The sequence below is a fragment of the Hydrogenovibrio sp. JE_KL2 genome, from assembly GCF_009296185.1.
Lineage (GTDB): Bacteria > Pseudomonadota > Gammaproteobacteria > Thiomicrospirales > Thiomicrospiraceae > Hydrogenovibrio.
The window spans coordinates 746,623-861,372 of sequence record NZ_WBJR01000001.1; the positions used below are offsets into that span (position 1 = coordinate 746,623).

General features: G+C 44.3%; 122 protein-coding genes, 1 pseudogene and 1 riboswitch (2 of these 124 cut by a window edge). Of the genes and pseudogenes, 36 read left to right on the forward strand and 87 right to left on the reverse strand.

Annotated elements, in window-relative coordinates; all coding sequences use genetic code 11:
• From F8R13_RS03560 to F8R13_RS03575, 4 genes are all read left to right on the forward strand, one after another.
• Positions 1-1,165, forward strand: partial view of an efflux RND transporter periplasmic adaptor subunit gene (locus tag F8R13_RS03560; RefSeq protein WP_152831921.1) — the 3' portion only. The gene continues 32 nt to the left of window position 1, outside the view; 1,165 of the gene's 1,197 nt are visible here — the last part of the coding sequence; its start codon lies off the left edge, out of view; it ends in the stop codon at positions 1,163-1,165.
• A gap of 2 nt (positions 1,166-1,167) precedes the next feature.
• Positions 1,168-4,257 (forward strand): efflux RND transporter permease subunit, encoded by a 3,090-nt coding sequence (locus tag F8R13_RS03565; protein WP_152831922.1) that lies wholly within the window; start codon positions 1,168-1,170, stop codon positions 4,255-4,257.
• Between the two features lie 3 nt (positions 4,258-4,260).
• Entirely contained in the window at positions 4,261-4,563 is a 303-nt protein-coding gene (locus F8R13_RS03570) for a DUF3240 family protein (RefSeq protein WP_152831923.1), read from the forward strand.
• Between the two features lie 96 nt (positions 4,564-4,659).
• Complete coding sequence (locus F8R13_RS03575; RefSeq protein WP_152831924.1) at positions 4,660-5,043, forward strand: DUF302 domain-containing protein; 384 nt, start codon at positions 4,660-4,662, stop codon at positions 5,041-5,043.
• A gap of 89 nt (positions 5,044-5,132) precedes the next feature.
• Here the strand turns inward: F8R13_RS03575 and F8R13_RS03580 are convergent, their stop codons facing one another.
• The 9 genes from F8R13_RS03580 to F8R13_RS03620 all read right to left on the reverse strand — a co-directional run bounded on the left by F8R13_RS03580 (position 5,133) and on the right by F8R13_RS03620 (position 18,420).
• Positions 5,133-5,582 (reverse strand): YcgN family cysteine cluster protein, encoded by a 450-nt coding sequence (locus tag F8R13_RS03580; RefSeq protein ID WP_152831925.1) that lies wholly within the window; start codon positions 5,580-5,582, stop codon positions 5,133-5,135.
• A gap of 67 nt (positions 5,583-5,649) precedes the next feature.
• Entirely contained in the window at positions 5,650-8,142 is a 2,493-nt protein-coding gene (locus F8R13_RS03585) for a glycogen/starch/alpha-glucan phosphorylase (RefSeq protein ID WP_152831926.1), read from the reverse strand.
• A gap of 68 nt (positions 8,143-8,210) precedes the next feature.
• A complete protein-coding gene (gene glgA, locus F8R13_RS03590; RefSeq protein WP_371414884.1) occupies positions 8,211-9,692 on the reverse strand; it encodes a glycogen synthase GlgA in 1,482 nt (493 codons plus the stop codon).
• Positions 9,693-9,723: 31 nt separating this feature from the next.
• On the reverse strand, positions 9,724-11,946 hold the full coding sequence (gene glgB, locus F8R13_RS03595) for a 1,4-alpha-glucan branching protein GlgB (RefSeq protein WP_152831927.1): 2,223 nt from the start codon (positions 11,944-11,946) through the stop codon (positions 9,724-9,726).
• Between the two features lie 44 nt (positions 11,947-11,990).
• Positions 11,991-13,352, reverse strand: coding sequence for a 4-alpha-glucanotransferase (malQ, locus tag F8R13_RS03600; protein ID WP_371414885.1), 1,362 nt, complete (start codon positions 13,350-13,352; stop codon positions 11,991-11,993).
• Positions 13,352-15,085 (reverse strand): glycoside hydrolase family 57 protein, encoded by a 1,734-nt coding sequence (locus tag F8R13_RS03605; protein ID WP_152831928.1) that lies wholly within the window; start codon positions 15,083-15,085, stop codon positions 13,352-13,354. Before F8R13_RS03605 ends, malQ begins: the two co-directional genes overlap by 1 nt.
• Before the next feature lie 32 nt (positions 15,086-15,117).
• Positions 15,118-16,386, reverse strand: a complete 1,269-nt coding sequence (glgC, locus tag F8R13_RS03610) for a glucose-1-phosphate adenylyltransferase (RefSeq protein WP_152831929.1) — start codon at positions 16,384-16,386, stop codon at positions 15,118-15,120.
• Between the two features lie 23 nt (positions 16,387-16,409).
• Positions 16,410-17,393: a glucokinase gene (gene glk / locus F8R13_RS03615; RefSeq protein ID WP_152831930.1), complete on the reverse strand. Its 984-nt coding sequence runs from the start codon at positions 17,391-17,393 to the stop codon at positions 16,410-16,412.
• 277 nt (positions 17,394-17,670) lie between these two features.
• Positions 17,671-18,420 (reverse strand): TIGR01621 family pseudouridine synthase, encoded by a 750-nt coding sequence (locus F8R13_RS03620; RefSeq protein WP_253806314.1) that lies wholly within the window; start codon positions 18,418-18,420, stop codon positions 17,671-17,673.
• Positions 18,421-18,634: 214 nt separating this feature from the next.
• On the opposite strand from F8R13_RS03620, the gene F8R13_RS03625 reads away from it, so the two are divergent.
• The gene (locus F8R13_RS03625) at positions 18,635-19,087 is read left to right on the forward strand and encodes a hypothetical protein (RefSeq protein WP_152831931.1); all 453 of its coding nucleotides are present in this window, start codon (positions 18,635-18,637) and stop codon (positions 19,085-19,087) included.
• A gap of 179 nt (positions 19,088-19,266) precedes the next feature.
• A complete protein-coding gene (locus F8R13_RS03630) occupies positions 19,267-20,487 on the forward strand; it encodes a GNAT family N-acetyltransferase (RefSeq protein ID WP_253806315.1) in 1,221 nt (406 codons plus the stop codon).
• 144 nt (positions 20,488-20,631) lie between these two features.
• On the opposite strand, the gene F8R13_RS03635 is transcribed toward F8R13_RS03630, so the two are convergent.
• Together F8R13_RS03635 and F8R13_RS03640 are read right to left on the reverse strand one after the other, a co-directional pair.
• The gene (locus F8R13_RS03635) at positions 20,632-20,955 is read right to left on the reverse strand and encodes a DUF4156 domain-containing protein (protein WP_152831932.1); all 324 of its coding nucleotides are present in this window, start codon (positions 20,953-20,955) and stop codon (positions 20,632-20,634) included.
• Between the two features lie 24 nt (positions 20,956-20,979).
• The gene (locus tag F8R13_RS03640; RefSeq protein WP_152831933.1) at positions 20,980-21,285 is read right to left on the reverse strand and encodes a hypothetical protein; all 306 of its coding nucleotides are present in this window, start codon (positions 21,283-21,285) and stop codon (positions 20,980-20,982) included.
• Positions 21,286-21,481: 196 nt separating this feature from the next.
• Between F8R13_RS03640 and F8R13_RS03645 the strand changes: the two genes are divergently transcribed.
• Positions 21,482-22,261, forward strand: coding sequence for a TIGR01458 family HAD-type hydrolase (locus F8R13_RS03645; protein WP_152831934.1), 780 nt, complete (start codon positions 21,482-21,484; stop codon positions 22,259-22,261).
• A 6-nt stretch (positions 22,262-22,267) separates the two neighbouring features.
• Here the strand turns inward: F8R13_RS03645 and F8R13_RS03650 are convergent, their stop codons facing one another.
• Positions 22,268-23,164: a hypothetical protein gene (locus F8R13_RS03650; RefSeq protein ID WP_152831935.1), complete on the reverse strand. Its 897-nt coding sequence runs from the start codon at positions 23,162-23,164 to the stop codon at positions 22,268-22,270.
• Between the two features lie 250 nt (positions 23,165-23,414).
• Here F8R13_RS03650 and F8R13_RS03655 point away from each other — a divergent pair, with 250 nt between their 5' ends.
• Positions 23,415-23,696 carry a hypothetical protein gene (locus tag F8R13_RS03655; RefSeq protein WP_152831936.1) on the forward strand — a complete coding sequence of 94 codons (282 nt, stop codon included), beginning with the start codon at positions 23,415-23,417 and terminating at the stop codon, positions 23,694-23,696.
• A gap of 12 nt (positions 23,697-23,708) precedes the next feature.
• On the opposite strand, the gene F8R13_RS03660 is transcribed toward F8R13_RS03655, so the two are convergent.
• Positions 23,709-24,578: a LysR family transcriptional regulator gene (locus F8R13_RS03660; RefSeq protein ID WP_152831937.1), complete on the reverse strand. Its 870-nt coding sequence runs from the start codon at positions 24,576-24,578 to the stop codon at positions 23,709-23,711.
• Between the two features lie 113 nt (positions 24,579-24,691).
• Between F8R13_RS03660 and F8R13_RS03665 the strand changes: the two genes are divergently transcribed.
• Positions 24,692-25,723, forward strand: a complete 1,032-nt coding sequence (locus F8R13_RS03665; RefSeq protein WP_152831938.1) for a YeiH family protein — start codon at positions 24,692-24,694, stop codon at positions 25,721-25,723.
• Between the two features lie 67 nt (positions 25,724-25,790).
• On the opposite strand, the gene F8R13_RS03670 is transcribed toward F8R13_RS03665, so the two are convergent.
• From F8R13_RS03670 to F8R13_RS03710, 10 genes are all read right to left on the reverse strand, one after another.
• Positions 25,791-26,366: a M23 family metallopeptidase gene (locus tag F8R13_RS03670; RefSeq protein ID WP_172967680.1), complete on the reverse strand. Its 576-nt coding sequence runs from the start codon at positions 26,364-26,366 to the stop codon at positions 25,791-25,793.
• Positions 26,305-26,694, reverse strand: coding sequence for a hypothetical protein (locus tag F8R13_RS03675; RefSeq protein WP_152831940.1), 390 nt, complete (start codon positions 26,692-26,694; stop codon positions 26,305-26,307). Before F8R13_RS03675 ends, F8R13_RS03670 begins: the two co-directional genes overlap by 62 nt.
• Before the next feature lie 117 nt (positions 26,695-26,811).
• A complete protein-coding gene (locus F8R13_RS11440) occupies positions 26,812-26,982 on the reverse strand; it encodes a hypothetical protein (protein WP_172967681.1) in 171 nt (56 codons plus the stop codon).
• A 26-nt stretch (positions 26,983-27,008) separates the two neighbouring features.
• Positions 27,009-27,713 carry a DNA alkylation repair protein gene (locus F8R13_RS03680; RefSeq protein WP_152831941.1) on the reverse strand — a complete coding sequence of 235 codons (705 nt, stop codon included), beginning with the start codon at positions 27,711-27,713 and terminating at the stop codon, positions 27,009-27,011.
• Between the two features lie 204 nt (positions 27,714-27,917).
• A complete protein-coding gene (locus F8R13_RS03685; RefSeq protein WP_152831942.1) occupies positions 27,918-28,250 on the reverse strand; it encodes a TfoX/Sxy family protein in 333 nt (110 codons plus the stop codon).
• 23 nt (positions 28,251-28,273) lie between these two features.
• Positions 28,274-28,729 carry a YaiI/YqxD family protein gene (locus F8R13_RS03690; RefSeq protein WP_152831943.1) on the reverse strand — a complete coding sequence of 152 codons (456 nt, stop codon included), beginning with the start codon at positions 28,727-28,729 and terminating at the stop codon, positions 28,274-28,276.
• A 24-nt stretch (positions 28,730-28,753) separates the two neighbouring features.
• A complete protein-coding gene (locus F8R13_RS03695) occupies positions 28,754-29,362 on the reverse strand; it encodes a MarC family protein (protein WP_152831944.1) in 609 nt (202 codons plus the stop codon).
• A gap of 163 nt (positions 29,363-29,525) precedes the next feature.
• Positions 29,526-29,954: a rhodanese-like domain-containing protein gene (locus tag F8R13_RS03700; protein ID WP_216642581.1), complete on the reverse strand. Its 429-nt coding sequence runs from the start codon at positions 29,952-29,954 to the stop codon at positions 29,526-29,528.
• 41 nt (positions 29,955-29,995) lie between these two features.
• Entirely contained in the window at positions 29,996-30,625 is a 630-nt protein-coding gene (locus F8R13_RS03705) for a LysE family translocator (RefSeq protein WP_371414886.1), read from the reverse strand.
• A 95-nt stretch (positions 30,626-30,720) separates the two neighbouring features.
• Positions 30,721-31,299: a uracil-DNA glycosylase family protein gene (locus F8R13_RS03710; protein WP_152831945.1), complete on the reverse strand. Its 579-nt coding sequence runs from the start codon at positions 31,297-31,299 to the stop codon at positions 30,721-30,723.
• Between the two features lie 75 nt (positions 31,300-31,374).
• Here F8R13_RS03710 and F8R13_RS03715 point away from each other — a divergent pair, with 75 nt between their 5' ends.
• Positions 31,375-31,989: a DUF938 domain-containing protein gene (locus F8R13_RS03715; protein ID WP_152831946.1), complete on the forward strand. Its 615-nt coding sequence runs from the start codon at positions 31,375-31,377 to the stop codon at positions 31,987-31,989.
• A 59-nt stretch (positions 31,990-32,048) separates the two neighbouring features.
• On the opposite strand, the gene F8R13_RS03720 is transcribed toward F8R13_RS03715, so the two are convergent.
• The 8 genes from F8R13_RS03720 to F8R13_RS03755 all read right to left on the reverse strand — a co-directional run bounded on the left by F8R13_RS03720 (position 32,049) and on the right by F8R13_RS03755 (position 37,903).
• Positions 32,049-32,498 carry a DNA starvation/stationary phase protection protein gene (locus F8R13_RS03720; RefSeq protein WP_152831947.1) on the reverse strand — a complete coding sequence of 150 codons (450 nt, stop codon included), beginning with the start codon at positions 32,496-32,498 and terminating at the stop codon, positions 32,049-32,051.
• Positions 32,499-32,727: 229 nt separating this feature from the next.
• On the reverse strand, positions 32,728-32,991 hold the full coding sequence (locus F8R13_RS11550) for a hypothetical protein (protein WP_216642582.1): 264 nt from the start codon (positions 32,989-32,991) through the stop codon (positions 32,728-32,730).
• Positions 32,988-33,620, reverse strand: a complete 633-nt coding sequence (gene parA, locus F8R13_RS03730) for a ParA family partition ATPase (RefSeq protein ID WP_152831948.1) — start codon at positions 33,618-33,620, stop codon at positions 32,988-32,990. Before parA ends, F8R13_RS11550 begins: the two co-directional genes overlap by 4 nt.
• A gap of 227 nt (positions 33,621-33,847) precedes the next feature.
• On the reverse strand, positions 33,848-35,449 hold the full coding sequence (locus tag F8R13_RS03735) for an ABC-F family ATPase (protein ID WP_371414887.1): 1,602 nt from the start codon (positions 35,447-35,449) through the stop codon (positions 33,848-33,850).
• 207 nt (positions 35,450-35,656) lie between these two features.
• Positions 35,657-35,992 carry a DUF4282 domain-containing protein gene (locus F8R13_RS03740; protein ID WP_152831949.1) on the reverse strand — a complete coding sequence of 112 codons (336 nt, stop codon included), beginning with the start codon at positions 35,990-35,992 and terminating at the stop codon, positions 35,657-35,659.
• Positions 35,993-36,115: 123 nt separating this feature from the next.
• Positions 36,116-36,730, reverse strand: coding sequence for an FKBP-type peptidyl-prolyl cis-trans isomerase (locus tag F8R13_RS03745; protein WP_152831950.1), 615 nt, complete (start codon positions 36,728-36,730; stop codon positions 36,116-36,118).
• A 150-nt stretch (positions 36,731-36,880) separates the two neighbouring features.
• The gene (locus F8R13_RS03750) at positions 36,881-37,561 is read right to left on the reverse strand and encodes a dUTP diphosphatase (RefSeq protein WP_152831951.1); all 681 of its coding nucleotides are present in this window, start codon (positions 37,559-37,561) and stop codon (positions 36,881-36,883) included.
• Between the two features lie 6 nt (positions 37,562-37,567).
• A complete protein-coding gene (locus F8R13_RS03755; protein WP_152831952.1) occupies positions 37,568-37,903 on the reverse strand; it encodes a hypothetical protein in 336 nt (111 codons plus the stop codon).
• A gap of 283 nt (positions 37,904-38,186) precedes the next feature.
• On the opposite strand from F8R13_RS03755, the gene F8R13_RS03760 reads away from it, so the two are divergent.
• A complete protein-coding gene (locus F8R13_RS03760; protein WP_152831953.1) occupies positions 38,187-39,380 on the forward strand; it encodes a DEAD/DEAH box helicase in 1,194 nt (397 codons plus the stop codon).
• Between the two features lie 66 nt (positions 39,381-39,446).
• A complete protein-coding gene (locus F8R13_RS03765) occupies positions 39,447-40,820 on the forward strand; it encodes a DEAD/DEAH box helicase (RefSeq protein ID WP_152831954.1) in 1,374 nt (457 codons plus the stop codon).
• Positions 40,821-40,878: 58 nt separating this feature from the next.
• Here F8R13_RS03765 and F8R13_RS03770 read toward each other — a convergent pair whose 3' ends face one another.
• Positions 40,879-41,163 (reverse strand): YrhK family protein, encoded by a 285-nt coding sequence (locus tag F8R13_RS03770; RefSeq protein ID WP_152831955.1) that lies wholly within the window; start codon positions 41,161-41,163, stop codon positions 40,879-40,881.
• Between the two features lie 271 nt (positions 41,164-41,434).
• Here F8R13_RS03770 and F8R13_RS03775 point away from each other — a divergent pair, with 271 nt between their 5' ends.
• Entirely contained in the window at positions 41,435-41,701 is a 267-nt protein-coding gene (locus tag F8R13_RS03775) for a hypothetical protein (RefSeq protein WP_152831956.1), read from the forward strand.
• A 101-nt stretch (positions 41,702-41,802) separates the two neighbouring features.
• Here the strand turns inward: F8R13_RS03775 and F8R13_RS03780 are convergent, their stop codons facing one another.
• From F8R13_RS03780 to F8R13_RS03790, 3 genes are read right to left on the reverse strand one after another with little or no spacing between them, the layout of a single operon-like run.
• Positions 41,803-42,978: a mechanosensitive ion channel protein MscS gene (locus F8R13_RS03780; RefSeq protein ID WP_152831957.1), complete on the reverse strand. Its 1,176-nt coding sequence runs from the start codon at positions 42,976-42,978 to the stop codon at positions 41,803-41,805.
• 2 nt (positions 42,979-42,980) lie between these two features.
• A complete protein-coding gene (locus tag F8R13_RS03785; protein ID WP_152831958.1) occupies positions 42,981-44,618 on the reverse strand; it encodes a diguanylate cyclase in 1,638 nt (545 codons plus the stop codon).
• 57 nt (positions 44,619-44,675) lie between these two features.
• The gene (locus F8R13_RS03790) at positions 44,676-45,587 is read right to left on the reverse strand and encodes a sensor domain-containing diguanylate cyclase (RefSeq protein ID WP_152831959.1); all 912 of its coding nucleotides are present in this window, start codon (positions 45,585-45,587) and stop codon (positions 44,676-44,678) included.
• Positions 45,588-45,922: 335 nt separating this feature from the next.
• On the opposite strand from F8R13_RS03790, the gene F8R13_RS03795 reads away from it, so the two are divergent.
• Positions 45,923-46,999 carry an alkene reductase gene (locus F8R13_RS03795; RefSeq protein WP_152831960.1) on the forward strand — a complete coding sequence of 359 codons (1,077 nt, stop codon included), beginning with the start codon at positions 45,923-45,925 and terminating at the stop codon, positions 46,997-46,999.
• Between the two features lie 109 nt (positions 47,000-47,108).
• Here the strand turns inward: F8R13_RS03795 and F8R13_RS03800 are convergent, their stop codons facing one another.
• The 10 genes and pseudogenes from F8R13_RS03800 to F8R13_RS03840 form a co-directional block, all read right to left on the reverse strand.
• Positions 47,109-47,891, reverse strand: a complete 783-nt coding sequence (locus F8R13_RS03800; RefSeq protein ID WP_172967682.1) for a glucosaminidase domain-containing protein — start codon at positions 47,889-47,891, stop codon at positions 47,109-47,111.
• 147 nt (positions 47,892-48,038) lie between these two features.
• Positions 48,039-48,445: pseudogene (locus F8R13_RS11800) on the reverse strand (GFA family protein).
• Between the two features lie 63 nt (positions 48,446-48,508).
• Positions 48,509-48,718: a DUF3820 family protein gene (locus F8R13_RS03810; RefSeq protein ID WP_152831962.1), complete on the reverse strand. Its 210-nt coding sequence runs from the start codon at positions 48,716-48,718 to the stop codon at positions 48,509-48,511.
• Positions 48,719-48,761: 43 nt separating this feature from the next.
• Positions 48,762-49,400, reverse strand: coding sequence for a HEPN domain-containing protein (locus tag F8R13_RS03815; RefSeq protein WP_152831963.1), 639 nt, complete (start codon positions 49,398-49,400; stop codon positions 48,762-48,764).
• Positions 49,397-49,564, reverse strand: coding sequence for a hypothetical protein (locus F8R13_RS11445; protein ID WP_172967683.1), 168 nt, complete (start codon positions 49,562-49,564; stop codon positions 49,397-49,399). Before F8R13_RS11445 ends, F8R13_RS03815 begins: the two co-directional genes overlap by 4 nt.
• Positions 49,564-50,649: a DUF262 domain-containing protein gene (locus F8R13_RS03820; protein WP_152831964.1), complete on the reverse strand. Its 1,086-nt coding sequence runs from the start codon at positions 50,647-50,649 to the stop codon at positions 49,564-49,566. The genes F8R13_RS11445 and F8R13_RS03820 overlap by 1 nt, the downstream gene beginning before the upstream one ends.
• Positions 50,650-51,064: 415 nt before the next feature.
• A complete protein-coding gene (gene lpdA, locus F8R13_RS03825; protein ID WP_152831965.1) occupies positions 51,065-52,846 on the reverse strand; it encodes a dihydrolipoyl dehydrogenase in 1,782 nt (593 codons plus the stop codon).
• A gap of 13 nt (positions 52,847-52,859) precedes the next feature.
• Entirely contained in the window at positions 52,860-54,197 is a 1,338-nt protein-coding gene (gene aceF / locus F8R13_RS03830) for a dihydrolipoyllysine-residue acetyltransferase (protein ID WP_152831966.1), read from the reverse strand.
• 81 nt (positions 54,198-54,278) lie between these two features.
• Positions 54,279-56,939: a pyruvate dehydrogenase (acetyl-transferring), homodimeric type gene (gene aceE / locus F8R13_RS03835; protein ID WP_152831967.1), complete on the reverse strand. Its 2,661-nt coding sequence runs from the start codon at positions 56,937-56,939 to the stop codon at positions 54,279-54,281.
• Between the two features lie 330 nt (positions 56,940-57,269).
• A complete protein-coding gene (locus F8R13_RS03840) occupies positions 57,270-57,782 on the reverse strand; it encodes an RNA pyrophosphohydrolase (RefSeq protein ID WP_371414888.1) in 513 nt (170 codons plus the stop codon).
• Between the two features lie 218 nt (positions 57,783-58,000).
• On the opposite strand from F8R13_RS03840, the gene F8R13_RS03845 reads away from it, so the two are divergent.
• Positions 58,001-58,654: an HAD family phosphatase gene (locus F8R13_RS03845; protein ID WP_152831968.1), complete on the forward strand. Its 654-nt coding sequence runs from the start codon at positions 58,001-58,003 to the stop codon at positions 58,652-58,654.
• 329 nt (positions 58,655-58,983) lie between these two features.
• Here the strand turns inward: F8R13_RS03845 and ffh are convergent, their stop codons facing one another.
• Positions 58,984-60,363, reverse strand: a complete 1,380-nt coding sequence (gene ffh, locus F8R13_RS03850; RefSeq protein WP_152831969.1) for a signal recognition particle protein — start codon at positions 60,361-60,363, stop codon at positions 58,984-58,986.
• Positions 60,364-60,528: 165 nt separating this feature from the next.
• Between ffh and F8R13_RS03855 the strand changes: the two genes are divergently transcribed.
• From F8R13_RS03855 to F8R13_RS03865, 3 genes are all read left to right on the forward strand, one after another.
• The gene (locus F8R13_RS03855) at positions 60,529-61,326 is read left to right on the forward strand and encodes an inner membrane protein YpjD (RefSeq protein WP_152831970.1); all 798 of its coding nucleotides are present in this window, start codon (positions 60,529-60,531) and stop codon (positions 61,324-61,326) included.
• Positions 61,327-61,483: 157 nt separating this feature from the next.
• Positions 61,484-62,713, forward strand: coding sequence for an HlyC/CorC family transporter (locus tag F8R13_RS03860; protein ID WP_256370031.1), 1,230 nt, complete (start codon positions 61,484-61,486; stop codon positions 62,711-62,713).
• 2 nt (positions 62,714-62,715) lie between these two features.
• Complete coding sequence (locus F8R13_RS03865; RefSeq protein WP_152831972.1) at positions 62,716-63,525, forward strand: inositol monophosphatase family protein; 810 nt, start codon at positions 62,716-62,718, stop codon at positions 63,523-63,525.
• A 10-nt stretch (positions 63,526-63,535) separates the two neighbouring features.
• Here F8R13_RS03865 and F8R13_RS03870 read toward each other — a convergent pair whose 3' ends face one another.
• The 18 genes from F8R13_RS03870 to F8R13_RS03955 form a co-directional block, all read right to left on the reverse strand.
• Complete coding sequence (locus tag F8R13_RS03870; protein ID WP_152831973.1) at positions 63,536-65,788, reverse strand: PAS domain-containing hybrid sensor histidine kinase/response regulator; 2,253 nt, start codon at positions 65,786-65,788, stop codon at positions 63,536-63,538.
• A 64-nt stretch (positions 65,789-65,852) separates the two neighbouring features.
• Positions 65,853-67,217, reverse strand: a complete 1,365-nt coding sequence (gene radA / locus F8R13_RS03875; RefSeq protein ID WP_152831974.1) for a DNA repair protein RadA — start codon at positions 67,215-67,217, stop codon at positions 65,853-65,855.
• Positions 67,218-67,264: 47 nt separating this feature from the next.
• Positions 67,265-67,915 (reverse strand): cytochrome c1, encoded by a 651-nt coding sequence (locus tag F8R13_RS03880; RefSeq protein ID WP_152831975.1) that lies wholly within the window; start codon positions 67,913-67,915, stop codon positions 67,265-67,267.
• On the reverse strand, positions 67,915-69,150 hold the full coding sequence (locus F8R13_RS03885; RefSeq protein WP_152831976.1) for a cytochrome bc complex cytochrome b subunit: 1,236 nt from the start codon (positions 69,148-69,150) through the stop codon (positions 67,915-67,917). The genes F8R13_RS03880 and F8R13_RS03885 overlap by 1 nt, the downstream gene beginning before the upstream one ends.
• Positions 69,150-69,749, reverse strand: a complete 600-nt coding sequence (gene petA, locus F8R13_RS03890; protein WP_371414898.1) for a ubiquinol-cytochrome c reductase iron-sulfur subunit — start codon at positions 69,747-69,749, stop codon at positions 69,150-69,152. The genes F8R13_RS03885 and petA overlap by 1 nt, the downstream gene beginning before the upstream one ends.
• A gap of 174 nt (positions 69,750-69,923) precedes the next feature.
• Positions 69,924-70,667 (reverse strand): Nif3-like dinuclear metal center hexameric protein, encoded by a 744-nt coding sequence (locus F8R13_RS03895; protein WP_152831978.1) that lies wholly within the window; start codon positions 70,665-70,667, stop codon positions 69,924-69,926.
• Between the two features lie 69 nt (positions 70,668-70,736).
• The gene (gene hisD, locus F8R13_RS03900) at positions 70,737-72,038 is read right to left on the reverse strand and encodes a histidinol dehydrogenase (RefSeq protein WP_152831979.1); all 1,302 of its coding nucleotides are present in this window, start codon (positions 72,036-72,038) and stop codon (positions 70,737-70,739) included.
• A 21-nt stretch (positions 72,039-72,059) separates the two neighbouring features.
• Complete coding sequence (gene hisG, locus F8R13_RS03905; protein WP_152831980.1) at positions 72,060-72,695, reverse strand: ATP phosphoribosyltransferase; 636 nt, start codon at positions 72,693-72,695, stop codon at positions 72,060-72,062.
• A 13-nt stretch (positions 72,696-72,708) separates the two neighbouring features.
• The gene (murA, locus tag F8R13_RS03910; RefSeq protein WP_152831981.1) at positions 72,709-73,965 is read right to left on the reverse strand and encodes a UDP-N-acetylglucosamine 1-carboxyvinyltransferase; all 1,257 of its coding nucleotides are present in this window, start codon (positions 73,963-73,965) and stop codon (positions 72,709-72,711) included.
• Between the two features lie 3 nt (positions 73,966-73,968).
• Positions 73,969-74,196: a BolA family protein gene (locus tag F8R13_RS03915; RefSeq protein ID WP_152831982.1), complete on the reverse strand. Its 228-nt coding sequence runs from the start codon at positions 74,194-74,196 to the stop codon at positions 73,969-73,971.
• Between the two features lie 21 nt (positions 74,197-74,217).
• Complete coding sequence (locus F8R13_RS03920) at positions 74,218-74,985, reverse strand: ABC transporter permease (protein WP_152831983.1); 768 nt, start codon at positions 74,983-74,985, stop codon at positions 74,218-74,220.
• A complete protein-coding gene (locus tag F8R13_RS03925; RefSeq protein WP_152831984.1) occupies positions 74,975-75,913 on the reverse strand; it encodes an ABC transporter ATP-binding protein in 939 nt (312 codons plus the stop codon). Before F8R13_RS03925 ends, F8R13_RS03920 begins: the two co-directional genes overlap by 11 nt.
• A 19-nt stretch (positions 75,914-75,932) precedes the next feature.
• Positions 75,933-76,232: an STAS domain-containing protein gene (locus tag F8R13_RS03930; RefSeq protein ID WP_152831985.1), complete on the reverse strand. Its 300-nt coding sequence runs from the start codon at positions 76,230-76,232 to the stop codon at positions 75,933-75,935.
• Positions 76,233-76,235: 3 nt separating this feature from the next.
• Positions 76,236-76,853 (reverse strand): phospholipid-binding protein MlaC, encoded by a 618-nt coding sequence (locus F8R13_RS03935; protein WP_152831986.1) that lies wholly within the window; start codon positions 76,851-76,853, stop codon positions 76,236-76,238.
• Positions 76,850-77,323, reverse strand: a complete 474-nt coding sequence (gene mlaD / locus F8R13_RS03940; RefSeq protein WP_152831987.1) for an outer membrane lipid asymmetry maintenance protein MlaD — start codon at positions 77,321-77,323, stop codon at positions 76,850-76,852. Before mlaD ends, F8R13_RS03935 begins: the two co-directional genes overlap by 4 nt.
• A 31-nt stretch (positions 77,324-77,354) precedes the next feature.
• The gene (gene mlaE, locus F8R13_RS03945; RefSeq protein ID WP_152832114.1) at positions 77,355-78,110 is read right to left on the reverse strand and encodes a lipid asymmetry maintenance ABC transporter permease subunit MlaE; all 756 of its coding nucleotides are present in this window, start codon (positions 78,108-78,110) and stop codon (positions 77,355-77,357) included.
• Positions 78,111-78,136: 26 nt separating this feature from the next.
• Complete coding sequence (locus F8R13_RS03950; protein ID WP_152831988.1) at positions 78,137-78,934, reverse strand: ABC transporter ATP-binding protein; 798 nt, start codon at positions 78,932-78,934, stop codon at positions 78,137-78,139.
• 58 nt (positions 78,935-78,992) lie between these two features.
• Positions 78,993-79,625, reverse strand: a complete 633-nt coding sequence (locus F8R13_RS03955) for a hypothetical protein (protein WP_152831989.1) — start codon at positions 79,623-79,625, stop codon at positions 78,993-78,995.
• Positions 79,626-79,698: 73 nt separating this feature from the next.
• On the opposite strand from F8R13_RS03955, the gene F8R13_RS03960 reads away from it, so the two are divergent.
• From F8R13_RS03960 to mgtE, 7 genes are all read left to right on the forward strand, one after another.
• Complete coding sequence (locus tag F8R13_RS03960; protein WP_152831990.1) at positions 79,699-80,688, forward strand: calcium/sodium antiporter; 990 nt, start codon at positions 79,699-79,701, stop codon at positions 80,686-80,688.
• Between the two features lie 44 nt (positions 80,689-80,732).
• Positions 80,733-81,275 (forward strand): HAD family hydrolase, encoded by a 543-nt coding sequence (locus F8R13_RS03965; RefSeq protein ID WP_152831991.1) that lies wholly within the window; start codon positions 80,733-80,735, stop codon positions 81,273-81,275.
• A gap of 48 nt (positions 81,276-81,323) precedes the next feature.
• Positions 81,324-81,887: an LPS export ABC transporter periplasmic protein LptC gene (lptC, locus tag F8R13_RS03970; RefSeq protein ID WP_152831992.1), complete on the forward strand. Its 564-nt coding sequence runs from the start codon at positions 81,324-81,326 to the stop codon at positions 81,885-81,887.
• On the forward strand, positions 81,859-82,419 hold the full coding sequence (gene lptA, locus F8R13_RS03975; RefSeq protein ID WP_253806343.1) for a lipopolysaccharide transport periplasmic protein LptA: 561 nt from the start codon (positions 81,859-81,861) through the stop codon (positions 82,417-82,419). The genes lptC and lptA overlap by 29 nt, the downstream gene beginning before the upstream one ends.
• Complete coding sequence (gene lptB, locus F8R13_RS03980; RefSeq protein WP_152831993.1) at positions 82,419-83,141, forward strand: LPS export ABC transporter ATP-binding protein; 723 nt, start codon at positions 82,419-82,421, stop codon at positions 83,139-83,141. The genes lptA and lptB overlap by 1 nt, the downstream gene beginning before the upstream one ends.
• Before the next feature lie 147 nt (positions 83,142-83,288).
• Entirely contained in the window at positions 83,289-83,618 is a 330-nt protein-coding gene (gene hpf / locus F8R13_RS03985) for a ribosome hibernation-promoting factor, HPF/YfiA family (protein WP_152831994.1), read from the forward strand.
• 126 nt (positions 83,619-83,744) lie between these two features.
• Positions 83,745-85,091: a magnesium transporter gene (mgtE, locus tag F8R13_RS03990; protein ID WP_152831995.1), complete on the forward strand. Its 1,347-nt coding sequence runs from the start codon at positions 83,745-83,747 to the stop codon at positions 85,089-85,091.
• A gap of 36 nt (positions 85,092-85,127) precedes the next feature.
• Here the strand turns inward: mgtE and F8R13_RS11450 are convergent, their stop codons facing one another.
• The 7 genes from F8R13_RS11450 to queA all read right to left on the reverse strand — a co-directional run bounded on the left by F8R13_RS11450 (position 85,128) and on the right by queA (position 93,080).
• Positions 85,128-85,277, reverse strand: a complete 150-nt coding sequence (locus F8R13_RS11450; protein WP_172967684.1) for a hypothetical protein — start codon at positions 85,275-85,277, stop codon at positions 85,128-85,130.
• Between the two features lie 102 nt (positions 85,278-85,379).
• Positions 85,380-85,454, reverse strand: a riboswitch (cyclic di-GMP riboswitch).
• Between the two features lie 117 nt (positions 85,455-85,571).
• Positions 85,572-87,146: a peptide chain release factor 3 gene (locus F8R13_RS03995; protein WP_152831996.1), complete on the reverse strand. Its 1,575-nt coding sequence runs from the start codon at positions 87,144-87,146 to the stop codon at positions 85,572-85,574.
• Between the two features lie 169 nt (positions 87,147-87,315).
• Positions 87,316-88,350: a protein translocase subunit SecF gene (secF, locus tag F8R13_RS04000; protein ID WP_253806317.1), complete on the reverse strand. Its 1,035-nt coding sequence runs from the start codon at positions 88,348-88,350 to the stop codon at positions 87,316-87,318.
• 9 nt (positions 88,351-88,359) lie between these two features.
• Positions 88,360-90,243, reverse strand: coding sequence for a protein translocase subunit SecD (gene secD, locus F8R13_RS04005; protein WP_152831997.1), 1,884 nt, complete (start codon positions 90,241-90,243; stop codon positions 88,360-88,362).
• A 128-nt stretch (positions 90,244-90,371) separates the two neighbouring features.
• On the reverse strand, positions 90,372-90,710 hold the full coding sequence (gene yajC, locus F8R13_RS04010) for a preprotein translocase subunit YajC (RefSeq protein ID WP_152831998.1): 339 nt from the start codon (positions 90,708-90,710) through the stop codon (positions 90,372-90,374).
• Positions 90,711-90,894: 184 nt separating this feature from the next.
• Positions 90,895-92,007: a tRNA guanosine(34) transglycosylase Tgt gene (gene tgt / locus F8R13_RS04015; RefSeq protein WP_152831999.1), complete on the reverse strand. Its 1,113-nt coding sequence runs from the start codon at positions 92,005-92,007 to the stop codon at positions 90,895-90,897.
• Between the two features lie 23 nt (positions 92,008-92,030).
• Positions 92,031-93,080: a tRNA preQ1(34) S-adenosylmethionine ribosyltransferase-isomerase QueA gene (gene queA, locus F8R13_RS04020; RefSeq protein WP_152832117.1), complete on the reverse strand. Its 1,050-nt coding sequence runs from the start codon at positions 93,078-93,080 to the stop codon at positions 92,031-92,033.
• 190 nt (positions 93,081-93,270) lie between these two features.
• On the opposite strand from queA, the gene F8R13_RS04025 reads away from it, so the two are divergent.
• Together F8R13_RS04025 and F8R13_RS04030 are read left to right on the forward strand one after the other, a co-directional pair.
• Entirely contained in the window at positions 93,271-93,798 is a 528-nt protein-coding gene (locus F8R13_RS04025; RefSeq protein WP_152832000.1) for a DUF3087 family protein, read from the forward strand.
• Between the two features lie 9 nt (positions 93,799-93,807).
• On the forward strand, positions 93,808-94,095 hold the full coding sequence (locus F8R13_RS04030; protein WP_152832001.1) for a PP0621 family protein: 288 nt from the start codon (positions 93,808-93,810) through the stop codon (positions 94,093-94,095).
• Between the two features lie 23 nt (positions 94,096-94,118).
• Here F8R13_RS04030 and F8R13_RS04035 read toward each other — a convergent pair whose 3' ends face one another.
• The 4 genes from F8R13_RS04035 to F8R13_RS04050 are packed head-to-tail and all read right to left on the reverse strand — an operon-like array spanning position 94,119 to position 96,506.
• Positions 94,119-94,568 (reverse strand): peptidylprolyl isomerase, encoded by a 450-nt coding sequence (locus F8R13_RS04035; protein WP_152832002.1) that lies wholly within the window; start codon positions 94,566-94,568, stop codon positions 94,119-94,121.
• Positions 94,565-95,818, reverse strand: a complete 1,254-nt coding sequence (locus F8R13_RS04040) for a GGDEF domain-containing protein (protein WP_152832003.1) — start codon at positions 95,816-95,818, stop codon at positions 94,565-94,567. The genes F8R13_RS04035 and F8R13_RS04040 overlap by 4 nt, the downstream gene beginning before the upstream one ends.
• Before the next feature lie 44 nt (positions 95,819-95,862).
• Positions 95,863-96,204 (reverse strand): hypothetical protein, encoded by a 342-nt coding sequence (locus F8R13_RS04045; RefSeq protein ID WP_152832004.1) that lies wholly within the window; start codon positions 96,202-96,204, stop codon positions 95,863-95,865.
• Complete coding sequence (locus tag F8R13_RS04050; RefSeq protein WP_152832005.1) at positions 96,201-96,506, reverse strand: DUF5052 family protein; 306 nt, start codon at positions 96,504-96,506, stop codon at positions 96,201-96,203. Before F8R13_RS04050 ends, F8R13_RS04045 begins: the two co-directional genes overlap by 4 nt.
• Positions 96,507-96,778: 272 nt before the next feature.
• Here F8R13_RS04050 and F8R13_RS04055 point away from each other — a divergent pair, with 272 nt between their 5' ends.
• Positions 96,779-97,903 carry an NAD(P)/FAD-dependent oxidoreductase gene (locus tag F8R13_RS04055; RefSeq protein ID WP_152832006.1) on the forward strand — a complete coding sequence of 375 codons (1,125 nt, stop codon included), beginning with the start codon at positions 96,779-96,781 and terminating at the stop codon, positions 97,901-97,903.
• 56 nt (positions 97,904-97,959) lie between these two features.
• On the opposite strand, the gene F8R13_RS04060 is transcribed toward F8R13_RS04055, so the two are convergent.
• Positions 97,960-98,646, reverse strand: a complete 687-nt coding sequence (locus F8R13_RS04060; protein ID WP_152832007.1) for a response regulator transcription factor — start codon at positions 98,644-98,646, stop codon at positions 97,960-97,962.
• 86 nt (positions 98,647-98,732) lie between these two features.
• Positions 98,733-100,646: an ATP-binding protein gene (locus tag F8R13_RS04065; RefSeq protein ID WP_152832008.1), complete on the reverse strand. Its 1,914-nt coding sequence runs from the start codon at positions 100,644-100,646 to the stop codon at positions 98,733-98,735.
• A 172-nt stretch (positions 100,647-100,818) separates the two neighbouring features.
• Here F8R13_RS04065 and F8R13_RS04070 point away from each other — a divergent pair, with 172 nt between their 5' ends.
• Together F8R13_RS04070 and trxA are read left to right on the forward strand one after the other, a co-directional pair.
• Complete coding sequence (locus tag F8R13_RS04070; RefSeq protein WP_152832009.1) at positions 100,819-102,207, forward strand: aspartate ammonia-lyase; 1,389 nt, start codon at positions 100,819-100,821, stop codon at positions 102,205-102,207.
• A gap of 30 nt (positions 102,208-102,237) precedes the next feature.
• On the forward strand, positions 102,238-102,612 hold the full coding sequence (gene trxA / locus F8R13_RS04075; protein ID WP_152832010.1) for a thioredoxin: 375 nt from the start codon (positions 102,238-102,240) through the stop codon (positions 102,610-102,612).
• Between the two features lie 40 nt (positions 102,613-102,652).
• Here the strand turns inward: trxA and F8R13_RS04080 are convergent, their stop codons facing one another.
• Positions 102,653-103,285, reverse strand: a complete 633-nt coding sequence (locus F8R13_RS04080) for an HPP family protein (RefSeq protein ID WP_152832011.1) — start codon at positions 103,283-103,285, stop codon at positions 102,653-102,655.
• A gap of 201 nt (positions 103,286-103,486) precedes the next feature.
• Between F8R13_RS04080 and F8R13_RS04085 the strand changes: the two genes are divergently transcribed.
• The 5 genes from F8R13_RS04085 to F8R13_RS04105 all read left to right on the forward strand — a co-directional run bounded on the left by F8R13_RS04085 (position 103,487) and on the right by F8R13_RS04105 (position 106,647).
• Complete coding sequence (locus F8R13_RS04085) at positions 103,487-104,089, forward strand: peroxiredoxin (protein ID WP_152832012.1); 603 nt, start codon at positions 103,487-103,489, stop codon at positions 104,087-104,089.
• A gap of 68 nt (positions 104,090-104,157) precedes the next feature.
• Positions 104,158-105,033, forward strand: a complete 876-nt coding sequence (locus F8R13_RS04090) for a polyprenyl synthetase family protein (protein WP_152832013.1) — start codon at positions 104,158-104,160, stop codon at positions 105,031-105,033.
• Positions 105,034-105,120: 87 nt separating this feature from the next.
• Positions 105,121-105,510, forward strand: coding sequence for a 6-carboxytetrahydropterin synthase QueD (queD, locus tag F8R13_RS04095; RefSeq protein ID WP_152832014.1), 390 nt, complete (start codon positions 105,121-105,123; stop codon positions 105,508-105,510).
• A 23-nt stretch (positions 105,511-105,533) separates the two neighbouring features.
• Positions 105,534-105,824, forward strand: coding sequence for an STAS domain-containing protein (locus F8R13_RS04100; protein WP_152832015.1), 291 nt, complete (start codon positions 105,534-105,536; stop codon positions 105,822-105,824).
• Between the two features lie 22 nt (positions 105,825-105,846).
• On the forward strand, positions 105,847-106,647 hold the full coding sequence (locus F8R13_RS04105) for an A24 family peptidase (RefSeq protein WP_152832016.1): 801 nt from the start codon (positions 105,847-105,849) through the stop codon (positions 106,645-106,647).
• Between the two features lie 58 nt (positions 106,648-106,705).
• Here the strand turns inward: F8R13_RS04105 and F8R13_RS04110 are convergent, their stop codons facing one another.
• Positions 106,706-107,002, reverse strand: coding sequence for a DUF3579 domain-containing protein (locus F8R13_RS04110; RefSeq protein ID WP_152832118.1), 297 nt, complete (start codon positions 107,000-107,002; stop codon positions 106,706-106,708).
• Positions 107,003-107,274: 272 nt separating this feature from the next.
• Between F8R13_RS04110 and F8R13_RS04115 the strand changes: the two genes are divergently transcribed.
• Positions 107,275-108,342, forward strand: coding sequence for a 3-deoxy-7-phosphoheptulonate synthase (locus F8R13_RS04115; protein WP_152832017.1), 1,068 nt, complete (start codon positions 107,275-107,277; stop codon positions 108,340-108,342).
• A gap of 18 nt (positions 108,343-108,360) precedes the next feature.
• Here the strand turns inward: F8R13_RS04115 and thiL are convergent, their stop codons facing one another.
• From thiL to glyA, 8 genes are all read right to left on the reverse strand, one after another.
• Positions 108,361-109,344 carry a thiamine-phosphate kinase gene (gene thiL, locus F8R13_RS04120; protein ID WP_152832018.1) on the reverse strand — a complete coding sequence of 328 codons (984 nt, stop codon included), beginning with the start codon at positions 109,342-109,344 and terminating at the stop codon, positions 108,361-108,363.
• A gap of 90 nt (positions 109,345-109,434) precedes the next feature.
• Entirely contained in the window at positions 109,435-109,929 is a 495-nt protein-coding gene (nusB, locus tag F8R13_RS04125; protein ID WP_152832019.1) for a transcription antitermination factor NusB, read from the reverse strand.
• Positions 109,930-109,943: 14 nt separating this feature from the next.
• The gene (gene ribE, locus F8R13_RS04130) at positions 109,944-110,405 is read right to left on the reverse strand and encodes a 6,7-dimethyl-8-ribityllumazine synthase (protein ID WP_152832020.1); all 462 of its coding nucleotides are present in this window, start codon (positions 110,403-110,405) and stop codon (positions 109,944-109,946) included.
• Positions 110,406-110,525: 120 nt separating this feature from the next.
• Entirely contained in the window at positions 110,526-111,641 is a 1,116-nt protein-coding gene (gene ribBA, locus F8R13_RS04135) for a bifunctional 3,4-dihydroxy-2-butanone-4-phosphate synthase/GTP cyclohydrolase II (RefSeq protein WP_152832021.1), read from the reverse strand.
• A gap of 65 nt (positions 111,642-111,706) precedes the next feature.
• Positions 111,707-112,357 (reverse strand): riboflavin synthase, encoded by a 651-nt coding sequence (locus F8R13_RS04140; protein WP_371414889.1) that lies wholly within the window; start codon positions 112,355-112,357, stop codon positions 111,707-111,709.
• A 9-nt stretch (positions 112,358-112,366) separates the two neighbouring features.
• Entirely contained in the window at positions 112,367-113,527 is a 1,161-nt protein-coding gene (gene ribD / locus F8R13_RS04145) for a bifunctional diaminohydroxyphosphoribosylaminopyrimidine deaminase/5-amino-6-(5-phosphoribosylamino)uracil reductase RibD (protein ID WP_152832022.1), read from the reverse strand.
• 14 nt (positions 113,528-113,541) lie between these two features.
• Entirely contained in the window at positions 113,542-114,006 is a 465-nt protein-coding gene (gene nrdR / locus F8R13_RS04150; protein ID WP_152832023.1) for a transcriptional regulator NrdR, read from the reverse strand.
• 10 nt (positions 114,007-114,016) lie between these two features.
• A protein-coding gene (gene glyA / locus F8R13_RS04155) for a serine hydroxymethyltransferase (protein ID WP_152832024.1) crosses the window boundary here: on the reverse strand, positions 114,017-114,750 show its 3' portion. It continues 562 nt past the right edge of the window; 734 of the gene's 1,296 nt are visible here — the last part of the coding sequence; the start codon falls outside the window, past its right edge; its stop codon occupies positions 114,017-114,019.

Consider the following 114,750-nt stretch of genomic DNA (forward strand, 5'->3'; position numbering starts at 1 on the left):
TTCATCTAAATTCAACACAGACGCATTGAACCGTCACCTAAGAGCTTCTTTGCTGCTGGTATCTCTCGGTATGGCGCCGATGGCGTCACATGCGGCTGAGCCTTTGGTTTTTTCCAGTCAACAAATCACCACTTTGGGCATTGCCACCGCACCGGTGAAAAGAATCCACCAATACCCTAGTGAAACCTACCCTGCGGAAGCGGTGGTGCCACTTAGCCAAACCCACTTGGTGACGACGCCTATTTCTGGCTTGGTAACAAAAATTGATCACGTGCATGGTCCAATCAAGCAAGGCGAAGTGATTGCGGAAATCCTCAGCCCAGAGTTGCTGAATGCACAGAAAAACTATCTGAACACCCTATCGGACTTGTCGACTGCACAGAACAATCTTGCACGTGCAATGAAACTGACGCAAAACGGTGTGGTCTCGGTCAAAAACAAGCAACAAGCACAAGCAGACGTCAACAAGCTGTCGCAAATCAAACGCCAACAACGACAAGACCTGACGTTGATGGGCATGGCGGAAACCGCTATTGAAAAACTGGAAAAGACCAGAAAACAGCAACCGGCCATCATCCAGGTGCCTGCGCCGGTAACGGGTGAACTTTTCAATCTTAAAATCAAGGTCGGTGAGCGCTTGACCGCTAACCAAACATTGATTTCCATTGGTATCGTCGACCCAATCGTTATTGACGTGAGACTACCTGCTTCGCAACTGTCACAAGTCAGCGAAGGCATGACCTCCCTTGCGCTGACAACCCGTGGTGAAATCATCTCGAAAGGCATTGTCGCCCACATTTCGAGCTTCATTGATCCGATGACTCAATCGGTCGAGATTCATAATCGCTTCAACAATGAAGAAGGGAAAATCCATCCAGGAGAATTGATGCAAATTGAATTCGTCAATGAAGTCGCTGATGGCGACTATGTTTATCAGGCACCCGGTTCGGCTATCGGCAATTATGATGGGCATGATGTCGTTTTCTTGATGCACCAGCGCCAAATCACTGTGCAGCCGATTCAAGTGCTATTACAGCAAGACGGCGTGATGGTCTTTAAAACCAAACAACCTATTGACGATGCGCAACAAATCGTCTCACAAAGCACTTCTGCGGTGAAAGCCGCCCTGCTTTCCGCTAGTGAACCTTCAAACGGAGAAGAATAATCATGCTATCCCGATTGATTCAGTTTTTTCTGACCCAACGCATGATGGTGGTGTTGATTATCTTCGCCCTTACCGCCGGTGGCTGGGTCGCCTTTAAAAATACACCGATTGATGCCTTCCCTGACGTTTCCCCTACTCAGGTCAAAATGATTTTCAAAGCACCGGGGATGACGCCTTCCGAAGTGGAACAACGCATTATCGCGCCAATCGAAATGGAAATGCTCGGCTTGCCGAACCAAAAACTGTTGCGTTCGCTGGCAAAATACTCGATTGCGGATATCACCATCGACTTCAAAGAAGGCACCGATATTTACTGGGCTCGCCAACAGGTGGCGGAAAAGCTCAATGGTATTTCTTTGCCTGATGGCGTGACAGGTGGTATCTCACCGCTATCGACGCCTTTGAGTGACATCTTCATGTTCACCATTGATGGTAACACCTTGAACAACCAAGAGAAGCGAAGCCTATTGGATTGGGTTATCCGCCCTGCTCTGCGCTCGGTACAAGGAGTTGCAGACGTCAACTCACTGGGTGGTGAGGTTAAGGTATATAGTGTTGAACCGAACTTCACTAAGTTACAAGCCTACAAGATTCCTTTGGAAAAGCTGATTTCTGCGGTGAAAGCCAACAACCGAAACGATGGTGCCGGTCGTTTGAACCAAGGCGAGGAAGTCTTGCTGGTGAGAACACAAGGTAACCTGACGTCAGTGAAAGACATTGAAAACACCGTTGTCGCTTACCAAAACGGCTATCCGGTCAAAGTAAAAGATGTCGCCAAAGTCAAAATCGATTCCCTTTATCGTAATGGCGCGGTAACCGATAGCGGTAAACATGAAGCCGTAGAAGGCTTGGTTATCGCACTACGCGGTGCCAACGCCAAACAGGTGGTGGAGTCTGTTCAAAATCGTCTGGATGAACTGAAGCCTTCTTTGCCAAAAGGCATTTCTCTAAGTGTCTTCTACAACCGAAGCGCGCTGGTGGACAAAGCCATCTCTACTGTATCCAGCGCTTTGATGGAAGCGGTTGTACTGGTGGTATTGGTACTGGTCGTTTTCCTTGGTAACTTAAGAGCCGCCATTACCGTGTCGTTGATTCTGCCGATGGCGGCATTGATGACCTTTATTCTGATGAATATCTTTGGTTTGTCTGCCAACCTCATGTCATTGGGAGGGTTGGCGATTGCCGTCGGTATGCTGGTGGATGCCGCCGTGGTGGTGGTTGAAAACATCGTCACCATGCAGGAAAAAGACAAGGCCAACCTGCCTAAACTGCATTTGATTTACCGTGCATTGCAGGAAGTCTCCATTCCGGTGGTATCAGGCATCTTGATTATCATGACGGTATTCCTACCTTTATTGACACTCACTGGTCTCGAAGGCAAGCTGTTCGTTCCGGTTGCCCTGACGATTATCTTTGCCCTTGGTAGCTCGCTGATTCTATCTTTGACGGTGATTCCGACTTTGGCATCTTTCATTCTAGGCAAACCTTCACATAAAGAGCCTTGGTTGATTCGTAAGTTGTCGAATTTCTACCGTCCGGTTCTGGAGTGGAGTTTGATACATGACCGAATCGTGATAGGTTCCGCCATCGGTGCGCTGGTCATTGCTGGTGTGGTTTATACCCAAGTCGGTAAGACCTTTATGCCGACCATGGATGAAGGCGGCATTATCCTTCAGGTTGAGAAGATCCCTTCTATCGGCTTGAAAGAAACCGTTAAATTGGATTTGCGCATTCAACGTGAAATCATGAAACAGGTTCCTGAAGTTAAGCGCATCGTGGGCCGTGTCGGTTCCGACGAGCTGGGACTTGATCCGATGGGCTTGAACGATACCGATACTTTCTTGGTGTTGAAACCGAAATCCGAATGGCGCGTCAAAACCAAAGACGAACTGATTGAGGAAATCCGTCGTGTCATGGAAGAGAACTTCCCTGGCTTCAACTTCGCCTTCACGCAACCTATTCAGATGCGTGTTGATGAAATGTTGACGGGTGCGCGTGGTGACGTCGCCATCAAAATCTTCGGTGACGATACCCAAACCCTTAACCAAGCGGCAGAACAACTCGTCAACCTAGTGAAGAAAATTCCAGGTGCAACAGATGTCTATACGCCGCAAAACGACGGGCTACGTTATCTGAAACTGACCGTAAACCGCGTCATGGCGGGAAGACTTGGTTTAACTGTCGAACAAGTTCAGGACATTTTGCGCGTGCAGGTCAACGGCTTGCCTGTCGGCATTATTTATGAAGGCATTCGCCAAATCCCATTGATTATTCGTGGACCGGATGCCTATAAATCCTCCAAGCTGGAAATGTTGAAACAGCCTATCGCCCTGCCGAATGGCGAAAGCGTGCAACTTGGACAGTTGGTGAATGCTGAAGAAGTTGAAGGGCCTGTTGCCATCAAACGTGAGCAGAGCAAACGCTTCTCAACTGTGGTTGCCAACGTGACCGGACGTGACTTGGTCAGCTTCGTAGAAGAAGCCAAACAAGTCGCCAAACAAGTGACACTTCCTCCCGGTTATTACTTTGAGTGGGGTGGACAGTTTGAAAACCAACAACGTGCCGCGGCGAAACTTGCTGTGGTTGTTCCGATTGCATTGGTGTTGATTTTCATTATCCTGTTCAGTACCTTTCAATCTGTTTCTCAGGCGGTCATGGTTCTAACCAACGTGCCTTTCGCATTGATTGGTGGCATCCTCGCGCTTTGGATGACAGGGCAATACTTATCAGTGCCGGCATCGGTCGGGTTTATCGCCCTACTGGGTATCGCGGTATTGAACGGTGTGGTGATGATCAGCTACTTTAACCAACTGGCTGCGAAAATCGATGATGCTAAAACCATCGTGGTTGAAGGCGCATTGAGACGTTTAAGACCCGTTTTGATGACCGCATCCATCGCGGCATTGGGTCTGGTTCCGTTGGTCTTCGCAACCGGTCCGGGTTCTGAAATTCAAAAACCTTTGGCGATTGTTGTTATCGGTGGCTTGATTTCATCCACCCTATTGACACTGTTGATCTTACCGATCATCTATCAACGTTTCGGCTTGAGATCACTTTCTGCCAAATCCGCCTCCAATAAAGAACAGGAGTAAGTCATGGCCAATAACTACCTATTACAACTGATTGTCGATGGTAAGGTCGCTCACGAAGTGATTGACCAACTCCTGACATTCGAGACGCCGCTAAAGTTCAATGTCGAGGCAATCAGTGCCTATCACGCTGCTCAAAGACTTAGTTCGACCAGCGAGCAAGTTTCCGGGCATGTGAAAAGAATCAAAATCGAAGTATTGGTGACTGAAGACAATTATCAGGCGGTCATCAAGCATGCCAAGGAACCACTGACCTATTCGGAAATGCGGTATATCCTCATGCCGATTACTGCGTTGGGGATTGCTTGAGTCAACCTGAAGAAAGCTATATAGGCTGTTGAAGCCTAACTGCTTTCCCCTATAATGACCACGACAGATAAAACTTAAAAACGCATTGGAGAAAAAATGAAATATGTTGTCACTTCGGATAAATCAATCGACGAAGTTTGTCAGGCAATGGAAGAAGCCGTTCCTGCACATAAATTCGGTATCGTCGGTATCCATGACCTGAAAGCCACCATGGCAAAAAAAGGGGTGGAATTCGCAAACGAAGTTCGAGTATTTGAAATCTGCAACCCAATGAAAGCGAAAAGTGTTTTGGAAGTGGACATGGACTTGGCGTCTGCCTTGCCTTGCCGTATTTCCGTTTACCAAGACGGTGGTGTCACCAAAATCGGCATGATCAACCCGACCGATATGCTGAAAGCATTGAGCAACAACCCAGCTCTAGTAGCGGTTGCCGAAGAAGTAGAAGCCATTTCCATTGATATCATCAACACCGTTAAATAACGTCATTTCTGATTAAAATCTGCCAGGTTGGGGGTTGCTTGATTTACCCCAACCTGGCAGATTTTCAAACTAGTGTGTTTTCCTAGGGTTTAAGGTTTATCCATTACGAAGTCTTCGTAATCTTCAATCTCATCCGAGTCCACAACCAATAGCGGTATCGCCAGCAAACCCACACCCGCCAATTTGACCGACTCCTTCTTGCCCGAATTCAACGGGTGCCAATCAGCCAGTTTGTCACCGCGATAAATCACACGATACGCACAAGAATCCGGCAACCAATCAAACTCTGCAATGCCTTCCAGCGTTAAAGGCACACAAGTGGGTACATTGGTTGAACGGTTGGCATAGTCACTACACTGCCCGGTTTGCGTATCTGAAAAACGACAAACCACCGAGGTATAAACGATTTCATCCGTGTCTTCATCCTGCAGTTTCGTCAAGCAGCACAAACCACAACCATCGCATAGAGATTCCCACTCTTCCTGAGTCATTTCTTCAAGCGTTTTGGTATCCCAATAGCGTCCTGACGGCTTTGTCATATCCTAAAAATCCTATAACAAAAAACGCCTCGAAAGAGGCGTCTGAAAGTTGTAAAAGCTGACAATATCAATCGTGTGAGACTGGTGTCAGCTTCCAAATGTCGTCATTATACTCGATCATAGTTCTATCCGTTGAGAAGATACCACTTCGTGCAGAGTTAATGATGCTCATGGTATTCCAATGCTCATGATCTTGGAATGCCAAACCGATTTTATGCTGTGCATCGATATAGCTGCGGAAATCCGCCAATGTCATCCAAGGGTCATGCGGTGACTTCAACGAGTTGATGATGTCGTTGAAGATATTCGGTTCAAATTGATTGAAGTGACCGGATTCCAACAACCCCATCACTGCACGCAAATCTTCATCACTATCAATGAAATGTTGTGGGTTGTAATGGTGTCGCATTTCTTCGACTTCCTGCGTTTTCAAACCGAACAAGAAGAAGTTGTCTTCTCCAACGGCTTCAAGAATCTCGACATTCGCACCATCCAAGGTACCAATGGTTACTGCACCGTTCATCATGAACTTCATATTCCCGGTACCGGAAGCTTCTTTACCTGCCGTTGAAATCTGCTCAGACACATCCGTCCCCGGACAAATGACTTCCATCGCAGAAACGCGATAATTTGGAATGAAAGCGACTTTCAACTTATCGCCCACTTCCGGGTCATCGTTAATGATTTCCGCTACATTGTTGACCAGTTTGATGATGTTTTTCGCCATCTGGTAGCCGGGGGCCGCTTTCCCACCTATGATGACACAACGGTTGGTCCATCTATCGGTTTCACCTCGTTTGATTTTCGCGTACAGGTGAATCACGTGCAGGACATTCAGCAATTGGCGTTTGTATTCGTGGATACGCTTCACCTGCACATCGAATAAGGAAGCAACCGGGAATTCGATGCCTGTTGACTCTTTTACCAAAGCGGCTAGACGGGCTTTGTTTTCACGCTTTACATTCATCCATGCCTGACGGAAAGGCTTGTCATGAACAAAATCTTCTAGCTTGCTTAATTCGGTCAAGTTGGTAATCCAACCTTCCCCGATTTTCTGTTTCAACAGTTCACGTAACCCAGGGTTACAGGCGGCCATCCAACGACGTTGAGTGACACCATTGGTTTTGTTGTTGAAACGTTCCGGCCATAGCTCATAGAAGTCATGAAACAAGCCTTCTTTCAACAACTGCGAGTGCAGTGCCGCCACGCCATTGATGGAGAAACTACCGACAATCGCCAGATACGCCATACAGACATTATTGCCTTCATCAATCAGCGACATGCGGCGGAATCTCGCCGTATCCCCCGGCCACTTCATCGCAACCTGTTTGAGAAAGCGTCTGTTGATTTCATAAATGATATCCAACGGGCGTGGCAATAGCTTCTGGAACAACGGCACTGACCAACGTTCCAAAGCTTCCGGCAACAAGGTGTGGTTGGTGTAGGCCATACAACTGGAAACAATATGCCAAGCCTCATCCCACTCCATGGCGTAGTCATCCAGGAAGATACGCATCAGTTCGGCAACCGCCAAACTCGGATGGGTGTCATTCAATTGGAAAACATTACATTCCGCAAAGGTGGAGAAATCGCCATCATGACGTTTATCCCACTGGCAAACAACATCTTGCAAGGATGCAGACACCAAAAAGTACTGTTGCTTCAAGCGCAACTCTTTACCATTCTCACTGCTGTCATTCGGGTAAAGCACCATGGTGATGTTTTCAGCATCAGACTTTTGCGCTACCGCTTCAAAGTAAGAACCGGCATTGAACTCACTCAGGTTAAAGTCTTCTTCAGCACAAGCAGACCACAGGCGCAGCGTATTGACCGTTTTGTTCTTGAAGCCGGGAATCGGCACATCAAAAGGTACGGCAATCACATCGTCGGTTTCTTCCCACAAGGTGGTAAGTTTTCCGGTGTGCGGATCTTTGAATAAATGCGTCATACCACCGAACTTCACGGTGCGGGCATACTCGGTACGTTGCAATTCCCAAGGATAGAAACCAAATCCCAACCAATGATCCGGGTCTTCTACTTGATAACCGTTTTGAATACGTTGTTTGAACATCCCATACTCGTAACGTAGTCCATAGCCCATCACAGGCAGTTGCAAGGTTGCGCAAGAATCCATGAAACAGGCCGCCAAACGCCCTAGACCACCGTTACCTAAACCAGCGTCTTTTTCGGCATCTTCAATTTCTTCAAGCGATAAACCAAGTTCATACATGGCTTTTTCCGCTTCAGTTTCAATGCCGAGGTTAAGCAGGTTATTGGTCAATGAACGGCCGATAAGAAACTCCATCGACAGATAGTAGGCCTTTTTACAGTCGGTTTCTTTGTAGGCGTTCCATGTCTGTTTCCAATACCCCATCAAGCGGTCGCGTACCGTATAGGACATGGCACGGAACTGATATTCCATATCGGCATCAACATTACGCCCTAGCGTGTTATAGAGATAGTGTACAAAGCCGTTTTCAATATCTTTTGTCGACATACCGAGGTCTTGTTGAACCTTGGCAACTTTTTTGGCGGTTTCAGTTTTCTTTGCAGCAGACATGGTTCGCTCCTAACATTCAATCGTTTGGAAATCGCTTCGTTGCAACTTCAATAGGGTTCAAAATAAATTCAGTTCTTTTTGCCGGTTTCTTTGAACAAGCTTAAATATTGTTTGGCACTTTTCTCCCAGCCGAAATCAACGGACATGGCCGTTTTCTGGATTTTTTGCCAAGTGCGCGTCTTGGTATAAAGATACAAAGCGTGCAACAGTGCCGACTTAAAGGCATGATGACTTGGGTCGTAGAACACAAACCCTGTTGCTGTGCCTTCTTTGATATTTTCTTCGGTGGCATTCACCACCGTATCTGCCAAGCCTCCGGTATTATGAACAATCGGTAGCGTTCCATAGACCAAGCTATACATTTGGTTCAACCCGCATGGCTCGAAACGTGATGGCATCAAAAACAGATCGGAACCCGCTTCAACCTTATGCGCCAAAACTTCGGAATAGCCGATATAGACCATCACTCTGCCCGGGTATTGATGAGCCAACTCGCTCAATGCATATTCGTAATCCGAAGAACCGGAACCGACAAACACGAATCGAGCATCTGTCTGCTCAATCACGTCATGCACAACATCCAACACTAGGTCGATACCTTTTTGCGGTACAAGGCGCCCAACAAACCCTACCACGGGTGCGGTCGATTCAACGATCTCATCCGCCAAATCCCAAAAGCGCAGTAAATCTTTCTTGTTCTCTTTTTTGGCGGCCACCCGTCCTTTTTCAAGATCATAATGACGCTTGATATAGGTGTCTTTTTTCGGGTTCCAAATATCGGTATCAATCCCGTTCAGAATACCGACCAAACGCCCTTCTTCCTGGCGCTTTAGTAAAACGCCTTCCAAACCATAGGCATACTCGGGAAAACAGATTTCTCGTGCATAGGTCGGGCTAACGGTGTTGACCCAATCCGCAAACAAAATACCGGCTTTCAGCATCGACATATTGTTGTAGAACTCAATGCCTTCAGGCGTCCACCAGTGCCACGGCAACCACAAGCTCTCGAACAAAGATTTCGGGAACAGTCCGGCATACGCCATGTTGTGAATCGTAAATAATGTCTTGGGACGTTCGTCTTCAAGTGACAACAATGCCGGTACCAAACCAGTTTGCCAGTCATTGCTATGAATCAAATCTGGTTTCCAGTTCAAACCGACTCGATCCATTGCGATTTCAACCACCGCCTTTGAAAAAACTGCGAAACGCTCACCATTGTCCCACCAATCATCGCCTTCAGGAGATAAGTAAGGATTACCGGGGCGATTAAACAAATCCGGCACATCAACCAGCCATACAGGCGTACTCAAACCTTCCGCTTTGGCTTTGAACACACGAACGTGCACATCTCTATTACAACCACCCACCATGAAATCGGTCAGTTCTTTCACATCAGTGACCTTCTCCCAAACATCGCCATAGGCCGGCATAATGAGCTTGACATGATGCTTGAGTTTGGCATAAGCACTCGGCAAACTTCCCGAAACATCACCCAATCCCCCCGTTTTGATTAAAGGGTGTGCCTCTGAAGTGGCAAATAAAATCTTCACGCTAACTTTCTCTTCCTAAAATCGTCTTAAATCAATTTGTCAGTTTAAATACCAGTACCGATAACGGCGGTAGCGTCAACTCGGCGGAATATGGACGATTCATCCAAGCGATTTCCTGAGTGTCAATACCACCACTATTCCCGATATTTCCGCCGCCATAAATCTCTGAATCCGAATTCAACAATTCCTGATAATGTCCTGCTTCCGGTAAGCCTATGCGATAGTTTTCTCTCGGCACGGGGGTGAAGTTACAGATGCAAATCAGTTTTTCGTCATCGGCGATACGGATAAAACTCAAGATAGATTGCTCGTAATCATGACAATCTATCCACTCGAAACCACTGGACTCGAAATCACGCTGATGCAATGCAGGCTGTGCCTGATACAAATGATTCATATCACGAACCCACAGTTGAACGCCACGGTTTGATGGCTGGTCACACAAATACCAATCCAGACCACGTTCTTCGGACCATTCGCCGTATTGCGCGAATTCTCCGCCCATAAACAACAGTTTTTTACCGGGGTTGACCAGCTGATAACCCAGCAACAATCTTAAGTTTGCCATTTTCTGCCAATGGTCACCCGGCATCTTGCTGACCAGCGCATTTTTCATATGCACCACTTCATCATGCGACAGCGGCAGAATGAAATTTTCCGAGTAGGCGTACATCTGGCTAAAAGTCAAATCGTTATGATGATAAGGGCGATAGACACAGTCCTTCTCGAAATAACCGAGCGTATCGTTCATCCACCCCATATTCCATTTCATCGAAAAGCCCAAGCCCCCCATCCAAGTGGGACGTGACACCATCGGCCAAGACGTCGACTCCTCCGCCATCATCACAATGCCAGGACATTGGGAATGCACTTCCGCATTCAATGTCTGCAAAAACTCAATGGCTTCAAGGTTCTCTCGCCCGCCATGTTTATTGGGTATCCATTGACCATCCTCACGCGAGTAGTCTAGGTACAACATGGAAGCCACCGCATCCACACGCAAACCGTCAAGGTGGAACTCTTTCAGCCAAAACAGTGCATTGGCAATCAGGAAATTACGGACTTCATTGCGTCCGAAATTGAAGATATAGGTCCCCCAATCCTGATGCTCACCCTGCCTTGGATCTTCATGTTCATACAGTGCCGAACCATCAAAACGCGCAAGCGCAAACTCATCTTTTGGAAAGTGCGCCGGTACCCAATCCAAATAAACACCAATGCCATTTTGATGGCAGTGGTCAACCAGGTAACGAAAATCATCCGGTGAGCCAAAACGAGAAGTTGGTGCAAAATATCCCGTTGTTTGGTAACCCCAAGACTGATCCAATGGATGTTCGGTAATCGGCAATAACTCAATATAAGAAAAGCCCATCCACTTCACATACTCGACCAAACGATGGGCAATTTCACGGTAGCTCAAAAAGTTCCCGTCATCGTCTCTCTGCCATGACCCCAAATGCACTTCGTAGATGTTCATTGGGGAAGTCGCCCATTGATCTTCGGCACGATTCGTCAGCCACGATTGATCTTGCCACTCATACTCTGAGTGATAAACCACACTGCCAGTCTTAGGGCGTACTTCCATCCATTTTGCATAAGGATCGGTTTTGGTATGGCAGTAGCCTGTTCGCGCATTGCGAATTTCAAACTTGTAGATATCGCCGGGGTGTAGCCCAGGAATAAACAGCTCCCATACGCCACCACCGATTGTACGCATAGGGTGGCGCAAACCGTGCCATCCGTTGAAATCCCCTACCACCGACACACGATTGGCGGCAGGCGCCCAAACCGCAAACTGCACACCGGAAATACCGTCTACAGTTTTGAAATGTGCACCAAGAATATCGTAAACATGCCAATGCCGGCCTTCTTGGAACAAATGCATATCCAGCTCGCCGACGGTCGGCAAAAAGGTATAGGGAGAGACCACTTCATGTGTTGAACCATCCGCCTCGGTCCATTGCACGTTGAAGTGCTGTGGCAAAGATTTTTTAGCGGTTTTGGTGATTTTGGCGACGAACATATCGGTGCCATCAATACGAGTCAGGGCATGCGTATTTTCCACCATTGCCTGTTCGGCAGTCGGCAACCAGACACGGATTTCCCAATGTTTGCCAGTTTCATGACACCCAAGCACCTGAAATGGGTCGTGATGAGTACCTGAATGCAACCGGGCAATGTCCTGCTCAATTCTTTTCAATTCATCTTCCGTAATGACCGAAACGGATTTTGAGGCTTTCGTGGTTTTTACCATAGTGTCTCTTTTGCGTTACCTGTTTTTACCAACCGCTCTTTTGTTCAGGCGGTTCGTTTGTATTTTTCAATTAATGTTTTGATTCTAGCAGACAAGTCGTCCGGTATCTCCTGCCATCCAAATTGCCATGCCCAGTTTCCGTCACAAGTACCGGGGATATTCATGCGTGCTTCTGTTCCCAACCCCAGATAATCCTGCAAAGGCGCAATCATCGTCAACGCAGGCGAAGACATCGCCGCCGCAATCAACGGCCAAGGCATATCGCCGGCAAACTGGAAATCTGCCAGCTGTATATCAACCCAATGACGGGTGTCATCGTCAAGACTATCCCACCACCCCAAAGTGGTGTCATTGTCATGTGTCCCTGTATAAACAATGGAGTTTTCTACCTGCTCTTTCAGATCATGCGGATTGTCAGGCAGTCCGTTAAAGCCAAACTGCAACACCGACATACCCGGTAAATTAAAGGCTTCTTTCAACGCCACCACTTCCGGCGTAATGACCCCCAAGTCTTCAGCCACCAAATTCATATGCGGGAAATTACGATGCAAGTCAGACAACAATTTATCGCCAGGTACTTTACGCCACTGCCCGTTCATCGCAGTTTCTTCTTTGGCATCAATTTCCCAACAGGCTTCCAAACCGCGAAAATGATCGATACGAACGTAATCGAACTGTGAAATCGCTTGCGCAATACGTTTATGCCACCAATCAAAACCGTCTTCCAGCATCACTTCCCAGTTGTAGTGAGGGTTACCCCAGTGCTGCCCAGTTTCAGAAAAATAGTCAGGTGGCACACCTGCGACGACGGTTGGTTTGAGATGTTCATCCAGCTTGAATTGGTCGGGATTCGCCCACACGTCAGCACTGTCATAAGCGACGAAAATCGGCATATCGCCAAACAGCATAATGCCTTTTGCGTTGGCATCCGTTTTCAGTTGCTGCCAGATAGTGGCTAACACAAACTGCTCTTTCTTCAAAAGAGTGATACGTTCCTGATGTTTTTGAGCAAAATTTGCCAACGACAACAAATCACGTTTTTGGTAAACCTCCGGCCAGCTTGACCAAGGTTCATAATTGAATTCTTCCCTTAAGGTCATAAATAGCGCATAGTCATCTAGCCAATGCGGCGGATCCAGCAAAAAGGCATCAAACGCCGTGGCATCAAATTGGTTCTGCCAATCATCCGGCAATAGCGCCGGATTCATCGCAAAAGCAGATACACTTTGATAAGGTGACAATCCCTGCACCGGTTGGGTCAGCGGCAGCATTTGCCAAACGCTCAAACCGGCATTTTCCATCCAGTCAAGAAAACGCCAAGCTGCTTTGTCCAACTTGCCAAGCGATTTTTCATGCGGCAAGGATGTCGGATGCAACAGCACCCCTGCGTGTCTCGCCGCCATCATTAGGAAATGCCTCTCTGCATCACACCACCGTTATCCATTTCGCCGCCTCCTTGAGATAAAGGAATTTGTAATTGCTCCGGTGGACGTTCGCCGAGCAACTGATAAAGCTTTTCCAGATGACGACGATAGAGCTGATCAAAATCTTTGACGCTTCCCGCCGGATTGTAATCACCAAACCACCAGAACCAATCCGAGCCTTCGCATATCGCCAACTGCTCAGTCACTGCCTGTTTTTGGCTGGCCGTCAACGTGCCGGAAGTCATGACCTTGTCGTAAGTTTGTTTTGCTTCCACCAGCAAATCCCAACCTGCGTTTTTGTCTGGCTCGCCAATCCAGGTAGAGAACGAACCATATACCCAGCTTCCCGCCTTCAATATAGGTAAATGTCTAAGCGGAATATCTTCTGCCAGAGCATCGGAAAAAGTCGTCATATCAATCCGTTCGTCTTTACCGAGCTTTTCATACAGTGTTCTCAAGAAATAGTACGCATTCTCAGGATAGTACTCCCAGGCGTTTTCACCATCAAGAATGACCGACACCACATGATCCTCGACTTTATCGCCAAGAAACTCGGCGATATTGTGTAGGTTGTGCAGGAAGTTATTCGCAGCATCCTCAGGATTCCAATCTTTATATTGAAAGCCGATCAAGTCGGATAAACCATCATCTCTAAAGAACATGGCGCACTTTTGTGATGCATGTTGCAACGGCTGATACAACGCCCGCTTGGAAGCAATATCGTGGTGATCCAAATGCGATGCTTCACAGGAGTGTCGCCAAACGCCCTCACCGGAAGCCGTCCATTGAATACCATAATGATCCAACAAGCCTACCGAAGCACTACTGACTGCCCCTTCGGACAACCAGACGCCTTTTGGCTTGCTGCCGAAATAGTGTTCATAAACCTCAAATCCTTTTTCCATGTGCCATTTTGCGCGCTCATAGCCATCCGGGTAGGCTTCACTCGATGGCATAGGGGCATGAGGCAAAGCGTCTTTCATGGAGTTGAAATCGATCAACAAGGGGACAATCGGGTGTCCATAAGGTGTCATGGAAATTTCGATTTGCCCTGACTCCATCAATGCCCGATAACGCGGGATAATCCCTTCGATTGCATCCGCCATCACTTTAATCAAAGTTCTTTGATCTTCAGGCGAGAAGTGCTGTCCAAGATTGCCTTTTTTAATGAGCGCTTTGACTCTATCGTCTTTCAGACGCAGACTGGTTCCCATCCATGTCAGGTGGTACCACATCAACAAGTCAATGAAAAACTGATCATTAAAATAGGACAACCCTTTGGACTCTTCGAATGGGGTGTTTTTATCGCACTGCGCCATGATAACCAAACTTTTGAATGCCGGATAAGGGTCAATCATCGTAGGCGAAAACGCCTTTTGGCAGGCTTGAACAATCTCAAAACGTTGTTCAAGATCAGGACTGATAGCCTTCTCACCCGACACCCAGTTCAGTAAGGGATCACACATCTCTATGCCTGAAGCCAACCAATCACGCATTTGTTTCGCGTAATCGTCCATCTGCTCCAACAGCACAGGCGCAAAGTTCACCACCACGCGTGCTTTCGGGCAGTTTTCAAGGTGCGCAACCATGTCGGTATAGTCTTTGATGCCATGCAGATACACCCAAGGCAAACGATACAAGCCATCCAAACCGTCGCGATAATGTGGCTGATGCATATGCCAGCAAATCACCAGTTTGAGTTTTTTGTTTTCCATGATTGAACCTTAATTTTGTTAGCTTAAAAGACTTAGCGCGTGATATGCAGTTTTTGTCCGAGCATATCCGGTGTTACCAGCACGATTCCAGAACTAGGCTCGACATAAAAACGCTCGGCATCTGCAACCGGATCTTCCCCGATAATCATACCGTCAGGAATCACCGTTCCCTTATCAATCACCGCATTCTGAATGCGACAATGACGACCCACTTCTACACGTGGTAAAAGCACCGAATCCTTAATCAAGCTATAACTGTGCACACGACCACCGCTTGAAATCACCGAACGCTTGATGCGCGCACCTGAAATAATGCAGCCGCCGGCAACCATGGAGTCAATGGCTTCGCCTCGACGGCCATCGTCATCGAATGTGAATTTCGCTGGCGGCATTTGTGCCTGATAGGTCCAAATCGGCCAGTCTCTATCGTAAAGGTTCAACTGTGGCGTGATGCTACACAAGTCAAGATTCGCCTTCCAAAAAGATTCAATGGTTCCGACATCTCGCCAATAGGCTGGTTCGTCATTGTCATCAACAAACGGATAGGCTTTCACACGCCAATCTTCAATCACTGAGGGAATGATGTCCTTTCCGAAGTCGTGGCTGGATGACGAGTTGTCATAATCTTCAATCAGCTTTTGGAACAAAAATTCTCTGGAGAAAACGTAAATACCCATCGATGCCAAAGCAGTGTCCGGCTTGCCCGGTAAGGTGTCTGGCTCTGCGGGTTTTTCGGTAAATTTGGTAATGGTCAGGGTACGGTCAACAGACATAACCCCAAAGCCTTTGGCTTCGTTAACCGGCACTTCAATACAACCGATTGTCACATCCGCTGCCGAGGCGACGTGCGCCATCAACATCTTGCTGTAGTCCATCGAATAAATATGGTCTCCGCCCAACACCAGCACATATTCAGGTGTATGACGACGCATGATATCCAGGTTTTGAAACAAGGCATCCGCAGTTCCACGATACCAGTCCTTATCGACACGTTGTTGTGCAGGAAGCAATTCGACAAACTCCCCTACTTCATAACGCATGAAAGACCATGCACGTTGTACGTGGCGAATCAGGGAGTGAGACTTGTATTGCGTCAACACCCCAATCTTACGAATACCGGAGTTCACACAGTTGGACAACACAAAATCGATAATACGATACTTGCCTCCAAACGGCACTGCAGGCTTTGCGCGCCATTTGGTCAAATCTTTCAGTCGGCTGCCTTCTCCACCAGCCAGAACCAGCGCCAGAGTGTTTTTCGTCAAATCTGTCTCTGTCTTGGTCTCACAGTAATACTTCATGAATGTCTCTCTCCTGCTGCTATCTATTTATTATTTTTTTGACTAAATCGTTGTTTGGCTAAATGTTTCATCCCCAACAAACCAATTTGATCGTTTATCACCAAATAAACGGGGATATCTTTGACCAAATTCGACATACGACCCTTTGCCGTCATTGATTTTATAAAGCGGGGCTGTTGCATCCAGTCGCGTATTTTCGGGCCAATACCGCCGGCGATATAAACGCCTGCTTTGGCTTGCCATAGCAATGAGACATTGCCGATATACGCGCCATAAACTTCAACAAAAGTGTTCAAGGTTTTCTGTGCAATAGGTTCTCCTTTAATGGCAAGCTCATGGACCTGCTCGGCAGAACAAATTGGGGTGAGGTTGTGATGGCTATGTCCGTGATTTTCAGCGTTGAAAAACGCATAGAGAAACTCAATCCCTTCACCAGATAGAATACGCTCATATGACACGTGCGTCCATTTTTTGTGCAACCAATCAAACAATTTCAATTGGGTGCTATCCAAAGGTGCAAAATCCATATGTCCACCTTCAGATGCCTGAGGAATAAACTCTCCCCCACAATTTTTAATAGGCGAAATTCCTAATCCTGACCCTGCGCCAACAATCAGTTTGTTCCCCGCCTCATCGTAATCTCCCGCTTGCAGACACAAAGTATCTTCTTCAGACAATTCATTTATCCCCAGCGCCGCCGCTGCGAAATCATTCATAATTTCCACATAATCTATATGACAGTCTTGCGCTAAGGCATCCGCATCTATAATCCAAGGCAAGTTGGTTAAATGAACTTGTCGAGCCGACACCGGTCCAGCCAAGCCCAAGCAGGCAACATCAAAATGGGTAAAGGAAAATTCTTGTTGAAAGGTTTGGATCAATTCAGAGAGTGCATTGAAGTCTGCACTGAGATAGCGTTTTTCCGCCAAGGTAGTGTCTGTTTCGGCATCGAACGCCGAAACCAAGACTTTTGTTGCGCCGACATCAACTGCTAGCAGCTTCCCCATTACTCTTACCTCGAGTTATCAACACTTGAAATCTATGTCGTTAGTGTGCGATTACGCCATGTTAAGAAAGGATTCTAACAATGCGCTTGGGGGCAAATATGACGACTGCATGAAAATAAAAAGACGACAAGATTAATAAATCCTGTAACTTACATACAGAGCATGAACTTTGTTGTTTTGATTATTTTTGTTTGAATAACCCCAATGAAAATAAGAATACTATAATCTGCTTATTTAACAGAAGTGTTTTTTCCAATTTTTTACACTTGTTTTCTAACTACTTGGTCTCAAAGACTTTCCAAGCCTCTCGCCACTGTCGGATTTGTTCGATACAGGCTTGCGCCAAAAAACATTGTCCTTCTTGCGGAAACACACTGAAGGCGTAGCTTTCACCAAACAATGTAAACCGGATGGCAAAGGCATGTAGATACCCCCTATCCTCCTGCTGAGCTTGTTGCAGGTTCTGATAGCGCTCATCTCCAGCGATTGGCGCGCCAAGACTTTTGAGTGCCACGCGTATTTGATGTGTTTTTCCGGTCAGAGGTTTTACCAAGAACAGTCTTTGGTTTGGCCCAATGCTTTGACTGATAAATCTTGTTATGGCTGGGTTATCTTGCGTTGATGCCAACTTCCAACTGCCACGCCTGGCGGAGTGCATATCGCCTTTGATCCACCCTTGTTTTTTCTTGGGCTTATCCGTCGCAATCGCCAAATAGAACTTATCCATCTCCCGGTTTTCAAACAGAGTTTGAAACGTTTGTGCCGCTTCTTTAGTCAATGCAAACAACACCAGCCCCGAAGTCATCTTGTCCAAACGATGCACCGGATAAAGCCCAATTTCTCCTGAAGGTATCTCTGCCTGCAACTGTTGCTTCACCACAACCGCTAAACCGGCTTCTTCTTCTGAATGAAAGTTCATACCGGCAGGCTTATCCACCAAAACGAAGTGTTCATTTCGATAAAGCATTTGCACTCGATATGAACTGTTAGATGTTTGCTCTGGTTTGATGACTGAATCCATTGTCATGATGCTTGGCACTATTCGCTCTATTGCTATTGTGGGTAGATGCCTATTTTATCGAATACCGCTGTTTGTCAGCGTCAATTTTTTTGCCTTTTCAAATTGGCACGCTTCTTGGAATAGAGTCATTGAAATAGGATTTTTCATCCAAAAATAGTCATTTTTTTGACACAAAAAACATTTCGGACATGACGTCATACGAAAATACAAGGGGCCAGACATGAAACAGAAGTTGATGACACCAGAAGAGAAAGTACATTCCTGCTTGGAATACATTGATGAGCGCTTGGAAAACACTTCCGAGCAAACACTGCACATTGCAGAAACCATTATCGATGATATCAAATCACTCTCTAGCAGCTATAAAGACGCTATTGAAAGCCACCGCCTTCGCGAGCATGCCGACAAGGTTCACGATACCCAAATGAAATGGGTCAACCAATTGCACGATATTATCTTGGATCAAACCAATCGTGAGTTGAACAATCAAGTCATTCAGGCATTACAAAATTTCGTCAATAACCTGAACAAAAAGCAAATGAAGCATTTGGACTTTGAGCTACCCAAAGCGGTTGATTATCAATTCAAAAACGGTAGAACCCCTGCCAAAACACCGACGCTACCGTTTAAAAACCTGATGCATACCCGAAACAATAACCCAACAAAACACTAATTTTATTTTTCATCATTACCCTTTTCCCAACTGGTAGATTTTACTTTCCCCTTGTTTTCAAACAAAAATCTGCCAGGTTGGGTATTTTTTAACACCAGCCAAACTTCTTTCACACTTCAAATAGTGACAAATTTACGCCTTACTGCATACAATAGAGTCCAACTACAGTTGAATGACCTATGAGCAAAACGGAACCCTCTATCAAAGAAATGACTCAAGAACTGCTCTCGCAGATTGAAATCAAATCCTTTTCCTCTATTGATCAGATTCCTGCCGATCAGTGGAATGCTCTAGTACCAAATCATTACCCTTTTATCCTGCACGAATACCTCAACGCACTGGAAACCCATGAATGTGTTGGCGAGAAATATGGCTGGATTCCCTGCCACCTCGGTATTTTTCATCAGGACACACTCATCGCAGCCATGCCTTTGTACGAAAAATATAACAACTATGGCGAATTCGTTTTCGACCAAGCGTGGGAAAGCGCCTGGAAACAAGTCGGGTTGGATTACTATCCCAAATTGGTCAGTGCCATGCCTTACACCCCGGCGCGAGGGCCAAGGTTCCTTACAACAGACAATCATCCGGACATCCCTGTCGAACAACAACGCAAGCTTTTGCTCAATGCCATGAAGTCTCTTTGCACAAACTATGAGTTAAGCGGCGCGCATATTCTGTTTGCCAATGCCGAACAACAAAACTGGCTGGAGTCTTTACCGGATGAAGGTCACCTGCTTTTCCGCTTCGGTACACAGTTCCACTGGATTAATCAGCGCTATGAAAGTTTTGATGATTTTCTCGCACAACTGACCGCCAAAAAACGCAAAAATATCAAACAAGAACGTCGCGCCATTCAGGAATCTGGCGTCACCTTCCGCATACTGGACGGCCACACTGCCACAGAAACTGATTGGGCGAACTTCAGTTATTTCTACGATAAGACCTTTATTGAAAAATGGAGCACGCCGACCCTCAACAAAGACTTCTTTATTGACGTCGCACAAAAACTGCCGGACACCATTGTGTTGGTGCTTGCAGATTTGGATGGACAATGTATTGCCGGCGCCTTGATGTTCCAATCTGACGACACGCTGTATGGACGTCACTGGGGCGCCATCAAAGACGTCAAACACCTGCATTTTGAAACCTGTTTCTATCAAGGCATTGAATACGCTATTGAAAAAGGCCTAAAGATTTTTGAGCCCGGCGCAGGCGGTGAGCATAAGATCGCGCGCGGATTTATTCCCGTGCCGATTCACTCTACCCACTGGCTAAGGGTGAATCCGTTTGCAGAAGGTATTGACCATTTTATCGAACAGGAAAAGGCCGCCATCAACGGCTATATGGATGAGTGTGCAGACATGAGTCCTTACAAGGTCAACCCAGAAATAGACTAGGGTTTCTCACCCCCTAAAACAACAAAACCCAACCTGGCAGATTTTCTCGCCTTACCCCTTCGGGCGGCGAGTGCTTCGTTTCATGAAAATCTGCCAGGTTGGGTTTAGGCTTAAAACAAATTTTGTTTTAAATTCAGAAGCGAATTATGGCTTACATTTGTAAATATCAAATGTCATGGTGCCATCTTTCAACGGGCTAGTGGCAACGATAGAATCCCCACCCATTGAAGCCGCTGTATTTCTAGCTAAATCCGCTAGTTCCTTCTTCATGGTTTCAGGATCACGTTTGATAATACCGATCTTATCCGCAACATTCGTTGTGGTTGAGCCGACTTTTTTACAATCCTTCACATTGAAATCTTTCACCAAGGTCACTTGAGCACCCTCTTTTGTGGTTTGCACAAATGAACACGCTGACAAAGACACTACTGCGGCCACAACCGCTGAAAACAACAATCTTCTCTTCATAAACTTCTCCAACTTTAATTAAAACTACTCTGGACGCTTACCGTTTGGATTCGGTCGCATCGTCAACAATTCTTCAACTTCATGCTGAGTATAGCCACGCTCAAAAGCAAACTGCGCCAACTGGCGCGCCCGATCGTGCAACGCATCTATCTCTACACCGTTTTCAATCGCCTCTTCCAACCACTCGGACAACAAGTCTATTGTCCCGGCTTCCGACTCATTACCGTCGGCATCCACGCCTTCTTCCTTCAAGCGCTTCAGATTCAAATCAAAAGCATCCAGCAGTTGCTTGGCTTTCAAACGGTATTTAATATTCAACACTTCACTCATAGCCGACGCCTTATTCTTATTATGGATAACGTCTTACCTCTAACCCTCTTTGTGCGAGTGCCACAAAACAAGGTTACCCTAAGTTTGGCTTAAAAACATGCAGAGTTCAATATGCATTTTATATGGGTCAAGCATTGTATAAAGAGTAATGACTATCCTATCATTACACTATGACAATTCATTTACGATGCGAATCATGGCAAATAACGCCTCAGACATCCTAAACGGCATCAAAGCCGTTTTCCTCGATTTAAGCGGTGTGCTCTACGAAGGACATCGGCTGATTGAAGGTGCCGTCGAAACTGTGCAATGGCTGCGTCAGCAAGGCTATGTTTTGCGCTTTGTCACCAATACCGCCACCAAATCGCACCACATGATTTTTGATGAATTGATTGCGCTGGGTTTCCATCTTGAAGAATACGAGCTATTCACCGCGCCGCAAGCTGCCAAGAACTATATTATCGAGCACCAGCTTAAGCCCTATTGCATCCTGCACCCCAACCTTATGCCCGAGTTTGCAGAGCTGCAATCCGACACCCCAAATTGCGTACTGCTAGGCGATGCGCAAGATGAACTCAACTACGGCAACCTCAACAAAGCTTTTCGTTTGATAGAAGACGGCTGCCCGCTGATCGGCATAGGCAAAAACAAATACTTCATGAGTCATGACGGCTTAAAACTGGATGCCGGTGTGTTCATCCACGCGTTGGAATGGGCAAGCGGAACCGAAGCCATTATTATGGGCAAACCCGACCACCACTTCTTTCACGAAGTGGTCGCTTCAACAAATTTCAAACCGGAAGAATGCCTGATGATAGGCGATGATGTCATTGGTGATGTCAAAGGCGCCATTGATGCCGGATTAAAGGCTTGTTTGGTGCAAACAGGGAAATTTAAAGACAGCGATTTAATTCACCTGCCGGCAAAAACTGTCTTAATTGACAGTATCCGTTCGCTCAGCAAAGCTACCTTCTAATCAGACTTATCTGTTTGATCGAAAATCACAACATAACCGTTCAAGTTCATCATGATACTCTTGAATTTTAGGAGGTTCTTCAAAGGTTATAGTTCCATTTATCGGACTCAAATCACCTTTATCTCTCCTGGAAACGGTCAACAGAACCTCCAGCATTTGATGAAAAGCATCACGTATTACAGTTGCCCACCCAGATTGAATTTGATGCACAAATTCGAAGCCGTCAGGCACTTGAATAGTCCTGCCTTCTATTTCAAATTCATATAAATTTGTATATAAATCTTTAATTAAGTCAGCAACCCTAATAACATCCGTATAGTTAACTTCTCGCCCTTCGTCTGGATGAATAGCTTGAACAAGATCTGAAATTAGTAATGTTTTAGATACCTCAACCATTTTTATAAGGTTCTCGGGTCTAGTGACAAGCCATTGCATATATTCTTCTATATCCATCACCCTAGATATTTTTATATGAACTCTGTTATTAAGAACATCATCTAAAGCTTGATCTATAAATTCTATTCTTTCCCTTAATAACTCATAGGCTAATGCATATTCCCAAAATGGCTTTTTGACTCTTACAATTTTATGAACTTGAATACTCTCGTTCTCTAATCCGAGTGGAATATGACGCTTATATTCCAAAAAACTATGCACAACAGCTACTAAAAACGATACAGCCAAAATCCCCAACAGAACAATATGGCTATTTAGAGAAATCTTTGGATAAAAAAAGTTCAATACCTCAACCGTTAACCATAAAACACTGAACCATGATAATAAATACAAGGAAATTTTTTTCCACTGCTGTTTTATAAACTCAATTAGTTTTTGGTACCAAGTTAAATAAGACAGGCTGCCTTGTTTTCTATTTATTAAATCGTAACCTTCTTCATTTTCCATACGTATATCATTTACCGTAAATACACAAAACATACATCTTATTTTATATAGTCTGCGTTAGTATGCTTTCAAGAAATGATGTCATACAAATTCGCCCAAAGAGATATTTATTCGCAAGAAATTTAGTATAAACTTTTCCTATTTAAGGATTAAGCTAGTTTTCTATTCAATAAATAGCACTACAAAACTTTTTGGTTATAATGAAACTCTTATTTTCAACTAGCACTAGAACTTAGAAAAAAACTACACAATGAAAGCAACCCTAACAAAACTATTCTCTCCTATCCTAAAGCTATTTGAAAAAGGCGAGGAACCGGAACACTATCAACCTTCTCACCGAAAAATCCTATTGATTATGGGCATACTATTCTTAGGGTTGGCAGGTGTTTCTTTGTATTTCACTTTCCGCACAGATCAAATGGCGGCATTATTACCAACTTTGATTTTTGCAGGTGTTGGCTTGATTTGCGCCATTGTCGGCTTCTTGGGCAGTGATAAGGCGGTTTCAAATATCTGGCGTAGTGCGCGTTAGGGGATTGTTGTTCTAGCGGATCAACGCGCGAATCCAATGGGTGTTATGCCCGAGATCGGGCAATAGCATAGACAAGGGACGGATAATTCTGTCTTCTTCGCGCAAACTTCGCCAGCGAATTGTCGGTGGCAAGGTTTCCACCGCCAACTTGGAGACCAACGCAATACCCAGCCCGACCCGCACCGCTTCTTTAATGGACTCGGTGCTGTAAAGTTCAATAACGGGTTCTATTTCCAAATCCAGCCGCTGTTTAAAGGCAAGCTCAATCATCTCTCGCGTTCCTGACCCCTGCTCCCGCATGATTAGCGGATAGTCATAGAGTGATTCCAGCGTAATCTCTTCCACCTCTGCCAAAGGGTGTTTTTCAGGCATAATCAAAATCAACTCGTCCTGTTTCCAAGCGGTTGGATAGTAACCTGTGTTTTTGATGCCATGCACGCGCCCTTCTACAAAGGCGGCATCCAAACTCGTCAAATTGTGCAAAATCTTTTGGGTATTGCCGACCAGTACATTAACCTTAATCGCGGGATAATCCTTATGGAACTGGGCAATCAAAGTCGGCAGCGCATAGTTGGCAATGGTGGTCGAAGCGCCAACCTTTAAGGTGACGACCTGATCGTATTCCATCTGTAGTCGGAAAGTCTCAGCATCTATCAACAACTTTGCCTGACGTTGCGCGTAGGGTAATAAAGATTTCCCCAGCTCGGTTAACTCAATACCCATGCCTTTGCGTTCATACAAAGGTTGCGTAAACGACTCCTGTAAAGCTTTCAGCTGACCGGAAACGGCGGGTTGCGAGCGGTGCAAGGCTTCTGCTGCCAGAGAAATGTTCTTCAACTCGGCAACCTTGGCAAAGGTTTGAAGGTGGCTGGCTTTAATCATCAGAATTTCCGATAGTTTATATAAATAAATAGGATTTTATTATATATAGACTTTTCTAAAATAACACCTAAATCAATCCCAACTTAATCTATTCAATATTTAGGAGCGTTATTATGTTTGCTACCGCCACCCTTCGGGGTCAAACCTTAAACGGTATTTTGCTGGTCGCTTTGTTTGCGATTGCCGCTCATGCCATTTCTCAAACCAGCATCATTACCAGCTTGGGCTTAAGCCCGCTGATTGTCGGAATTCTTCTGGGTGCCATTTACGGCAATACACTACACCAGCATATTCCGATGGAATGGCACGCTGGTATTCATTTCTCAGCGAGAAAAATTCTGCGTTTGGCGATTATCCTTTACGGGTTTTCCATCACATTACAGGAAGTTGCTTCTATCGGTTGGCAAGGCATTTTACTTGCCGCTATCGTGGTCGCGACCATCTTATCGGTAGGCTATGTGATTGGTACCAAAGTCCTTAAAATGGAACCGGAAACCGCGCTACTGACGTCTGCCGGCAGTGGTATCTGCGGTGCAGCAGCGGTATTGGCAATGGAGCCTGTCACCAAAGCACAAGGTCACCAAACGGCTGTTGCGGTTGCAACGGTGGTGGTTTTCGGTACGCTGGCGATGTTCTTGTATCCTCTGTTGGATAGCCTGCATCTTTTCCAACTGGGTACTGAAGCCAAAGGCTTGTATTTTGGCAGTACCATCCATGAAGTGGCACAAGTGGTGGGGGCTTCCAGTATTTTGCCAAGTCATGCGCAGGATTATGCGGTGATTGAGAAAATGACTCGCGTGTTGATGATTGTGCCTGCCATTTTGGTGGTTGGCTGGTTTATGTCTCGCAGACAGTCTGCCGGGCAAGCCGGAAAGTCATCACTGGTTGCTTCCATTCCTTGGTTTGCGGTTGGGTTTCTTGCGGTCACAGCGTTCAACTCTTTAAACCTATTGCCGCATGACATCGTCAATTCGATTCATGGAATCGATACGTTCCTGCTGACGATGGCAATGGTGGCTTTGGGGATGGAAACCCAAGTGAGCAAAATGAAACAGGTTGGGTCAAGTGCCTTTATTCTGGCAGGCATCTTGTTCCTGATACTAATGGTTGGCGGCTACTTCTTGGTTAAATTGATGATTGTTTAATCAATCCCACGCCAAAAACAACAAACCCACCTTTCGGTGGGTTTTGTTTTTTTACTTGGCATTCAACTTACCTTGAAATCACACTATTGATAGACAGTGGCAAACCATTGAAAGAGATACCCATTGCGTGACCGTTTTTACTGGCACGCATATGCAAATGCGGCTCAAGGGAGTTACCCGAGTTACCGACTTGTGCGATGGGGTCTCCCTCCAACACCAACTGCTTGGGTGCCACTTGAATACTACCTTGTTTCAAATGCGCTAACAGCAACTCTCCCCCATCACATTCGATAACAACGTTGTTGCCCTCTGGCATGGAAGGGTTTGGATGCATTGGTTCGTTATCAACAATTCCGTTATGCACTGACACCACCTTACCGCTACAGGGGCTATACACGGTTTCGCCATAGATGTTGTAACCGTTCAGATCACTTGGTGCCAGACTGGATGCCCTATTGCCCAAAATATTCAGTTTAACGATGTCCATCGCTTTGTATAAACCTCCAAGCGTATGGAAAGGATTGGTGACAAAGCTATCACCGCCTTGTAGCACATAGTAGCGCCCAGACTTGAGTGGGAAATCAATATTCAGAGTGTTGTCCGACGGGTAGCGAGACAAGATTGCGATAATGCTTAATGTCATGAACATCAAAAAAAACAGCAACCGACGCCAGAGAAACCACCTTGGTATTGGTGGTGTCAGGTTCGACTTCGGAAATGCCCAATATCATTTTGAGGTAAGAGTAAACGACGGCAACCGCAAATACCGCGACCAGCAAATAGCGCAAATAATAACTGGAGTAAACCCAAGGACTGGTCAAATAGACAAACAGCATGACACTGCTCGTCGCCAATAACAGCGCAATCCAGTTCACCCAATTATGGCGATGCGCTCCATATATCCAAAAAGTCGCTATTGCCGCTAACAGCAAAGGATAAAGTGCAAATAAGTAGGGAAGAACAACATCCATGAGAGACTCCCTGCCAGACGTTTTTAACCTGGCTAAACTTAAAAATGAGGTTCTACTATATTACATCAATCGCTCAACGTCACCCTACATAAAAATTCTGTAAGCATTTGAAAAACATCACTCTTTCAGCTCTGCTTTCGGCTTTACAAACAATACGAAGATGATTGCCAATGGCCCGAACAGAAGCGCCATCACCACCCAAAATACGACATCGGCACCTTTCTTATTGGCGATAAAATAAACAATAACCATCGACACCAAGGTGATAACAATCAATAGCATCATCATAACAATGTTTCCTGAAAAAACACTGGCTAAACCTTGCCTTGCAGATAACGTTTGCGCTCAGGCTCTTCAAAGCGTTCAATGGCGTAGCGCAGCATGGTTCTCGGCATATTTGGGTAATGCTGTTTCAAAAAAGCTTTCAAAACCTGCTCATCTCGTTTGCCGACTTCTCTAAGCATCCAGCCCACTGCCTTATGCATCAAATCCTCTTTGTCTTGCAGAAGCATTTCGGCAAGTTTCAAAGTATCATCAAACTGGTTGTTACGGATAAAATGAAAGGTCGAAACAATGGCAATACGTCTTTCCCAGAGCATTGACGAGATAGCCCAATCATAGAGCAATGTCTTCTCACGCTCCAATAAGTAAGCTCCCACGACATAAGGCGCGGAAGCATCCACCAAGTCCCAGTTGTTGATACGGGCTGTATGCGACTTGTAGAGTTGAAAAATAGCTTCCTGCTCGTCTGCATCCGCTTTCTTGTAACGCTCCGCCAACAGCAACAATGCAAATAAACGGATTTCATGAATGTGGGATTTTAGAAGTGGCGGCACTTCCTCTAAATCCAGCGCAAAAAATTGTTTTACCTGCTGACGTAACACAGGCACACGAATACCGATAAACACATCACCTTCACCATACTCGCCCTTGCCCGTTTTAAAGAAACGCTGAGCGTGCTCCGCCATCTCGGCGTTTCCCAAGCTCACAAGCCTTTGATTAATGATGTCTGCGTTCATTCTATGTTTCTTTCTCCATGGCTTGGTAGTGTTGAGATGATAAAAAACCTTACATCCTCTTGCGTCTGGTGACTGCGTTGATGTTTCATGCCTGCTTGAATATGTATCCCTTCGCTAGCATGAAGTGCGTAGAAAGTAGACTCAACCTCTACTCTAGCCTGATTGATTGATTTTAAACAGCATGACACGTTTTATTTGTTTGCTTTAATTATTTGCTCTAAGTGCCGCTTCATAACCCAAACCCGCCCAATAGCAGAGGGTATCGAGATCATCGATCACCTCTTCGGGAACCGTATAGTAGGACAAATAACAGGTCTTGCCTTGGCGCAGATAGGAAAACTTCTCCAACCCTTTTTCTTCAAACAAGGCACGGTTTTCATCATCGACCTTAACGTAAAGTTCTCCTGAGATGATGAGCGCAAACATCAAATCACCGCAAAAAATGCCATGCCCGCCGAACATACGTTTTGCCGTCGCCGGACAAAACAACTGAAGGTTATCTATGATATGGTCAACAAAATCATCGCGCTTCTTCATAACCCAACCTGGTAGATTTTTGTTTATTTTGCCTTGTTCTTCGCCAGCCATTTATCCAATTGGTTGGCGAATGCCTGTCTGTCTTTTTGGTTGAACGCATCCGGCCCGCCAGTTTGAATACCACTGGAGCGAAGGGTTTCCATAAAGTCGCGCATATTGAGGCGTGCGCGGATATTGCTTTCCGTATACAGCTCACCCCGAGGGTTCAATGCTAATGCGCCTTTTGCAATAACTTCTGATGCCAGCGGAATATCCTGCGTGACCACCAAATCGCCTTGTTGACACTCTTTAACAATCCAGTTATCGGCAACATCAAACCCTTGAGTCACTTGCCGAAAGTCCACCCACTTTGAAGCAGGAATGCGCATGGCATGGTTGGCAACCAAAGTCACCTGTGTTTGCGTGCGGTTTGCCGCCTTGAAAAGAATTTCTTTAATCACCACGGGACAGGCATCGGCATCTACCCAGATTTGTTTCATTCGGTATTTCTCATTACTTGAAGGTTAAATGGCAAAGTACTCTTTGATTCCCGCTAGAACGTTAGAGACCGCCATGGCGGCCAGAATCATCCCCATCACCCGGCTGACGATACTGGCGCCACCATTGCCAATAAAGCGGTGAACCCAGGTCGCCAATAGCATCAACACCAGCACAACCAATAGCACCGCTAAAATCATCAAAGAAGTTTGTACTTGTTCAAACAGGTTGTAGCGGTTGTTTTCAGTCATGAGAACCGCCGCTAAAATGGCTCCCGGACTGGCGATAGATGGTACCGCAAGCGGGAAAATTGCCGTTTCATTGGCGTTTGCAGCCATCTTGATTTCTTCTTCCGGCTTGCTTTCGCCAAAGATCATCGTCAGGGCAAATAGAAACAGGATGATGCCTCCCGCTATCTGAAAGGCGGACAAGGGAATATTGATGGCATTGAGGATTATCTCGCCTGCGGCGACGAAGAAAATCAAAATGATTGCCGAAACGAATGTCGCCTGAAAAGCGATTTTTCGTTTGATCTTTTCTTCATAGTGGCTGGTGACAGAAATAAATACTGGCACGGTTCCAATGGGGTCTATTACCGCAAAAAAGAAAATAAAAGTCGCCAATAATTCGTTCATAACCATCCAACATGAATTCGTTTCAACCATCCTAAGTGAGGATGACTTTGGGGTCAATGCCCTCGCCAAGGCAGTGCCACAATAAAGCATAAAAAAACCCGCCGGATAATCTTATCGGGCGGGTTCTCTAAGTGGTCTTTAAAAGCGTCGCTTAAACAAAGACTTAGTCAATACGACATGGCTCTTTCAGTGTCACCGTCATATTTTCATCAGAAGGAATAACCATGGGGTAACCTGCCGCTTGCCAACCACCCATGCCACCAACCAAGTTAGTGACGTTGCTGAAGCCCATCTCATTCAAGGTTTTGGTCGCCAATGCTGCGCGCCCACCAGATAAACACACTACTAACCAAGCATCATCACGTGCGTCGCGCAATGCAGGATTCGCACCCGGGTAGTTTAAATCCGCCGCAGGTTCCAGCACGCCTCTCGGTACATTGATAGCCCCTTCGATTGCGCCTGCCAGATATTCACCTGGCTCACGAACGTCCAATACCTTAATACCCTTTTCCACCAACGCGTGCCCTTCTTCTGCGGACACTTCGTTAATCTGCTGTTTGGCTTCTTCGATATAATCCATTAAACCTTTCAAAAGTTTTCTCCTTTTATCATTAATTTTTTATTGATACTTGCTTAAGATTGCGTGCTTTTCAATAATGCCATGCGAATGCCGGTAACCACCAAAGTGATGCCTGCGGCTTTATTGATGAGGTTCACTACCCATGCCTTCATACGTTGCTTGGCAAGCTGTGCGCCCATGTGGCTGAATACGCTATAAACCAAAATATCTGCAACCACACCAGTGATCCCCATTACAAAAAGTTGTAACGCAATCGGTTTGCTTGGGTCGATAAATTGAGGCAATAAGGCAGAGAAGTACATCAAGGCTTTGGGGTTTGACAGTTGCACCACCAACCCTTGTCTGTAGAGTTTTAAGGAACTGGAGCTCACTGGCGCTTCGTGAATGCGTATCGCACCGGATTTACTGAACAATGCGGTAATACCTAGATACAGCAGATAGATCACTCCGACCCACTTGATAATATTGAATAGCACACTGGAAGCGACAATCAGAGAGGCAATTCCCGTGGCGGACAACAGGAAGAAAATCGCGTCCGCGCTCGCCACACCCAGAACGCCCACCAATGCTCTCGGTGCGGTATTTGAAGCACCCTGTGCAGCGACCGTAATGGCGCTTGGCCCCGGCACCATAATCAACATCACTGTTGTCACGAAAAAGATTGAATAAAGTCCAATATCCACGTTTTGTCTTTCCAAATATAAATGGATTCAATGCTTTTAAATGGGCATGAATAATAGTGCGTTAGTATAAACCATCTTCCAGTGAACGCCACGCCTTATCTTGTCAATAAGGCGTGAATACGTGCTTTCAACTCAGGTAAGACCTCCTGCTCAAACCAAGGGTTTTTGGTTAGCCATAGATTGTTTCTCGGGCTAGGGTGAGGTAAAGGAATTTTGTCCGGCCAATAGACTTGCCAGTTTTTGATTCTGTCGGTCAAGGATAGTCCATCATTACCAAAGTGGTAATCATGAGCATAACGCCCTACCACTAACGTCAGTTCAAGCTTTGTCATTTGTGACAAAAGCTGTTCTCGCCAAGCAGGCGCACACTCAGGTCTAGGTGGCAAGTCACCGTTTTTGCCTTTGCCCGGGTAGCAAAAACCCATGGGCAAAATGGCGATGGCTGTCTCGTCATAAAACACTTCTCTGCCAATGCCCATCCAGTCACGCAATCTGTCTCCACTGGCATCATTGAACGGAATGCCGGTTTCATGTACTTTGCGTCCCGGCGCTTGTCCGGCAATCAGGATTTTCGCATCCGGATGAAACTGCAATACGGGTCGAGGCGTATGCGGTAACACATCCTTGCATATCTGGCACTGTCTCACGCGTTGCAGTAAAGGTGTTTCAAACATTATCTTGCGACTCTCCAATGGCTTCTCTGTCGTATTCGCTATAATGGAAACAACTCAACCTATAAAGTATCGACTATGTTACAGCAAGACCGCTCCCGTAAACCATTTTCATCCTCGAGTGAAGAAAACAAACACGTGATTCTTGAGGCGATCTCGCCCCTGCTGACAACGCGTTCAACCGTCTTGGAAATCGCCAGCGGCACCGGGCAGCATGCCGTGCATTTTGCCGCGGAAATGCCACATCTGATTTGGCAAACGTCTGATCTAATGGAATCTCATAATGGCATTCAACAGTGGATTGCCGATGCCGAACTCGCCAATGTGTTGCCACCACTTTGTCTGAATGTATCAGAAGATGCATGGCCAAGTAAAAGTTACGATGCAGTGTTCACCGCCAACAGTTTTCATATCATGGCGCACAAAAATGTAGAGGATTTCTTTGCCAGTATTTCATCCGTATTGAATGAAAACGGCATCATCATGATTTATGGGCCGTTCAATTATAACGGACAGTACACCAGCGACAGCAATGCACGATTTGATGTTTGGCTAAAACAGCGTAACCCGGAAAGTTGTATCAAGGATTTTGAATGGTGTGATGGCTTGGCGAAAGATGCCGGTTTAAAGCTGAAAGCGGATATTGAAATGCCGCAGAACAACCGTATTCTGATTTGGCAACATAAGCCTTAAAAAAACAAAAGCCACCGTTAAAGGTGGCTTTGCATCATAATCGGCAAATAAAAAATCGGTTAGACGTACTTTGCTTCGCCCTTGGTTGCCAATAACATCCAATCTTCTTTTTCCAACACTTCCAATTGGTCATCGGCCAATGCCGCCGTGGTGCGATCTCCTTCATCGTCAGCGGTTTCTGCGAGGGTTCTGTAACTGTCAATCAAATGCTTCAGCATCTTCTCAACATACGCCAATACTGCTTTTTCATCAAAAACCTTATCGTTCAATGGCGCCAATGTCGAAGCGGCTTTCAACTCATCCACGTTCAAAAGCGGCATCGCCCCTTTTTGCAGTAAACGTTCTGCGGCGTCGTCATACATTTCCGACATACGTTCATAGTAACCTTCCGTCATTTCGTGCATGGCTTTAAATCGTGGCCCTTGCACCAGCCAGTGAATTTGATGGAGTTGAAGATAATAGGCGTGGGCGTTGGCTTGAATGGTTTTAAGTTGAGTGATGACTGACATGTTGTTTCTCCTGATGTTTTTAACCCAATAAGAACAGTTCTTATATTTGCAAAAAACCACCCCAATAGCAAGAAAGGAGTATGGACAGAGAACGAATATTTATTAATCGCCTCAATAGTTTATGTCTATTGATAAAAAAAGGGGGATGGCCGGTTCATCCTAAACACAGCTCCATCCCCCCAACCTGGTAGATTTTTCAGTTTTTCAAAACAGAAAACTCTACAGGAACTCAGTCAGGCCAAACGCGTCGGTTTGACCCCATCGGTTTAATGGTTTCAGACGCTTGCTCAGCTTTTGGTGCGGGCTTTGCAGTTGTTCTCGTAGCGGTTGATTTTGCTGCAGGCGCTCTTCGGGTAGTTGGTTTTGCTGCTGTTGTTTTTGGTGTAGCTGTTGTTGCCTTTTCTTCGTCTGCCGCTTTGTTTTCGGTTTGCGCGGTCTTAGCTCGACGTACGCTATTGGTTAGTTTTGATCCTGCTGTTTGTGTATTGCTCATAATACCTCCTCAATAATTTCATCTACTTCCTGCGCTGCCGCTGCACCTGTCTTGCCAACACAGTAAACACTCGCACCATCGACTGCCGCATTACGATAAATCGCTCTGCGACGAATACCGCCTTTCAATGCGGGAATATCAAACTCTTCCAACGCTTGCTTCATCGCATTCGACAATGCACTACGAGGTTCTAACTGATTCACCACGATATAAGGCTTCAGCGCACGGTTTTGCATCTTAGCTTGTTCAATCGCTTCAACCAAACGGATACTCGCCCACAAGTCCACTGGCGACGGCAATACCGGTATCAATATCACGTCCGATACTTTCATTGCCATTTGCATCACACCCGTTTCAAGCGTTGGCGGGCAATCAATGACCACAAAGTCATAATCCTGTGCGAAACGCTTTACTTCTGTCGCCAGGTTGCCGCCAACGCGAATCACCGATACCGGGAATAATCTGTCTTCCGGCGCAAGGCTGCACCATTGCCCGGCTGAACCTTGTGGGTCGGCATCAATCACTAAAGCTCTTCCGCGTTTGGCTAGACCTGCGGCAAAATTCATACTCAAGGTGGTTTTGCCGGTTCCCCCTTTTTGGTTGGCGATTGAAAAAATACGTGCTGGCATTCAGGCTTCCAAGTTTAGTTTGCTCGCCAGCAGCAACCGCCGGTTCGCAAAAATAATGATTAACTGCAATCTATTATATTTTTACGGGTGATTTGCAATCAGTGTTTTCTCCTATGGACTAATGACAACCCATAGACTTTGTGAATGGATAAAAAATGCGCTAACTCGGCAAGCACAAACAAAAAAGCCCGCAAAATGCGGGCTTTTGAAAAACGCTTGAATCAGGATCAAGCATCAAGCGTTTTAAGGTATGACTCGTAGTCTCCACGGTAGTCTTCAATACCGTTTTCCGTCATCACCAAAACGCGTGTCGCAATCGAGGAGACGAACTCACGGTCATGGGAAACGAAAATCACCGTTCCTGGATAGTTTTCCAATGCGATGTTCAATGACTCGATTGATTCCATATCCAAGTGGTTGGTCGGTTCATCCATAATCAACACATTTGGCTTTTGCAGCATCAGCTTACCGAACAGCATTCTGCCTTGCTCTCCCCCGGAAAGCACTTTGACCGACTTGTCGATTTCTTTTTGCGAGAATAACAAACGCCCCAAAATACCGCGAATAGCTTGCTCGTCATCGCCCGGTTGTTTCCACTGGCTCATCCAGTCCAACAGACTCAAGTCTTCAGCAAAGTCCGCCGCATGATCCTGCGCGTAATAACCGATCTTAACGTTTTCAGACCACTTCACTTCACCGGATGTCAGCTCAGTATCCCCGACCAAACATTTCAGGAAGGTGGTTTTACCGATACCGTTACCCCCGATAACCGCAAGACGTTCTTCCACTTCCAACATCATGCTGAAGTCTTTAATCACTTCATTATCGCCATCGTCGTCATGATAAGTTTTGCTTAGGTGTTCGATTTCCAATGCCAGACGGAACAGCTTTTTGTCTTGTTCAAAACGGATAAACGGGTTTACACGGCTAGAAGGCTTAACCTCTTCCAATTGAATCTTATCAATCAACTTAGCACGCGAAGTCGCTTGTTTGGCTTTAGACGCGTTGGCAGAGAAACGGCTCACGAAAGTTTTCAATTCATTGATTTGCGCTTGTTTCTTGGCGTTGTCAGACAATAGACGATCGCGCGCTTGCGTCGCCGCCACCATGTACTCGTCATAGTTGCCAGGGTAAACACGTAACTCACCATAGTCCAAATCTGCCATGTGCGTACAAACACTGTTCAAAAAGTGTCTATCATGCGAGATGATAATCATCGTACTTTTACGCTCGTTGAGTACGTTTTCCAACCAACGAATGGTGTCGATATCCAAGTTGTTTGTCGGCTCGTCAAGTAACAGAATATCTGGATCGGCAAACAGTGCCTGTGCCAACAAAACACGCAGTTTCCAACCCGGTGCGACTTCACTCATCGGCCCGAAATGTTGATCGACGGGAATCCCTACGCCCAACAACAATTCGCCCGCACGGGATTCAGCAGTGTAACCATCCATTTCCGCAAATTTCACTTCCAAATCTGCGACTTTCATGCCGTCTTCTTCAGACATTTCCGGCAAGCTGTAGATACGATCACGCTCTTGCTTCACTTCCCAAAGCTCAGGGTCGCCCATAATCACGGTATCGACCACAGTGAATTCTTCATAGGCGAACTGATCCTGCTTCAGTTTCCCTAAACGCTCATCCGGGTCAAGACTCACATTACCGGAGGTAGGTTCCAGGTCGCCCCCAAGGATTTTCATCAGGGTAGACTTTCCGCAACCATTCGCTCCAATCAAACCATAGCGATTACCTTCGCCGAACTTGACTGAGATATCTTCAAAAAGCGGTTTTTCACCAAATTGCATCGTAATGTTTGCGGTCGATAACACCTTAAAAAATCCTTATTTAACTGACGGGTCGAATGAACTTAACTGACTGAATTTCTAACCAATAAAATGAATGCGGTATTCTGACATAACTCAAAGGAAATTTGGGGCGAATACGCTAGTTTTTAGTGAGTTTTAATACAGATTTAATGGTTGAGTCAAACACCCCAACCTGGCAGATTTTATTGGAGGGTTGTCCCTACTACAAAATCAATGCGGTAATACCACTGAGATTTGCGACTGCACCAAGGCATCGCGCATTTGCATATAAGCAATCAAGAACTCAAACAACATACGCCAGAACAACTCCATGAACAAAAATGCCATGACAAAAAAGAACAGTAACCAACCCTTTTGCTTTGGCGACAATGCCTGCCAAAAAGTCTTTTTGCCCGTTTCATAAGCCGAACGAACAAAACTGTATTTTCTAACGAGCCAGACCACTAAAAACCATGCCGCCGTCGGCAGTACTACAGCGCCCAGATAGTAAAAAATAATCAAGGCATCAATGCTGATAAAACGTTTAAATGTGAGAAAATCCATCATCTTGTCGTCTCGCCTCTAAAGCTCAAAAACCCATTCTACCCCAATACTGGGTTTTACCCTTCTGCAAAAACACAAAAGCCCGCAAATGCGGGCTTTTGTCGAGCAAAAAGTCAAATGTTTAGCTTAAGACGCAATGCCCAATAACTCAACTTCAAAAACCAAGGTTTGATAAGGCCCGATTGCGCCACTTGAACCTTGCTCACCATACGCCAAATCGTAAGGGATTGTCAGACGCCATTTTGAACCAACCGGCATCAGTTGTAAGGCTTCTGTCCAACCGGCAATCACTCGGTTCACTGGGAATTCCGCTGGTTGACCACGTTCAACTGAGCTGTCGAAAACCGTACCGTCAATCAATGTCCCGTGATAGTGCGTAGAAACCACAGAATCCGCTTTAGGTTTTTCACCATTGCCTTCCACCAGAATTTCATATTGAAGACCGGATTCAAGAACCACGACATTGTCTTTTTTAGCGTTTTCCATCAAGAAGGCTTCCCCTTCTGCCGCAGCTTCTTTGGCTTTTTCAGCTTGCTTTGCCATCATCACATCATTGATTTCCTGGAAAGCATCTTGCATAGCAGCTTGGTCGATTGGGTTTGCTTTACCACTTAGCGTATCCATCAAACCTTGCGCCATGGCTTCGGCATTCAAACCATCAAACGGATCTGCCGCCAACTGATCACCAAACTGACGCCCTAATGTATAACTCACAATATCTGCAGAAGAAGTATAAGACATAATTTCACTACTCAATCAATTCAAAAGAGGCGTAGCTTAACATAGTTTTACCCACTTTTTTCGGGTTTGACCCGCTCAAATAAAGGCATAAAAAAACCGCCAGGTTGGGGTAGCATGGCGGTTTTATTTGGAACTTTCAGTACTTTGACGCTAAGCAAGCTGGGAATAGCTTTCCTTCAAGCTGATATAAAGTTCATCGCCGGAAAAGGTCGTCATGCGCTCAATAATCTCAAACATCACCACATTATCTTCCTTACCATTCCACACCTTAATATAAGTGCCTTCTTTGTAGCCATGGTCTTGGCGGAATTTATTCAATACGTTCTTCGCCATGTAGATTTGGTACAACTGTTCAAACTCAAGTTCGGCAACCTGACAAGACCTGAAGAAGGTCACTGCGAGTGCGGACAGATAGCTGTCTGTCACTTGCGTTTTTATCAACGCCTTTGCCATCATCGCCTCGTGAACCTGTACTTGTATAATAACCGACAAGTCTTTTAGCTTTTCGTCATCGCTCGACTCATAAGCTTTGTTCAGAATATCTGCGGCTTCGTCCTTACTGAAATTTTCCAACGCCAAACTCAATAAAAAATGCCAAATATCCACCAACTCGACACGGACGTTTTCCATATCGGTGGTCGCATCAACACTCTTCCAGTGTTTCCAAGGATAACTGTCGATCAACTCCGCCGTTTCCATCACGATGCAGCGTCGCCAATCAATCACTTTACCGAGCGCGGTTTTACCACTGCGCCAGTCTGCTCCGTTCGTCATTTCATTCAATGCCGCCTGCATTGAAAGCATTTCATTAATCTCGTTAAGTTTATTCATCGTCAATTACCAATCCCTTGATGAGGTTGAATTTACCAAATGCTCGTCAATCAAGGTGACTGCAAACTTCTCATCAAACTCGCCATGACCGATATCATCAATCCACTCAGGGTTGCTAAACCCGCCATAAGCATCCGGCTCATAAAACGCAAAACCGACTTTATATTCGTCACTCATGCGAGCAAACATCAGAACCAACTTTTTGCTGTTTTGCTTGTTCTTGATCTCACAGGTATTGTTGTCGTTTTTCTGAAAAACGATTTCCGCCGCCTCATTCTGTGTCAAATAAGCATCAATGGCCGATTGAACCGTGGCATATAAATCATCATAATTTTCAATCACGTTGTTTCTCCAATTTTTTCAAAGATTCTACCCTAAATGATGCTTTCCGACGAATTTTGAATTGTTATCTTAATCCGCCCGCCATCCTAAACGAGTCAATGATTTCCCCCCTTGCACCCCAACCTGGCAGATTTTGTCGGTATTTTGTATTTATCTTGTCATTTGGGCTGAGCTTTCTGACATTTATGTGCGTAATGCTTTATAATTCAACGGCATCTCTCCTAATTCACCATTCCTGTTTTACCAGCCTACCCGCTATTGATTCGTACCTATGAGGATTTCTATGTCATTTTCGCAACTTGGATTGTCTGCTCCGATCGTTAAAGCGGTTACCGAGCTTGGTTATGACACACCTACTGAAATCCAGCAACAGGCGATTCCGGTTACTTTGTCGGGCAAGGATCTCATGGCGGCAGCGCAGACTGGAACGGGAAAAACTGCCAGTTTTGTGTTGCCTTTGCTGGAAAAACTCACTGCGTTTGATGCTATCCGTGGGCGCTCCATCCGCGCACTTATCCTTGCACCAACACGCGAACTGGCGGTGCAGGTTGAGAAAAATATCGTGGATTACGCCAAGCACTTGAACCTAAGTTCATTGGTGGTTTATGGCGGTACCGATTTAGAGCCGCAAAAGCAGCGTCTGTTGCAAGGTGTCGATTTATTGGTGGCGACACCGGGTAGATTGCTGGACTTGGCGTATCAACGCGCCCTGTTCTTTGATGACTTGAAATTTCTGGTTTTGGATGAAGCCGACAGAATGCTCGACATGGGCTTTATTGATGACATCAATAAAATCATCGACCGTTTGCCGCTTAATCGTCAAAGCCTGCTGTTTTCTGCCACACTGACGGATGATGTACGTTATCTTGCCGACACGGTTTCCCATAGTGCCGTCGAAATCTCGGTTTCGCCTCAAACCAAAGCGGCTCCGAAAATCAATCAATGGTTGGTGACGGTGGATAAAGATACCAAGTCCGCACTACTGAGCCATTTGATTAACGAACATCACTGGGATCAGGCACTGATTTTTGTTGAGAAAAAACACTCCGCCGCCAAACTCGTCGAACAGCTTGGCAAGCGAGGCATTGTTGCAGACTCCATCCACAGCGGTAGAAGTCAGGCAATGCGAGAACAGGTTTTGTCCGACTTCAAATCCGGCAAACTCAAATATTTGATTGCCACCGGCATTGCTGCCCGTGGTATTGATATAAACAACCTCAGCCGCGTAGTGAACTACGATCTGCCTTATCCGGCTGAAGAATACATTCACCGCATCGGTCGTACAGGTAGAGCCGGTGCCACAGGCGAAGCCATCTCTCTGGTATCGAAAGATGACTTCAAGAACCTCTGCGCCATTGAAAGCTTATTGGGGCACCTTATTCAACGTATAGAAATCGAAGGCTTTCCGGTCAAAAAGACCGTCCCCATTTCGATTCTGAATTATCAACCTAAAAATAAAACACAACATAAAAGATAGGTTGAACCCCACAAACAAAAGCGCTCATATAACGACCGCTGACTTAAAATTTAATATCGAGAAAAAATGAAATTTACCGAACTTGGCTTAAATGCCCAAATTACACAAGCCATTGCCAACACTGGCTATACGACACCAACCCCTATTCAGGCACAGGCAATTCCTGCTGTCTTAGAAGGACACGATGTCATGGCCGCCGCCCAAACAGGTACAGGCAAAACCGCGGCCTTTACGTTGCCCTTGCTTGAAAACCTTTCTAAAGGACCTAAAGCAAAATCCAACCAAGCGCGTGCGCTGATTTTAACGCCAACAAGAGAGTTGGCGCTGCAAGTCAGCGAGAGTGTTGAAACCTACGGCAAAGAGCTCACACTGACCTCTACAGTGGTTTACGGTGGCGTGAAGATCAATCCACAAATGCAACGCCTGCGCAAAGGCGCAGATATTTTGGTTGCCACGCCCGGCAGACTGCTTGACCTTTATCAGCAAAACGCCGTGCGTTTCGATCACTTGGAAGTACTCATCTTGGACGAAGCCGACCGTATGTTGGATATGGGCTTTATTCGCGACATCAAAAAGATACTAACCTTACTGCCTAAAAAGCGCCAAAACCTCCTGTTTTCAGCCACCTTCTCCAATGAGATTAGAGCGTTGGCAAAAGGCTTGGTTCACAATCCTGTCGAGATTTCGGTTACCCCGAAAAACTCTACCGCAGAAACCGTTAAACAGAAAATCTACCCTGTTGATAAGGCGCAAAAAACCAAACTACTGATTCAGCTCATTAAAGACCATGCCTGGTATCAAGTGCTGGTCTTTACCCGCACCAAACACGGTGCTAACCGACTTGCCACGCAGTTGGATAAAAGCGGCATCAAAGCCGACGCTATCCATGGCAATAAAAGCCAAAGTGCGCGTGTTCGTGCCTTAAATGGATTTAAAGAAAACAAATTGCAGGTGCTGGTGGCTACAGACATCGCCGCACGCGGTATTGATATTGATCTGTTACCCCACGTGGTGAACTTCGATTTACCGAATGTGTCGGAAGATTACGTGCACCGTATCGGCAGAACAGGTCGTGCTGGCGAGAGTGGTGAAGCCATTTCTCTAGTGTGTGCTGAAGAGTTCAGCGAATTGGTCGGCATTGAAAACCTGATTAATCAAATTCTACCAAGGGAAATCGTTGCTGGTTTTGAGCCGAAGAACCCATTGGGAGAATCCAAAATCGGTCTCAAACCGAAGAAACCCAAAAAGCCTAAAAAACCGAAAGTGTTTGAAGACAAGCACACAGGCAAAGCACCCGCTGCGCCAAGAAGAGGTCAAAACAAACCTAACGCAGGCAAACCAACGGGCAACGACTCCCCTTACCGCAAAAGCTCTAAGCCGAATCAGTCTGGCCGCAGCCGCAAACCAGCGAATACGCAAAACGCCGGCAAACAAAGCTAAATCCACTTTTACCGGGGTATTTCGGCTGTTTAAGTCTTGTACCCCAACCTGGTAGATTTTAAGCGGCTGAAGCACTTGCTTCAGTCATGCTTCGGTGGATTCTTGCCAAGTGAACCAAGCTGGTCAGCTTGACCAGCGGCTTAATCAAAAACTGGGCACTACCGACAATAAACAACCAAGTACCGCTTTCCATCAATGAGTTGTTCAAGAAAAAGAAACTACCAACCAAAAACCAAATTGCTATCAGCAAATCATTCAGTGCGCCAATCGCTTCATAGCGGCGCTGAATAATCAAATGATGGTTCCATAGCTTGATGTCGAATTCTTGAGTACCTTGTGACATTATTTCCTCTTTCAGTTTCTGATGTATTCAACATTAGAACAAGAAAGCCTGCCAGATAAAACCTTTGAGCAAGGAATCTTAAGGTTCATTCCAGAATAGGATTCGGAATCGCAACGCTTGAAACTGTGTCACTTCCTTTGCAAGCTGATTTTTCCGCAAAACGATTTCTATAAAAAAACAGTCATAGTTTTTCAAGTAAACAGGTACGAGATTATCTTAGGATAGTCCGGTTAGCTATTTTTACTTTTAACTGGAAATGAGGGATTATTAAATGGCGCAGAAAATACAAAAATTTGGTTCTATCGGTGCAAGTGGCAAAGAAGCCCTGAAAAAAGCCATTATCCTGAGTATTCCGCTCTTTGTTCTTAACTTCATTATCGTTTCTCATGTGATTAACGATATCGGGTTGCCTTACTTCCTATCTCATTTCAAAGTGGCTTTCTATATGCTGTTCAATACCGCAGCGGATGTGATTACGTTTTACATTGTCTTGATGCAGTTCCACAAAATCGAGCACCACAAACTTCAGCTAGGTTAAGACGGTTCTACTTAAGCAAGTAATTTTTCAGAACTTTATTGATACCAGTCGACAACCTGAATCAGGCTATCGACTGGTGAATGTTGCAAAACAATTCCGCTTTAGACTTCGCTGTTGTATTTGCGTTCGTCTTCCTTCAGCAAGTAGGTGTTAAACCCAAAAACCTTGCCTGCCCAGATAAACATCAGCCACACCATCAATCCAAATGGCAAGTAACCAAAGTAGCCTTCCAACGGCATTTCAGAGAAGATGTGAATGACATTCACATAAGGTACGTCGTATACCCAATAGTTAGGATTGGCAATCGGGTTCGTCGGGTGCGTACTGCCGTAGTTCCACATTTCCCAGAAGAAACCGTTGAACAAAGCAGACAACGCGATCAAAATCATCGGGCTCCAGTTACCTTTTGCCAACTCACTCAAGGGCGAAGGAATCTTTCTCACAACCAACACGCCAGAGAAGGCGAGCATAATACCGACCCAAATCGCCCAAAAGAATGGGTAAGGATAGAACACCATAATGGTGATTAACACCAAACCGACAACCAACAACGGATATCCCGGCAGTTTGACTTTTGGACCGTTCGAATACTTCACCGCCAATTTCGGAAAGGTATGCAACAAAGCATACCACTCGAACACTGCCGGCCAGACGGTGGTATAGGCTACCAAATAGAGAACGACAATCTCCGGGTGGGATAATGCCGGAATCAAGACCGTATTCGGGTAATACCAGTTACCCAGTGCAAAGTAGTCGAAATACTCAAAGTAAAACCAAGCAAACATCGACACCACTATGGTGATGGCAAACAGCTTTGGCTTCTTGCTCATCAGCGAGTAGCCACCACTTCTGGCATACACCAAGCCATCAATCAGAATGATAAAGCCCCACCATAACGGCGTGAATGACAAATAAACAAGATTGATTAAGGCTTCCGGGCGCGCCCACATCAAATACCAAAAGAATAAGGTGATAATCAACCCTGCCCAAAACCACCATGGCAAAGGTTTACGGTCATAAGGGGTTGGCGGTTCCACAGGTTTGAAACCGAACTTTTGGGGAAACAATAAAAAGACAACCAGCAGTGCTTCCACGACCAACAACACAAGGAATACCGTCAGGTTAAAGCCCGGCGTTGGCGGTTCGGTCACCTGTAGCGGAGGGAACACGCCAAAGCCAGGAGGCAAGTGGTCTGCATAGGCAAACCATGAGGCAATCAATGGCAAAATCGTTAACGCGATTATCGGTAAAACTAGGCCTTTCTTTGGTGAGTACATCCCTATCTCCCTTTGTTAAGTTCTTTTTTACGTCTATATTTATTTTCATACATCCTAATATCAGCGAGGTGTTTCAATTCGGTTGAATTGGTAACTTCATTCATGAAAGCTGCACCGGAACTGACGCCAACATGATCAAAACCGGTCGCTCTCATTTCATCGACAACCTGATCTATAAGTCCTCGCACTTCTTGCTCGTTGCCGTCCTGACTGATGATTGCGAACTCATCCCCGCCGACACGGAAAATACGTGCATTTTCATTGCTGTTCTCCAATATCTGCTGCATCAACTTGGCAAACATAGACAGCATCTCATCCCCCTTCGCATGCCCGAAACGGTCGTTATAGAACTTCAGGTTATCCATATCTATGTAGGTCAAAGAGGCATAAGGTCCCATTGAAGCAAACGCCATTTCCAAGGAGTAACGGTTTGGAATTTGGGTAAGAGAATCGGTATGCGCCAGCTTCTTATTATGGTCAAGGTGATTCAATATATTTAGGCGCTCTCGGTAAAGCTCTCCCACACGATAGGTCAAGGTCAACGCTAGCAAAATCGCCTCAAGTGCAATTGCCGCCAGCCCATAGTGCTCAACATCAATGGTGTTTGAACTCAATTGCGTCGGTAATGTCGCCATGCTCGCAAGCGAGATAAACGCCACCAGTGCCACCAAATACAAACGGGCGACAACGCTTCCCTGTCGTGCGCGCGAGATTCCCGCTATAAAACCATACAGCAAAAAGACCCATACACCATAACGTGCCATTTCATTGATCCAATTCGGTGCCATCAGCGCAAACATGGCAAATATCGCCAACAACACCAACCCAACAACACCTAAGGTATACAACCTTTTGTTTTTAAGTGGATGGATTTCCAATAACCGCATGACAAAGAGAACATAGAAAAAGTTGGATATGAGGATGGGAAAGGACACCAGATAGAAATTATGCCAGTTCAGCATCTGCGCAAAAATCAAATGCGCTCCGGCATTGAATATCAAATTGGAGAAGATAAAGATGGCATAGAAAAGCTCTGTTTTGCGAGAGCTGGCAAATGACAATGCGCCATAATAAATACCCAAAGCAAGGAAAACGCCGATGCCAATCAAGACAATCGCATCTCCCAGCTTTATCTCCTGTTGGTAATTGCTAAGTGTTTCGATATAAGGAACGGGTTGTGCGATAAAGTATGGCGAAGACACTTCCGCCATTAATTTGTAATGCCCGGCTTTCAAGTCAAACATCCGTCCATGACGCAGAAAGAATAGATTAAACGCCTTGCTACCTATACCGCCATTGGCACTGGCGATGAGATTGTTTTGTTGATCATAGATGTAAAAAGAAAAGCGGTCTATCGTCGTCGTGTTTTTGAAATCGACAACGTAATCTCCTGTTTGATCAATGCTCAGATTTCCAACATAGAGATAATGGCCGCCAACCAACGAAATCCCATCTACTTTTCGTAAACCTTTTATCTCGGGGTTGCTGGGATCAAATGGCATGCTGCCATTAACGCTATAAAGCTGCCAATCAATATGTTGAGGTTGTGCAAAAGAAGGACGGCTGAAAAAGGCAAAACTGAGTAACAAACCAATGAGTAGCCATGTCTTGTTAATTCCATAGTGCGGCGGACTGTTCATGCTTATATTCTTATCACTCAAGTAAAAGTTATGATAATGATTGAAAAATACCAAAAGTTACAATTTGTTAATCGAAACCACCTGGTTACGGCCATTTGACTTGGCTTCATATAAGCAAGTATCGGCAGCTTCTATAAATGTATACATATTAAAATCAAATTCTGGTGAAATCGTGCTCACCCCTAAACTAACTGTCAGTATCGAATGCACCGCTGAACTTTCATGCGGCGTTTTTAAATCGAGAACAGTCACTCTACAACGCTCAGATAATTTAATGGCATCCGCCAACCCCGTATTGGGGAGCAAAATGGCGAACTCCTCTCCACCGTAACGCGCGACAATATCAGACGCTCGTTTAACCACTTTGGACAAAGTGCTGGCAACCAGCCTCAAACAATCATCCCCTGCCAAGTGACCATAAGCCATGTTGTAATTTCTAAAATGATCTATATCGACAATGATTAGCGAAAGCTCGGTGTCATCCCTTAGCGCACGCTTCCACTCTTTTTCCACCACTTCATCAAAGGCGCGTCTATTGAGCACACCCGTCAGTCCATCGTAAGTGGATATTCTTTCAAACTTGTTATTCAGGCGCTCCAACTCAGCTTGTTGCGTTTTGCTGTCAGTCACATCCTGAATATAACCGTTCCAGATAACGGCATCCCCTTGTTTTCTGTCTGTTGGCTGAGCAGAAACTCGAATCCACACCTCTCCTTTCGATGGGTGCACTAACTTGGAGTCAAAAGCAGAAGTGCTCTCATCCAAACCGTCAGGATCAATTAAACGCCAAAACGTATCCATGTCTTCAAGTAAGTCTTCTTGGGAATAACCCAAAACATCGTGACTTTTAGGGCTAATGTAAGTCAGCTTTCTAGAACCATCTGCATGAAGCACATACTCGAACAATACACCCGGTAAAAACTCTACTAAGCTCATCATTGTGTCTGCATTAGGCATGCTTACTGCCATTTTTCAATCCCTTGCCACTCAATGAATGGATACCAAATATCTCTCGGAAATACAGGTGAACTTTTTTGTACCAATTTAATGTGATGCAAATTAAAAAGCACACTCTCAACTATGATTTTCAATATAAATAGAATTCGTAATTTTTACAATCGTTTTTTCTTTCGCGACAACATGATAATTTAATCGCGACAGTGACTTTCATACTCATTCAATCATAAACGCAACCCTCAAGAAGCAATCGCGCGTTATACTTTGAACGTTACTCAACAAATCAATTTACTGATTTTGTTGTATGGATTCGCAACAACGTCCATTCATGAAGAAGGAGACATGCAATGCCGACAGATACAACGCCCCTGTTTCACCCGGTAAAGCTTGGTGATCTAACACTAGCCAACCGCTTTGTTATGGCACCGCTTACCCGCTGTAGAGCCATCAACCATATTCCCAACGACCTGATGGCGGAATACTACACACAACGCGCCAGCGCTGGCTTAATCATCACCGAATGCACCATGGTCACCCCACACACTTCTGCCTTTGGTAACGACCCGGGCATTTATTCGTTGGAGCAAATCGAAGGCTGGAAAAAAACCACCGAATCCGTCCACAAAGCCGGCGGAAAAATTTTCCTACAAATCTGGCATGCCGGACGTGCCGCGCACCCATTGCTAAATGATGGCAAAGAAGCCGTTAGTGCCAGCGCCATAGCGATTGATGGTGAAACCCAAACACCAGAAGGCAAGCAACCTTACACCGTACCTCATGCACTCACCAAAGAAGAAATTGCCGATATTGTGTTGGATTTTCGCAAGGCGGCGGCAAATGCCATGGCGGCAGGATTCGATGGCGTGGAGGTGCATGGTGCCAACGGCTACCTTATTGACCAATTCCTGAGAGACAGCGCCAATGAACGTACTGACGAATACGGTGGTTCACTGGAAAACCGTGCGCGTTTTTTGATGGAAATTCTCGAAGCCGTCACCGATGAAATCGGCAGTGGCAGTGTCGGCTTACGCCTCTCGCCATTGAATAGTTTCAATAGCATGAAAGACAACCACCCAACCTATTGGATCAGTTACCTGGCAGAACAGGTCAACCGATTCAATCTGGCGTACCTGCATGTGATGAGAGCAGATTTCTTTGGCTTGCAACAGGCGGATGTCATTCCTATTGCTCGTGAGCATTTCAAAGGACATTTGATGGTGAATATGGGTTATACCGCTGATGAAGCCGCAGAAGTGATTGCCAACAACTTGGCAGATTCCGTAGCCTTTGGTACCGGGTTCCTTGCCAACCCAGACCTGCCAGCACGTGTAAAAGCGGGTGCCGAGCTGAATGCGCCGGATCAAGACACCTTCTACACTTCAGATGCAAAAGGCTATACCGACTATCCTTTCATGAAAGCTTAAATGAAAGGTTAAATAACAATCAGGTAAAAAAGGCAGGTTTCAATACTTTGAAACCTGCCCCCAACCTGGTAGATTTTACTCGCTAATGTCCAACCATCATCCCTGACAATTATTGTCGCCAAGCACGATTAAAAGCTTTTCCTTGATTGATTTCCTTAGTCAAGTCACACAATCCCGCATTGTCCATCACCTTGGATACATGCTTAATCCATGCTGGTCTCGTATTAAAACTTCTTGGTTTACCGCCAATGCTTTTCAAAAACGCTTTTGCGACCTTACAGTTCAACAAGATGTTTTTGCCCTTCTTCGACACCAATTTATCCATCTCTTTTGAAGCCTTAAAAAACACAGGTACTTTAGACTTCTCGCTAATCCAACTACCGGAAAAATCCTGCATAACATGCGCATAGGCTTGCTTTAAAGCTTGAGGGTGATTGCGAAAATAAAGCAGATTATTTTTTGTGCCGGCATAAGGCTTAGGACGATAATCCTTTTTCAAACTCGGTGGTCTTTTTTGCCATACCACCTGGCTTTTCGGTAGCTGTTTTGCCTTTTTGAAATCAATCATGAGCTTGTTGGTCGCAAGATTTCTCGGCAAGGTTAATGGTGGCAACTCGGGCTCGCCCTTACGTGCGCCCAAACTCATGATATTACCGGTAATCTGAGAAACATAGCCCTGCCCAAAACCTGACTCCCAACCGGCAATCGCCAAGATAGCCGCTGGCGGAATGTTTTCTTTCATGCCAATTTTTACCGCCTCTTTAGCGGTTAAACCGTAAAACTGTTCAACATGAGGGTATTTGCGCAATGAGTACTGAGAAGTATTAGAAGCCGTGTTAGAAGCAGCATGGGAAGCTTTGTTATGAATCTCTGTGTTCGCCTGCGCTCCCATAAATAATCTCTCGGTGAGAACAGCACTAACAATAGACAGGAATAAGATAAAAAATTTCATCGCATTATTTTATCGAATTCCAATCGGGTTAGCTTATTTTCAATAACCTCCCCCCCAACCTGGTAGATTTTGTTGAATACCTAAGCTTTAAGCTGGCGCGCCCTCAAACATGACAACTTTTTCCAATTCACTATCCCACGTTGCTTTACTCGCAGTGAAAATGTGCGCATTTGGTTTTATAGATAGATGAGTATCAAGGCTTCCCGCCGGAACGACCAATAGTTTCCCGCTCATCTGCATATTTGGCAACGCAGATCCGCAATTAGAACAAAAGCTCTTGATATGTTGTGTGGATAGTAAGTTAAAAGTCGTCACCAACTCTTCGCCAGAGATCAACTTAAGCTGGCGTTGGTGGAAAATAGATTTGCCGCATGGGCTGAACCTGTATCTTTTTGGCAATACTCACAATGGCACAGATAGAAGCTCTCAAAACTTCCCTCAATTTCAAAATGTACTTTGCCACACAGGCAAGAACCATGATGTTTTGTACTCATGTGTATCACCAAAGTTTGATTGAATAGTTTTTCTGTATTTGTATAAGGTTCAGGGTAAAAAGCTTATTTTCTTAAGGGATCAAGAAGCGACTTTAAACCATTGTGATCCAACTCCTGCATCAGCGCCAATAACTCCCCTAAATTACCAGATGGAAAGCCCTTACGCGCAAACCAATTAAGGTAATTCCCCGGCAAATCAGCAATAATCCGCCCCTTGTATTTTCCATAAGGCATCGTGACTGTAACGAGTTTTTTTAAGTTCTCTGGGTTCATAAGTTAAAGTACAAAAAAACAATCGAGTCTGACCCCATTGATTTCAAATAGAACTCAGCTTTTCTGAAAGATGACAGGCCATTAATTCTACTAATGCTAACTGCAGCAGCAATATTTTATCTTTTCGACTTTCCAAAACGGAAATAGAGTCGAAATTATCAAAATCATTACCATGTGCAACTTCATGACGTTTTTTATTTGATTCATCTAAAAACTCTTGCCACAAAGTTCTTTGAACCTGCTTATCTGAAATTGATAACGAAAAGTCAGAACGCTGTGAAGAATATGGAAATGTTTTGATGTGTTCTTTTATCTGTTCTTTTGAATTTGAAATAAACTCTTTCAACTCACTACTTGTCATCGAAAAAGCACCATCAAACTGTGATTCATTGAGGCATGCAAAAACTTTCTTTTGTCCAAAATTTAAAAATATGGTTTCTACTATATTAGGGTTCGGGTTTTTGTTATTGCTTTTTATAAATGGTTGGTATTCAATTTTTGTGTTTATTTCTGAAAACTTTTCAACTAACTGGTTAACTTTATAATCAAAACTACCATTTTCATTGTCGTGTTGCTCTCCTAAAAATTTAGTGCAATACCTTCTTTGAAGTGCCACAGGCATATCAACGTATTCATAATTTTCATTCAAATCATTGATGATTGCTTTTGCAAGTTCTTTCATAAAGCCTTCAAATGAGCTATTGTAAAAACGGTAATGGAGCGACAAAGTGCTTTATATAAAGCTGGGTTAGAATCTTGCTTATCTTTAGCCTCTACAACTAGTAAATCAATTTCTTGCCAATTATCCAAAAACTTTTCTAAAAACTCATAAAGAGACGAATCCATTATCTGATAGCCTCAAGACCTTTACTGATTCTAGTATTGAGCTTGGAAACATCATTCACACTTCCTTCAACCGCTGAAAAGTATTCTTTGTCTTTAAATAACTCTCTAAAAGCATCAATATCGAATATACCTTCTTTATCTGATTGAGACAAAGGAACAATAATAGAATCATATACAGCCGCATTAAATTTAGACATTCTTGCAAGTTGACCATCATCATCAACTTTATATTTAGAAAATGGATTTTCTATTGAACTTTTAGAAATATATGCGAAAGTCTCCAAAAAGTTTTGTTCCATTTCAACTAATTTTGCTAAGGACAGAGTATTAAAATATTCCATTTTTTCCGTAAGAAACTTTTTAAACCCACCTTTATAAGATTGGTACCCATTTTCGAAAGAAAGAGCAAAATATCTAACAACTAGCTCTTCATCTTCCATTTTTTCTACTCGTTTCCCTTCTGGATCCAAATTCGCTAAGGCTACAAAATCATCTGATTTGGCAAGCTTTTTAATAAGGTCTTTGAAAGGACCACGACACACCGCATTTCTCAATTCTTGAGCTTCCAACTTTACTGAACCTGAATTCAAGCGCTCAAAAATATCATATTTAACCTGGCCATCTAAAGTTGAATCTATTCTAAGACAGCGTATTGTTCTCTCTTCTAATCTCCTAATTAAAAAAGAGGGCAAATCTTTGTAAAAAGAACCATTAAGCTCCCTCAAAACGTCCAAGCCGTCCAAAGCGTACTTATTTTTGAAAAACTCATAAATTGCGGTCAATCTTTGCTGACCATCAATAACAGAATACCTTGATATGTCATTTTCTACTTCCTCATCGACATCAACATCCTGTGAAATATAAATAAAAGGAACCGGAATATTTAAGATTAAACTTTCTATAAGTCTAGATGAAAACTCAGGACTCCATCTGTGGCGGCGTTGATAATCTGGATTAAGTTTTATCACATGTTTATCAATCTTTTTTACCATTGTTTCAAGGTCATACTCAATGGTTTGAGTTTTTACCGTTCGCTCTATAGCTTTTCTCTGAATATTCTCTAGGTTTTGTTTTAATTCAGTCATTGTTTTATCTCTATCTATCACCAACACCAGGTTATCTTACTAATAATTCTTATAGGAAATAAATTATTACGTACATTATTTTTACTAAATTAATTACATACAAAAATCAAATCGGGAAATAAAACGCTCAAATTCGTGGCGGGAAATGTTGATCATACTAAAAGCGCCCAAAGGGCATAAAATATGTGAGCGTTTTTCGAACAAAGAAGTTGAGTATTTAGACCCAACTTACGTGCTAAAAAGAAAAATTTCTCAAAAAAAAGCCCAGATTCTAAATGTAGAATCTGGGCTTTTTGAGACTTTGAGTGTTGCGAAATAAAACTTATCAGTTCAAGGCATGAAAATGTTGAGCATACTAGAAGTATGTGACCATTTTCATAACGCAGAAATGGCAAGTTTTAGACGTAACCCTAAACTATTTTCTTTTCTTCGGTGGCATAAGGTCAGTAATCGTCCCCTCCGCCATTTCCGCTGCGAAACAGATGGTTTCGCTTAGCGTTGGATGCGGATGAATGGTTAGACCAATATCCTGCATATCTGCGCCCATTTCGATGGCAAGCATAGCTTCTGCTATCAACTCCCCAGCGTTAGGCCCGACAATACCACAACCTAGCAATCTGTGTGTTTTTGCACAGAACAGGGCTTTAGTCATGCCTTCATCTCTGCCTAAGCTTAGGCTTCGACCAGAAGCTGCCCAAGGGAAAGCACCTTTTTCGTAATCAATGCCTTCATCTTTAAGCTGTTGCTCGGTTTTACCCGCCCAAGCCACTTCTGGATCAGTGTAAGCAACAGATGGAATACCCATTGGCGTAAACGCGCTTGGCATACCCGAGATCACTTCTGCGGCAACCTTCCCTTCATGTACGGCTTTGTGCGCCAACATAGGTTGACCAACGATATCACCAATCGCGTAGATATGATCGACATTGGTTTTTTGACGTTCATCGACTTCAATGAAGCCCCAGTCGTTAACTGCAACGCCGGCTTTTTCGGCATCAATCAGTTTACCGTTAGGCACACGACCTACAGCAACCAAGATACGGTCAAAGGTATCGGTTTCTGGGCAATCTTTCCCTTCAAAAGTGACAACCAAGCCTTCTTTTTTGGCTTCAACGTTAGTGACTTTTGATTTCAGGTAGATGTTCTCGTACTTCTTCTTGATCTTGTTCAGAAGTGGTTTAGAGATGTCTTTGTCCGCACCTGGAATAATGGTGTCGCCCAACTCAACCACAGTGATGCTTGAACCAAGAGAATCGTAAACTTGCGCCATCTCTAGACCGATGATCCCGCCACCGATAACGAGCATACGTTTTGGTATTTCTTCCAACTCTAGTGCGTCAGTTGAGTCCATAACACGAGGATCATCATGTGGAATGAAAGGCAGTTTCACCACGCGAGAACCGGCAGCGATAATGGCTTTTTCAAAGGCGATGGTTTTGGTCGTGCCATCGGCAGCTTCTACGGTAACGGTATTAGCTGAGCTGAATTTTCCGTAGCCATGAACCACTTCAACTTTACGTGCTTTTGCAAGACCTGACAGCCCACCGGTCAATTTACCGATAACGCCATCTTTGAATTCGCGCATTTTATTGATGTCGATTTTAGGCTCGGCAAAAGTAATACCGTGTGCGCCCATTTCACGTGTTTCGTTCAACACGACAGACATGTGCAATAAGGCTTTTGAAGGAATACACCCTACGTTCAAGCACACACCACCGATGTTTTCATAACGCTCGATCATGATGACTTTTTTGCCAAGATCGGCCGCACGGAATGCAGCAGTGTAACCACCTGGACCAGAACCCAACACCAAGACTTCACACTGCATATCCGCAGGTGGAAGGTCAGCGGAAGAAACCGGAGTTGACGCTTCTTGCTTAGGCGTTTCAGGCGCTTTTTCTGGTGCAGCAGATGCCGCAACGCTTTGCTCAACGTTAGCGGCAACCGTATCGCTACTGGCGATTTCCATTTGACCGATAATCGACCCTTCGGAAACCTTATCCCCTACCGCTGCAGTGAAAGAGACAATCTTACCGGCATAAGGTGCTGGGATTTCCATCGTCGCCTTGTCGGATTCCAAGGTAATCAAGGAATCATCTTGTGCGACTTCTTCACCTTCAGCGACCAAAACTTCGATAACATCAACCGAAGCGAAATCACCAATATCAGGAATCGTGATGTCTACAACTTTACTCATCTGTTACTCCCGATTACATAATCAACTGACGTAAGTCAGATAGGTATTGGCTAACGGTTGTGGTGAAGCGTACGCCTTCGGCACCGTCAACAGCACGGTGATCGTAAGAAACGCTGAATGGCATCATCAAACGTGGCTCGAACTCTTTACCGTTCCATACCGGTTGCATCTTAGCTTTTGACAAGCCCATGATAGCCACTTCCGGTGCATTGACGATAGGTGTGAACTGGGTTCCCCCGATACCGCCAAGACTTGAAATAGTGAAACAACCACCAGACATATCCGCCGGGCTCAACTTGCCGTCACGCGCTTTGGCGGAAAGCGCCATCAAGTCACGAGACAGGTCGTAAATACCTTTTTTATCAACGTCTTTCACGACAGGGACCACCAAACCGTTTGGCGTATCAACCGCAATACCGATGTTGTAATATTTTTTCTTGATGATGGATTGACCGTCAGGCGACAAAGACGCGTTGAAAGATGGGTAATCTTGCAAGGCTTTGACAACCGCTTTCATCACGAAAACCAATGGGGTTAGTTTGACGCCTTGCTTCTCGGCTGTGGCTTTCATGTCTTTACGGAATTGATCCATCTCGGTGATGTCACACTCGTCAAACTGTGTAACGTGAGGAACGTTCAACCAGCTAGTGTGAAGGAACTTACCGGAAATCTTCTTGATGCGACCCAACTCTTCTGTTTCGGTTTCACCGAATTGCGAGAAGTCGATAAACGAAACTGGAGGAATACCCGCACCACCCGTTGCGCCAGCCGAAGCTGGTGCAGAACCTTGCATGACGGATTTGATGAAAGCTTCCACATCCGTTTGCATGATGCGACCTTTTGGTCCAGACCCGGAAACTTGTGAAAGCTCTGCCCCTAGTTTTCTGGCAAACGCACGTACTGATGGCGAGGCATGGTATGCTGCGCCCATTTCTTGCGTATTGACAGGTTTGGCATTAGCAATGGCAACCGGACTTGGTTGCGCAGGTGCTGGCTCTGCTTTTGGCGCAGGCGCTGGTGTAGGTTCCGCAGCTTTTTCAGGGGCTTTCTCAGAAGTTTTATCTGCCGGAGCAGGTTTTGATTCTGCCACAGGGGCAGAAGCAGCTGCTTCGCCACTGACTTCGATATCCAGCACATAAGTGCCTTCAGAAACCTTATCGCCGACAGAAACGGAAACTTTGGTAACTTTACCGGAAAACGGAGATGGAATCTCCATGGTGGCTTTATCGGATTCAAGCGTTAATAAAGAATCATCAACCGCAACGACATCGCCTTCCGAAACTAAAACTTCAATGACATCGACCGAATCGAAATCGCCGATATCAGGAATTTTGATTTGTTCAACTGACATACTTTGTGTCCTTTTTATTCATGCTATCACTATTGGGAGCCGTATCGATTGAATACGACTCCTAGCGCATCCCTCACGCCATTAGGCGTGTGTTGGGAAAACCTTGTCTGCATCCAAGCCATATTTCTTAATGGCATCTGCAACGATTTCAGGTTTGATACTGCCTGCGTCGGCAAGAGCTTTTAGAGCTTCTACCACAACGTAGTGGCGATCTACTTCAAAGAACTTACGCAGTTGTTCACGCGTGTCAGAACGTCCGAAGCCGTCTGTACCAAGGACATAGTAGTCACCTGGAACATATTGGCGGATACGCTCTGGATAGTCACGAATGTAGTCGGTAGCGACTACAAAAGGACCTTTAGCATCCTTAAGCACTTCTGTGACATAAGGAACTTTAGGTTTGTCGGTTGGGTGTAGTGTGTTCCAACGAGTCGTTTCGATACCGTCACGACGTAGTAGGTTGAAACTTGGTACACCCCAGATGTCTGCTGCTACTTTCCAGTCTGCTTCCAGCATCTCTGCTGCGGCGATGACTTCACGGAAAATCGTACCAGACCCCATTAGTTGAACTTTCAACTTATGTTTGGCTGTTGATTTCTTGAATGGGTAAATCCCTTTCAAGATACCTTCTTCTGCACCTTCTGGCATTGCCGGATGAACGTAGTTTTCGTTCATACCGGTAATGTAGTAGTAAACGTCTTCTTTGTTGTGCATCATGCGACGGATACCGTCACGAATGATGACTGCCATTTCATAGGCGAAAGTCGGATCGTAAGTTAAACAGTTCGGTACATGGTCGAATTGAATCAGGTTATGGCCGTCTTGGTGCTGTAGACCTTCCCCTTCAAGGGTTGTACGACCAGCAGTACCACCAATCAAGAAACCTCTTGCACGGGAGTCACCTGCCGCCCAAGCCAAATCACCAATACGTTGGAAACCGAACATTGAGTAGTAGATGTAGAAAGGAATCATACTCACGCCGTAGTTGGCATAAGCAGTTGCCGCAGCAACCCAGTTCGCCATGGAACCGGCTTCGTTGATTCCTTCTTCGAATACTTGACCGTTAGCGGACTCTTTGTACCACATCAATTGGTCTGAATCCATTGGCTGATAAAGCTGTCCAGCAGGATCGTAGATACCGACTTGACGGAACAAACCTTCCATACCGAAAGTACGTGCTTCGTCAGGAATGATTGGTACAACGCGTGGCCCTAATGCCTTATCACGCAACAGGATAGAGATGATACGAACGAATGCCATGGTAGTAGACATTTCACGATCACCCGTACCATCGGTCAACATTTTGAATGCGTCCATATCTGGAACCGGTAAAGGCTCAGCGTCGTCATGACGTGCTGGCAGGCTTCCACCTAGCGCTTCACGACGCTCTTTCATATAGCGCATGATGTCTGAGTTTTCTTCTGGACGGTAAAAAGGAATGTCTTTATCCAATGCTTCGTCGGAGATCGGTACAGAGAAACGGTCACGGAAATATTTCAAACCGTCGATATCCAATTTCTTCTGTTGGTGAGCTGTGTTTGCCGCTTCACCGTATTGCCCCATACCGTAACCTTTGATGGTTTTGGCTAGGATAAGTGTTGGTTGACCTTTGGTTTCTGTCGCACGCTTGTAAGCGTTGTAAATCTTACGAGGCGAGTGACCACCGCGGCTTAGCTTGAAGATTTCATCATCAGTCATGTCTTCAACCAAAGCACGTGTCTCTGGGTACTTACCGAAGAAATGTTCACGAACGAAAGCACCATCTTTGGCTTTGTAGGCTTGGTATTCGCCGTCAACGACTTCACCCATACGCTCGATCAGCTTACCGCTGGTATCTTTTTGTAATAGACGATCCCAACCTGAGCCCCAGATAACTTTGATAACGTTCCAACCTGCACCACGGAAGACACCTTCTAGCTCTTGGATGATTTTGTCATTACCGCGAACAGGGCCGTCTAGACGTTGTAGGTTACAGTTGATAACGAAAATTAGGTTGTCCAGTTTCTCACGTTTAGCCAACTGAATCGCACCACGTGATTCTGGTTCGTCCATCTCACCATCACCTAGGTAAGCCCAGACTTTACGACCTTCAGTTTTAGCCAAACCACGTGCATGCATGTATTTCATGAAACGTGCTTGGTAGATAGCCATCAAAGGCCCTAGACCCATCGATACGGTTGGGAACTGCCAGAAGTCAGACATCAACCACGGATGAGGATAAGAAGAAAGACCGTTACCGTCTACTTCTTGACGGAACTTGTGTAATTGGTCTTCATTTAGGCGGCCTTCCATAAAGGCACGTGAATACATTCCTGGCGCGGTATGACCTTGGAAAAAGACCATGTCAGCACCCAACTCATGCTTTGGACCTTTGAAGAAGTGGTTCATCCCCACTTCATAAAGCGTACAACTTGAGGCATAGGAAGCGATATGTCCACCCACACTGGTATATTTGTTTGCTCTTGCCACCATCGCCATCGCATTCCAACGCAAAAGCGCTCTCATGCGTTTTTCAAGACTTAAGTCACCTGGATAGTTTTCTTGCTCTTCAGGGGCGATAGTATTGATATAAGGGGTGTTTGCAGAATAAGGAATATCAATTCCGTGGACGCGTGCTTTTTCGATTAAGCTCGCGATAAGGTGTTGAGCCTTGTCTGAACCTTCAAACTCAACAACTGCTTCTAATGCATCGATCCACTCTTGTGTTTCTTGTGGATCTTGGTCGATGAACATCTCGCTCATATTTTATTAACCTCATTGGTTGGTATTGGTTTACCAGCTCACCATCCAACAGGGTAAGTCAGATGGTCACTCGGTCTGTGTAGTTCATACACAGAGCCGTCCAAAAAAACACCTTATTTTTCTGCTACTTAGTACTCATAAGGCGCCGAAACCCCTGAAAAAAGACACAGGAATTCCTATCTAATTATTAAAACAGGTGGCAATAATAACACTTTTTACATGGGGGCGCTATTGATGAAAGCCCCCTAGAGTAGTTGCTGCGGTGATAGAAGGGAAAGTTTTTAATGAAGAGAATGGGTTAGCGTTGCTAAAAGAATCTTTTGAAAAAGATTAACTCTCTGATTCCACAGGATTCTTTTCGTTCAACCAAAATTTTTGCAAGTGTTCTTCAAGCTCGGTCAAGGCCTGGTGATAAACCCCCTGTTTGAAATCGACGACATTTTGCACGGGAAGCCAATACTCAACCCACTGCCACCCTTCGAACTCGGGTGTTTCATGACAATCGAGGTTAATCTTCGCCTCTTCACCGACCATACCCAGCAAAAACCAGATTTGTTTTTGTCCGATACAAACAGGATGACTGTAGTGGCGAATGAGATGCTTGGGAAGATCATAAGAAATCCAATCTTTAGTTCGCCCCAATATACGTACATCGGAAGGGTCAAGACCGACCTCTTCTTTCAGCTCACGAAAAACAGCTTGTTGCGGCGTTTCGTGCACACAAACACCACCCTGAGGAAATTGCCACGCATCCTGATTGACGCGTTTTCCCCAGAATAGCTTACCTTCCTTGTTTACGATAATGATGCCGACATTCTGCCGATAACCATCTTCATCAATCACTTTTTACCTTGAAAACACTTAAATTTAATACTGATATTATGGCAGTAAAAGGCGGCAAGTTACAAATTTTTGCATTAAATATGCGTAAGGTTCTTCCTTACAACAGCCTCCTTTCTTTTTGCACTCACCTAATTCTTCATTGAGAATCTGCAATAACCCTGTGTTTTCGTTACAATAGGCCGCTATTTCAACTATTAATACTAAGATGATTTTTCGCTATGGCTCTAGCAATTTTTGATTTGGACAATACCCTCATCAGTGGTGACAGTGATTACCTCTGGGGCAAGTTTTTGATTAAGCAAGGTTTAGTTGATGCCGAAAACTTTGAGCAACAAAATGATTTGTTTTATGAAGAATACAAAAAGGGGTCGTTGGACATCATGGCCTACCAACGTTTCTCACTTGCCCCTATCGCTAACCGCCCGATGGAAGAACTGAATGCTTGGCATCAACAATTCATGGCGGAGTTTATCCAGCCAATCTATCTGGACAAGGCACAAGCTCTAGTCAACCAGCATAGAGAGAAAGGCGATACTTTACTGGTGATTACCGCCACCAACAGTTTTGTGACACGCCCTATCGCCAAGCTTTACGGCATCGAGAATCTTTTGGGTACCGACCCTGAGATGAAAAATGGAACCTTCACAGGCGAGGTGGACGGTATTCCGACTTTCCAACATGGTAAGGTCGAGCGCCTAAATATGTGGTTGGCAGAGACCGGCGAAACCCTAGAAAACAGCTACTTCTATTCAGACTCCCATAATGACATTCCATTATTGGAAGAAGTCACTTTTCCAACGGTTGTTGATGCCGATGATCAACTTCTGGCTCACGCCCAGAAGAAAGGTTGGCCAAGCATCAGTTTGCGTTAAACCGCAACGCAAACCTAAAGCAAACATCCCCCCAACCTGGCAGATTTTTACGCATGTTGCGTTGAATATTGGGTTAAACGCTAGGCATAAAAAAACCGGAACATGTTCCGGTTTTTTATTTGAGAGCTTTGCACGAGTGGGGCACGAGACACGAAGAACTCGACAACCGAAGGGATAAGTCGAGATGAAAATGAGATAAAATTTTTCTGAATTAGGCGGAAAAGGAAGCTAATAGCTAGCTATTGGCGAGTTTTTCAACAACATTCAGGGAAATTTTAGCCATTTTTGACCGTGCATCCATCTCGTGCAAAGCTCTCTACAAACAAGTGTTATCGCATACCTGGTGGCAACATGCCGCCGCCCATACCAGGCATCTTACCTGCCATACCACGCATCATGTTCTTCATGCCGCCTTTAGAGACTTTTTTCATCATCTTCTGCATTTGCGTAAACTGCTTCATCAACTTGTTGATGTCTTGCACAGTCGTTCCAGAACCCGCAGCGATACGTTTCTTACGCGACCCTTTGATAATCAATGGGTGTGCTCTTTCCTGAGGCGTCATGGAGTAGATAATCGCCTCTAAACGCTTAAAGTCCTTTTCCATCGCGCCTTGGTTGATTTGGTCTTTGACTTGCGCCATTCCGGGCAGCTTGCCCATCAAACCACCTAGGCCACCCATATTGTTGATCTGTTGTAACTGTTGCAAGAAGTCTTCCAAATCGAATTGACCAGTTTTTTGAACCTTCTTGGCAAACTTCTCAGCTTTTTCCTTGTCAATTTTCGTTTCGACTTCTTCAATCAAACTCAGGACATCGCCCATGCCAAGGATGCGACCTGCCATACGGTCAGGATGGAAAGGCTCCAATGCATCGGTTTTCTCGCCCATCCCGACAAACTTGATTGGCTTACCGGTAATCTCACGAATCGACAAGGCCGCACCACCACGCGCGTCACCGTCTGTTTTGGTCAATACCACCCCTGTCAGCGGCAAGGCGTCGTTAAAGGCCTTGGCTGTGTTGGCGGCATCTTGCCCTGTCATGGAGTCGACAACAAACAGGGTTTCAATCGGCTTAATGGCTTTATGCAAGCGCTGGATTTCCGACATCATTTCTTCGTCAACATGCAGGCGACCCGCAGTATCGAGAATCAATACATCGGCAAATTTTCTACGTGCTTCGGCATGGGCGTTCTTTGCAATATCAACCGGGTCCTGATCCGCTGTTGATGGAAAGAACATCGCACCCACCTGATCGGCAACTGTTTCCAACTGTTTGATCGCCGCAGGACGATAAACGTCGGCAGACACCACCATGACTTTTTTCTTCTCGCGCTCTTGCAACCATTTGGCAAGTTTAGCAACGGTAGTGGTTTTACCCGCACCTTGCAAACCCGCCATCATGATGACCGCTGGCGGTTCAACATTGAAGCTTAAAGGTTCGGCTTCGCCCCCCATGACTTCAGTCAATTGGTCACGAACGATTTTGATAAATGCTTGCCCTGGATTCAGGCTTTTGCTGACTTCTTGACCTATGGCACGTGCTTGCACTTGGTCAATAAAAGATTTCACGACAGGTAAAGCAACGTCAGCCTCTAACAACGCTTTTCGCACATCACGAATTGCATCCTTGATATTGGCTTCCGTTAGCTTTCCTTGACCGGTGATATTCTTAAATGTCTGGGCTAAGCGGTCTGATAGATTGTCAAACATACTGTCTTCCGAATAATTAGGTTGATCTCAAAATGCATGGGATGACGCATTTTTTTGTCAATTTATTTTAATTTTCGCTATTATACGGGTTTACGACTTAAATATCTAAGAAGACAGCGACAGCCTGTCAAACAAGAAAGAAAAAAGGGATCAAGGACTCATTGCATGTATACCGCTACGATTTTGTTAGCCACACTTTCCAGTCTGCTATATTTCTACACCACTTACATGCTTTGGAGACGTTTTGACACGGATACTGCGGTCGCCCAATGGCCTCGTTCAAAATTCCTGACCTTAATTGTCTTTGCAGCCATTTTCCAATTCTTGTCTTTTGCAGGAAGTCTGTATTCGGATGGCATGATTTTGTTTAGCTTCGGCACCTCTCTTTCATTGATCAGCTGGTTAGCAGTTCTTTCGTTACTGGCAACCAATCTGAATAACACCACCGAGAACTTAGGCATTTTTATCTTCCCGATTGCTGGGATTACCAGTTTAATGCCTTTTGTATCTTCGGAAGTACACCCACTCCCTACCGAGTTAGGAAGCCATGTTTTGATTTCCGTCAGCGCCTACAGCATCATGGGGCTTGCTACTGCTCAGGCGATCCTTTACTCGACTCAAGAAAAACGCTTCCGTAAAAAAGAATTAAGCACGCTTTTCAGGAACCTACCGCCATTACAGGTAATGGAAAAGATTCTGGTTCAATTAGTGATAATCGGTTTTGTTCTACTAAGCTTCTCGCTATTGAGCGGCGCTTTCTTTATGGAAGATATGTTCGCGCAACACCTCATCCATAAAACCTTCTTCGCAATCCTTGCTTGGCTGACTTATGGCGTGTTCTTGATTGGTCATTTCCGCTTCGGCTGGCGAGGTCAAAAAGCTGCCTACTATACGATTTGGGCTTATTTTCTGTTAATTCTGAGTTACATCGGAACTGAAATCGTGTTGCTTAATTTGAACTAAGTAATTGATTACTACAGAATAAACCCCATTTAATTCCCTAAACTTTTTGAAAAGTTCTTGATGCGACGAGTTTGTAGCCGATATAATTCCAGTTCGACTAACTACGTTATTATGAAAATTGAACAGTCTCCCCTTATCCGTACTCTTTAGCATCTTATTGCTTCTGATTATTCTATCCGCACTATTTTCCAGTTCTGAAACCAGTATGATGGCGATTAACCGCTATCGCCTGAAGCATAAAGTCAAAGAAGGTCACAAAGGCGCTATCAAAGTCGAACGACTATTGGAAAAGCCTGATCGTTTGCTTGGCGTCATCCTGCTTGGAAATAATTTCGTCAACATTTTTGCCTCCTCCATCGCGACCATTATCTTCATGCAATTATTAGGTGAAGCCGGTATTGCGCTTGCAGCAGGTATTCTGACATTGGTCATTCTGGTTTTTTCAGAAGTGGCACCAAAAACACTTGCCGCACTTTACCCTGAAAAAATCGCCTATCCAGCCGCCTATATTCTTGAGCCCCTGCTTAAAGTGCTATCGCCATTAGTTTGGATGGTGAACTTTCTGGCGAACGGGTTTTTGCGCCTATTTGGCGTTAAGGTCAAGGAAGAAGCTTCCGACAACCACGCACTAAGCCAAGAAGAGCTTCAAACGCTTATCAACGAAGCGACTGGAAAGCTACCGGTTGAATACCGCAATATGCTGAATGGCATTATGCAGCTTGAAAACATCACCGTTGAAGATGTCATGATTCCAAAGCAGGACATCTATGGCATTGATGTAAACGAGTCCATTGAAGAGATTACCAAGCGCATTGTGAAATCGCCTTATACGCGCATTCCTGTGTACCGTGACAATATAGATGAAGAGTTGATTGGTGTCGTTAACATCAAAAAGCTCCTGCCGATTATCGCCAAGAACAATATTACCCTGAAAGATTTGGTTAAAACCGCTCGCCCAGGCTACTTCATTCCTGAGACAACGACACTTAATATCCAATTGGCAAACTTTAATGAAAACAAGCGCCAGATGGCGCTGATTGTTGACGAATACGGCAACTTGCAAGGTTTGTTGACCATGGAAGATTTGCTGGAAGAAATCGTCGGTAAACTCAGCACAGATAAACGTACCAAAAGCGAATTGAATGCCGAAATAAATGAAGACGGTTCCATCACATTTGATGCCTCAGAATTTATTCGCGACATCAATAAGGCTTTCAACTTCGAGTTACCCACAGGTGGCCCTAAAACACTTAATGGTTTGATTCAAGAGGAACTTGAAACACTACCAGGTGTAGGCACTTGCTTAAAAGTGGGTGGTTACTGTTTGGAAGTGGTTGAAACGTCAAAACACACGATTGAAAAAGTCAAAATACACTTACCGGATTAAATATGTCTAACCACCCTTTTTCTGACGCTTCCCAGTGGGAAAAACTTAAAACCGGCATTATTGATTTAGCCAAACAAGAAATCCTACCTCGTTTCGAGAAGATCAGCGCGGAAGTCAAAAAAGATGGCTCTCTTCTCACAGAGGCCGATCTTGAAATGCAGAAAAAGACCAAAAGCTTTCTATATGACAATTGGCCTGAATTTGCATTTTTAGGCGAAGAATCAACACGCGAAGAACAGGTAAATGCACTTCAATCCGATATTGGATGTTGGATTCTTGATCCAGTCGACGGCACCAGCAACTTTGCCAGTGGTATTCCGGTATTCACCGTTTCGCTTGCGTTGGTTGTGCAAGGTAAGACTGTCATGGGTTTGGTGTATGATCCAAGCAGAGATGAAATGTTTGCTGCACGCTTAGGCATGGGGGCGGAACTTAATGGCAAGCAGTTTAGTGCTGACACGCCAAAAGAAAAAATGAAGCAGTGCATTGGTCTGATTGACTTCAAACGCTTACCTGCCGAACTTTCCATCAAGATCATTCAAGACAATCCTTATGCTTCGCAACGTAGCATTGGCTCTGTCGCATTGGACTGGTGTTGGGTGGCTTATGGTCGCGGGCAACTCTATTGCCACGGTGCGCAAAACATTTGGGATTATGCAGCTGGCTATTTAATTCTCAACGAAGCGGGTGGAAAAAGCAGCACTCTGACAGGTGAAGATGTTTTCGTCACCGAAGTGGTAAAACGCTCTGCTGTTGCTGCGACTACACCTGCGCTCTTTAGCGAATGGAAAACCTACTTGCTTGGCAATTAACGTCGTTACACTAGCCCCAGGTATCCAGCACTCGCCCTAGGTCGGACAAGTTGATAGGCTTGGTTAAAAAGTCATTCATCCCGACTTCAAAGACTGCTTTTTGTGCGGACTCAAAAGCATTGGCAGTCAACGCGATAATCGGAATGGTAGAAATATCACCATCTAGACCACGAATCACTTTAGCAGCTTCAATACCATCCATCTCCGGCATGTTCAAATCCATTAGCACCAAATCAAACTTCTGACCGCCTTTTAAGGCATCTACGGCTTCTAAACCATTCTCGGCGATAACGGATGTATGCCCCAACTTTTTCAAAATGGCTTGAATCAACATTTGGTTGGTCTGATTATCTTCTGCCACCAAAATAGATAGATGCTTAGCTTTTTTCATATTTTCTTGAGAGGCTTGCTCTCCTAAAGTATTCTGAGCCGTCGCTTCAGCATCTATCATAAGCGGAACTTCAAACCAAAAGGTCGTGCCCTTACCTATCTCACTATTAACACCAATTGAACCGCCCATCAAATCCACAATTTTTTGGCAAATCAACAGCCCTAGTCCTGTTCCACCATATTTTCTGTTAATGGAGCTCTCCGCTTGAACATACTCGTTGAAGAGTTTTTGCTTCTGCTCTGGTGTAATACCTATCCCGGTATCGGACACCTCAAAACGCACAAACATAGGATTATTCCGCGTAGACTTGGAAATCTTAAGCGTGATGCCGCCTTTTTCGGTAAATTTCGAGGCATTATTGATGAGATTTAATAGCACCTGACGCAGTCTAGCGGCATCACCTTTGCGATTAATAGGCAAAGCGGGATCAATCTGTAAGTCCAGATACAAACGTTTCTCTTGCACCATATGCTGATTCATTTTGGTGACAATTTCGACTAGCTGGGTCAAGTCAAACGGAATCTCTTCTAGTTCGAGTTTTTGGGCTTCCATCTTACTTAAATCAAGCACATCGTTAATGAGATTCAGCAAATGAACACCTGAGTGATGAATCATTTCAATTTGAGAACGATATTCTTCATCAAATTCATTCATCATCAGCAGTTGCGCACCGCCAATAACGGAGTTAAGCGGCGTGCGTATTTCATGACTCATAATGGAAAGAAAGTCCGCCTTGGCTTTCAGTGCTTGCTCTGCAACATCCTTGGCATCAATCAGCTTGGATTCGGCATCCTTTTGATGGGTGATATCAACCAAAAAGCCCAGTATCCAAGTTTGCTGATAATCATCCACTTTAATATTGATTGGCCCCTTTCCTCTCAGGAACCATTTGCAATTCTCATTACCCCCAACCTGGCAGATTTTTTCTTCTTTAATGGTGATTTTACGAGAACGGCTGGTATCAACATCCTCTTCATGCTGTTGCCTGGCCTGTTGGGGTGGCAAAAACTCAAAGTCCGTTTTCCCGATGATTTTTTTACGACTGTACCCCAGTTCAATTTCGGCTTGATGACTGAAGAAACGATAGCATCCATTCTCGTCCTTAACATAAATACTGATTGGAAGACTGTCGAGAATTTGCACAATCAACTGCTCTCTGGTCTTCAATGTCTGCTCAATCGCTTTCCTTTCGCTGATATTGTGTAGTGTCGCAATCATATGTGTGAGCTGGCCATCATCTTTGTCCGAAACAGCCTTAGCCGTCATCGCCAACCATATGTACTCACCAAAAATATTCTTGAATCGAAACTCTAGGTCGAATGCCCATGAGACTTCAAAATGAGCCTGAATCGTTTCCAATACACGGTTCTGATCTGATGGATGAATTCGGTCAATAAACTGTCCAAATTCATGACCTAACACCGAATAGTCGATAGTGCAGATCTCGTAAAAACTTTGGGTATAGTGGATATGTTTTGTTTTTAAATCTAGCTCTAGCCTGCAGGTCTGAGAGGTATCCAACATCATTTCATGTATGGATTTATGTGAACGCTTTGTATCGGACTCACGAACATTACCGAAGAAGAATTGCGCCAATAAACCTTCTCCCATCTCCGTGACGAAGAAACGGCAAGGCTGAACATTCTCTTTTAAATGATGGGTAAATGAAGTCGGTGCAGAGTGAGAGAAAGCTTGGATGATCTGAAGCTTGAGATCGACATCTTCATTCAAATCATAATCATCCCATAAGGCATCCGCTGCTTTATTTTGCCAGACGACAAACAAATTAAGGTCATCGTCCTTTTCAATATAGGCCGCCGCGATCGGTAAATCGCTAAAGTCTATCGACATTTGATCCAAAGCATTTGTCATAGGAATTTTTTCTTATCTTTTTGTTTATTCTAACCGAATTGCCGACAAATATTAAAAGCTTCGGCTAAAGCAGCTCGAGAGCCTCTGACAGTCGACTTACAGGGTAGATTTTCATGCCAGAAACAGGCTCTTTCGGCGCATTTGCCGCAGGGATGATCGCTCGTTTAAAACCATGCTTGGCCGCCTCAAAAATGCGTTCCTGTCCACTTGCTACCGGGCGAATCTCACCTGAAAGCCCCACTTCGCCAAATACTACCAAATCTTCCGGCAGTGCTTTATTGCGTAGACTGGAAACAACAGCCGACAATACGGCTAAATCGGCACTGGTTTCATTAACTTTCACCCCGCCGACCACATTGACATATACATCCTGATCGGACGCCTGAACTCCTGCATGCCTATGCAAAACGGCAAGCAGCATCGACATACGATTATTATCAAAGCCAACGGTGACCCGTTTTGGCGAACCATACGGAGAATCATCAACCAATACCTGAATTTCAATCAGCAAAGGTCGAGAGCCCTCCCAAACGACCATCACGACAGAACCGGGAGAAACCACTTCTCCTCTCGATAAAAAAATGGCCGATGGGTTTTTGATTTGTTTCATACCCTTTTCGGTCATGGCAAAGACACCTAGCTCGTTGACCGCGCCAAAACGATTCTTAATTGCCCTTAGCGTTCTAAAACGGCTATCTGATTGCCCCTCTAGGAACAATACCGTATCGACAATATGCTCCAACACTCTTGGGCCAGCGACCTCTCCCGACTTGGTAACATGCCCAACCAAGAAAATCATAATGTTGTTTTGTTTGGCAAAACGCGTGAGATAAGCGGCCGTCTCTCTAACTTGAGAAACACCACCTGCAGCACTGGAAACTTCTGAATGCTGTAACGTCTGGATCGAATCAACAATCATCACTTTAGGCTTTTCATTACTCGCCGCCTCGGCGATGAGCTCTACATCGGTTTCAGAATAGAGCTTTAGACTCTGATCAGGCAAGCCCATGCGTTTAGCACGCATTGCGACTTGTTGAAGTGACTCTTCTCCCGTCACATAAAGCACCGACATATTTTGACTCAGATGGCAAGACACCTGTAATAATAAAGACGACTTACCAACCCCCGGATCCCCACCTATCAACACAACAGAGCCGGAAACGACGCCGCCGCCCAAAACCCGATCCAACTCTTCAATGGAAGACGAAAAGCGCGGAACTTCATCCAAGCTGACATCATTTATGACTTTGATTTCGGAACTTTGTTCCCCCGCATAGCCCAACTGACGCTTGCCACTTGTTTTTTGCGTGCCTAGCTTTATTTCTTTAAGCGTATTCCACTCTCCGCAAGCAACACATTGTCCCTGCCATTGTGAATGTTCAGCACCACATTCGGTACAAACGTAAGCCGATTTCGATTTCTTTGCCATAAACTTCTTCTTGAAAATAAAAAGCCCGCATCAGCGGGCTTTATCATTTAGTGTTTAATATCTCGCCAATATTCTTTCTTCAATAGATAAGTAATGATAAAGAATATAAACAAGAACAACATCACTTTCCAGCCAAGAGATTCTCTTTTCACCTTGATAGGCTCACCGACATATTCCAAGAAATTGGTGATATCGGCAACGTCCTGATTAAATTGTTCTTTGGTCGAATAACGTTGAACACCTTCCAAGACATTGGGCATAACAGTTCCATGAAGGACTTTGTTATCCCACGTCTTAGTCTTTTTATCGTACTCAAAACCTTTCAAAAAAGTGTAGATATAATCAGGACCTTTTAGACGAGCCATCAAAGACAAATCTGGAACATGTGTTCCCAGCACTTCCATATCAACACCTGGCAACATACGAGTCATCACATCATCTACAGGCTTTGCTTGTCCATAAGCCATCTTCTTGACGATTTCGTCATCTGTCCACCCCAAATCACGCGCAATACGGTTATAACGCATGTACTTGATTGAATGGCACGCCATACAATAGTTTGAGAACAAAATTGCACCTCTTTGCAGAGAAGCTTTATCCTTGAGGTTAATCGGAGCCTTTTCCAGCTCAACACCATGAACGGCAGCTACGGAAACAAACGGCAGGATAAATAATAACAATCCAAATAGTTTTTTCATTAGCTTACCCTCTCTGGAACTGGCTTTGTCTTCTCAGATACCGAAGTAAACGGCAAGATAATAAAGAACAAGAAATAAGTTGCAGTGAAGATTCTTGCTAACTTGGTCAACTCTGGTGACGCCGGCTGTGTTCCCAACCAACCCAAAACCAAGAAACTGATTACAAACATTGTTAATAAAGCTTTATATGAAGCACCTCTATAGCGGATAGACTTCACTTTACAGCGATCTAACCAAGGCATAGCAAACAGAACGGCAATAGACCCCCCCATCGCGATAACGCCCATCAATTTATCTGGGATCGCTCTCAAAATTGCATAGAACGGTGTGAAATACCATACTGGCGCAATATGATCAGGTGTCTTCAACGGGTTTGCCGGCTCAAAGTTTGGCGGTTCCAAGAAGAACCCTCCACCTTCAGGCATATAGAACACAACGAATGCAAAGAAGAACAAGAACACAATGGCTCCCATACTGTCTTTGATAGTGTAATAAGGATGGAAAGCAATACCGTCAATCGGCAAGCCTTTGTCGTTTTTGTATTTCTTGATTTCAACACCGTCAGGGTTGTTCGACCCAACTTGATGAAGTGCAACGATATGCATAAACACCAGAACAATCAAAACCAAAGGCAAGGCGATAACATGCAATGCAAAGAAACGGTTCAAGGTAGCATCGGAAATAATGAAATCTCCTCTTACCCATGTTGCCAAATCATGCCCAATCACCGGAATGGCTCCGAATAGAGAGATGATTACCTGAGCTCCCCAATAAGACATTTGCCCCCAAGGTAACAAATATCCCATGAAAGCTTCAGCCATCAATACTAGGAAAATAAACATCCCCAGAATCCAGACTAGCTCTCTTGGCTCTTTATAGGAACCGTATAACAAACCTCTCATCATGTGAAGATAAATAACAATAAAGAATGCTGATGCGCCTGTAGAATGCATATAGCGAATCAACCAACCCCAGTCGACATCACGCATGATGTATTCAATAGAGTTAAAAGCTTCGGCAGCACTTGGCTTATAACTCATGGTCAACCAAATACCGGTAATGAACTGGTTTACCAACACCAATAGTGCTAAGGATCCGAAGAAATACCAGAAGTTGAAGTTCTTTGGCGCGTAATACTCACCAACGTGAGCATTCCAAGTGCTTACCAAAGGGTAACGTCTATCAATCCAAGCTAAGATAGAGTTCTTAGGTCTTTCATGTGTAGCGTTTGACATTAAGCAACCCCTTTCTTAGCGTTTTCACCCACTCGAACAATTGAGGCGGTTTTAAAGTAGTAAGGAGGAATAACCAAGTTCGTTGGCGCAGGAACACCTTTGAAAACACGCCCTGCCAAGTCGAACATGGAACCGTGACAAGGACAGAAGAAACCACCTTCCCAGCCTTTTTCCATATCTGGTGAATTCACAGCAGGACGATATAAAGGAGAGCACCCTAGGTGAGTACAGACACCAACTACAACCAAATATTCAGGTTTAATCGAACGATATTCATTGCTGGCATATTTAGGTTGTATGGATTCTTTAGAATCCGGGTCACGAAGCTTAGGATCCATCTCAGGCAAACGTTTTAGCATATCTGGCGTTCTTCTGACAATCCATACAGGCTTTCCACGCCATGACACGGTCATCATCTGGCCAGGTTGAAGGTGACTGATATCCGCATCTACAGGTGCACCGGCAGCCTTAGCTTTCTCACTTGGCTGCCATGAACTTACAAATGGAACAGCCAGAAAAGTTGCCCCTGTTGCCCCTAGCACACCCGTTGCAGCCGTTAAAACTTTACGGCGCGTTAAGTTATTATTCTCATTATGCACATTTTGTGACATAGGGTTTTCCTCTACTTCCCCATTGAGCTATCTCAATGTTAGGTTGCTTAAGTTTAGAATCGACGTATTTTAGCAAAGCCACTTTTGGGTTACATAATTATATTTATATAACCTCATAAAAAAATTTATTTCATAAAATGCTAATATATTTATGACTTGCTGTTAAACAGGATTATTGATATCGCAAAAAACAACCTCTAATGCAAAATGCTTTTGAAGGTGTTCACCCAGCATTTTCACCCCTAATCTTTCCGTCGCATGATGACCAGCGGCCAAATAATGAATGCCGGACTCCAGGGCTTGATGCGTCGTTTGCTCAGACACCTCTCCACTGATATACACATCCGCATCCCAGTCGATTGCCTGTTGAATATAGTTTTGTGCACCACCACTACACCAGGCAATTTTTTGAACTTGAGGTTTGCCACCAGGTAAGTGTAAGGACTTCCTATCAAGAGACTGATCTACAAAGCTTTTAAAAGCTTCCATTTCCGTAGGTGTTGACAACATCCCCAATCGAACCAAACTCGTTGGTTCCGGGGTAATATCTTCAATATTCCATAGAGCAGCCAACTGAGCATTGTTTCCAAGCACGGGGTGAGCATCTAGCGGAAGATGATAGCCAAGCAAATTGATGTTATGACGCAGCAAAGAATCAATACGCTTCTTTTTCATGCTGGTTATTGTTGGAATTTCATTTTTCCAAAAATAGCCATGGTGAACCAACAATGTATCAGCCTCTAATTCAATCGCTTTGTCTATCAAAGCCTGCGATGCTGTAACACCTGTGACAATCCTACGGATGTCTTCGGCACCTTCTACCTGTAGTCCATTCGGCGCATAGTCTTTAAAGCTCAAAACCTTTAGATAATCATCCAAATAATTTAAAAGTGCTTTTCTATCCATGTTTTGTCACCCCCGATAAAAAAAATGACCCAAATAGGCCATTTTTATTTAGGATTTTCGATTGGAAAATTACTTTTTCACTCGATATCTTGCAGATGCTGCATGAGCCTGCAAACCTTCTCCGTCAGCCAGTACGCCCGCGACTTGACCCAGTACATTCGCACCTTCAGCAGAACACATAATCAAACTGGAACGTTTTTGGAAGTCATACACACCTAGTGGAGATGAAAAACGCGCCGTTCTCGAAGTTGGTAATACATGGTTTGGCCCTGCACAGTAGTCACCTAGTGCTTCTGCAGTGAAACGTCCCATAAAGATCGCGCCCGCATGTTTGATTTTTGGCAATAATGCTTCTGGGTCTTCAATTGAAAGTTCTAAGTGCTCTGGCGCAATATAATTAATCAATTCAATCGCTTGATCTTCATTGTCCACAACAATAATCGCACCACGATCTTCCAATGCCTTTGTGATGATTTCTTGACGAGGCATTTCAGACACCAGCTTATTCATGCTTTGATAAACTTTTTCAGCAAAGTCTGCATCCTGAGTGACCAAAATCGCTTGCGCATCTTCATCATGCTCAGCTTGAGAGAACAAATCAACCGCAATCCAATCAGGATCTGTTAACCCGTCACAATAAACTAGGATTTCAGAAGGCCCTGCAATCATATCAATACCAACTGCACCAAACACTTCTCGCTTAGCCGTCGCGACATAAATATTACCGGGACCAACAATCTTATCGACGCATGGAACCGTTTTCGTGCCATACGCCAGTGCAGCAACAGCTTGTGCACCACCCAACTTAAAGACACGATCCACATCACAGATCGCAGCCGCAGCTAGTACCATATCGTTCACTTCGCCATCTGGCGTTGGAACGACCATAATCAAATCTTTTACACCTGCTACTTTTGCAGGCACTGCATTCATAATCACAGAAGAAGGATAAGCCGCTTTTCCACCTGGAACATATAAGCCGACACTGTCCAGAGGAGTCACTTGCTGACCAAGCATCGTACCGTCAGCTTCCTTATAACTCCAAGACTTCATAAGTTGTTTTTCATGATAGTCTTTAACGCGTTGAGCAGCCAACTCTAAACCATCCTTCTGATCTTGTGGGATGCGGTTCAACGCTGCCATTAACTCTGCTTTAGGGATTTCTAAATCTGAACCCTTCTCCAAGCTCAAACGATCGAATTTCGCCGTATATTCAAGCAAAGCTTCATCACCACGAGTTCTGACGTTGCGAATAACATCCTTTACAACCGTGTTAACCGATTCATTTGAAACGGTTTCCCAAGCAAGTAGTTTTTCAAGTTCTGGCTTAAAGCCTTCTGAATTGATTGAGAGTTTTCTGATATTTAACATAGTGATAACTTCCAACTTTAATTAGGTATTTGAGATAGCTGTTTGAAACTTCTCAACAATTTCGTTTATTTGATTGAATTTGGTTTTGTATGCATGCTCATTCACGATCAATCTAGAGCTGATATTGGCAATATGCTCTTCTGGCACCAACCCATTCGCTCGTAGCGTATTTCCGGTATCGACTAAGTCTACAATCTTATCTGCTAAATCAATTAATGGTGCAATTTCCATCGAACCATAAAGCTTAATCAAATCGACCTGTTCACCCTTTTGAGCATAGTAGGCTTTAGCTGAGTTGATATATTTGGTTGCAATCTTTAAGCGGTGTCCATGAGGCTTAGGGGTTTCAGGCCCTGCCACCATTAAACGGCATTTTGCGATTTGTAAATCCAACAACTCGTATAGATTGTCTAATGGCGCTTCCATCAAAACATCCTTACCCGCGACACCGATATCCGCAGCTCCATGAGAAACGTAAGTTGGTGCATCGGTAGCGCGCACAATCAAAAGCCTTACATTTTCCTGGTTGGTTGGAATAATAAGCTTTCTGCTCTTACTAGGATCTTCCAAAGGCAAAATGTCTGCAGCTTCCAAAAGCGGCAAAGTATCTTTGTAAATTCTGCCTTTTGATAAGGCGATTGTTAATTGGTTATCCATTTTCGTTCTTCTGTTAATTTGCTCTGTAGATATGGGCGCCCAACTTGTGGAACTTTTCTTCTATCAACTCGTACCCTCTATCAATATGATAGATGCGACTGATGACAGTTTGACCCTTTGCCGCCAAACCTGCCAAAATCAAACTGGCAGAAGCCCTTAAGTCTGTTGCCATCACAGGTGCTGCGGTTAAGCTCTTTACACCATGTGTCTGAGCCGTATTGCCAAACACTTTAATGTCCGCTCCCATTCTGATCAACTCGGAAACATGCATAAAACGATTCTCAAAAATCGTCTCTTCCACATTACCTTCACCTTGCGCCAGAACATTCATCACAACAAATTGAGCCTGCATATCTGTTGGAAAGTCAGGATACGGGTCAGTCACAATATTGACGGGCTTCAGCTCTCTATTGCGCATATCCAAGGTAATAGAATCTTGTGTAGCCGTTACTAAGGCACCCGCTTCTCGAAACTTTTCCAATACCGATTCCATATGTTCAGGATTTGCATGCGTTACCGTGATGCAACTATGCGTTATTGCCGCTGCAGCAAGATAGGTTCCCGCCTCAATACGGTCAGGAATCACACTGTAGGCGACCCCTTTTAAGGAATCAACACCATCAATCGTTAACGTGCTGGTTCCGATACCAGAAATTTTGGCGCCCATCTTGTTCAAGAAATTTGCCAAGTCTGACACTTCTGGCTCTCTAGCAGCATTCCTCAAAACTGTACGACCTTCAGCAAGTACCGCAGCCATCATCAAGTTTTCGGTACCGGTCACAGTGACTGGTTCCATAGTAATATCAGCACCTTTCAGCTTGTCTGCTCTGGCTATGATATAACCCTGTTCAACTTTTATCTCAGCGCCCATTTTTTGCATACCCTCAATGTGGATATTAACTGGACGTGAACCGATGGCACAACCACCCGGTAAAGAAACTTTGGCTTCTCCAAAACGTGCCAATAAAGGTCCCATTACCAAAATTGAAGCCCGCATTGTTTTCACTAACTCATAAGGTGCTTCCTTGGTCACAATATCCGAGGCATCAATTTCAATATTCAATTGTTCATCGAATAGGACTTCAACCCCCATGGTCGCTAGCAATTGAATCGTCGTTGTCACATCTTTCAAATGCGGGACATTCGATAACTTAACTGGTGTTTCGGCAAGAAGACAGCCCATTAAAATAGGCAATGCAGCGTTTTTCGCGCCAGAGATTTGTACTTGTCCAGACAGGCTGCATGGACCATCAATTACCAATTTATCCATAGTCTATTCTTTTTCCGGAACGGCCGTTTTAATTGACAAGGCATGAAGCGCACCACTTTCAAACTCTTGTTTAAAAATATCATTCACCATTCTGTGACGTTGCAAAGGTGATTTCCCTTCAAACTCAGCGCTAATTACTTCGATTGCAAAATTACAATCTTCGCCACTGGTTACAACTTGCGCATCAGAAATAGCCGCTTGAATCTTGTTTCGAATATTTTCGGGAGACATAATTTTCCGCTTCTTAAAAACTTAATCGCGTATTTTAACGCCTTTGAATAACAAAATCAGATTAATCGCCGTTATCCCAAAAAAGAAAGCAACCGTGATGGTTAAGCTTAATGCAATAGATACATCTGACTGCGTAAAGAAACCATAACGAAATCCATCAACCATATAGAAGAAGGGATTCAAGTGGGAAATGTGTTGCCAAATATTCGGTAATGCATGAATGGAATAAAAAACACCACTTAAGAAAGTCAACGGGACAATGATGAAGTTTTGAAACGCTGCAAGCTGATCAAACTTGTCGGACAATAAGCCTGCTGTCAAACCTACCGAGCCCATAATAGCAGCGCTTAATACCGCAAAAAGAAGAATCCACCAAGGATGATTCATCGTCAAATCAAAACCAAACATTCCTACCAGTAACACCCCTACACCAACAGCAAGTCCCCGAATGACGGATGCACCAACAAATGCAAGATACAGCTCCAAGGGAGAAATGGGACTCAGCATGACAAAAGTTAAGTTTCCATGCATTTTTGACTGAATGATACTTGAAGAGGTATTGGAAAAGGCATTTTGCAACACCGTCATCATAACCAAACCTGGAATCAGAAATTGACTATAAGTCAAACCACTAAACACCTCAATTTTCGTATCAATGACTTGCCCAAAAATCAGTAAATACAGTAGCGACGAAACCACAGGCGCGAAAATAGTCTGAATGGCAACCGAGTAAAAACGTCTAACCTCTTTAACAAAAAGTGCCCAACAACCAACAAGATTAAAGTTCATTGTCTTGCCCTCCTGTCAAGCTGATAAACACTTCCTCTAAGGTTGCATCTCTACTAGTAATATCCTTGATTGACAACGGCGAAGCAGACAACCACGACATGACTTGATTCAAAGGCAATTCTTTCTCAACTTTAAAAACCACTTCGTTCACATTGAAACTGTCCAAACGATTTGCCAAATCCAGAGTGCTTGAAAGCATGGCTTTTTCAAATCGCTGAGATAAACTCACTCGAACATAACGGAAAGGATGCATAGAAACCAAATCTGAAGTCGACTCTAAAGCTCTTAACTGCCCTTTTTGAAGTATTGCCACTTTTTCACACAAAGACTCTGCTTCTTCTAAATAATGCGTTGTCAAAATAATCGTGTGACCTTTTTGATGAAGCTCTTTGGTAAAGTCCCACAATGTTTTCCTTAAGTCGACATCAACACCTGCTGTTGGTTCATCCAAAACGATGACATCGGGCTTATGAACCAGTGCCATTGCAATAAGAACACGTCGCTTCATGCCGCCAGAAAGCTGATTGGTATTTGCATCCGCTTTCTCACTTAAAGCTAGCCTTTCAAGTAACTCCCCAATCCATTTATCTTGCACACTTCCAGAAAGACCAAAATATCCAGATTGAATCGTTAGAAGTTCTTTGATTGAGAAAAAAGGATCTGAAATCAACTCTTGAGGAACCAATCCGAGTTGACGTCTAGTTTGACGATAAGACTTCTCTGTATCATAACCGTTAACAAGGATATGACCTGAACTCGGCTTCACAAGCCCTGCCATGGAATTAATTAAAGTCGATTTACCCGCGCCATTTGGCCCAAGTAATCCAAAAAAAGCTCCCTTTTCAACTTCAAAGGAAACCCCTTTCAGCGCCTGTAAAGTGCCATAAGCCTTACTGACATTCTGAAATGAAACTGCCGCACTAGTCATATTTTTTAATGTGTTTTAGTTAAGCCGATAAAAATGGCTTTAGTTCATAAAGATCAATCAAGCCAGACATGTCTTCCGGTAAAGAAGTCACTTTCACCTTGTGTCCTGCCTTGGCTTGTAAAAAGAGAATCAATGCCAAGCAGCTACTGTCTGCAGAGGTGACAAGAGAACAATCAATCTCTTCAATCTTCTGCTCAGCAATCCAAGGATTGTTCTTAAATAATTTGCTGATAGCGTGAACCGTCAAATCTCCCGTTAAGGTAAGCGTCTTATCTTTAACCACATAAGCCGTTTGCTCAGACATATTCACTGCTTTCACAAATTACACCTTATTCTTTTCTTTAAGGGATGCAATCACTTGATCTATTCCCTTAGCGTCAAATTCGGATGCAAAGATTTTTCGATAGTTCAATAACAAGCTAATGCCTTCAATCGTCACGTCATACAGCATCCACTTATGTGTGTGGTTGTTTAAATAGGCGCGATAAATTACCGAAGACACGTTCCCATCGGATTGAGTGACATCTGTCTCAACAGTCGCTCTGCCTTCACGAGGCTCTTCAACACGAGTCACTTTGATTTTTGATACCTTTAACTTAATCAAGCTTTGTGAATAAGAACGAAGCAAAGTATTTTTGAAAGCCTCTGTAAACTCTTCCTGCTGCTTAGGCGTTGCTGAACGCCAATATTGCCCCATGACATAACGTGCCATTTTTGGCGTATCCACATAAGGCAAAATATATTCATCAGCAAACGCCTTGACCTTTTCTGGGTCAGCGTTCAACGCTTCTCTTTGAAGATCAATCTGTTTCAAAACAGTCTGGGAAAGTTCCTGAACCATTTCTTTAGGGTCAGACTGATTAATCTGAGCTTGCGCACCTGTAACAATCAAAGATGCCAACAAACCAAACAAAACTGCTATTCTGCGCTTAAAAATCATTTTTTATTCCCACTATCACCTAACTTAGTTAAGAACTGACCGATTAACTCTTCCAAGACCAATGCTGATTGCGCTATATCGATCTGATCACCATTCTTAAGGTATTCATCATCGGCTCCTGGAGTTAAACCAATATATTGATCTCCAAGTAAACCAGAAGTCAGAATGGATGCCGAGGTATCTAGTGAAAGTTTGTTGTACTCCTTATAGATGTCCATCACCACTTTCGCACGATACGTTTTTTGATCCACCGAAATAGAATCGACACGCCCGACAACAACGCCACTGATTTTGACCGGCGCCCTAACTTTAAGGCCGCCTATATTAGAAAATAACGCGCTAACTTGGTAGGTAGGCTTGTCTTGAAACCCTTGAAAGTTACTGACTTTAAATGCAACAAAGATCAATGCAACCAATGTCATTAAAACAAATGCACCTACCCATATCTCTATACTGGAACGACGAAACATATCAAGAATTCCTTACACACACTTGCGTAGATTAATTAAACATTAATGCGGTTAGAACGAAATCTAACCCTAAAACCCCTAACGAGGCATGCACAACCGTTCGAGTGGTTGCTCTACTCACACCTTCAGATGTAGGTATGGCGTCTTGCCCCTGAAATAGGGCAATGATTGAAACCAATACGGCAAATGCAACTGACTTTATCATGCCGTTGACCACATCATCTTTCCAGTCGACATGAGCATGCATCTGTGACCAGAAAGCGCCGTCATCAACACCTAGCCACCCCACTGCAACCAAATAGCCACCAAAAATCCCCATACCAATAAACATCATAGAAAGCATTGGTAGCGCAATAATCGCTCCCACAAGCCTTGGCACAAAAATGAATTTCAAGGGGTCTACGGCCATCATTTCCAATGCTGACGTCTGCTCTGTAGAACGCATTAAACCAATTTCCGCAGTCAATGCCGAACCCGCTCTACCTGCAAATAACAAGGCAGTCACCACAGGCCCTAACTCACGCAACAGAGAAAGTGCCGTCATGGTTCCAACCGCCTCTTCAGAATTATAATCCACTAGGACATTATAACCTTGCAGACTCAGCACCATCCCAACGAACAAGCCAGCCGTTAAAATAATCGGTAAGGATAAAACACCTGAAAAATAAACTTGCTTAACGAGCAGGTCAATGCGGGTAAACGCGTAAGGCAGTGCCGGCACCAGAGAAGCAACAAATAAAGCGCCCCTGCCAACCGAGGATGCAACCCCCAGCGTTACCTTCCCCATCGTAAACAACAAAGAGTGAAAATAATTCAGCAAGACAAATCCTCTATGTAATCCGTTGCCGGATAGTGGAAAGGTACCGGACCATCAGGCAGGCCTCGTAAAAACTGTTTAACATACTCTGAATCGGACGCCAGCAATTCTTCCGGCGTGCCTTGAGCAACAATTCTACCTTCGGAAATGACACAGGCAAAATCAGCAATTGAAAGCACCTCTTTAACATCGTGAGATACCACCACGCTTGTCAATTTTAGACTTTGGTTCAGTTTTTTTATCAAAGACACCAAAATCCCCATTGTGATTGGGTCTTGCCCTACAAAAGGCTCGTCATAGAAAACCATATCAGGGTCTAGCGCAATTGCCCTCGCCAAGGCAACTCGACGAGACATCCCTCCCGATAACTCGGAAGGCATCAATTCCAACGCCCCTCTTAAGCCTACCGCCTGCAATTTCAGCTTAACAATGAGTTCTATCAGGTCTTCAGGAAGGTCCGTGTGCTCTCGAATTGGAAAGGCGACATTTTCAAAGACATTCAAATCTGTCAATAACGCGCCAGACTGGAATAACATTCCCATCCGGCTCCGCAACACATAGAGTTGAGATCGCGAAAGCTTGTGTACATTTTTATCATAAACCGTAACACTACCCGAATCTGGCACCAACTGCCCGGCGATCAACTTAAGTAAAGTTGTCTTTCCCGTTCCGCTAGGTCCCATAATCGCAGTAATCTTACCCTCGGGGATATCCAGGGTAACATCATCAAAAATAACCCTATCCCCTCTCTGGAATCTAAGGTTTTCAATTCGAATAACAGTTTCTGTAGTCATAGCGACTCATCATAACAAAATTGCCTAAATAAAAGAATCATTGAACATTGAGATGATATTAATATCCCAACAGCTCCAACAGCAACTTTAAATCCGTCATATGCTTGGTCGACACATCTTCATCGATGGCGAAGACAAAACCACCTGAATAATCATGTGGCAATGACTCTAAAAATGGGGTCACAGTTTTCTTTAATTGACTCATTGGATAATCGTTCATGCGAACCAAATACAATGGCTCTCCTGTCAAAACACCCAATTCCGATTCAAAAGACCAACCCATTAATTGTGACCTAGAAGCACAAGAAGTTAATTTATAACCAAGCGGCTCAAGCTCTGACTGGAGAACATTCATTTCAGCCTGGGATAAATTAAACCCCAAAACACCAAAAGCTTTATCTTTTAGCCATTCCTTGATGTTTTTTAACTGTGACAAAACGCTTTCATTAAAAGCACTTACTTCAAAAACCACAAAGAAATATTCGGGTTCATGTAAAACCTCAAATTCTTCAATATGCTCTTTAGTCCACCCTTGCCATTCGGCTTGGGGCAAAAGGATTGCTTTAAAGTGTTGACCGTAAAAATCCAACTGCCATTCGACAGGCATATCATCAGGATAAAAGTCGCCATTCCAACTTTTATGAGCCCAACCTCGAGTCCCTACCAATAAATTTTCAACTTCATTTGCCATAAGCTTTATTTATTTTAATTATAAAAAACCCTATAATAACGACTTTACGCAAAACAGTCTAAAAGAAAACTGTATGACAATGACGCTCATTTTACCAAGTTTGGTATTACTCGTAGGACTAGCCCTTCTTGTCTGGAGTTCAGACATTTTCATTGACGGTGCGGCAAGCACAGCGACCCACTTAAACATCTCTCCCCTAATTATCGGAGTAGTGGTTTTAGGCTTCGGGACTTCCGCTCCAGAAGTACTAGTCTCTATCTTAGCGTCAATTGACAACAGCCCTGGATTAGCCGTTGGTAATGTCATAGGTTCGAACATCGCCAACATTGGACTAGTGCTAGGAATAACCGCACTGATTTCGCCGATTGTCGTCAAATCATCACTTCTAAAACGTGAATTTCCTATTTTACTCGTTGTCTCAATACTAGGTCTGTTTTTAATACTCGATCATGAGCTGGGGAGATTGGACGGAATCATCTTGATCGGCACGCTCATTTTCGTCATGGCTTGGATGATCAAGGCCAACAAAACAGTCGATAAACACGACCCACTTGTTGAAGAAACCATCGAAGAAATCAAAGACCTACCGCAACTATCCCTCAAAAAATCCATCATTCTCCTTTTAATTGGACTGGTTATTCTGATTGCCAGCGCCAAGTTAATGGTATGGGGCGCTGTAGAAATTGCCCAGTATTTTGAGGTTCCAGACTTAATTATTGGTCTAACAATCGTTGCTGTAGGAACCAGCTTACCTGAACTTGCAGCCGCCATTTCTGCCGCCAAAAAAGACGAATCTGACCTAATGATCGGAAATATTTTGGGCTCAAATCTTTTTAACCTGCTTGCCGTTATGGCAATGCCTGCATTGATAGACCCTTCGCCAGTAGACAACTCGACTTTAATTATTGATTACCCTGTCATGTTGGGAATGACTTTAGCCATGTTAATTGTCGCACTTCCAAGAAATGGCAGCGCAGTCATCACGAGAGCCGAGGGAATGCTTCTAACGCTCAGTTATCTTGGCTATTTGGTACTACTTTATTATAGAATGGTTCACCCCTAAGAACGTCGTCTCAAAAGTTTGTACGAAACAGCAAGGTAGTCAACATGGATTTTCAAACCAATATTTTAGAAAAAGCCGCCAAAATCAAACTCCTGATTCTGGATATCGACGGTGTTTTATCCGACAACAAACTCTACTACGGCGACAATGGTATTGAATACAAAAGCTTTCATACCCGCGATGGACACGGCATGGTTATGCTGCAACAAAGCGGCATCGAAATCGGGATTATTACAGGTCGCAAATCTCCCCTTATCGACAAACGAATGAAAGATCTAAAAGTCAAACATGTCTATCAAGGCGTTCCAGATAAACTCCCTACCTTTTTGAAGCTAGTAGATGAATTGGGATTAGATTTGAGTGAAATCGCCTATATGGGAGATGATATTCTTGATCTACCAATCCTTACCCGCGTTGGGCTTGCCGCCTGCCCTAAAAATGCAGACACGGAAGTTCCGCAACACGTTCACTACGTTTCACACTTTAACGGTGGCGAAGGCTGTGTTCGTGAAATGTGTGAATTGCTTCTAAAATCTCAAGGACTTTGGCAAAAACATATAGACTTTTACCTTAGAAAAAGCCTATAAAATAGCTAAGATAAAATTTATCAGTACAAAACCAATGAGGGATAGCTTATGAAAAAACGCTTACCAATGATTCTGGTTTTTGTACTATCAATTTCCCTTTTGTTGATCAACACCCAACAAAACTTCTTACAATCACCCAACAAAACACAGCCAGAGCGTCCAAAACTAACCTACAGCTGGCAAATTTTTGACTCTACCACTTGGCAAGTCAATAAAAATACCTCTGAACAACAGCAAACCTACTTAACGGCAAAAGCCATTCACTACCAGAACAACTCAAAACAAAGCGACTTCACGGCGCCCTTTTCAATCCAACAAAAGCCGAACGAAACCTTATTGATTCGCAGCCAGAAGGGAAGCAGCCAAAACGATCAAACCATCCATCTGGAAGGTAATGTTCAAATAGAAAGCGCATCCCATAACAAAGAAAATAAAAGCCTTAAAACAGAACAAATTACTTATAATAGCCAGACAGAACAGTTGGTAAACCATGTCTTTACCCAGCTAAAAACGCCTAACGTAACCATTACGGGCGTTGGTTTTTCTGCCAATTTGAAGCAAGACCAATACAAATTTGAATCGAATGTTAAAACGCAATACCAACCTCACTAAACAAACTCTTTCTTCCGTGCATAGCATTTTCTTTCTTATGCTGGCGTTCACCACCCTATTCTGTGCTTTTTCCGCTCAAGCAGAAAACACAGCGAATACATCTGACGAAAACCTCCCCGTTGAAGTCACCGCCGACTCATTGAATGCGAAAGACAAGGAAGGCATTAGTGTCTATCAGGGGAATGTCGTCATCACGCAGGGAACGACAACCATAAAAGGCGATAAAGTCACGTTACACCACCCTCAACGTAAAATATCGACTGCGATTGTGATTGGCAAGCCAGCCACTTTTAGGCGTTACCTTGAAGAGGAAAAAGGTTGGGTCACCGGTCATGCCGACAAGATAACCTACTCTGCTACACAAAAAACACTGCTACTTGAAGGCCATGCCCAAGTGATTCAAGAAGGCAAGAATAGCATCAGCGGCCCTAAAATACTTTACGACCTAACCCGAAAAACCCTATCTGCAAAAGGCGAAAAGCAACAGCGTATCAAGATGATCTTCACACCTGACGAGCAGGAACAAAAATAATGGCGACTTTCTACGCTCGCGGTTTGGCTAAAAGCTACAAAAGACGTGTAGTCGTAACCTCTGTTGATTTAGATGTTTGCAGTGGTGAAGTTGTTGGTCTTCTTGGTCCAAATGGTGCCGGTAAAACCACCACCTTCTACATGATGACCGGGCTCGTTAAAAACGACGGCGGTGATATTTTCTTAAACGATCGTAATATCAGCGACCTTTCCATTGACCAGCGCGCCAAGCTCGGCATTGGTTATTTGCCGCAAGAAGCTTCTGTTTTCAGAAAGCTGACCGTCAGACAAAATATTATGGCGATTCTTGAGATGCGCAATGAACTACCAAAAGAACAGCAAAACCAAAAATATGAAGAGTTAATAGACGACCTACAAATTGGCCACATCACAGAACAATTAGGTCAAGCACTGTCGGGCGGTGAAAGACGCCGCGTGGAGATCGCACGAGCACTAGCAATGGAACCCGACTTTATCCTTCTTGACGAACCTTTCGCAGGGGTTGATCCGATCTCGGTAAAAGACATTCAAAATATCATCTTACATTTAAAACAAAAGGAGATCGGTGTTCTGATTACCGACCATAATGTGAGAGAAACATTAGGGGTTTGCGACCGCGCGTACATCCTTCATGCCGGCACAATCCTTGCCAGCGGAACCCCACAAGACATCCTCGCAAACGAAGACGTCAAGCGAGTTTATCTAGGCGAAAACTTCAAGTAATTTTTCACTTTTCCGCCACGAACACAAACTAACGCAAAACGCTTTTATGCTATACTGCAATTGAAGACGTGATAAACACGCTTAACATAAAAATCACATAAAAATAAACGAACTGCACATCGCAAACACAGGCAAAGGAGCGATATTATGCAAATCAATATCACAGGTCACCACATCGACATCACAGATGCACTTCACGATTACGTTACAGAAAAAATGCAAAAGCTAACCAGACATTTTGACCATGTCACGATTGCTCATACAATTTTGACTGTTGAGAAGCAAGGGCAAAAAGCAGAAGCAACTGTTCACGTTTCAGGAAAAGATTTATTTGCCGAACACACCACTGATGATATGTATGCCTCTATTGATGGCTTGGTTGACAAACTTGACCGTCAAATCATCAAGTACAAAGAAAAAATCGGAAGCCACAATCAAAAATCTGGCGGCATTAAAAACATGGCAGAAGAAGCCTAAATGCATCCGAAAGAAAAAAGGGCCGTTGGCCCTTTTTTTATGGGAGTTTTTCATCTAATCCCTCTTATTATTACCCCATAATTGTTTTAGAATAACCCAAATTAACCAACAGCCCTGGCCGCCAATATGCCTCAGACTAGCGACAAACTTCAAATCACAGAACAACTACTCGAAGCCGTCAATGCGAATAATGAGGATTATGCTCAGCAAATATTGACCAGCCTTGTTCCTGAAGAAATCGCCGAAATACTTGAGGCGACACCACCCAAACAGCGTTATCCGCTTTGGGTACATCTGACCCCTGAGATTCAAGGGGAAGTCATCGGGCATACCAACGAAGAAGTTCGTTCTTCTTTATTGCAGCAACTTGATAACAAAGAAATTATTGAGTTAACCGAAGAATTGGGAACCGATGATATCACCGATATCGTTCAATCCCTGCCTGAAGAAGAACAACAACACGTCCTAGATAACCTTTCGGATGAAGAAAGAACCGCTGTAGAAACGGCTCTGAGCTACCCTGAGAACACCGCCGGTGGTCTGATGAGTACCGATATTGTTACCGTGCGTTCAGACGTCAGCCTAGAGGTTGTGTTGCGTCTTTTGAGAAAAATGGGGTCTCTGCCTGAAGCGACACTTGATTTGATTGTAAGGGATCGTGAAGGTAAATATGAAGGCGTGCTAAGAGTTAACGACCTTATCACCAACGATGAAGATACGCTCGTTCATGAGCTGATCAAGAAAAAAGATGCTATCAAAGCAACCACATCTGACAAGGACGTGGCGCATTACTTTGAAAAGAACGACATCATTTCTGCCGCGGTTGTCGACGAAAACAATTTGATTCTAGGTCGTATCACTATCGATGATGTCGTTGATATCATCCGTGAAGAAGCTGAGCATGCGCAAATGGCTAGCGCAGGTTTAACCGAAGAAGAAGATTTATTCTCTCCACCTCTTCGCTCAGCCAAACGTCGTTCTTTTTGGCTGGGAATCAACTTACTGACCGCACTATTCGCATCTGCCGTGATTGGTGTCTTTGAAGCCACGATTCAACAAATTGTCGCCTTGGCGATACTCATGCCAATTGTCGCCAGCATGGGAGGCATTGCCGGCACGCAAACTGCCACCATTGTCATTCGCGCATTGGCGACCGGAAAATTAGGCGCAAAAAACAGCCGTGCACTGGTTCTAAAAGAAGGTACCGTTGGTTTTTTAAATGGTTTAATCTGGTCGGTTTTAACTGGAGCCACTGCGGCTATTTGGTTTGATCAACTATCATTAGGAATGATTTTTGGTGCGGCAATGCTGTTGAATTTGATTGCGGCTGCAATCGCAGGTGCGATAATCCCGTTAATACTCAATAAGCTAAAAATAGATCCTGCGCTAGCATCTGGCCTTATGCTAACGACAGTAACGGATTCTTTAGGATTTTTCGTATTTCTGGGGTTGGCGACAATTATCTTGGTTTAAGAAAAAGAGCCAAAAAGCTGCTTTTTTCGCAAGGATTTAAAACACCCTCGCTAAGACATCTTCACTATAGGCGTATGCAGTTGCTGCAGTAAGAAAGATCGTCACAAACAACCACTTCAGCACCATAGGTGTCTTTTTATTTTCCCGAAAAATATTCGATTTGCGTTTGACCAATTTGACTGCCATTTTGCAATTCCTTTTTTGATAGCATCAAGGGGTCTAGCTAGGATAAAACCAGATTACGATATAACCGCAACTTTTGCCAAAGTAAAAGCGGCTATATAGGCAAATGGCAACCCGGCTATCTTAGAAAGACCCGTGGCTTTCCGTCCTTACTTCACAGTAAGTTTGGCTCAACATTATTGTTAAATATGGTTTTCGATATGCATTTATGACACATTTTTTTCACAAATGCAATATAAATCATTAACTTATAGAATATTTTTGTTTTTTATTTTCTAAAACCGTCTTAAAAAAAGATCAATGTTCTCGTGTAGCAACGAACTGCAAGTTTGGCCAACGCTCTTCCATCAAGCTTAAATTTACCCTTGTAGGCGCGATGTAAACCAACTGATCCGCCGCATCGTAAGCCACGTTCTCTTTTACCTTCGCCAAGAATTTTTCAATCTCAGACTTTTCGCCCATTATCCAACGTGCCGTCGAGACATTCACCGCTTCAAACAAACATGAGACGTTATATTCATCTTTCAAACGCTGCGCAACCACTTCAAACTGCAACACACCGACAGCACCCAATATCAAATCGTTATTGGCGATTGGGCGGAACAACTGTGTCGCCCCCTCTTCGGATAGCTGCGTCAGACCTTTTTGCAAAGCTTTCATCTTCATCGGGTCTTTTAATTGCGCGCGACGGAAAAGCTCCGGCGCAAAGTTTGGAATACCCGTAAACTTCAAGTCTTCGCCTTGCGTGAAAGTATCCCCAATCTTGATTGTACCGTGGTTGTGCAAGCCGATAATATCCCCGGGATACGCTTCTTCTGCATGGTCACGTTTGTTGGCAAGGAAAGTGATGGCTTTCGAGATTTTGACGTCTTTACCGATACGCACATGCTTAAGCTTCATACCGGCCTCATACTTGCCGGATACAATGCGCATAAATGCAACCCTGTCTCGGTGCTGTGGATCCATATTTGCCTGAATCTTAAATACAAAGCCTGTCAACTTGTCTTCATCTGCACTGACCGTACGCGTTTCAGTTTCACGCCCTTTTGGTGGTGGCGCGTACTCTGCAAAGCCATCCAACAGTTCTTGTAAGCCAAAGTTGTTCACCGCGGAACCGAAAAACACTGGCGTCAGCTGTCCATCCAAAAACGCATCCAAATCAAACTCATGGCTCGCGCCACGTACCAGCTCGATTTCCTCTCTCAACTCTTCTGCCATGCCACCGATTTTTTCATCCAGCAGCGGGTTGTCCAAGCCTTCAATCAACTCACCAGCAGACGCATTCAAGCCGTCAGCCACTTCAAAAAGCCTAATGGTATCGTTGTATAGGTGGTAGATTCCTTTAAAGCGTTTCCCCATCCCTATCGGCCAAGTCATTGGCGCACAGCTGATTTTCAAAACCTCTTCAACTTCATCAAGCAGCTCAATCGGCTCTTTACCTTCACGGTCAAGCTTGTTGATAAAGGTCAGAATTGGCGTATCACGCAAACGACAAACTTCCATCAATTTGATGGTTCTGTCCTCAACCCCTTTTGCGACGTCGATAACCATCAATGCCGAGTCAACGGCCGTTAGAGTACGATAAGTATCTTCCGAGAAGTCTTCATGGCCCGGGGTGTCCAACAGGTTCATCATTACTTTTTTGTAAGGGAACTGCATCACGGATGAAGCAACGGAAATCCCTCTTTCCTGCTCCATTTTCATCCAGTCGGATGTTGCACCTCGGTCGGTCTTACGGCTTTTCACCGCACCCGCCATCTGAATCGCACCACCATAAAGCAACAGCTTTTCTGTTACCGTGGTTTTACCGGCATCCGGATGGGAAATAATCGCAAACGTTCGTCTTTTATTTTTTTCTAACTGTAAGGACATAAGGGTCAAAAACTCAAACTATCTAAGTGAATTGAAATGGATCAATTTAAATCTGTTCTATCAAAATCTTCCACTGCAAATAAAAAAACTGCCAGGTTGGGGGGGGGATAGACCCAACCTGGCAGATTTTCGTTGCGTAGAGCAAACCCACGCAGGAAGATTGATACGGCTATTTTTTCTTTTGTGAAGCCAGCTTAGCTTCTCTTTGTGCTTCCTCTTCCAAGAAGAGTCTGGTTAGCTCTTCTTCTTGTTCATCTCGGCTTGCACCTTCTTTGACGGGTTTCATCAAGTCTTCTTTCGAAACGCCCAACGCCAATGCAATGGCACTTGCGATGTAAGTTGAAGAATAGGTACCAACTACGATACCCACAATCAATGCCATCGCAAAGTTGTGAATGATTTCCCCACCAAAAATGAACAGCGCAATCAATACCACCAACGTCGTGAAAGACGTCATGATGGTTCTTGCCAACATTTGGTTAACCGCTAAGTTGGTGACATCAACCGGTGATCCTTGACGTTCGATACGGAAGTTTTCACGCACACGGTCGAATACAACGATGGTATCGTTCAGCGAGTAACCGATAACCGCAAGAATGGCCGCCAGCACAGTCAGATCAAACTGCGCTTGTGTCCAGGCAAAGACCCCCACGGTAATTGTCACGTCATGAATCAAAGCCGCAACTGCCCCAACAGAGAAACGGAACTCAAATCGTAGCGCGACATAAATCAAAATACCGATCAACGCATAGATAACAGCTAGGAAACCGTCTTCGGTCAGCTCATCTCCAACCTGAGGCCCAACAAATTCAACACGTCTAAGGTCGATTTTATCGTCGTTGTTTGACTTCAAAACTCCCAAAATTTGATTGGAAATTTTCGAAGAATTTACACCTTCACGAGGCGCAATACGAATCAACACATCTTCGGCAGAACCGAAGTTTTGTACAACCGCCTGATCAAAACCGTTCGCTTGTAGATTCTGGCGAATCTTATCAACATTGGCTGGCTTGTCATACGCCAACTCAATAATCGTCCCGCCCGTAAAGTCGATACCAAAGTTCAAACCTTTGGTGAGAATCCCGACAATGGAGGCGATGATCAAAATCGTCGATGCCACCATCGCGATCTTGCGTTGTCCCATGAAGTTAATCAATTTTTGTTCAGACATATTCGTTTTATCCTGATTCTTATCTGTTGCCATGTTTCTCTCCTAAACCGATAACTTTTCAATCGGCTTGTTGCCATAACGCCAGTTGACGATGGCACGCGTACCCATAATGGCCGTGAACATGGAAGTGATAATCCCGATAGACAAGGTGATAGCAAACCCTTTGATTGGTCCGGTACCAAAACTAAACAGTACGATGGCCGCCAATAAGGTAGTGATGTTCGCATCCGCAATGGTCACAAAGGCTTTTTCATAACCGGCATTGATGGCAGCCTGCACCGAACCTACTCGCAACTCTTCGCGAATACGTTCGAAAATCAGAACGTTGGCATCAACCGCCATACCGACTGTCAGAACGATCCCTGCAATCCCTGGCATGGTTAAAGTGGCCTGCATCAAGGACATGATGGCGACAATCAAAATCAAGTTTAGTGTCAGTGCCAGGTTGGCAATCATGCCAAATACTTTGTAGCGCCACGCCATGACAACCAACACGAGGATAAAGCCGATAATGACCGACATGAACCCTTGGTCGATGTTGTCTTTACCAAGGCTGGGCCCAACCGTTCTTTCTTCAACGATTTCCATTGGCGCTGCCAGCGCACCTGCTCTTAACAATAATGCCAAGTCTTGTGCTTCACGAGGCGAAGCCAAACCTGTAATTTGGAAGCGGTTTGCGAACTGCCCTTGGATAACCGCCGCATTGATAACATCTTTAGACGTTACACGACGCTTAACTTTTTTACCGTTTTCCAACACGGTATCAATACGTGTTTCGATGTAAACAACCGCCATGCGGTTACCGACGTTTTTCTTCGTCGTTGCCAACATCTTACGACCACCCACGCTATCCAGCGTCACGCTAACTTCAGGAGTACCAGACTTGGACTCAATACCTGATTGCGCGTTAATAACGTTGTCACCACTAACGATGATGCGGCGTTGAAGTAAAATCGGACGACCATCACGGAAGTGATACAAGCGAGCACCGTGAGGCGCGTAACCTGTTTTCTCCGCTTCCTGAGGATCGCCTTTTTCTTCAACCAATCTGAATTCCAAAGTTGCCGTCGCACCCAAGATTTCTTTTGCCTTAGCGGTATCCTGAACACCTGGTAACTGCACAACAATTCGGCGATCGCCCTGTTGCTGGATAACCGGCTCGGAAACCCCTAGTTCATTGATACGGTTACGCAACGTGGTGATATTTTGCTTCAAAGCATAAGACTTGGCTGTGGCGATGGTCTTAGGAGACAACAGCAATTCCAATGAAGGTTCTCTTCCTTCAGGCAATTGCTTGATGATGAAATCGCCATCAAATTTCTTGTTGATTTCCGCCTGAGCCTCATCAAGGTTCGTCCCTTCACGGAACTTAATCCACAAAGCTTCTTTTTCATAATCTACCGATAGGTAACGAATACGCTTTTCACGGAATGAGGCTTTGATTTCATCAACATAACGGGTATAGGCTTTTTGTACCGCCGTTTCCATATCGACATCCATCAAGAAATGCACCCCACCACGCAAGTCCAAACCAAGGAACATCGGCTCCGCACCCAAGTCTCTTAAAAACTGCGGCGTTGCCGGCGCAAGGTTAAGTGCGACAACGGCTTCTCTACCCAAGAGGTTTTTGATAACACTTTTCGCTTTTAACTGCTCTTCAGTTGAGTTGAATCGAACCAACAATTGGTCAGCCTTGTAACTCATGCTCTTGATGGGGAGATTGGCATCTTCCAAAGCTTTTTGCACTCTGGTTTCAATAGAAGCATTGAAGTTCACGGCTTTCGCTGGCGAGATTTGAACCGCAGGGTCATCACCAAACAGGTTCGGGGCCGAATAAATTACCCCCAATACAATCACGACCGCCAGCAAAATATATTTCCAGGCTGGGTATTGGTTACTAATGACTTTTCTCTTAGAGTCAAACATGTTTAATTTTCCAAACTCAACGTTAAAACAGCACCACCCGTAAGGATTTGAAGGTTCAAAGGTTTGAACTTACAGCGTGGCTTAAAACAACAAAAGGGGCATGATGCCCCTTCTGAAAAGCGTCTCGATTATTCCGCAGTCCCTTTCAAGGTTCCTTTTGGCAATTCACGAGAAACATTTTGTCTTTCAACTTTGACGATTACGTTGTTGGCAATTTCCAAATCAACGAAGTTCTCATCCATATCACGAATCTTACCGGCAAGACCACCGTAAGTAACGACTTCTGAACCTTTAGAAAGTGCTTCCACCAACTTTTTGTGTTCTTTCACTTTCTTTTGCTGAGGACGAATCAACAAAAAGTAAAATACGACAAATAAAATAATCAATGGCAATAAAGCTTCAAAACCGCCACCTTGTGCCGCTGCCGCGCCACCATCTGCCATCGCATCAGAAATAAAAAAACTCATCTTTTGTCTCCCAATAAGATTTATCTAAAAATTAGTCGCCGTATTTTGGCATAGTTCACTTAAAAATACTATGCAAAAACAGGCCAAATCAACAGTTTCTCACTCATTAAATCCGGTAAGACCTGCGCCTTGCCAGAACCCCCAACCTGGCAGATTTTTCAAAATCTACCAGGTTGGGTCAGAATCACATTGGCGGGACAACCTCGCCTCTTTGGTGATAAAAGTGTTTTACGTAAGATTCCAACTGATTATTGGCAATGGCTTCACGCAACCCTTTCATCAACAATTGATAATAATGCAGGTTATGAATGGTATTCAATCTGGCCCCCAGAATCTCGCCGCACTTGTCCAGGTGATGCAGATAGGCACGTGTGTAGTTTTTACAGGTATAACAATCACACTGTGCATCCAAAGGTTCTAAACTGGTTTTGTGCACCGCATTTCGGATTTTAACCACACCGTCATGCGTAAACAAAAAGCCGTTTCGGGCATTACGGGTTGGAATAACACAGTCGAACATATCGATTCCACGGCGTACCGCTTCAACAATATCTTCCGGCTTACCGACACCCATCATATATCGAGGCTTGTCTTTCGGCATGTGCGGCTCGGTAAAATCAAGCGTCGCCATCATTTCTTCTTTAGGCTCACCAACAGACAAGCCGCCAATGGCGTAACCATCGAAACCAATTTCCTTTAATGCTTCGATGGATTCGATACGTAGCGCCTCATACATACCACCCTGCACAATACCAAACAACGCGGAAGGGTTATCACCATGTGCCTCTTTGGAGCGTTGCGCCCAGCGCAACGAAAGACGCATGGAGTCTGCCGCTACCTCATAACTCGCCGGATAAGGCGTGCATTCATCGAAAATCATCACAATATCAGAGCCAAGCTTACGCTGCACTTCCATTGACTCTTCAGGCCCCATAAACAGTTTGGAACCATTCACCGGGTTACGGAAGTGAACACCTTGCTCGCTGATCTTACGCATCTTACCAAGGCTGAACACCTGAAAACCGCCCGAATCCGTCAGAATAGGACCTTCCCAATTGATGAAGTCATGCAAATCACCATGCTGTTCAATAATATCCGTTCCCGGACGAATCGCTAGGTGAAAAGTATTGCCCAAGATGATTTGAGCGCCAGTATCTTCAATTTCTTCCGGCGTCATCCCTTTTACGGAACCATAAGTGCCTACCGGCATAAAAGCTGGCGTTTCCACCACACCTCGCTCAAACTTTAATCGCCCTCTTCTGGCTCTTCCGTCTTGGTTATCTAATTCGAATTCCATCGTCTTTTCTTCGTCAAATAAATTTAAGATTTAGCTTTTTTCGCCGGATGTACCAGCATTGCATCACCGTAGCTGAAAAAGCGATACTTTTCCTCAACTGCATGTCGGTATGCATTCATCGTCGTTTCATAGCCTGCTAACGCAGATACCAACATAATCAAGGTCGATTCCGGCAAATGGAAATTGGTCAATAAAACATCCACCACCTTGAAGTCATAGCCTGGGGTAATGAAAATATCGGTTTCACCTTGATACGCAGTCAGCACGCCATCATTGAAAGTCGCTGCACTCTCCAAACTTCTGACGGATGTCGTACCTATGGCAAAAACCCGACCGCCCTTCTGCTTTGTAGAATGAATCAGCTCGACCGTTTCAGGCAATACCTCAATAACCTCTGAATGCATACGATGCTCGCTGATGTCGTCCACCTGCACCGGCTTAAATGTGCCCGCACCGACATGCAAAGTGACAAAGCCGATTTGCGCCCCTTTTTGACGAATCTTGTCCAACATAGTTTCATCAAAATGTAACCCAGCAGTCGGCGCGGCCACCGCTCCCGGCTTCTCGGAGTAAACTGTCTGATAGCGAGACTTATCTTCTTCACCATCCGCACGTTCAATATAAGGGGGTAACGGCATATGACCACAGGCTTCAATCAAAGAAAGTGCCGTTTCGCCCTCTGACAACTCAAATGCAACTTCAAACAATGCATCATCTCTGCCCAGCACTTCAACCTCAATTTGATCTTCAATGCGGATCTTCGTCCCGGGCTTAGGTGCATTGCTTGAACGGATGTGCGTCAGCACACGCTGATCATCCAAAATACGCTCAACCAAAAACTCAACCTTACCGCCACTATGCTTATGACCAAACAAGCGTGCCGGTATCACTTTCGTATTGTTAAAGATAAGACAGTCGTTGGGCTGAATGTAATCCAAAAGATCAGGAAACCGCTTATCCGAAACCTCGCCATTGGGTTCAACAACCAATAAACGGCTTCCGGTACGCTCTTTGGCAGGCGTTTGTGCAATCAGTGCTTCCGGTAGGTCAAAATAAAAATCTTGTCGCTTCATCATCTATAAAATTTAAATGGCACTTCCATTCTTAACATCAAAAGTGCAAATCTTTTAAAACCGCAAATTATACTTGATTCCAACTATTTAAGTTGAAACTTGGTCGCTAAAAGCTACCCGCCCCGCCGTTTTTTTAATAGAATTGGCTTTCTGTTAAAAAATAAAATTACACAAGCACTCTGGAAACTTTATGTTCGAAATCCAAGACGTTGACCCTAAGCTATATCGACAAAAGACACGTAATGCCACTCTCATCATCATGGGAATGTTTTTAGTCATCGGTATGATTTTCGCCACGCTAAGCGTCAAACTACTCTCTGCATATAACTCAAACCCTTGGGTACTAAATTTCATTGGCGCTTTGGTTGGCCTGATTATCACCTTTTTTATCGTCAAGGTTTTCTTTGTTGATAAAGCCTGGATGCGTGAATCCATGTACGGCTGGCGACTAAAGCGTTCATTAATGCGCATCACTAACGTCATGGAAAAACTCAGAAAAGATGTCGCCATCAACGACCACCAAGCCATGAAAACCATGCGTTTTTATCACTTAGGGCTTGAGCAGATGCATCGTCTTGAAGACAACCACTCTGAACTCATTGATTTATTAGCAGAAAAGCGTGAGTTGGAAGATAAAATGAATGCTGCTGGCATAGACCTGAACCAAAGCACTTTTGACCCGTCGCAAGTGGCGCGTTACCACTCACAATCAAACTAGGTTGGTACAATGAAAACTCTACTATTATTCGTCGTCGCTTTCTTCGCATACTTGCTAGTGCGCTTTATTATGAAAAGGGTCAACGAGATTCGTCAAGATGCACTATCAGGCAATGCACAAGAACACCGTACAACACCTGAAGAAGCGGAACGCATGGTTACTTGCGCAGAGTGTGGCTTAAGACTACCAGAGTCGGAAGCCATTCCCCTTGACCCGTCAGAAACGATTGGTACTGCACACAACATTGCCTTTTGCAGCCAAGAGCACAAACAACAATATTTAAAAAAGCACTCATAAGCTTTGTAGAAAAGCTTAAAAAATTAAGACAAAACCTTTACTATCGTGACATCAAAAATCAGCGGCTGACCCGCCAATGGATGATTAAAATCCATCACCACCTCATCTTCCTTGATTTGATATACCGTTGCCGGAATTTCATCTCCAGTTGGTGTATTGAAGCCAATGACATGCCCCTCGGTCAGTTGCATGCCCTCAGGAAAGTCTGTCTTTTTCATGGTTTGGAAATTCATAGGATCTGGCTGCCCAAAAGCATCTTCGGGCATCAGAGTGAATTTTGCACGCGTTCCTTCTTCTAGCCCAACAAGTAGTTCGTCTAACTTGGCTAAAAACTGACCGTCACCAACTTGAAATACAAAGACTTCATCTTCCTCGGTCCGCTCTACCACTGTGTCATCCAACAAACTAAGTTTGAACTGAATCTCTAGCTCTGAAGTTTCAGAAACGCGTTTTAGTTTGGTTTTATCTGTCATGCTTTATCTTCTTTCGTTTGTGAGCGTTTTCGAGTGGTTGACGATGTTTTTGCTGTCGTTTTCGCAGCTGTCTCGCCATACACTTTCACACAGTTTCTTCCGGCTTTTTTCGCGACGTAAAGTGCTTCATCTGCCAACTTCATAACCGCTTCGGGCTGCTGACTTCTTTCCGTTTTTTCTGCCAAGCCAAAGCTCACCGTTACTTTTGTTTCCGCTTTCTGTCCCTTTTCCATCACTTCCAAAGGCACTTCTGATATCTGGACGCGAATATCATCCAAAATCGGTTTCACTTGCTCGGCAGTTTTACCTGGAAAAACAACCGTAAACTCTTCCCCTCCGTAACGATAAGGGTAACCAAGGGGAATTCTGGATAATTGGTAGGCAACCAACTTCAGCGCGTTATCTCCAATATCGTGACCATAGCGGTCATTAAAGGATTTGAAGTGATCGATATCCATCATGGCAATGGCATATTTACGACCTAATCCGGTAAACCGCTCAAATAATGCTCTACGCCCCTTCATACCGGTTAATTGGTCAGTGTGAGCAATTTGATGGGAGTCAAAAACCAGAGATAAAATAATCAACCCTGCGGCTATTGATGACAACCAAGCCAACACCCCAAAGGATGCATATTGATTCAGCCCATACGCCATGAGTATCAATACAAAGATAACGGTATTATCTAAAACTTTAGGGTGGTCTTGAAACGCATTACGAATAACAATCACTAACCATACTGCCATCGTCACCAAAAACGGAACCATTGGCAGCGTAATGCCGGAAGCACCTACAGGTTGCGCCATTGTCAGAATGACATTCATTGGCAAATTATCCATCAACCAGTAGAACCCAAATCCCTGTAACCCAAACAAAGCGAGCAAACTAAAGACATAGGGTTTAGACATCACCCCTTTCTCGGGCAATAAAATCCAGAGTAAAAGGTTCAACGGCAAAAATGTTGCCAGCAATGGATAAAATGCAGTGACGGCTAAGACATCCGTTTGTCCGGTATTTTTCGGAAAAAAGTAAACAATGGCGAAGTTCAACACCGCCAAGGTTAACAATAGAAAGATAGGTTGAATTCGATTAAGAAAAACACTGATAAAAATTCCCAATGCAGCCGCAATATAGGGAGCATAGAGCAATAACGTTTGAACCGGCTTCGGCCAGTAGACAATTTGGCCTATTTGCCAAAAGGCCAAAACCGAAAATCCGACTAACCAGAGATAGTGCTTCGCATTAGACATGGCAATTCCGTTTGTGCATTCTTAAATTTACGAAAATTTCTGAATTAGTGCTTACCGAATATAGAGAAACCATCTTTCGGTTTATCGGCACAACTGATACGCCACTCTAAGACATAGTCACAATGCTTATATGCAACACATTGATCATCACTGTAACCAAATTCGGCTTTTTTCGCTGCATTTTTAGACAGCACATCGTAGCCACTCGGGCACAGTTCACTTGCTTTTGAGGCCAATGCACGACTCGCCAAATCTCTTGGCGGTCCGTTGTATGGGTGGGTTAAGATAAAATGCGTGTCATCAATTTTCTTAGTTTGAATCTGACTACAACCTGACAATAAAACAGTCACAGCCACAAGTGTAAAAGCAAGGTTTTTCAAGATCATTGTGCCTCTTCTTTAATTCCGATTTCCTGCACGATAAAACACATATTGGTATGCATTTTCTTTCCATTCACTAAAAATGACGCGCCGTTGGCAAATTTATCATCTTGGTTAAGACGAATATTACCTTTAATCACCTTAATTAACTTACCGGAATAACAACTATAGATTTCAATCTTTCGATCCAGTCCAACCCAATCAGATTGGATGTTCTTGGCGGTATTAGACACCTTTTCACAACCACTCAAACTAAACAAGCTCAGCATAGTAACGGCAGTGGCTATTGCCAGCAGAATTTTTTTCATAATCCCTACTTCAGATTTTCTCTTTGTGTACGTTCACGGTATCGGTATTTTACCTTTTTAAGTAGGAGATTGCTGAGAGGATTCCCACTAAATCATGACTCAATAAAACGATGAAAAGCGTCTAATAAATTTAACTTATGACAAATAGAAATTACTTATAGATATTGAACATAAAAATTGATTCCAAACTCAGGGAGTTTCTCGTTATCATACAAATAGATAGACACTACAACCACATAAAAAGCTTAAGCAGAGAACAAGGGCTGACACCTATGAATATTACCATCCTTGGAACAGGCTTTGCGGCACTAACCGCCGTTAAAGAAATAAGAAAACAAGCACCACAAGCTGAAATTACAGTTATTGCACCAAGCAAACAACTGGTTTATTTGCCCAGTATTATCTGGATTCCAGCCAGAGAAAAGGAAGGGCGTTCTTTAGAGGTGGATTTGACCAATTTTTTTGAAAGACAGAACGTCAAACATATCCAAGCCAGCGTCCTCAATGTCATAAACCAAGGCAGAACAGTGGTAACAACAGATGGCGAGTACCAGAATGACGGTCTAATCATCGCGACAGGTGGTCGTTTCATTAAGAAACTCCCAGGCATTGAGCATGCTATCACGCCTTGCGAAGGCATTTCCGCAGCTGAAGCCATTCGAGACAAGCTTGACAGCATGGCCAGTGGTACCATCGCTATTGGATTTGGCGCCAACCCTAATGAACCATCCGCCATGCGTGGTGGTCCGATGTTTGAGTTTTTATTCGGCATCGACACACTACTGCGTCGACAAGGCAGACGCAGCAAGTTTGAAATCATCTTCTTCAATCCTGCACCTCAACCTGGAAAACGCCTTGGCGATAAAGTACCAAATGCCGTCTTAAAAATGATGGATAAAAAAGGTATTAAAACTCACTTAGGTCATAAGATGAAAGGCTTTGAGCCCAACAAAGTCATAACCGAAGGTGGCGAGTTTGAAGCAGACTTGATTCTCTTTATGCCGGGCATGACAGGACCGGCATGGCTTCAGGATTCAGAGATTGAAAAATCCGAAGGTGGAATGATAAAAGCCAACGCTCTTTGCCAAGTTTCCGGTCTTGAGAAAACTTATGTCGCGGGTGACTCTGGAAGCTACCCTGGGCCTGAATGGCAGGCAAAACAGGCTCATGCTGCTGACTTACAGGCAGCTACTGCAGCCCATAACTTAATCAGCGAACTGCGCGGCGCAGTTCCTTCGGAAACGATCAAACATGAGTTGATTTGTATTATCGATACACTTTCGCACGGCGTTTTCATCAAACGTACAGAACAAGGTACGATTTTACTACCGCCTTGTCGTTTAATGCATTACGCGAAAAAATTCTTTGAATGGTGGTATTTGAAACAATACCGATAGAAGAGAATAAATATCCCGTCGCAGTTACGCGCGGGATATTCACCCTAGCAGGGGCATTACTTAATTTCGTCTAACTTAACTTTCAACAACCCTATGTGGCTTGCATAGTTAACCAATTCAGCAGAAGATGCCATCCCTAGTTTCGTCATGATATTCTCTCGATGCTTAGACACTGTTCTATCTGATATATCTAGCATTTCGGCGATATCTTTTGTCTTATAACCTTCCGCGACCAGCTTGATAACCTGCTTTTCTCGGATGGACAATTTCTTAGGCTTCTTAAACCCCGTCTCAATTGTTTTGACTTGCTCAAGCGATTCAAGATAAGTGTTCAAATCAGATTCTATCTCAGAGTGAACAAATACCTGACCGTTTAAAACCAGGTCAATACCTGAAATCAACTCCGCTTTTGAAACCGACTTCAAAGCGACACCGTCTACGCCCAAGTCCAGAACTTCCTTCCAAACATTCGGCGCTTCCGCAGCGGTCAATACAATGATTTTAACTGGATTTTTACGTTTCTTAAGCTGAGAGACTACTGCCATACCACTTAATTTCGGCATGGACAGATCTATCAGCAACAAATCCGGTTTCTTTTCTTCGGTTAACGTCAGCGTTTCCTCACCATCCTTGGCTTCAGCAATCACTGACACAGCACCATCCGACTCCAAAATCGACTTAAACCCAGCTCTTACTAGGTCATGGTCTTCAGAGATCAAAACTGTAGGTTTGGCACCTGCCATAATCGTTCCTTAAATCCTTTTAATTAGAAAATGTAAAATCTGCTTTAAGCAAACAGCTATTAATTATAACTTCATTTGCCAAAAAATTAATACAGGCTACGATAAATTCTATTTATTTGCAATAATAATCCCTCAAGTTCTTCTTGATCAGACTTAAAGGATAGTGCCTCCATCCTTTTAATCATCTCCAACATCTCCTCAACTTCAAACAACATCAAATTCCCTTTTAGACTATGAGAAACTTGACGAAATTGAACTTCGTCTTTCTCTTTCAACAACGTTTGAAGCTTTTCCAAATCATTGGAGGTTGATTCAATAAATTGTGGAAGAAGGTGAGTCAATGTGTCTGGAACAATTTTAGTCAACGGTGCTTTTGAGAGTTCCTCCCTTGCTACCAGCTCCTTATAAAGGGCGCCAAAAACCTTGTCTTGTGAAATAGGTTTCTCAATCCACGCATCAAAAAGCGTTTTGTCTATTTCCAGTCCCAGTTTGGAAATTTCATCTTCCGTATGGGCTGCAGTAAGCGCATAAACGCCTTTTAGCTTAGGTTTTAAGCCATGATCAAGTGCTCTGATCTTTCTACAAACTTCCATACCGTCCATTTCCGGCATTTGAATATCCAGAAAGACGATATCGAAATCTTTTTCCAAAAACTTCTGCCAGGCTTGATTACCATCTTCTGCATGTTCGACTTCACAATTGATTTCATGCAAGAACAACTCCAAAACTTTTCGATTGATAATGGAGTCATCAGCTATCAGAACACTAAGCGGCTCTTTAAGCTCGATCAATTTCTGTTTGTGTTCAATGCGAGATTCGATATCTTCAGGAGAACGCTCATTCTGCTCACAAATCCCTTCATCAATCGGCAAATCAACGGTAAACTTGGTGCCAACCCCCTTGATTGATTCGACCTCAATCGTGCCTCCCAATAACTCAACCAGTCGCTTAACAATAGGCAGACCTAAACCTGAACCAAAATATTGCTGACTCCCTTTTGACTCAAGCTGTTTGAATGGTTCAAAGATATTTTGCAATTGTGCCTCATCAATTCCTTCACCGGAGTCGGTAATGGAAAACTGCAAACCAATTTGCGATTCTTCTATTTCAACAAAAACCCCACCTTCATGGGTAAACTTGATGGCATTGACAATCAAATTGACCAATATCTGAGAGATTCTCAATAAATCTCCATAGAAACAGCAAGTCCTGGTCTTTTTGGCGACCGATACAGTTACTTTCTTGTCATTGGCTATCGACTTCGTCAAATGCGTCACATACTCCGCCATTTCATCAACGGTGAAAGTACTTGGGTTAATCTGAATATGCTCAGACTCTGTTTGAGAATAAGTCAGAATGTCGTTAATCAAAAAGTTCAGTTGATCCACTGTTAGCTTCATGATTTGAAGCTGTTCATCGACAGGCAATCCATTATCTTGGTTCTGTTTGGCAACACCAATCAAACTGCTCATCCCCATCAAAGGCGTTCTTAACTCATGACTGAGCATCGCCAAAAACTTAGTCTGACTCTTATACAAATCATGAAGCAAAGCATTCTCTTGTTGAGAACGCCGCTCTTTCTCTTGTAACCTTTCGATGATTAAATCACTGTGAGATGCAATTAAACGCTCTTCTAACTTATACATCTGCGAAATATCTATACAAGAAGCACAAATGACTTCTGTGTCGGAGTTTGAATTTTTTTGATGACGCAAATCATTCACCAACCAAACAATATCATCATCGATATTCAAGCCCATCAGGAATTGGATATTCGTTTGCTTGCCTTCAAGCATAGCTTGGGTGTGGGTCATAAAGTGATGTACCGACTCGGGCAGCATATAGGACATGAAGTCGTCGCTCGTGATAACCGCCGCCCCTATGCGGGACTCGAGTTCATCTGACAAGGTAATAGCAGCAAACTTCCGGTTGTAGTGCAAGCACCACCACAGTCCATTCTTGTAAAAGAAATTGGATATATCGTTTTTAATTGACTTCATGAAGTTTATCGCTATTTATAAAGAGTTTTTCTCAGACACTTGCCTGGATAAGATAGAATACCAACAATTTAATTTTTTTTCTTCACATGAAAGACTCTTCGAAAAGGTTTCGGCCTCCAAGCCCCCTAAAACCTCATGCGTAGAGTTCGCAATTTGTACGAGATCGACTTATATGACGCAGGCATTTCGCACTGAAAAAGACAGCATGGGAACACTTGAAGTTCCAGTTGATGCGCTTTATGGCGCGCAAACACAAAGGGCCATTAACAACTTCCCCATTAGCCACACCCCAATGCCGAAAAAATTCATTCAGGCACTTGGCTATGTGAAATTTGCTTGTTCCGAAAGTAACCTTGAACTTGGACTCTTATCACAAGAAAAAGCAACCGCTATTCAAGCAGCCGCAAAAGAGTTGATTGACGGTAAGTACTACGAGCATTTCCCGATAGATGTATTTCAAACAGGTTCTGGTACCAGCACCAATATGAATGCGAATGAAGTGATTGCACATCTTGCAAAACAAATGATGGGAACAGACGTTCACCCGAATGATGACGTCAACATGAGTCAAAGCTCGAATGATGTTATCCCGACAACCATTCATATTTCAGCTGCTATTGAACTGGAAGAACATCTATTACCGGCATTGACACACCTCGTCTCGGTATTAAAGGATAAAGAGCAGGAAGTTGGGGATATTGTCAAAACCGGTCGCACCCATTTAATGGATGCCACCCCAGTTACACTTGGACAAGAAATTTCCGCATGGCGCCAACTGATCGAAGACAACATTGATCGCCTAAAAGACACGCAAAAACGTTTACATAAATTACCTCAGGGTGGGACGGCTGTTGGAACAGGCATCAATGCCGAACCGGAATTCAGTGGTTTGGTTTGCGCGAACCTTTCCACCATCACCGCTATTCCGTTTGAACCCATGCCGAACTTCTTCGTTGGCTTAAGTTCACAGGACACTGCTTTGGAACTAAGCGGGCAACTAAATGTTCTAGCTGCTAGCTTAATGAAAATCGCCAACGACTTACGCTGGATGAACTCAGGCCCTCTAGCCGGCTTGGGTGAAATTCAGCTGCCGGCACTTCAACCTGGAAGTTCAATCATGCCAGGTAAAGTCAACCCGGTTACCCCTGAAGCGGTTTGCATGGTCGCAGCCCAAATCATGGGAAATCACACCGCGATCACTGTTGGTGCACAATCGGGTAACTTCCAATTAAATGTGATGTTGCCAATGATTGCGACCAATCTACTTCAAAGTTTGGAAATTGCGGCAAATGCAGCCATTCAACTTGCAGATCAAGCCATTACTGGGTTTGTAGTGAATGAGACCAAGCTGAATGAAGCATTGGAAATCAACCCGATTCTGGTAACAGCCTTAAACTCTGTGGTAGGTTATGAAACCGGCGCAAAAATCGCTAAGACCGCCTACCAAACCGGTCGTCCAGTATTTGATGTCGCCAAAGAAATGACCGACCTAGACGATGAAACGCTTGAGCGTTACCTCAACCCTCTTTTATTAACTCGCGGCGGAACGCCATCCATTTAAGCTAGTCAAAGCACTCACAAGGAGCAAACTATGGCAACCATCAACCTGACAGCAGAAGAATTTGAAAAAACAATCACAGATAATGAAATCGTTATTCTAGATTTCTGGGCAGAATGGTGTGGTCCATGCAAGCAGTTTTCGCCGATTTTTGAATCTGTGTCTGAAAAACACCCAGACATCGTTTTCGCTAAGGTCAATGTTGAAGAACAGCAAGAACTTGCAGGCTTGTTTCAAGTACGTTCAATTCCAACATTGGTTTTCATGCGTGAAAAAATCGTGGTCTTCTCAAACCCAGGGTTACTACCAGAAGCTAATTTGGAAGAAGGCATCAAAGGCTTACGTGAACTGGATATGGAACAAGTTCATAAAGATTTGGCTGAAGCACAAAACAACACTCAAGCTTAAAGCGACACTAAGCCGCAGAACGCAAGTTCATGCGGCTTTTTTATACATAAACTGTCAACGGCGGTTCTTCTGACAAACGTTTCACCAAGTCTGACAGCGTCACAATCCCCAACAACTTTTTGTCATCACTCAAGATAACGATACTGCCAATTTGATATTGACTCATGACCAATGCAACTTTCCTGATGTCGGTTTTACCCAGTGTGGTGATCACCTCTTTATGCATCCACTGCCCAACAGTTTCCTGACGAATTTCCTCCAACTCACCTTCTCTACCGACAATCGCTCTTTGGAGTATTTCATGGAAAGAAATCATGCCTACCAGTGTCTCCATTTCATTTACCACTGGAATATGATGAATAGCATGGTGTTGCATCATTTCCCATGCATCCATTAACGAAGCTTTCTCAGAAATGGTAAAAACCGGTGTCGACATAATTTCACCAATGTGAAAAACAGCATGACGTCCATCCCCTTCTTTTACCGATTGGTATTGGTGGATGGCTTGGTTCATTTTCTTATTCTTTTCCGCCATCTCAAGGTTGATATTGGTCTCTTCCAGTCCAGATTCTGGCACAGCTGGAACTTTAGCCGCAGGGTCAACCCTCAAATCTGGACGAACTTGCGAAGCACCAATGTAACTTTGACCTTCAGGCGAATAAACGATAAACATGCAACTTTTTCCTTAATAAGAAAAGTTCTATCACTGCTTTTAATATCGGCCAAACCCATGTTTTCTATAACCAAAACAGTCAATAGCCTGAAATTATTTAAGGTATTTCTTGACTAAAAACACGGGAAATTGAACTTTCAATATGAAATGAATTGACTATACTATTGCAGATTCAGTTTAACAACTATAAGGAAATAACTTATGTCAGTATTAGTAACAAAAGCAGCTCCAGATTTTACAGCTGCGGCCGTTTTGGCAGATGGAACCATCGTTGATGACTTTAACTTGAAAAACCACATCAAGGGTAAATACGCGATTGTTTTCTTCTACCCGCTAGACTTTACTTTTGTTTGTCCTTCAGAAATCTTGGCTTTTGATCACCGTGTCGAGACTTTCAAAGCACTAAACACTGAAGTAGTCGGTATTTCCGTTGACTCACAATTCACGCATAACGCATGGCGCAACACGCCTATCGAGCAAGGCGGTCTAGGGAAAGTTAAATTCCCATTGGTTGCCGACCTTGGTGGTTCTATCATGGAAGCTTACGGTATCGTTCACCCAGGCAACGTTGCTCTACGTGGTGCTTTCCTAGTGGATGATCAAGGTATTGTTCGTCACCAAGTTGTTAACGATCTACCATTAGGCCGTAACGTTGATGAATTGGTTCGTATGGTTGAAGCACTTCAATTCCACGAAGAATACGGTGAAGTTTGCCCAGCTGGTTGGAACAAAGGTGATTCAGGAATGAAAGACACGCCAGAAGGTGTTGCTGATTACCTGTCTAAAAACGCAGACAAGCTTTAAGCTGCTTTTCGTAGTCAAAAAGGCTGTCCTCGGACAGCCTTTTTTGTTTTCCCTATTTGGAATGATGCATGAAAAAACAACTTGCCCTCTATCAACAAAGAGTCAGTAATGCCTTAACGCATTTTCTAGCAAGCCATCAAGCGACCCCTACCGAGCTAGCTGAAGCCATTCGTTACACCACCCTAAACAACGGTAAACGCTTAAGACCCGCCCTCGTTTATGCTACCGGTGAAGCATTAGGTGTGTCTTTAGAGAAACTGGATGCTGCCGCGTGTGCTATTGAGCTCATCCATAGTTACTCTTTGGTTCATGATGATTTACCGGCCATGGACGATGATGACTTGCGCCGAGGAGAGCCAACCTGTCATATCAAATACGGCGAGGCAACCGCCATACTCGTAGGAGATGCACAACAAACCCTTGCCTTTGATTGTCTGGCGAATAACACCAACCTTTCGGACAAGCATAAAGTCCGTATGATTCAGATTCTAAGTCAAGCCTCCGGGGTAATCGGAATGATTGGTGGACAATTTATAGATATTCGTTCAGAAGGAAAACTTCCCTCTCTTTCAGCGTTGCAACAAATGCATCAAATGAAAACCGGCGCACTAATCCAAGCTGCGTTACTACTAGGAGCTTGCCAATCAGACCACTTTGACGCCCTTAGACCCAACCTGGCAGATTTTGGTGACAAAATTGGTCTGGCCTTCCAGATTCAGGATGACATTCTTGATATAGAATCCAACACCGAAACCCTTGGCAAACCGCAAGGTAGTGATGAAGACGCGGACAAAGCAACCTATCCGAAACTTATTGGCCTTGGTGCGTCGAAAAACATGCGAGACACTCTCATCTCTGAAGCAAAAGAATGTCTCACTGAAATGGATATCCAAAGCGATTTCTTAATCTCAATTGTCGACTATATTGCGGATCGAAATCACTAAAGATAACAACCGATTAAAGAGTGCTCTATAACTTGGGATATTTGCTATAATTCGCAATAATTCTTAACTAGATTAATTTGATACGAAATGGCTCAACAATTTGTTTTAAAAACATTACTCGATTTTGCATCTGCCCATAGCCTAAGAGGTTATCCGGGAGACTGTGCCAACCTGCACGGACATAACTGGAAAATTGAAGTTGAAATTGTGGGGCAAGAACTCAATGACATTGGCATGGTCATTGACTTCAAGCAAATCAAAAAACATGCGAAAGAAGTCGTCAAAGAGTTAGATCATAAATTTCTTAACGATATCGAATATTTCAAAACGGTCAATCCCACTGCGGAAAATATTGCGCAGTACCTTTTCAGACAAATTCAGCAACGGATTGAAGCGCCAAACGTGACCATGCACCAAATCACCGTTTGGGAAAACGACCGAAATTGTGTTATTTACAGTGAACCTTCAACAAGTTAACCACCAACGAGGCTGCTTACATCATGATTACACATGAATTGAAAGACCATTCACTCTGGATACACGTTATCGACAACTTCACTATCGACGATTTCAATACCTTCCAAGCTGCCCATCAAAATACTGATTGTGACCAGATTATCATAGACTTCTCGAATGCGACTCACATTGATAGTGGTGGGTTAGGCATGTTGCTACAACTACGCTCACAATTGGGCGACAAAGCAGACCAGCTGATTCTCCACTCGGCTTCAGAACATATTTTGAAGATTTTTGAAGTGGTTAACTTCGACAAACTATTCAAAATCACCTGATTTTAAAGGCATTTACTCGCCAATGGTTGAACTGTCTCCAGTAGCACAAATTTCTCTCATCACACTTTTTGGGCTACTATTGGGTAGTTTTTTGTCCATGCTGACATGGCGTCTACCTCGCATGATGGAGTGGGAAGGTGAAGCCCAACTCAAACACATTTCTTTCACTCGCTCGCATTGCCCAAACTGTAATACAACGCTGTCTTGGAAAGAACTCATCCCTGTATTCAGTTGGCTAATTAGCAAAGGTCAATGTAAACACTGTAAAACATCCATTTCCGCTCGTTACCCTCTCATCGAATTAGCGACAATGCTTTTGACCTTAATCGTGGCACTTCATTTTGGGCTTGACGCCAAAGGTTGGTTCGCACTGATCTTTACTTGGTTGCTTATCGCGATTACCGTCATTGATATGGAGCATCAGTTGATTCTAGACATCCTTAGCCTTCCGCTATTATGGCTTGGTCTCATCATCAACTCACAGTCAGTCTTCACCGACCCTATTAATGCCATATGGGGCGCAGTCATTGGTTATATGCTGCTTTGGACACTGTTTTACGCTTTCAAATTTCTAACCAAAAAAGAAGGAATGGGGTTTGGAGATTTCAAATTATTAGCGGCAATGGGCGCTTGGTTTGGCGTAGAGGCGCTGGCTCAAATCATCTTAATCGCTTCATTAAGCAGCATTTTATGGATAGTAGTGCTCAGTTTGTTCCATAGACGGAATTTACAAGAACCCGTCGCATTCGGTCCATTCTTGGCTTTAGGCGGCCTATGTACTTTATTATTGGGCAGTTCGTTTATTTTTTCTTTGATTGGGTGATACGAGATAAAAGACAATGAGCTGAGCAGCTCACTGATGAAACAGAAAACCTAGTCAGTTAGCTTCCTAGATCAGATTCCATTTCTTCACAAACTTGTGTCATTTTCAGTTTGTTGTTTTTGACGAAATCCATAACATACTCAAACATACCTGGATTTACATCTTCCAGTTGAGTATCAATAATCAAGCACTTCTGCCCTTGATATAACTCTGGATGCAAGAGTTCGGAAAAAACCAAACGATGAGATGAGCCATAAGAAGCCATCATAGAAGCAATACGATCTATCCAATCACTCGGACGGAACTTCCTTCCATCTTCGGTGTAGCCTTCAATAATGTAGCGACAATGAACCATAACTTCCAAACTAAACTTCCTGCTTCTTCACAAATAGTATGTGAAGTGCGTTAAATGTATCTATTTAAAACTTGCCGCGAATTTTAGCACACTAATTGAACTGAATAAATCAGACTTTTGTCTCATTCTGCTTAAATTCGGTGAGGTTCGAATCAAAATTATTGATTAAAATGATAAATTCAAATATTTTTAACCCCATAAAACCCTCAAATAATGGCATAATATGCCTCTTTTTTCAGACGTACCGAGACAAGTTGACGAGATATACCGAGATGAGCCATTTCCAAACAGATGACCTACGCATTAAAGCCATCACAGAAGTAAGTGCACCGGAAAAGTTGCATGAAAAATATCCTATTTCCGACCTTGCAGCTCAAACGGTTTATAACACTCGAGAAGCTATCAAAAACATCCTTCATGACAAGGATGACCGAATGTTGGTGGTCATTGGACCCTGCTCCATCCATGACACAGAAGCTGCTCGTGACTATGCAAGTCGCTTAAAGACCCTTATTGAGAAATATGCCGATGACCTGTTGATTGTCATGCGTGTCTACTTCGAAAAACCAAGAACAACCGTTGGCTGGAAAGGACTTATCAACGACCCGAACTTGGATGAATCTTTTGAAATCAACAAAGGCCTAGAGTTGGCGCGCTCTTTATTGTTAGACATCAACAGTGCAGGTGTACCAAGTGCGACTGAATTCCTAGACCTGATTTCTCCGCAGTACGTTGCGGACTTGATTTCTTGGGGCGCTATCGGTGCTCGCACCACTGAAAGTCAAGGTCACAGAGAACTTGCTTCAGGTATCTCTTGCCCTATCGGGTTTAAAAACGGTACAGACGGTGGCTTTAAAATTGCAGTAGATGCCATCCGCGCTGCGAACAACCCTCATATTTTCTTGTCTCTTACCAAACAAGGGCATTCAGCAATTTTCTCTACAGCAGGAAACCCGGATTGCCATGTCATTTTAAGAGGCGGTAACGACGGCCCCAACTACGATGCACCCCATGTTGCTGAAGCCGTTAAGGCACTTGAAGAAGCACATGTACAAACCAAGCTAATGGTTGATTGCAGTCATGCTAACAGCAACAAACAGCACAAGAACCAACTAGTGGTTGCGCAATCCATTAGAGATCAACTTACATCAGGTGAACCACACATCATGGGTGCTATGATTGAAAGTCACATTACAGAAGGCCGCCAAGACGTTGTCGAAGGACAACCTTTGACTTACGGTCAAAGCATCACCGATGCTTGTATTGGTTGGGATGACAGTATTGCAGCACTTGAACTATTGTCTGAAGGCGTAAGAAACCGCAGAAAAGTCGCTAAATAAAGCTAATGCACTTCAGCCTTAGAAGTGCTCATAGCCTTTTGTGGAAATGCTCTCGTCAAGATTGGGAGCATTTTTCCAAACAACTCCTCTCTCTGTTCTTGGCACAATGGAGCCTATACTATGAAAAGACACACCAAAATCTTCTTTTTCGATAACGCTTTCAAACCCTGCTAGCTGAGACTCGGGCAACGTAAAGCACAACTCATAGTCATCCCCACCCGTTAATGGCAACCAAGCATCATGGGTCGCTTGCAAATATTGCTTCATTGAATCCGAAAAAGGCATTGCCGCATAATCAATCTCCGCAGATACGTTTGATGCCTGCAAAATATGTTCTAAATCAGCGATGAAACCATCAGAAATATCAATTGCCGCATGGGCAATACCGCCGAGCGCCAACCCTAATTTTATCCGCGGCTCCGGTCGATAAAACTTGTCGAAAACCGTAGCAGACAGTAACGCTGCATCATATTTTTTCAGTAATGCCTGTAGTGCCAATGCGCCATCGCCAATGTTGCCGGACACATAAATCTTATCGCCAACTTGAGCGGCATCTCGCCTTAGCACCTTAGTATCATCGACCCAACCATGAGCGCTGATGGTCAACGTCAAACGATCACTTTTTGTGGTATCGCCGCCCACCAAAGGTACGCCATACTTTGATGCTAAATCCTTCAACCCTGCTGCAAAATCCATCAAAAATGACTTATCTGTACAACGCTGTGGCAAGCTCAAACAAAGCGTATAAAAAGCCGGTTCTGCGCCCATAGCAGCTAAATCACTCAAATTAACCGCCAATGCTTTCCATGCAATGTCATACCCAGAGGTTTCCAAAGGAAAGTGAACACCTTCAACCAACGTGTCCGTCACAACGACTAGTTTTTTACCTTCTGGACAACTAATAACAGCACCATCATCGCCAATGCCGATGTCTGTCGAATGGCGATGACCAATCAACCCTAATGGCTTAAAGAACTCATCAATGATTGAAAATTCTGACATAAGCCTCTCAAAGTTCGGTGTTGTTCAAGTAAATAGATAGTAGAGATATGAGGTTTCACTAAGAAATGAATTCGGTGAAACCTTATTTTGTTAATTGGATGCGTTGATCGCAGCGACCTCAAGTGAACGTACTTGTTGAGCGACCTTGTCCAAAATACCATTGATGTATTTATGACTTTCCTCGGCGCCAAAGCGTTTAGCTAACTCGACCGATTCATTCAAAACCACTTTATAGGGAATTTCCGGCTTGTATTTCAACTCATATACACCGATTCGCAAAATGATCTTCTCCACTGGGTCGATCATTGCAACTGACCGGTCTAGAAATTGACCATAAAGCTCATCAAATGCTTCTGTTTCGCTCACCACGGTGTTCACAATGTCTTGATACAAAGGAACATCAATACCCGTTAGGCGGCCTTCTTCATTGAATTCTTTGGTGATATCCGAAATTTCAGAGCGATTCAACTGCCATTGGTACAAAGCTTGAAGCGCCACTGCTCTGGATAAAGAACGGGGCGTCAGCTTTGAATCGTCTTCGGCAATTTCTTCACCTTGCCCTGGCTTAAAATTAGATATATTCATACAACTCAACGATCTTACAGTTGCTTCAAGACATTTGCAGTTTCAATCGCGGCAAGTGTACTTTCTTCACCTTTGTTTCCGGCTTTAGTACCTGCACGCTCAATGGCTTGTTCAATAGTGTCAACTGTCAATACACCAAACGATACTGGCGTACCAGTTTGTAAAGATACAACGCCAAGTCCTTTCGCACACTCGCCTGCTACGAAATCAAAGTGAGGAGTCCCGCCACGAATAACGGCGCCAAGCGCGACAATCGCATCATATTTTCCAGACTCAGCCATTTTCTTAGCAACAACAGGAATCTCAAAAGCACCTGGTACAAGAACCTGCTCAATATTATCTTCAGAACCGCCATGACGAATAATCGTGTCAACGGCACCTTTAACCAAGCTGTCTACGATAAAACTGTTAAAACGCCCGACTACCAAGCCAATTTTCAAACCCTGCGCCGTTAAATGGCCTTCAACTGTTTTCATAGTTTTTCCTTTTCTATCTTTCTTATTTTGTTTTCGCTTGAATTCAGCGCGTTTATTTTAACGTCACCCTGACGCAAAACCCTAATTTTTATAACTTTTCTGCATAGATGTTTTTTGAAATCAGTCTTTTTTATCAATATGACCGACAATTTCCAAACCAAATCCACTCAAGGCATTCATGCGCCAAGCCGATCCAATAACCTTTAGTTTGTGCAGACCCAAATCAGACAGAATCTGCGCTCCAAGCCCATAAGTCTTTGCATCATCTTCTACTTGGACTTCAGGCTGGCTAATACCTCTGTCTTTCATTTGGAACTGCTGAATTTTATCCAACAACTCGGTACCTTCTTCATGCTTTCTTAGTACCACGATGACCCCCTTACCTTCTTCTGAGACCTGTTGCATAGCAGAACGCAATGACCATTTACATTCATCTCGCTTCGCGGAGAACAAATCACACAAAGTGTCAGCCATATGCACACGAACCGGAATTGGCTCTTCCGAAGAGGTGTCTCCAAAGGTCAACGCAAAGTGTGCTCTATGATCTAGCACATCTTCATAACCAATCAGTGTGAAATCACCAAACTCGGTTGGCAAACGGCACTGAGAAACTCTTTCAATGGTCTTTTCGTTTTTAAGACGATACTCAATCAAGTCCGCAACCGTTCCGAGCTTAATACCGTGTTCCGCGGCAAATTTTTCCAAATCATCACGGCGCGACATCGTGCCGTCTTCATTCATGATTTCGACGATAGCTGATGCTGGCTCAAACCCAGCCATAGCCGCTAAGTCGCAACCCGCTTCCGTATGTCCGGCTCTTTCCAACACACCGCCAGCACGCGCCATAATCGGGAAAACATGACCCGGCGTAACAATATCACTTGGTTGAGCATCGGCTTTTACTGCTGCTTGAATGGTAGCGGCTCTATCAGCAGCAGAAATCCCGGTAGTCACCCCTTGAGCCGCTTCTATAGAAACCGTAAAGTTGGTTCCCAAAGTATCTTGATTGTTTCGAGTCATCAATGGCAAATGCAATTGCTGACAACGTTCTTTTGTCAGTGTCAAACAAATCAGTCCTCTACCGAACTTCGCCATGAAGTTAATATCATCGGCAGTGACCACACTGGCAGGCATCATTAAATCACCTTCATTCTCACGGTCTTCATCATCCATCAAGATGATCATCTTGCCTTGCTTGTAATCTTCGATAATTTCTTCAATTGTATTTAATTGCATCTGCTTTACTCTATTTGAGTTTGTCTTATATTTCTCTTGGGTGACCTGCTGTTGATCTAACCTATTCAGAGAAAACCGTTTTCGGCCAACAGTTCTTTAGTGACTCGATTGCCTTTCGGCTCTTGCGGCGCGGTCATCATTCTTTCCAAGTAACGCGCCAATAGGTCTACTTCAAGGTTGACCTTGGAACCAATTTGTAAATCTTTGATGGTGGTTTCTTGGCGAGTATGCGGCACGATATTGATATCAAAATTCGTTCCCTCGACCTTATTGACGGTCAAGCTGATTCCGTTCAAACAAATCGATCCTTTCGCTGCAATATATTTTGACAATGCCAGAGGAGCTTGAATTTGATAACGCCATGAACGCGCATCCTGCTCAATAGACAGAACCTCACCCACTCCATCAACATGACCGCTGACTAGGTGTCCACCTAAACGATCTTGTAAACGTAATGCTTTTTCTAAATTAACCGGAGAACCAACGGATAAGTCGCCTAGTGTGGTGACACTTAAGCTCTCAGCGGATACATCGGCAACATAATATCTGGCGCCCAATTCAACAGCTGTGAGGCAAACTCCGTTACAGGCGATACTGTCTCCGATTTTGACATCAGCCATATCCAGCCTTCCGGTATCAATAGTGAAGCGCGCATCACCATTCACCTGTTCGATTTTTGAAAGTGAACCTACGGACTCGATAATACCTGTAAACACACTTTTCTCCTATTTTGACGAGGTTGACTTCGACGGACTGAGCACCAAGTGCAAATCTTCACCAACTTGCTGAACAGTATCAAATTGGTACTGAATTTTATCCGACATAGATTGGATACTTGGCAATGCAAACATCGGTTTAGCACTATCTCCCATTAATGAAGGAGCCACAAACGCATGAATTTCATTCACAAAACCTGACTCGATGAATGCGCCCGCGACAATAGCGCCGGCTTCAACCATCACGTCACAAACCCGTTCCTCTTCATATAGATATTGCAGTACAGATTCAATATCAAGCCTGTCTTCTTCTGCGGCTACCGCAACGACTTCCCCCCCAACCTGGTAGATTTTCTCTATCAAATCAGGGTTACGCTCTGCCGTTATCTTTGAAGTCATCAACAAGGTTCTGCCTGGAAGCGACAGCATCTTCGCATCCAGCGGCATACTCAAATTAGCATCTAAAACAACGCGTATCGGGTTTGCACTCGACTCATCAAGATTCATTAAGGCCAACACATCTGAATCTAAACGAACGTTCAAACTCGGGTTATCCGCCAGGACTGTGCCGATCCCCGTTACCACGGCGCCATGCATAGCTCGCATCTTATGGACTTCGATTCTGGCTTCAGCACCGGTAATCCATTGACTTTTACCATCACTCATCGCAGTCCGTCCGTCAAGGCTACTGGCTATTTTCAAACGTACAAAAGGACGGTTATTTGTCATGGAAAAGATAAACCCTTTATTTAAACTTTCTGCATCGGCTTGCATCAGCCCCACATCGACTGCTATGCCTGCGGCTTGTAAACGCTTAATCCCTCTACCACTCACTTGGGGATTTGGGTCTTGCATGGCCACCACCACTCTCGCAACCTTTGCATCGACCAAAGCATCAGCACAAGGCGGCGTTTTGCCGAAATGCGAGCAAGGCTCTAACGTCACGTAAACTGTTGCGTCCTCAACCGATAATGATACGGCTTTTGCATTGGCTAAAGCCACGCGTTCTGCATGGGGTTCGCCAGCTTTTTGATGCCAACCTGTTGAAATAATACGACCATCTTTGGTGATCACACAACCCACCGATGGGTTTGGTTTTGTGGAATAAAGTCCTTGCTTCGCCAAGTCGATAGCCTGACGCATCATTTTTTGGTCAAAGTCAGAGAACATTAATCACTCACACATTACTGAGAAGTTGTCGCTTTAACCAGTTTTTCGATTTCTTCTCTAAATGCATTCACATCTTGGAAAGAACGATAAACCGAAGCAAATCTGACATAAGCGACTTGATCAATTTCCTTCAAGGCTTCCATCACCAACTCACCGATTTGCGACGAAGGCACTTCCTTGAGCCCATCCGCCATCAGTTGTTTGGTGATTTTATGAATCACTTGATCGATTGCATCACTTTCAACCGGACGTTTCTCAAGCGCTTTGATCAAGCCCCCTCGAATTTTGTTCTCGTAAAACCTTTCACGGTTCCCGTCCGACTTAATCACTCTAGGCAACGTCAGTTCTGCCGTCTCATAAGTGGTGAAACGTTCCATGCACTGAATACATTCGCGACGGCGACGCACCTGCGCGCCATCTGTCGCCAAACGAGAGTCAATAACTTTAGTATCAGGTGCGTTACAAAACGGACATTGCATAAATCAGCACTTACATTTGCATAAAGTCAGTGGCATTTGTATAAACAGGACGTTCAGCACAAAGCGTTTCAACTTTTTGACGCACTTGCTCAACAACCTCTTCATCCCAAGCACCGTCGTCTTGGTTACAAGAGTCGATCACGTCACACATCCAGTTAGCCAGATTAATTGAATCTTCAACCGTGAAGCCACGCGTTGTAGATGCCGCCGTACCAATACGAATACCGCTTGTTACAAATGGTGACATAGGATCATTCGGCACTGAGTTTTTGTTAACGGTGATGTGCGCTGCATCCAATGCTGCGTCAACCAACTTACCCGTCAAACCTTGTTGGATGAAGCTCACCAAGAACAAGTGGTTTTCAGTTCCTTTAGAGACAACGTCATAACCACGATCCATGAATACTTTTGCCATGGCTTTCGCGTTTGCTTTAACGTTTTGGATATACGTTTTGAATTCAGGCTCCATGGCTTCTTTGAACGCAACCGCTTTTGCTGCGATAACGTGCATCAAAGGACCACCTTGCGCACCAGGGAAGATAGCAGAGTTCAATTTCTTCTCAATCTCAGGGTTGGCTTTAGCCAAAATCAAACCTGAACGAGGCCCACGAAGTGTTTTATGCGTTGTGGTCGTGGTCACGTCAGCGATTTGTACTGGGTTTGGATATTCACCTACCGCAACCAAACCAGCCACGTGAGCCATATCAACCATCAAATAAGCACCTACCATATCAGCGATATCTC

What these genes read in the sequence shown, in the direction of transcription:
- F8R13_RS03565 (WP_152831922.1), top strand. Translation starts at nt 1,168, where the DNA reads ATGCTATCCCGATTGATTCAGTTTTTTCTGACCCAACGCATGATGGTG.
- F8R13_RS03570 (WP_152831923.1), top strand. Translation starts at nt 4,261, where the DNA reads ATGGCCAATAACTACCTATTACAACTGATTGTCGATGGTAAGGTCGCT.
- F8R13_RS03575 (WP_152831924.1), top strand. Translation starts at nt 4,660, where the DNA reads ATGAAATATGTTGTCACTTCGGATAAATCAATCGACGAAGTTTGTCAG.
- F8R13_RS03580 (WP_152831925.1), bottom strand. Translation starts at nt 5,582, where the DNA reads ATGACAAAGCCGTCAGGACGCTATTGGGATACCAAAACGCTTGAAGAA.
- F8R13_RS03585 (WP_152831926.1), bottom strand. Translation starts at nt 8,142, where the DNA reads ATGTCTGCTGCAAAGAAAACTGAAACCGCCAAAAAAGTTGCCAAGGTT.
- glgB (WP_152831927.1), bottom strand. Translation starts at nt 11,946, where the DNA reads ATGGTAAAAACCACGAAAGCCTCAAAATCCGTTTCGGTCATTACGGAA.
- malQ (WP_371414885.1), bottom strand. Translation starts at nt 13,352, where the DNA reads ATGATGGCGGCGAGACACGCAGGGGTGCTGTTGCATCCGACATCCTTG.
- F8R13_RS03605 (WP_152831928.1), bottom strand. Translation starts at nt 15,085, where the DNA reads ATGGAAAACAAAAAACTCAAACTGGTGATTTGCTGGCATATGCATCAG.
- glgC (WP_152831929.1), bottom strand. Translation starts at nt 16,386, where the DNA reads ATGAAGTATTACTGTGAGACCAAGACAGAGACAGATTTGACGAAAAAC.
- glk (WP_152831930.1), bottom strand. Translation starts at nt 17,393, where the DNA reads ATGGGGAAGCTGCTAGCAGTTGATGTCGGCGCAACAAAAGTCTTGGTT.
- F8R13_RS03620 (WP_253806314.1), bottom strand. Translation starts at nt 18,420, where the DNA reads ATGACAATGGATTCAGTCATCAAACCAGAGCAAACATCTAACAGTTCA.
- F8R13_RS03625 (WP_152831931.1), top strand. Translation starts at nt 18,635, where the DNA reads ATGAAACAGAAGTTGATGACACCAGAAGAGAAAGTACATTCCTGCTTG.
- F8R13_RS03630 (WP_253806315.1), top strand. Translation starts at nt 19,267, where the DNA reads ATGAGCAAAACGGAACCCTCTATCAAAGAAATGACTCAAGAACTGCTC.
- F8R13_RS03635 (WP_152831932.1), bottom strand. Translation starts at nt 20,955, where the DNA reads ATGAAGAGAAGATTGTTGTTTTCAGCGGTTGTGGCCGCAGTAGTGTCT.
- F8R13_RS03640 (WP_152831933.1), bottom strand. Translation starts at nt 21,285, where the DNA reads ATGAGTGAAGTGTTGAATATTAAATACCGTTTGAAAGCCAAGCAACTG.
- F8R13_RS03645 (WP_152831934.1), top strand. Translation starts at nt 21,482, where the DNA reads ATGGCAAATAACGCCTCAGACATCCTAAACGGCATCAAAGCCGTTTTC.
- F8R13_RS03650 (WP_152831935.1), bottom strand. Translation starts at nt 23,164, where the DNA reads ATGGAAAATGAAGAAGGTTACGATTTAATAAATAGAAAACAAGGCAGC.
- F8R13_RS03655 (WP_152831936.1), top strand. Translation starts at nt 23,415, where the DNA reads ATGAAAGCAACCCTAACAAAACTATTCTCTCCTATCCTAAAGCTATTT.
- F8R13_RS03660 (WP_152831937.1), bottom strand. Translation starts at nt 24,578, where the DNA reads ATGATTAAAGCCAGCCACCTTCAAACCTTTGCCAAGGTTGCCGAGTTG.
- F8R13_RS03665 (WP_152831938.1), top strand. Translation starts at nt 24,692, where the DNA reads ATGTTTGCTACCGCCACCCTTCGGGGTCAAACCTTAAACGGTATTTTG.
- F8R13_RS03670 (WP_172967680.1), bottom strand. Translation starts at nt 26,366, where the DNA reads ATGACATTAAGCATTATCGCAATCTTGTCTCGCTACCCGTCGGACAAC.
- F8R13_RS03675 (WP_152831940.1), bottom strand. Translation starts at nt 26,694, where the DNA reads ATGGATGTTGTTCTTCCCTACTTATTTGCACTTTATCCTTTGCTGTTA.
- F8R13_RS11440 (WP_172967681.1), bottom strand. Translation starts at nt 26,982, where the DNA reads ATGATGATGCTATTGATTGTTATCACCTTGGTGTCGATGGTTATTGTT.
- F8R13_RS03680 (WP_152831941.1), bottom strand. Translation starts at nt 27,713, where the DNA reads ATGAACGCAGACATCATTAATCAAAGGCTTGTGAGCTTGGGAAACGCC.
- F8R13_RS03685 (WP_152831942.1), bottom strand. Translation starts at nt 28,250, where the DNA reads ATGAAGAAGCGCGATGATTTTGTTGACCATATCATAGATAACCTTCAG.
- F8R13_RS03690 (WP_152831943.1), bottom strand. Translation starts at nt 28,729, where the DNA reads ATGAAACAAATCTGGGTAGATGCCGATGCCTGTCCCGTGGTGATTAAA.
- F8R13_RS03695 (WP_152831944.1), bottom strand. Translation starts at nt 29,362, where the DNA reads ATGAACGAATTATTGGCGACTTTTATTTTCTTTTTTGCGGTAATAGAC.
- F8R13_RS03710 (WP_152831945.1), bottom strand. Translation starts at nt 31,299, where the DNA reads ATGTTTGAAACACCTTTACTGCAACGCGTGAGACAGTGCCAGATATGC.
- F8R13_RS03715 (WP_152831946.1), top strand. Translation starts at nt 31,375, where the DNA reads ATGTTACAGCAAGACCGCTCCCGTAAACCATTTTCATCCTCGAGTGAA.
- F8R13_RS03720 (WP_152831947.1), bottom strand. Translation starts at nt 32,498, where the DNA reads ATGTCAGTCATCACTCAACTTAAAACCATTCAAGCCAACGCCCACGCC.
- F8R13_RS11550 (WP_216642582.1), bottom strand. Translation starts at nt 32,991, where the DNA reads ATGAGCAATACACAAACAGCAGGATCAAAACTAACCAATAGCGTACGT.
- parA (WP_152831948.1), bottom strand. Translation starts at nt 33,620, where the DNA reads ATGCCAGCACGTATTTTTTCAATCGCCAACCAAAAAGGGGGAACCGGC.
- F8R13_RS03740 (WP_152831949.1), bottom strand. Translation starts at nt 35,992, where the DNA reads ATGATGGATTTTCTCACATTTAAACGTTTTATCAGCATTGATGCCTTG.
- F8R13_RS03745 (WP_152831950.1), bottom strand. Translation starts at nt 36,730, where the DNA reads ATGTCTTATACTTCTTCTGCAGATATTGTGAGTTATACATTAGGGCGT.
- F8R13_RS03750 (WP_152831951.1), bottom strand. Translation starts at nt 37,561, where the DNA reads ATGAATAAACTTAACGAGATTAATGAAATGCTTTCAATGCAGGCGGCA.
- F8R13_RS03760 (WP_152831953.1), top strand. Translation starts at nt 38,187, where the DNA reads ATGTCATTTTCGCAACTTGGATTGTCTGCTCCGATCGTTAAAGCGGTT.
- F8R13_RS03765 (WP_152831954.1), top strand. Translation starts at nt 39,447, where the DNA reads ATGAAATTTACCGAACTTGGCTTAAATGCCCAAATTACACAAGCCATT.
- F8R13_RS03770 (WP_152831955.1), bottom strand. Translation starts at nt 41,163, where the DNA reads ATGTCACAAGGTACTCAAGAATTCGACATCAAGCTATGGAACCATCAT.
- F8R13_RS03775 (WP_152831956.1), top strand. Translation starts at nt 41,435, where the DNA reads ATGGCGCAGAAAATACAAAAATTTGGTTCTATCGGTGCAAGTGGCAAA.
- F8R13_RS03780 (WP_152831957.1), bottom strand. Translation starts at nt 42,978, where the DNA reads ATGTACTCACCAAAGAAAGGCCTAGTTTTACCGATAATCGCGTTAACG.
- F8R13_RS03785 (WP_152831958.1), bottom strand. Translation starts at nt 44,618, where the DNA reads ATGAACAGTCCGCCGCACTATGGAATTAACAAGACATGGCTACTCATT.
- F8R13_RS03790 (WP_152831959.1), bottom strand. Translation starts at nt 45,587, where the DNA reads ATGGCAGTAAGCATGCCTAATGCAGACACAATGATGAGCTTAGTAGAG.
- F8R13_RS03795 (WP_152831960.1), top strand. Translation starts at nt 45,923, where the DNA reads ATGCCGACAGATACAACGCCCCTGTTTCACCCGGTAAAGCTTGGTGAT.
- F8R13_RS03800 (WP_172967682.1), bottom strand. Translation starts at nt 47,891, where the DNA reads ATGGGAGCGCAGGCGAACACAGAGATTCATAACAAAGCTTCCCATGCT.
- F8R13_RS03810 (WP_152831962.1), bottom strand. Translation starts at nt 48,718, where the DNA reads ATGAACCCAGAGAACTTAAAAAAACTCGTTACAGTCACGATGCCTTAT.
- F8R13_RS03815 (WP_152831963.1), bottom strand. Translation starts at nt 49,400, where the DNA reads ATGAAAGAACTTGCAAAAGCAATCATCAATGATTTGAATGAAAATTAT.
- F8R13_RS11445 (WP_172967683.1), bottom strand. Translation starts at nt 49,564, where the DNA reads ATGGATTCGTCTCTTTATGAGTTTTTAGAAAAGTTTTTGGATAATTGG.
- F8R13_RS03820 (WP_152831964.1), bottom strand. Translation starts at nt 50,649, where the DNA reads ATGACTGAATTAAAACAAAACCTAGAGAATATTCAGAGAAAAGCTATA.
- lpdA (WP_152831965.1), bottom strand. Translation starts at nt 52,846, where the DNA reads ATGAGTAAAGTTGTAGACATCACGATTCCTGATATTGGTGATTTCGCT.
- aceF (WP_152831966.1), bottom strand. Translation starts at nt 54,197, where the DNA reads ATGTCAGTTGAACAAATCAAAATTCCTGATATCGGCGATTTCGATTCG.
- aceE (WP_152831967.1), bottom strand. Translation starts at nt 56,939, where the DNA reads ATGAGCGAGATGTTCATCGACCAAGATCCACAAGAAACACAAGAGTGG.
- F8R13_RS03845 (WP_152831968.1), top strand. Translation starts at nt 58,001, where the DNA reads ATGGCTCTAGCAATTTTTGATTTGGACAATACCCTCATCAGTGGTGAC.
- ffh (WP_152831969.1), bottom strand. Translation starts at nt 60,363, where the DNA reads ATGTTTGACAATCTATCAGACCGCTTAGCCCAGACATTTAAGAATATC.
- F8R13_RS03855 (WP_152831970.1), top strand. Translation starts at nt 60,529, where the DNA reads ATGTATACCGCTACGATTTTGTTAGCCACACTTTCCAGTCTGCTATAT.
- F8R13_RS03865 (WP_152831972.1), top strand. Translation starts at nt 62,716, where the DNA reads ATGTCTAACCACCCTTTTTCTGACGCTTCCCAGTGGGAAAAACTTAAA.
- F8R13_RS03870 (WP_152831973.1), bottom strand. Translation starts at nt 65,788, where the DNA reads ATGACAAATGCTTTGGATCAAATGTCGATAGACTTTAGCGATTTACCG.
- radA (WP_152831974.1), bottom strand. Translation starts at nt 67,217, where the DNA reads ATGGCAAAGAAATCGAAATCGGCTTACGTTTGTACCGAATGTGGTGCT.
- F8R13_RS03880 (WP_152831975.1), bottom strand. Translation starts at nt 67,915, where the DNA reads ATGAAAAAACTATTTGGATTGTTATTATTTATCCTGCCGTTTGTTTCC.
- F8R13_RS03885 (WP_152831976.1), bottom strand. Translation starts at nt 69,150, where the DNA reads ATGTCAAACGCTACACATGAAAGACCTAAGAACTCTATCTTAGCTTGG.
- F8R13_RS03895 (WP_152831978.1), bottom strand. Translation starts at nt 70,667, where the DNA reads ATGGATAGAAAAGCACTTTTAAATTATTTGGATGATTATCTAAAGGTT.
- hisD (WP_152831979.1), bottom strand. Translation starts at nt 72,038, where the DNA reads ATGTTAAATATCAGAAAACTCTCAATCAATTCAGAAGGCTTTAAGCCA.
- hisG (WP_152831980.1), bottom strand. Translation starts at nt 72,695, where the DNA reads ATGGATAACCAATTAACAATCGCCTTATCAAAAGGCAGAATTTACAAA.
- murA (WP_152831981.1), bottom strand. Translation starts at nt 73,965, where the DNA reads ATGGATAAATTGGTAATTGATGGTCCATGCAGCCTGTCTGGACAAGTA.
- F8R13_RS03915 (WP_152831982.1), bottom strand. Translation starts at nt 74,196, where the DNA reads ATGTCTCCCGAAAATATTCGAAACAAGATTCAAGCGGCTATTTCTGAT.
- F8R13_RS03920 (WP_152831983.1), bottom strand. Translation starts at nt 74,985, where the DNA reads ATGAACTTTAATCTTGTTGGTTGTTGGGCACTTTTTGTTAAAGAGGTT.
- F8R13_RS03925 (WP_152831984.1), bottom strand. Translation starts at nt 75,913, where the DNA reads ATGACTAGTGCGGCAGTTTCATTTCAGAATGTCAGTAAGGCTTATGGC.
- F8R13_RS03935 (WP_152831986.1), bottom strand. Translation starts at nt 76,853, where the DNA reads ATGATTTTTAAGCGCAGAATAGCAGTTTTGTTTGGTTTGTTGGCATCT.
- mlaD (WP_152831987.1), bottom strand. Translation starts at nt 77,323, where the DNA reads ATGTTTCGTCGTTCCAGTATAGAGATATGGGTAGGTGCATTTGTTTTA.
- mlaE (WP_152832114.1), bottom strand. Translation starts at nt 78,110, where the DNA reads ATGGGGAAGGTAACGCTGGGGGTTGCATCCTCGGTTGGCAGGGGCGCT.
- F8R13_RS03950 (WP_152831988.1), bottom strand. Translation starts at nt 78,934, where the DNA reads ATGACTACAGAAACTGTTATTCGAATTGAAAACCTTAGATTCCAGAGA.
- F8R13_RS03955 (WP_152831989.1), bottom strand. Translation starts at nt 79,625, where the DNA reads ATGGCAAATGAAGTTGAAAATTTATTGGTAGGGACTCGAGGTTGGGCT.
- F8R13_RS03960 (WP_152831990.1), top strand. Translation starts at nt 79,699, where the DNA reads ATGACAATGACGCTCATTTTACCAAGTTTGGTATTACTCGTAGGACTA.
- F8R13_RS03965 (WP_152831991.1), top strand. Translation starts at nt 80,733, where the DNA reads ATGGATTTTCAAACCAATATTTTAGAAAAAGCCGCCAAAATCAAACTC.
- lptC (WP_152831992.1), top strand. Translation starts at nt 81,324, where the DNA reads ATGAAAAAACGCTTACCAATGATTCTGGTTTTTGTACTATCAATTTCC.
- lptA (WP_253806343.1), top strand. Translation starts at nt 81,859, where the DNA reads ATGTTAAAACGCAATACCAACCTCACTAAACAAACTCTTTCTTCCGTG.
- lptB (WP_152831993.1), top strand. Translation starts at nt 82,419, where the DNA reads ATGGCGACTTTCTACGCTCGCGGTTTGGCTAAAAGCTACAAAAGACGT.
- hpf (WP_152831994.1), top strand. Translation starts at nt 83,289, where the DNA reads ATGCAAATCAATATCACAGGTCACCACATCGACATCACAGATGCACTT.
- mgtE (WP_152831995.1), top strand. Translation starts at nt 83,745, where the DNA reads ATGCCTCAGACTAGCGACAAACTTCAAATCACAGAACAACTACTCGAA.
- F8R13_RS11450 (WP_172967684.1), bottom strand. Translation starts at nt 85,277, where the DNA reads ATGGCAGTCAAATTGGTCAAACGCAAATCGAATATTTTTCGGGAAAAT.
- F8R13_RS03995 (WP_152831996.1), bottom strand. Translation starts at nt 87,146, where the DNA reads ATGTCCTTACAGTTAGAAAAAAATAAAAGACGAACGTTTGCGATTATT.
- secF (WP_253806317.1), bottom strand. Translation starts at nt 88,350, where the DNA reads ATGGCAACAGATAAGAATCAGGATAAAACGAATATGTCTGAACAAAAA.
- secD (WP_152831997.1), bottom strand. Translation starts at nt 90,243, where the DNA reads ATGTTTGACTCTAAGAGAAAAGTCATTAGTAACCAATACCCAGCCTGG.
- yajC (WP_152831998.1), bottom strand. Translation starts at nt 90,710, where the DNA reads ATGAGTTTTTTTATTTCTGATGCGATGGCAGATGGTGGCGCGGCAGCG.
- tgt (WP_152831999.1), bottom strand. Translation starts at nt 92,007, where the DNA reads ATGGAATTCGAATTAGATAACCAAGACGGAAGAGCCAGAAGAGGGCGA.
- queA (WP_152832117.1), bottom strand. Translation starts at nt 93,080, where the DNA reads ATGAAGCGACAAGATTTTTATTTTGACCTACCGGAAGCACTGATTGCA.
- F8R13_RS04025 (WP_152832000.1), top strand. Translation starts at nt 93,271, where the DNA reads ATGTTCGAAATCCAAGACGTTGACCCTAAGCTATATCGACAAAAGACA.
- F8R13_RS04030 (WP_152832001.1), top strand. Translation starts at nt 93,808, where the DNA reads ATGAAAACTCTACTATTATTCGTCGTCGCTTTCTTCGCATACTTGCTA.
- F8R13_RS04035 (WP_152832002.1), bottom strand. Translation starts at nt 94,568, where the DNA reads ATGACAGATAAAACCAAACTAAAACGCGTTTCTGAAACTTCAGAGCTA.
- F8R13_RS04040 (WP_152832003.1), bottom strand. Translation starts at nt 95,818, where the DNA reads ATGTCTAATGCGAAGCACTATCTCTGGTTAGTCGGATTTTCGGTTTTG.
- F8R13_RS04045 (WP_152832004.1), bottom strand. Translation starts at nt 96,204, where the DNA reads ATGATCTTGAAAAACCTTGCTTTTACACTTGTGGCTGTGACTGTTTTA.
- F8R13_RS04050 (WP_152832005.1), bottom strand. Translation starts at nt 96,506, where the DNA reads ATGAAAAAAATTCTGCTGGCAATAGCCACTGCCGTTACTATGCTGAGC.
- F8R13_RS04055 (WP_152832006.1), top strand. Translation starts at nt 96,779, where the DNA reads ATGAATATTACCATCCTTGGAACAGGCTTTGCGGCACTAACCGCCGTT.
- F8R13_RS04060 (WP_152832007.1), bottom strand. Translation starts at nt 98,646, where the DNA reads ATGGCAGGTGCCAAACCTACAGTTTTGATCTCTGAAGACCATGACCTA.
- F8R13_RS04065 (WP_152832008.1), bottom strand. Translation starts at nt 100,646, where the DNA reads ATGAAGTCAATTAAAAACGATATATCCAATTTCTTTTACAAGAATGGA.
- F8R13_RS04070 (WP_152832009.1), top strand. Translation starts at nt 100,819, where the DNA reads ATGACGCAGGCATTTCGCACTGAAAAAGACAGCATGGGAACACTTGAA.
- trxA (WP_152832010.1), top strand. Translation starts at nt 102,238, where the DNA reads ATGGCAACCATCAACCTGACAGCAGAAGAATTTGAAAAAACAATCACA.
- F8R13_RS04080 (WP_152832011.1), bottom strand. Translation starts at nt 103,285, where the DNA reads ATGTTTATCGTTTATTCGCCTGAAGGTCAAAGTTACATTGGTGCTTCG.
- F8R13_RS04085 (WP_152832012.1), top strand. Translation starts at nt 103,487, where the DNA reads ATGTCAGTATTAGTAACAAAAGCAGCTCCAGATTTTACAGCTGCGGCC.
- F8R13_RS04090 (WP_152832013.1), top strand. Translation starts at nt 104,158, where the DNA reads ATGAAAAAACAACTTGCCCTCTATCAACAAAGAGTCAGTAATGCCTTA.
- queD (WP_152832014.1), top strand. Translation starts at nt 105,121, where the DNA reads ATGGCTCAACAATTTGTTTTAAAAACATTACTCGATTTTGCATCTGCC.
- F8R13_RS04100 (WP_152832015.1), top strand. Translation starts at nt 105,534, where the DNA reads ATGATTACACATGAATTGAAAGACCATTCACTCTGGATACACGTTATC.
- F8R13_RS04105 (WP_152832016.1), top strand. Translation starts at nt 105,847, where the DNA reads ATGGTTGAACTGTCTCCAGTAGCACAAATTTCTCTCATCACACTTTTT.
- F8R13_RS04110 (WP_152832118.1), bottom strand. Translation starts at nt 107,002, where the DNA reads ATGGTTCATTGTCGCTACATTATTGAAGGCTACACCGAAGATGGAAGG.
- F8R13_RS04115 (WP_152832017.1), top strand. Translation starts at nt 107,275, where the DNA reads ATGAGCCATTTCCAAACAGATGACCTACGCATTAAAGCCATCACAGAA.
- thiL (WP_152832018.1), bottom strand. Translation starts at nt 109,344, where the DNA reads ATGTCAGAATTTTCAATCATTGATGAGTTCTTTAAGCCATTAGGGTTG.
- nusB (WP_152832019.1), bottom strand. Translation starts at nt 109,929, where the DNA reads ATGAATATATCTAATTTTAAGCCAGGGCAAGGTGAAGAAATTGCCGAA.
- ribE (WP_152832020.1), bottom strand. Translation starts at nt 110,405, where the DNA reads ATGAAAACAGTTGAAGGCCATTTAACGGCGCAGGGTTTGAAAATTGGC.
- ribBA (WP_152832021.1), bottom strand. Translation starts at nt 111,641, where the DNA reads ATGCAATTAAATACAATTGAAGAAATTATCGAAGATTACAAGCAAGGC.
- ribD (WP_152832022.1), bottom strand. Translation starts at nt 113,527, where the DNA reads ATGTTCTCTGACTTTGACCAAAAAATGATGCGTCAGGCTATCGACTTG.
- nrdR (WP_152832023.1), bottom strand. Translation starts at nt 114,006, where the DNA reads ATGCAATGTCCGTTTTGTAACGCACCTGATACTAAAGTTATTGACTCT.